The organism is Arcticibacter tournemirensis, assembly GCF_006716645.1.
Classification (GTDB): domain Bacteria; phylum Bacteroidota; class Bacteroidia; order Sphingobacteriales; family Sphingobacteriaceae; genus Arcticibacter; species Arcticibacter tournemirensis.
On the sequence record NZ_VFPL01000001.1, the window covers coordinates 4,899,632 to 5,014,974 of the forward strand.

A 115,343-nucleotide genomic window follows, 5' to 3' on the forward strand; every position below is an offset into this window, starting at 1 on the left:
CTGTTAAAACAAAGCGTATTGTATCGTCTTTAACACTCTCCGCTAAGCGCTGGAGACTTTTCCTATTTAAGTACTGGGGACTATTACGGTCAAAAACCTGATTCGGACTGTATTCGAAACTGTTACAAGCCGTTAAAAAGAGTATCAGAGAGCATGAGACCCATACGAAAGAGCCAGTTAACTTATTCATTTGAAGCAAAGCTCGTTTTTATATTTAACTATTCAAGTCAAAAAGTCAAAAAAGACATCCGACTGACACTGGTATTAACAAACATTTGCGAGAAGGATTCGGCAATAAAAAACAAAACATAGCCGCGCAAACACCGTTCATTCTATTTTATTATCTTTATTCTCTTTTTATTCTTACCATTATAGCGGATTAACTACAAGTTACCTAAACCCTCTTTACGGATACTTATGAAAAACCAACGGTATATATATTATTTAATTGGAACAACACTCCTCCTTGTAATCATAAATACTATATTCTATCTCGTACAGGAATCTCAAAATGAAAAGAACTACCTGCTGACGATAAAGACAACACAAATAATAGAAACCGCGAATTCGCTTCTGGCAGATATAAAAGATGCTGAGACAGGTCAGCGGGGTTACTTACTTACGGATAACATCAGCTATCTGGCTCCCTATCAGGAAGCCGAAAAACGGCTTGACAAAACGTTCAACGCACTTTATTTACTCGTTATCCATAACCAATCACAACTTAACACATTGCGTGAACTGAAAAAATGGATCAGGATTAAGAGGGACGAACTAGCTCTGACAATCAAATTGCACGACAAACAGGGGGGGAAGCTGGCACTCAATAGAATAAATACGGACGTCGGAAAGAACGCGATGGAACAGATAAAAATGCTGATTAAACAGTTAGAAAGGGAAGAAAAGTTCCGCCTTATCAGCTACAACGAGTCTTTCAACAGGTTGAACGCCCGTATTCAGGTATTTGCAATTGCTGGTAGCTATATTCTTCTTGTCATTATCATTATGGCCCTGATAACCATTATCCAAAACCGGGAGCAGATCGTTACCCTGTTCAGACAGGTGGACGACAAAAACAAGCAACTTGAACATCAGAAGAATGAACTGCAGACGCTAAGCCGGGGGCTTATTAAACAAAACAGTGAGCTCGAGCGATTCGCATATGTGGCGTCACACGATCTGCGATCGCCGGGAATTAATCTATCGTCGCTTTTACAGCTATACGAGACATCTTTCGACCAGGAAGAAAAGAAAGAACTATTTCAGGCTATTAAGGAGGTCTCATCAAATCTCCTTGTAAAAATGGACGATCTGATAGAAATGCTTCGAAATAGTAGTGAACTTACAGAGGCGAGAGAAAACCTTTCTTTTGAAGAAGTTTATACAAAGATTTTAAAGAATTATTCTGCAGAAGTCAAAAGAACGGGTGCAACTATAGATTACGACTTCTCAGAAGCGCCGGCCATTATCTATCCTAAGCCCTACCTTGAAAGCATTATGCAAAATCTTATTACCAACGCTATTAAATACGGGCATCCCGACCGTCCTCCGCACATTTCGATCAGGACATACCAGGAAGAAGATAAAATTTTCATGACTGTGCAAGATAACGGACAGGGTATTGATCTTAAAAAATACGGCAACCAGCTATTCGGGATCTACAGGACCTTTCACGGAGGAAAAGATAGCAGAGGGATCGGTTTGTATATTACCAAAGCGCAGATAATTGCCATGGGCGGCAGTATTGAGGTTGAGAGCACTCCCGGTGAAGGCACTACCTTCATTATTTGCTTTTATTAAAAAACTCCTGACTGAAGTTCACCAGGAATAATTCTTTTACCGAACGCGTCACAGCCGTATAAAGCCATCTTAAGAAATCTGTATTTAGCATTTCATCTGTAAGATATCCCTGATCTATGAAAACGACGTCCCATTGCCCACCCTGTGCTTTATGGCAAGTCACCGCGTAGGCAAATTTAACCTGTAATGCATTATAGTAAGGGTTGACCTTTAATTCGGCTATACGCATTTTACGGTTAGGAAGATGCGTATAATCTTCCATCACAGCGTCAAAGAATCGCCTATTATCCTCTTTTAAGAGTCCGGGTCCCTCAGAGTAAATGGTATCAAGCATAATCTTACACTCCAGGGGTTCCTCGTCGGGATAATCGAGAAACTCCAGAACGACGTCTGCAAACCGAAAGCCATAAAGCTCATGTATATGGCGAATCTTTCTGACGCGGGCAATATCGCCGTTCGCAATAAAAGAACTGCTGCTCTCTTCATTCTGAAGCCAGTAATAGTTATTACGCACAACCATCAGATAGTCTCCTCCGGTTAGTTCTTCTTCCCGGTACAATATCCGGTTTCTTATTTGCTGATTGTAGTTATTCGCATTTTTATTTGAACGGCAAATAACCAGCGTATTCTCAATGCCATATTTATTATAAGCGTAATTAAGGCCCTCTGACAGCCGCTCTCCTGTCATCCTGAAGATATCGGGATATCCGCTCACTTCTATCTTCGGAAATTCCTCTTCCTTATTTCTTATTAAGTTACGGATTTGCGTTGCATTATGGAGTATGCCCGACTGCTTTTCCTGCCTGACCACATCTGTCATCTCGTAACTAAAAATGCTAAGAGCAAACCGGTCTCTCATAAATGTTGTATCAAGCGCCGGACTAAACTCCGACCCCACAGGAGGCAACTGGGCTGTATCACCAACAAGAATTAACTTACAGTTTTTCCCATTATACACATAACTAATAAGATCATCCAGAAGGCTTTTCCTGCTGAAGTCTCCGGCCTCGTTCGAAATCATCGATGCTTCATCTACTATGAATAATGTATTCTCTGCAATATTTTGATTGAGAACAAAATCAAAATCCGGACTGATAGCCTGCTTCTTCCTGTATATCCTTTTATGAACTGTATAGGCTCTTTTTCCAGAGTAGTTGCTAATCACTTTAGCCGCCCTCCCTGTGGGCGCTAATAGAACCGATTTCAACCCTAAGTGCGGCAGTACTTTTACAAGGGATGCTATGATTGTAGTTTTTCCGGTACCTGCATACCCTTTAAGTACAAAGCATTCATCCCCTTCACGCCCCGCCATGAACAATTCCAGTTCTTTGAATACAGATACTTGTTGTACGGTTGGCTTAAGCTTAAAAAATCGTATCAGTAGATCGCTCGCATTCATCAGGATGTAAAAATGCAAATTCCCCAAGATAAAAAGGACTTCTGCATTTAAATGTCTGGTAAGCGCCATAGCTAAAGCAGTAAAATGCCGGAGATACAGCTTCTGAATATTCTTATAAAATAATTTTCTATAAGTTTGTCCTGATGAATAATAACGGCGCACTTCATTTAAAGGTTGGGGATTTCTCCACTGGACAGGCGGAAAACTGTGAACTGCTGATTAGGATCGGCGCAGGCAGGCTTTCATTTGCGATTATAGATACTAAAGAAAACCTTCTGAAGGTACTGTTCGACTCTGTTTTATTCAGTTCGATAGCCGAAACATTCAACGACTTATTTAATCAAAACGAGTATTTAGGTTATGCCTTTCAAAAAGTCAAAATAGCAACAGAAACGTTTAATTTTACATTTATACCTTCTGAGCTTTATTCTGACAACTCTCTACCCGTTTACCAAAACTTCATCAACTCTACCGGACAGGTACGGCATGTTATTAAGGACTTGAAGGGAGCGAAGATAAAAACGGTAGCTTCGATAGAAGAAGCATTCATTGCTCCTCTGCTGGCAAAATTTCCACAGGCAGCCATTTATACCCAGCCCGAACCTTTAATAGAAGGATCATTGAAAGACCGGAGTGGAAACAAGACGCTTGTGCTTCAGTTCAATTCAGGAACATTTGAAGCACTTGTCATTTCTTCGAACGACATTATCTTTTATAATATCTTTTCTTCTCCTACTACAGACGATTTCAATTACTATTTACTGCTTATTATGCAGCAACTGGAATTGAAACCATCCGACATTGCCGTAAGGCTGATGGGAGAGATCGAAAAGTATAGCGAAAACTACAGGAGGGTATCAAAATATTTCAATAACATTACTTTTGCAGACAGCACTAAACTCTTCAATTACCCTGAAGCATTTAAGCTCGCCCCTTCTCATCAATTTTTTTCCCTACTTAGCCTTAGTTTATGCGAATAATAAGTGGCAAACTCAGGGGACTTCGTCTTAATCCCCCTCCAAACTTACCTGTTCGGCCGACGAAAGACATGGCAAAAGAGGCTCTGTTCAACATATTGAACAATATAATTGACTTTGAACAGATTAAGGTTCTCGATCTATTTAGCGGCACGGGAAGTTTATCAGTTGAGTTCGCATCCAGGGGAGTTCCGGATATTGTTTCGGTCGACAAAAGCCCTGGTTGTGTGTACTATCTCAAAGACGTTGCCCGCCAATATAAGCTTACTTCAATCCATCCCCAGAAAGCCGATGTCTTAAAATTTCTTAAAGAAGAGACGGCCTCTTATGATTTAATATTTGCAGATCCTCCCTATGATATGCCTGAGATTCCTCAAATTCCTCGCCTGGTATTCGAAAGATCGCTCTTAAACCCTGGAGGGCTGCTTATCGTCGAACACCCCACCATGAAAAGAATGAATAACGACCCCAATTTCACAGAACAACGCGAATACGGATATTCATCCTTCAGCTTTTTTAGATAGTGATATATACATCTATCTTTGAACTTTCCACTTTAAACTTTTTCACCTTACCTTTACGAAATGAAGATCGCCCTTTTTCCCGGTTCATTCGATCCGGTTACAATTGCACATGTTGACATCATGCAGCGTTCCATTTCTTTGTTCGACAAAGTCATAATCGGCGTAGGTGCAAACAGCAATAAGCAACCGATGTTGCCAGTTGAGACACGGGTTAAAATCCTCGAGAATGTGTTTGAAAACGATCCGAAAATTGAAGTAATGCCTTACGAAGGGCTCACTATTGATTTTTGCAAACGTTTGGGTGCTCTGTATATGATCAGAGGCATTCGTACGGTTTCGGATTTCGAATACGAAAAGGCCATTGCACAGATGAACCACGAACTTGAACCCGATATTGAAAGCATTTTCATCCTGAGTAACCCAGGTTACTCTTCAATCAGCTCGACAATTGTACGTGATATATTGCGCCACAAGGGCGATATCAGTAAATTTGTTCCAAAAGAAGCTATGAAGTACCTGTAGTTAAACGCATACCTGCGTTGTTTACACCTCAATTAAACTTAGTACGTCTTTTATCAGTGCGAAGGTATTTTGCTTTACGGTGGAGAATTCTCCTGGAGCGATCCATCGCGCTTCAGTAATTTCTTCCTCCAGCTGTGGTATTAGTTTTTGGTTCTTTGCCCGCATATTATACCACACAGTCTTCTTAAAAACGACTTGTCCCTTATCTTCGTATACATGCCATGTTTTGCAAAGTTTCCCCCCTACTTCAGAAACTTTTATTCCACATTCCTCCGCTACTTCGCGCTCCGCCGCAACTTTCGTTTTTTCTCCATCGTCTAATTTTCCTTTAGGAAGATCCCACTTCCCTTTCCTGAATATGAAAAGATACTGGTTCGCTTCATTTTTAACCACCCCTCCTGCTGCGTGTATTAACGTGAAGGGCTTTCTTAATTTTCTAAACATTCTCTTCGGGTCTTTTGTTACCATAACATGTATTGCTGGAGTACCCTTTTTAGCTTGTTTATAAAATTCCCTGAAATCAAAGCTCTGAACATCAATTTGTTGGCAGGAACCAATGTTTGCAGGCATAAAATCTGCGATAATAAGCGCAGTATCGTTAATATAAATTCTATACATTTGTGTCATGATCAACAAAAGTGAGATTGAGCAGAAAGTTGCCGAATTTTTGTTACAAATTAAAGCAATAAAATTACAACCTGGAAAGCCTTTTACCTGGGCTTCCGGAATAAAATCACCTATCTATTGTGATAATCGCATAACACTTTCATATCCAGCAATAAGGACATATATCCGCCAAAATCTCTCGGCCCTCATCCAGGAAGAATTTGGCTCGGTAAGTCTTATTGCCGGCGTAGCTACTGCAGGTATTCCACAGGGAGTATTGGTTGCTCAGGACCTGGGACTTCCGTTTGCATATGTCAGATCTTCAGCAAAAGATCATGGCACAGGCAGCCTAATTGAAGGGGAAGTGTATCAGGGCCAACGTATAGTAGTAGTAGAAGATCTTATTTCAACCGGAAAAAGCAGTCTCCAGGCAGTTGAAGCATTACGTGCAGCCGGATGTGATGTTGCCGGATTGGTGGCAATATTCAGCTACAACCTGCAGGCTGCTACTGATAATTTTAAAGCTGCAAAATGCCGCTTTTCCACTCTTTCTAATTACAATGCCTTGATAGAATATGCATCAGATCATTCTTTTATCAACAAAGACGATCTGGAACTGTTACGTAAGTGGCGCGACAATCCTCAGGAGTGGGGAAATTCTGGCGAGAGTAACACTTTTTAAAGATTATCATGACAGTTTTCGAAAGCAAAGAAACCATAAATAAGCCAGTGGCAGCAGTGTACGCGTTCCTGGCCGACTTTAATAACCACCAGCAACTCATGCCTGCGAATATATCCGACTGGTCATCATCAAAAGATGAGGCTCGGTTCTCCATACAGAATATGGGCAAGCTGGCGTTGAAAATATCCAACAGGATAGAGAATAGCAGTGTAATTATTATTCCTGCACAAGAGGTTCCTTTTAATGTTGAAATGCGTTGGGTGGTTACCGATCTGGGGGATAATACTACAGAAGCCATTCTTACGATTTCCGCAGAACTCAATATGATGATGAAAATGATGGCCAGTGGGCCGCTCAAAAAACTTACAGCTAATCAGACAGAACAATTAAAAAAGCTGATGCAATAGCTGCCTGCTGTTGCATCACTTTTCACAATCAATCTAAGTCGCTCCGGTTAATTCTCATTTTATAATTTCCCTTCGCCACTTCTTCTGCGAATTTTTGTACTTCATTTATCTTTTTTGAAATTTGCCTCTCTTTTTCGAGAAGCTGGGCCTCCATTAAAAGCTTCTGTTTATAATCGGCTGTCAACCGGTAATAAAATACAACAGTAATTATAATTGCCGCTATAGAAGCAAAAATGACCAGCCATGGAGTAAATGCAGAAAACATGCTTAGCCGCTCAGTTCTTGTTTTCATTAGTTCTCTTTCCCGGCTCTCCATTTTATTGATAATGCTTCTGAACTCAGTCATATAACCTTGCCCCTTTTGTACATCTCTCCTGTCAATAGCTATGCCTGATCGCTTTCTTTCAACACTTTTTTCCAACAAATTAAACCGGGTCTTTATAACATGCGAAAGTTGTTTCATGCTTTGCTGTTGCACAGGATTGTCCGCCAGTAGACTATTAATACGATCATATGATTCCCACACCTCGTCCTGGGCTCCTTCATATGGCTCAAGAAAAGTGGCATTACCTGTTAACAGATAACCTCTCTGACCAGTTTCTGCATCTTTAGTCCTCGAAATCATCTTCTCTAGCCCAAATAAAACTTCATGAGTGTGATCAACCGATTCCTGACTATTCAAAAGCGCCTCTATGGCAATCCACGATGCCGAAGCTGTTATAAAAATTATACTCAGGGATATTACTGACCCGATGACAAGGTTTTGTTTATACTTTCGATTAAAGCCCATTTTAATGAAGATGAAGCGCTAAAATTAAATACTATTTATTCATTCTTCTATGGTGAAGCAAAAAATAAAAAAAAGAGGCCGTATCATAATTCAAATGATGCGGCCTCTGTATTTGTTGCCTATTAAGGTAGTGCAAGATGAATTTGGGCAAGCTGTGGATAATTTGCTTTTCGGGGTCGAAAACCAGTCAAAAAGCAGCTTTTCACCCTGCTTTTTTCCTTAAGTTTTGTGCAATTGCAATCAAACCCCATTCGATCTCCACTTTTTCCTTACCCCGAAGCATGAACCTTTTGAAACCATGGTTCTGTTTAATGTTTCCGAAAGTTGGTTCCACATCAAAGCATCGTTTCTTTCGCCGCTGTAGGCCTTCTTCACTGTTTAACAGTTCATGTGCCTTTTGCTTAAGCCGGTTCAGATTTACATTGACCTCAATGATCCTGTTGGCGCTTGATTTATGACAAGCACCGTTGAGCGGACAGTTAGCGCAATTGCCCGCCTGGTATCTTTTTACTGTTTGCTCAAAACCGGTGCTTGTTCGTTTTCTACTTGTCCCGATGAAATTCATCTGCCGGCCCATCGGACAGATGTAACAATCTTTCTCCTGGTTATAGAAAAGCTTGCTTGCTGCAAAAGGCTGTTTGTTATTGTAGTTTTCATTTTGCTCTTTATCGAACATCCCATACTTTACAAAGGCAATGGTTTGCTTTTGTTCCAGCAGCGTGTAGTTTTCTTCAGATCCGTACCCGGCATCCGCGGTGAGCTTTTCAGGTGCTTTGCCAAAGCTGGCTTCATGCTGCGTTAAATGAGCATTCAGCGTATTGGTGTCTGTTGTATTGGAATGAATGGTATAATTGACAATGAACTGGTTGGAGGTAGATATCTGAACATTATAGGCGGGTTTTAACTGACCATTTTTCATGTGGTCTTCTTTCATCCGCATGAAAGTAGCATCCGTATCGGTTTTACTAAAGCTGTTCCTTTGGCCCAGGATCTCTTCCTGATGCTCATATTTTTCTATATTCTGCGGGTAATGTTTAGTAATATACTTCAGTTTAGCCTTCACCTTTTTATCTGCATTATCTTTTGCGGCCAGCTTTTCGTTAAGCTGATCTACGGCAGCTTTTACTTTTTCGCTGTTAATTTCCGTAAAATCAGGCGGCTCAGGCATCTTGTCTTCTTCCGAGGCTACCTGTTGTGCATACTGCCATATCTCAGTCAGTTGCTTTTTCATCTTCTCTTTATTGGTCTGAATCGACTTCTTCCAAACGAAGGTGTACTTGTTGGCATTGGCTTCGATCTTCGTTCCATCCGTATTAATCTCCTCTATGCTCAGCAGCCCTTCTTCCGACAACAGCTTTACCACCTCTTCAAACACACTGCGCAGGGCATGTTTCAAGCGCACACCCCGGAAACGGTTGATCGTATTATGATCGGGATAGCTCATCGAACTTAACCACATGAAGTAAATACTTTCCTTACAGGCTGCCGCCAGTTTACGGCTGGAATAAAGGTTGGTAACGTACCCATAAACCACCACTTTAAGCAGCATTTGAGGGTGATAACTTGAACTTCCCCTAATGTGATAAGCTTTTAAAAGCGGCTCTATATTGAGCTTGTTAATGACCTCATTTACAACCCGGACCGGATGCCATAAAGGGATCAATTCTTCAAGGGTTGGTGGGAGTACCAGAATTTGTGCCTGATTATAGGGCTTGAAAACAGGTTGCTTTACCGCCATCTTTTATCTGATTATACACTAAATATATGAAAATCAGATTATTAAATCAAATAATCAATGGTAAAAATCCTGAAATATTAAAAATAAAAAGAGGCTGCACCATGATTTATGATACAGCCTCGATGAAGGAATTAGTTACCAGAAATGCTGATCCCTAATAATTTATAGAACTCCTTAAGAATAGCTGGATGGCCGGGCCAGGCCGGTGAGGTAGTAAGGTTTCCATCCGTGATTGCTTCGGACACGCCAATTTCCTCAAATTGTCCCCCGGCAATTGTAACTTCAGGCCCTACCGCCGGATAAGCTGTAAGTTTGCGCCCTTTTACAACATCTGCGGCTGTCAGGATCTGAATGCCATGACAAATCGCTGCGACGGGCTTGTTGCTGTCAAAAAAATGACGGGTAATGTCCAATACACGCTTATTTAACCGGATGTATTCCGGCGCCCTGCCACCGCAAACATACAAGCCGTCGTATTCCTCCGGCTTAACGGCATCAAAATCTTTGTTGATCGCAAAATTATGTCCTCTAAGCTCAGCGTAAGTTTGAAAACCAATAAAATCATGTATTGCAGTTGCCACTGTTTCTCCCGATTTTTTTCCGGGGCAAACAGCGTCAACCTGCAAGCCTACAGCCTGCATCGCCTGGAATGGGACCATCACTTCGTAATCTTCTACAAAGTCGCCCGCAAGCATTAATATTTTCTTACTCATAATAAAATAGATTAATAATGATTACTGTATAAAATTACTAATTATTTATATTTGACAAGCGTCCGGCTTAACTGCAAATCACTTATATCAATGTCAAAAATCCGGTGTAATTAACTGGAGTAACTTATTCACTACCATCGCAGCAGAATACTAATTACTTAGGCGATACAGGCATTCGATCTCCACGGCGTAGCTCTTATCTGTTTTTTTCAGAGACATTATTTCAGGATAAAGCCTGCCAGTGCGACTTTTAGTCATTGAAAATCAAAGCCATACGACAAAAATTCCGATCTTTCTCAACCAAACGTTTCTGGCAATTGTTTTGACATCTAAGGGTACTATGAACTTTAACAATTTTACAATCAAAGCCCAGGAAGCTGTACAGAAAGCTTCAGATATAGCAGCCGGCAACCAGCAGCAGGCTATTGAAAATGCGCACCTGCTAAAAGGCTTACTTTTGGTGGATGAGAACGTTGTCAATTATCTGTTAAAGAAGCTGAATGTTAACATTAACCGCATAAACACTGTGCTTGACGCACAGATACAGAGCTATCCCAAGGTTAGCGGAAGTAATATCTATTTGTCATCAGATGCAAATAACGCTCTTATGAAAGCGCAAAGCTATCTTAAAGAGTTTAAGGACGAGTTTGTATCGGTTGAACATATTCTTCTTGGAATTTTAAATGCAGGGGACAAGGTGAGTTCTATGCTGAAAGATGCAGGCGTTACCGATAAAGATCTCAAAAAAGCAATAACCGAACTCCGCGGCAATAACAAGGTTACCGACCAGAACGCAGAGGCAACGTATAATGCGTTGAATAAATACGCGCGTAACCTCAATGAATTTGCTGAGTCAGGTAAGCTCGATCCTGTTATCGGTCGCGATGAGGAAATCCGTCGTGTCATTCAGATCCTTTCCCGCCGTACTAAGAACAACCCTATACTGATTGGCGAACCGGGGGTGGGTAAAACTGCTATCGCAGAAGGAATTGCTTTCCGTATCATTAAAGGAGATGTCCCGGAAAACCTGAAGACCAAAACAGTTTATTCCCTTGATATGGGTGCCCTGATTGCGGGTGCTAAATACAAGGGAGAATTCGAAGAACGGCTGAAAGCAGTTATTAAAGAAGTAACACAGAGCGACGGCGACATTATCCTCTTTATCGACGAGATCCATACTCTTGTTGGAGCTGGTGGCGGCGAAGGTGCGATGGATGCAGCAAATATCTTGAAACCGGCATTAGCCCGTGGCGAGCTCCGTGCTATCGGCGCAACCACACTTAACGAGTATCAGAAATATTTCGAAAAGGATAAAGCGCTGGAACGCCGGTTTCAGAAAGTTAACGTCGACGAGCCGGATACCCAGGACGCTATCTCTATCCTTCGGGGATTGAAAGAACGTTATGAAACCCATCACAAAGTGAGGATCAAAGACGAAGCGATCATTGCCGCCGTGGAACTGTCACAGCGTTATATCTCTGATCGTTTTCTACCTGATAAGGCGATCGACCTGATGGATGAAGCCGCTTCCAAGCTGCGTCTTGAGATGGATTCAGTTCCCGAAGCTGTAGACGAAATCGAACGCCGTATCATGCAGCTTGAAATTGAGCGTGAAGCTATTAAACGCGAAAACGATGAAAAGAAAGTGCAGGAATTGAGCGGGGAAATTGCCAACCTTTCGGCCGAGCGGGATTCACTGCGCGCAAGCTGGCAGGGTGAGAAAGATCTCGTCGACGCCATCAACCATCAAAGCGAACAGATCGAAAGCTACAAGCTGGAAGCTGAACAGGCCGAGCGTGCCGGCGACTACGGCCGCGTGGCCGAACTTCGCTATGGCAAGATTAAAGAAGCACAAGATAAAACAGAGCAACTTAAGAAGGAACTTGATGCCAAACAGAGCGGGAACCGCATGTTAAAGGAAGAAGTAACATCTGAAGACATCGCTGGCGTAGTTTCACGGTGGACAGGTATTCCCGTCACCAAGATGATCCAGAGCGAGCGTGAAAAGCTTCTTCACCTTGAGGAAGAACTGCATAAAAGAGTGGCCGGTCAGGACGAAGCTATAGAGGCAATTTCTGATGCTATTCGTCGTTCACGAGCCGGTCTGCAGGACAAGCGCAAGCCTATCGGATCATTTATTTTCCTCGGCACTACAGGCGTTGGTAAAACGGAGCTTGCGAAAGCGCTGGCCGAATTTCTCTTTAATGACGAATCATCTATGGTTCGTATTGACATGAGTGAATACCAGGAGCGTCATTCTGTTTCACGACTGGTTGGTGCGCCTCCGGGATATGTGGGATATGATGAAGGGGGACAGCTGACAGAGGCTGTAAGGCGTAAACCATACAGCGTAATACTTCTTGATGAGATCGAAAAAGCACATCCTGATGTATTTAACATCCTCCTTCAGGTACTCGACGACGGTCGTCTTACCGATAATAAAGGCAGACTTGTCAACTTCAAGAACACCATTATTATCATGACTTCCAATATCGGGTCTCACCTTATACAGGAAAACTTCAGTACACTGGATGAAGACAACCGGGAAGCGGTAATTGCAAAGACTAAAAACCAGTTGTTCGAGCTGTTGAAGCAAACAATCCGCCCCGAATTCCTGAACAGGATAGACGAACTGATTATGTTTACTCCTCTCAATAGAGATGAACTACGTGATATTGTTGCCCTCCAATTCAAACAGATGCAGCAAACCCTTTCTGAAATGGGAATTGAAATAGAGGCTTCAGAAGAAGCACTCGACTGGCTAGCACAGCTGGGGTACGATCCGCAGTTTGGCGCCCGTCCTCTGAAACGTGTTATTCAGAAACGAATCCTCAACGAGCTTTCCAAAGAGATCCTTGCCGGCAAGATTGACAAAGACAGCCACATAGTCCTCGATGTCTTCGATCATAAGTTCGTATTCCTGAATAAGGACAAAATGGAAGAAGCACATTAAAAGGAAGAAAGGTAAAAGCTAAAAGACAAAAGGTCTATAAAAAGCCTTGTATGTTTATTCAACATGCAAGGCTTTTTTTTAGAATCAGTCTTCAGGCGATTCATCTCCCGCAAACTTCCATATATTACAGACTATAGCTCCGCGTGCCAAGTTCGAAACTCTGAACCTTCAACTCTCAACCCTGTACCTCAATCAATCAGATGCAACACCTCTCCTATCGGCTGATCTGATTTTATCAGGATACCTTTAAGCCCCGCAGCTTCGCCCGCTATCATGTCGCGCTCGTTATCGCCAATGAAATAAGATTTAGAAACGTCTACATCGAAACGCGCCATGGCTTTCTCGAGCATCAGCGAGCCGGGTTTCCGGCATAAGCATTTGCCGTTATAATCCGGATGATGCCTGCAATAATAGATATCCGAGATATGTATTCCATTCGCTTCGTAAGTCTCTAAAAGCCTTGCATGCATTTTTCCCAATGTTTCTTCACTGTACCATCCTTTCGCTACACCGCCCTGGTTGGTAATAACCGCCAGCAGATATCCCCTGTCCTGGAGCTCCTTCAATGGCTTGAAGTTGTGTTCCAGAATATGAAAATCATCCAGATTACATACATAGTCCCCCAATTCTTTATTCAATACGCCATCACGGTCCAGAAAAACAGCTTTATTCTTTTTCATTGCTGCAAACTTACGAAACAGGTGTCAAGATATTATAGTATCGTATCAAGATATTAGTATCAAGTATCAAGATAAGGGTGCCGGGCATAGAAAATCCTCAGGTTTGTAAGAGCCTTTGAAACAAAATCCAGTTTTAGCTTCTGTATTCAGATTATCACAGTCCAATAGTTGTAAAGTTCTTCTCTAAATTCCTACTTTAGTACAAATTTTTCACATTCTGATGTTTTGGCACCTGATACTAGAATAAAATCTTTACCACATCTTGATACTAATATCTTGATACTGTACTAAAACATTCCACATTAAAATAACATGGCAGAAATTAAACCAGAAAAAGAATTTAAGCCTTACATCTCTGCAGGAGAAAGGGTAGCAGAATTTACAGTAAAATCTATTTTACTAGGCGCGCTATTTGGCGTTATCTTTGGCGCAGCCACCGTTTACCTTGCGCTCAAAGCCGGCTTAACAGTCTCCGCCTCCATCCCTGTAGCTGTTCTCGCAATTTCCATTGGGAGGAAGTTTTTCAAAACTACCATCCTCGAAAACAATATTATACAAACGACAGGGTCGGCAGGTGAATCCATTGCAGCAGGTGTGGTCTTTACTTTACCGGGCTTCCTGTTCCTTTCGGCCGGAAGTAATGGCGAAGGCTTTTTTTCCTACTGGCCAATTTTTATTCTTGCTGCCTTAGGAGGAATATTGGGTACCCTGATGATGGTTCCTCTCCGACGTTCACTCATCGTCGACGAGCACGGAACGCTTCCATACCCTGAAGGTACGGCCTGCGCTTCTGTACTCATAGCGGGCGAAAAAGGTGGCGACTTTGCGAAGACAGCCTACATGGGGCTCGGCTTTGCTTTCTTGTACGCCATCCTGCAAAAGATCTTTCATCTTATTGCCGAAACCCCCGCATGGGTCACCAGCCAGACAAACCGCTTTTTCCCTTCTGCTACTGTAAATGGGGAAATCACTCCAGAATACATGGGGGTAGGTTATATCATAGGACCGCGAATTGCGGGCGTACTCGTGGCGGGCGGTGTATTAGCCTGGCTCGGATTAATTCCCCTGCTGGCCTCTCTGGTACCGCAGGACACGACGGCCCTGCAGCTTGTTAAGCTCGGTTACCTTAAAGATCTGGCAACGGCAGGCGGATCAGGTGACTGGAACCCTGTAACTCATACCTTCGGCGACTACGCCACAGCGATTTATCGGGCGTACATCCGCCAGATAGGTGCGGGCGCAGTAGCGGCAGGAGGATTTATTACGCTTATTAAAACCATCCCAACGATTATATCCTCTTTCAAATCAAGTCTCGGTTCTATCAAAACCACCGGAGAAGTGCAGGTTACCAAGCGTACAGAAGACGATCTGTCGTTTAAGCTGGTAATTTTTGGCAGCATCGCTTTAGTGGTCCTGATGGCCGTTCTTCCTCAAATACCAGGAGACTCTGTTGTGAATAAGCTTCTCATTGGCGTACTGGTGGTTGTCTTCGGCTTTTTCTTTGTAACAGTGTCCAGCCGTATTGTGGGGATTATCGGCTCCAGCTCCAACCCAATATCCGGTATGACTATTGCTACTTTGATGGGTACTTGCCTGGTGTTTATCAGCGTTGGCTGGACAGGTAAAGTATTCGAACCAATGGCACTCGTGGTAGGCGGCATGATTTGTATTGCAGCTGCCAATGCAGGAGCTACCTCTCAGGATCTTAAAACAGGTTATATTGTAGGAGCTACCCCTAAATACCAGCAGATCGCGCTATTTATAGGCGCAATTGTTTCTGCGGTCATTATTGGAGTAACACTTTCTATACTCGATCGTCCTACCGCCGCCATGCAGGCGCAGGGAATAACGCATGCTATCGGAACAGACGCCTATCCGGCGCCACAAGGTACGCTAATGGCAACCCTGATTAAGGGATTGCTTTCATTTAACCTCGACTGGCAGTTTGTACTCGTTGGTGTGTTCCTTGCTATAACCATGGAGCTTTGCGGTGTAAAATCGCTTTCATTTGCAGTAGGGGCCTACCTTCCGTTATCCACAACTCTCCCGATATTCGCAGGTGGAGCAATTAAAGGCCTGGTAGATATCCGTAACAAAAAGAAAGGGATCCACGAGGATGATGAATTAGGCAGAGGCAGTCTGTTCTCAACCGGTTTAGTAGCCGGCGGAGCGCTGATGGGGGTAATTTATGCCTTCTTCATGGCTTTTGAATCGACAGCAGGCCCGGTAGGGAAACTAAATATAGAGCACTTCCTCACTAATAGCCTGGGCGAGGGAGGCTATCAGCTACTCGGTTTCATGTTCTTTGTAATTATGGGACTTGTTCTGTATCGCGTAGCTGTAACAGGAAAGAAAACAGAAATATGATAAATATATATGGCGGGCTGACAACCAAAGTCAGCCTGTTCTATATTATACACGACTTTATGCTTTCTGCTTTAGTCATTCAACTCACAACACATAATTCTCAACGCATATGTCAAAATTTAAGTTAATCATTGTCTTCATACTAGGGGCAGCAGGTATAAGCAACGCACAGGTAGCTTCTAAAAATTATTTGTGGAAAGAAGCCACATCCGCCGGCTATACCTATAAGTATGTAAGTAACGACCCTACTAATTCGCGGTTTTATACACTAAAAAACGGACTTACAGTTATACTCAGCCCGACAAACAAACAACCGCGCATTCAAACCTATATCGCTGTTAAAGCCGGCAGCAAAACCGATCCTGCAGATCATACCGGACTTGCTCATTATCTTGAGCATATGATGTTTAAGGGTACCGACAAATATGGTTCTCTAGACTGGAGTAAAGAAAAACCGTTACTCGACAAGATCGACAGTCTTTACGAACAGTATAATTCGACAAAAGACGAGACCAGACGTAAGGATATTTATAAAGAGATAGATAAAGTTTCGGGGGACGCAGCGAAGTTTGCCATTGCAAATGAATATGACAAAATGCTGTCCTCTATGGGGGCACAGGGTACAAACGCCTTTACTTCCTTTGAACAGACCGTCTACACTGAAGACATTCCAACAAGTGCAATCGACAAGTTCCTGACTGTTCAAGCAGAACGTTTCCGCTACCCCGCTTTCCGAATTTTTCACACAGAACTGGAAGCGGTATACGAAGAAAAGAACCGCGGACTGGATAATGACTCGAGAAAGGTTTTTGAAGCTATGTTCGCCGCCTTGTTCCCTAACAACAACTATGGTAAACAAACAACCATCGGGACCATCGAGCATCTTAAAAACCCATCACTAAAGGCAATAAGAGATTACTATAACACGTATTATGTGCCAAACAATATGGGCGTCATAATGTCTGGAGACTTCAACCCTGACGAAATGGTCAAAAAGATCGATCAGAGCTTTGCTTACATGCAATCCAAAACGGTGCCTCCATATACTTTTGGTCCTGAAAAACCAATCACCACTCCAATAGCAAAAGAAGTATTTGGACCAACACCGGAAAGCATCATGATAGGATACCGCTTTCCCGGTGCATCTACCGAAGATGCTCAATTGCTTAACCTGGTTGGCGAAATTCTTACAAATGGCAAGGCCGGACTTTTTGATTTGAACCTTACCAAGAAGCAGAAAATGTTAAGTGCCGGTGCCTTCTCTTATGTATTGAAGGATTACAGCACGCTGATACTACAAGGCAACCCCATCAAGGGACAGTCGCTCGACCAGGTTAAAATGCTGATGCTGGCAGAAATTGAAAAACTAAAAAAAGGCGAGTTTGACAGCGACCTGATCATCTCCATTGTGAATAATCTCAAGAAGAATGTGCTGGAAGAGAACCAGAACTATAGCTCACGCGCCGGCAATCTGATGGATGCTTTTACGACAGGGATTGACTGGAGCACCCGTGTAGCTACAGCCGATAAGCTCTCTAAAATAACAAAGAAACAAATAGTCGACTTTGCGAATAAATATCTTGCAGAGAACTATGTAATTGTATACAAGCGTCAGGGCGAAGATAAAAATATCCTGAAAGTCGAAAAACCTCCTATTACCGCGGTTGAAGTAAACAGAGAATCACAGTCGCCTTTCCTGCAAACAGTTGCTGCAATCCCGTCCAATGCCATTGTGCCTGTTTGGACTGACTTCAGTAAAGACATTGAAAGGTCAAAGTCGGGAGCATTTGACGTATTGTCTGTCCAGAACAAAGAAAATAGCATCTTTAAATTGTATTACAGATACGATATGGGAAGCTGGAACAATAAACTTCTCCCGATTGCAGCTGAATACCTTCAATACCTTGGCACAGATAAACAAAGCTCTGAAGATATAAGTAAAGAATTCTACAAGCTCGCAGCCTCGTTTAGGATCAACACCTCCAACGACCAAACCACAGTAAGCATTACCGGGTTACAGGAGAACTTTGACAAAACTGTTAGCCTTTATGAGAACCTGATTGCTAATTGTAAACCGGATACTGCCGCCTTAAACGGATTAAAGCAGAGACTAAAGAAATCACGCGAGAATGCAAAGCTGAATAAAGCTGCCATTATGCAAGGATTGGTAAACTATGCGCAATACGGTGCAAATAACCCTTTCAATAATGTGTTATCCGATGCTGAACTTGATGCTCTTACAGCCGACCAATTGATCGCAGTCCTGAGGAACATCGGGAAATATGAACACACCATTTTATACTATGGGCCAAAAACCGGACAGCAAATAGCGTCGACATTAAAACCGCTTCACAAGAGTCCCGCCACGTTTATGGAAATCCCGGCACAACAGAGCTTTAAAAAAGTAGATCAGGACAAGAATCAGGTTCTTTTTGCCGACTACGACATGGTGCAGGCTGAAATCCAATGGGTTCGTAATGCCACTACTTATAACGCTTCTGTAACTCCCACCATTGAATTGTTTAACAATTATTTTGGAGGCGGAATGAGCACTATTGTGTTTCAAACGATTAGGGAATCGAAGGCCCTGGCCTATTCAACCTACGCGTTTTATAACACACCGCAGAAAAAGGACGACCGGTATACCATGATTGCTTACGTTGGGACCCAGGCTGACAAACTCAATGAAGCCATTGGCGGCATGAACGAACTGCTTACCAGTATGCCCGAATCAGAGAAGGTGTTTACAGTAGCGAAAGACAACATCCGCAAGTCTCTTGAAACAGAACGTATAACTGACGATGCAATCCTTTTCAGCTACCTCAATGCGCAGCGCAAAGGACTGGATTATGATATCCGTAAAAACGTTTATGAATCTGCCAACACTCTCGGGTTTGGCGATATCAGAAGCTTTTTCGACGCGGAGCTTAAGAATAAGCCCTATACTTATTGTATAGTAGCTTCTGAAAAACGCGTCAAAGAAGATGATCTGAAAAAATATGGTGAGCTTACCAAGCTTAACCTTCAACAGATCTTTGGATATTAAAGTAGTGGGTTGTAGGTTGTGGGTTGCAGGTTACAGGTTATGCGTTTTAAGTAGTAAGTTATACGTTGTTAGTTGACTTATAACTTACTACTTATAACTGATTGCCTCAAAAGATACATATTACTCACGACTTACAACCTACAACCTACAACCTACAACTTACAACTTACTACTTAAAACTCACACCCTACAACCTACAGCTCAAATGCATGTTTAAACGCTTGATAATCATCTCGTTTTTTAGTTGATTTGTTCAATAAACTAATTATCACATGAAAAGAATACCAGTTTTATTCCTCGCCGGGCTGCTCATGCTCGCAGCCTGCGATCAGAAGGGAAAAGTACCAAAATCACAATCAGATTTCGTAATGAGGTTAAAAAGGGCGCAGGACACTGTAACTCTTTTTCAACACCAGAAAGAACTTCAAACGCGTATCATTACCAACATGGGCAAGTACGTGGCCAATAACATGAATTTTACTGACTGGGCTTTCAAAGTGGAGGGTGTAAACGGAGAAACCGTGGACCTGAAGGTTCCTGCACCTACTGATACGACCGGTTACAACGTGCGGTTTGCAATGCTTGTACCAGAAGGTGATGCTAAACTGCAAGGTCAGGTATCTAAACTAAAAGTTGGAGATCTGATAAAAGCAGATGGTGAACTTGCAATGAAAACGGCTGATGGAAAAATTTCCATGAATGAATATTTCCAATCAGACTCAGCTAAATTCATCAAAATTATTCCGAAACAGCTAAAATAACGCTTATAAAAAAAGCGGCTTTAAAAGCCGCTTTTTTTATAAGCCCCGTAGCCATTCGACTACTTCGTCACGGGTTTTCCCTGTTTTTTGCTGCAAACGACCATAAAGCTCATCTTCCCGGCCTTCTTCATACGTCAAATCATCATCGGTAAGATCACCATATGCTTGCTTAACTTTACCTTTGAGCTCGTTCCAGCTTCCTTTTAATTCCAGCTTGTCCATAGTAGATTTTTTTGTTTAGTTATAAGAATATAACACTACCCGAACTATTTTGTTTAGAATTCAGACAGTATCACTACTTGTCAACTTGAGGTATTACAGACCAGCAGCTTAGATCTTACTAAGAGCCCCTTCTCTAATTTCCTCTACTACTCCTGGGTCAAGGAGCGTACTCGTATCACCAAGATTGGAAGTATCACCCTCTGCAATCTTCCTTAAGATTCGCCGCATAATCTTTCCGGAGCGTGTTTTAGGCAGACCAGACACAAACTGAATCTTGTCGGGTTTAGCAATAGCGCCGATCAGGCGTGTTACCGTTTTCAGTATATCTTTCTGAACGAGGTCGACCTCATTATGTAGAGAAGAACCTAAAATCACGTAAGCGTAGATACCCTGCCCTTTAATTGAATGAGGATACCCTACAACAGCACTTTCTACCACGTCAGCATGCATATTAATTGCATTCTCCACTTCTGCTGTGCCTATGCGGTGTCCCGAAACATTCAATACATCATCCACCCTGCCGGTGATGCGGTAATACCCGTCTTCATCACGAAGGCAGCCATCGCCTGTAAAGTACATGTCTTGATAGGCAGAAAAGTAGGTCTGCCGGCAACGCTCATGGTCGCCATAAGTTGTTCGTAACATCCCCGGCCATGGGAATTTGACGCATAAATTCCCGCTCACGCCGTTGCCCTCTATCTCATTTCCGTTCTCGTCAACCAAACAAGGTTGAATGCCCGGCAAGGGCAAGGTAGCATACCCCGGTTTGGTAGGGGTTATCCCTGCAATCGGAGAGATCATCAATCCACCTGTTTCCGTTTGCCACCAGGTATCGGCAATAGGGCATTTCCCCTTACCGATCTTATCATGAAACCAGTGCCATGCTTCCTCATTTATAGGCTCTCCTACCGAACCTAACTTTTTAAGTGAACTTAGGTCTTTTCCTTGTATCGGCTCGTCGCCAAAACTCATTAACGATCGGATAGCAGTAGGTGCGGTATACAGTATATTGACATTAAACTTATCTATGATTTGCCAGAAACGATCGGGTCCCGGCCAGGTTGGCACACCTTCGAACATAAGAGTCGTGGCGCCCTGTGAAAGAGGACCATATACGATATAACTATGCCCTGTTATCCATCCAATATCAGCAGTACAGAAGTAAACCTCACCCGGCTCGTATTGAAATACATTAGCAAAAGTATACCCTGTATAAACCATATATCCCCCGCAGGTATGTACCACTCCTTTTGGTTTTCCGGTAGAGCCCGAAGTGTACAAAACGAATAATACATCCTCTGCATCCATTTCTTCCGCCGGACATTCCGGGTTCCCCTGCGTTTCCACCTTCTTAATCTCGTCTTCCCACCATACATCACGGCCTTTAATCATCGACACCGGAGTACGGCTCCGGGTTAATACAATTACTCTGTTGACACTCCTGCATTGCACCAGAGCATCATCGATGACCTCTTTTAAGGGAATATCCTTTACTCCGCGAAAGCCTCCGTCGGCAGTTATCACAACAGAGCATTGCGCATCATTAATCCGGTCGGCAATTGATTGAGCAGAAAATCCCCCAAAAATAACAGAGTGTATGGCGCCGATACGGGCGCAGGCCAGCACCGCAATCGCCAGCTCTGGCACCATCGGCAAATACAGGCAAACCCTGTCGCCCTTTTTTACCCCATTGTTCTTGAGTACATTCGCAAACTGGCATACCTTATCGTGAAGCTGAGTATACGTAAGAACGCGATGTGCTTCTTCTGGATCATTAGATTCCCATATAATAGCAGGTGTATCACCGTTCTTTTCAAGATGGCGGTCGAGGCAATTTTCTGTAATATTAAGTTTCGCCCCCTCAAACCATTTCACATCAGGATCGCTGAAATTCCATCGAAGCACAGTATCCCACTTTTTTCGCCAGTAAAAGCTGTCAGCGATCTCAGCCCAAAACTTTTCGGGTTCTGCTACACTGTAATCATACACTTCCCTGTAGTTTTCAAATGAAGAAATCTTTAAATTCATAGTATATATATCAGTAATTGTTGTATTTATGAGCTATAGCCATTGTCAATTGGCAAACTAGCTTTTCATTTCATGAGCTATCAGGATTCATCCATCAGCTCTCAGTTTCTCCCTTTAAGCTTCAGCTCTTTTAATCTCCCTTGTCAACTGGCCATTGTCAACTGTCCATTGTCAACTGTCAACTGTCAATTGTCAACCGCCCCGTACTCCCCTTTCCAGGCATAATAGCCAAACAGGATGAAGCCAACGATGATGGGAATAAAAATAACGATTATAACGCTCCAGAAAACGTAATCTTCTGGCGTGGCCACGCCAGAGCTTAAAACCGCCAAAGCCTTATACGAAAGAAAGACTGCAAGCAAGACACCACCGCAAACCCATATTATTCCAAGATATTTTTTCAACGTATTCATTCGGCAGCATTTAAAGTATAATCAGTTCTTTTGTTAATATAAATCAGGCCTATTACAAAGCACACGGCAGCAACCCCGATAGGATACCATAAACCATCGAAAGGCGTTGCACCTGGCAGCGAGGTAAGGCTGATAGCGATAAAAGGAGTTAATCCTCCAAAAACACCGTTTCCGATATGATAAGGAAGTGACATAGAGGTATACCTTATATTAGTTGGGAACAACTCGACCAGGAAAGCAGCTATCGGCCCATAAACCATCGTGACAAAAAGTACCTGAATGGTAATGAGCAGCACCAGTATCCAGAAAGAGCTCATGGGAAGCACCACTTCCTTCCGGTGGTCCGAAGAAACTTCGTGACCCGTAGCATTCTGGACACTGGTAGCTACCTCGTTTAATACCGTTCCATCACTATACATATTGGACGCAGTTTTAACTATCACCGTCTCCCCTCCTTCTCCCTTTTGAGTTTCGGTATTAAACGCCTTAGCCGCCGGTAACTCTGTTTTCAAACTGAGATCAGATAGAGAATACATCTGCTTATATATTGGCCGGTAAAGAACGATGCCTAATAACATTCCTGCAAGCATAATGTTCTTCCGCCCTATCCGATCAGACCAGCCACCAAAAACAATGAAGAAGGGAGTGGCTATAAGAAGTCCTAAAGCGATAATATAGTTTGATTGTACGAACTCAATGTTCATTGTTTTCTGAATGAAGGAAAGCGCGTAGAATTGGCCCGTATACCAGATAACGCCCTGACCTGCTGTTGCACCAAACAGGGCAAGCAAAACCATTTTAAGATTTTTCTTCTTTCCAAAGGATTCCTTCAATGGGTTCTTCACCACCTTGCCTTCAGCCTTGATCTTTTTGAATAAAGGCGATTCATGCATCTTCATTCGAATAACGATAGACACCACTACCAGCACCGCTGAAAGGAGGAATGGGATACGCCATCCCCACTGATTAAAGGACGTAATGTCGACAGCATAGCGGGTGAGAAGAATAACTCCCAGCGATAAAAATAAGCCTAATGTTGCTGTTGTTTGAATAAAGCTGGTATAAAAGCCTCTCCGGCTAGCAGGCGCATGTTCTGCCACATAAGTAGCAGCTCCTCCATATTCACCACCAAGTGCCAGACCCTGTACGAGGCGAAGGAGAAGTACCAGTATAGGGGCAGCATAGCCAATCACATCGAAACCCGGTATCAAACCGATAGCGAAAGTAGAGCCACCCATCAGCACGAGAGTTAGCAAAAAAGTATATTTTCTGCCTACCAAATCGCCTAAGCGTCCAAAAACCAGCGCTCCGAACGGGCGAACAATAAAGCCTGCCGCAAACGTAGCAAGTGTAGAAAGGAAAGCTGCAGTGGGATTACCATGCGGAAAAAACTGATAGGAAAGAATAGTGGCCAGACTTCCAAAAATATAGAAATCATACCACTCAATAAGGGTCCCAACCGACGAAGCGCCTATCACACTCCATAAGTTGTTTTTTCCTGCTGCCCCATCAGGATTGTCAACGTTCTGCATATTTTAATTGATTAGCTGTAAATGCCGCCTTTAAATTAAAAATATTTCTTCAATGAACAGAAAAAAACAAAAATAATCCGTGCTTTAGCAGAATTTGGAGATAAGAACCACGCCAACAATTTTCATTCAATAAATTAATTACAAACCCTTGTGGTTTTAATTTTTTCTTCTGATATTTGCAAACTCTTTAAGAGACTGATTTTTACAAAAAGATACACAACATAGTCATGTCGAGAATTTGTGATTTAACAGGAAAAATGCCGATGAATGGCCATAACGTTTCTAACTCAAACGTAAAGACCAAGCGCAAGTTTTATCCTAACCTGCAAGTAAAGAAGTTTTACATCCCTGAAGAAGGCCGGTGGATTACGCTGAAAGTTTCAACATCAGCTATCAAAACCATTAATAAAAACGGTATCAGCGCTGTAATTAATAAGTTCCTTAAAAAAGGATACATTTAATTAACGAATAAAAAAAACAGAAAATGGCTAAGAAAGGTAACAGAGTTCAGGTAATTTTAGAATGTACTGAGCACAAAGGAACCGGAGTACCTGGGATGTCCCGTTATATCACTAACAAAAATAAAAAGAACACTACTGAGCGTTTGGAACTTAAAAAGTACAATCCATTCCTTAAGAAAGTAACTGTTCATAAAGAAATTAAATAATTAAGGTCTATACCTTTTAAAATATAAAGAGATGGCAAAGAAAGTAGTTGCAACCCTTAAGACCGGTAAAGGTAAAGAGTACTCAAAAGTGATAACTATGGTTAAATCTGCAAAAACCGGCGCTTACACTTTTAAAGAAATTATTGCACATAACGACCACGTTAAAGACGCTATTACTGAAGCAAAGAACGCACAGTAATTATATTGCTTTAAAAATACCAAAGAGCCGTCCCGATTCACATCAGGAGGGCTTTTTTTGTATGAACAGCTAATTACTCTATCTTCGTTTACAAAGCACAATCAAATGGGATTATTCGATTTTTTCAAAAAGAAAGAAGCTCCAAAGGAAGAGATTGAAGCTCTTGACAAAGGTTTGGAAAAAACCAAAGAGGGCTTGTTTTCCAAAATAACCAAAGCCGTAATCGGCAAATCTACCGTAGATGATGAAGTGCTGGATGAGCTGGAAGAAATCCTTGTTACCTCTGATGTTGGCGTTTCTACTACATTAAAGATTATTGAGCGTATCCAGGAAAGGGTGGCTAAAGATAAGTACTTCGGAACTTCGGAGCTGAATTCACTCTTAAAAGAAGAGATCCAGAAGCTGCTTGCTGAAAATAACAGCAGCGATTTTGAAAACTTCGAATATGGCCAGCATAAGCCTTATGTAATTATGGTGGTTGGGGTAAACGGTGTAGGAAAAACCACTACTATCGGTAAACTGGCGCATAAACTGAAACAGGCAGGCAACAAGGTGGTGCTTGGCGCCGCCGATACCTTCAGGGCGGCAGCGGTTGACCAGCTAAAACTATGGGGTGAGCGTGTCGACGTGCGCGTTGTCGCTCAGGCTATGGGTTCAGATCCGGCCTCTGTTGCTTTCGACACGCTGCAGTCGGCTGTCTCTAACGGCGAGGACGTGGCAATTATAGATACGGCCGGGCGTTTACATAATAAGGTAGCTTTAATGAATGAGCTCACTAAGATCAAAAATGTAATGCAGAAGGTTGTTCCCGGCGCCCCTCATGAGATTCTGCTGGTACTGGATGCTTCTACAGGACAGAACGCCATTGAGCAGTGCAAACAGTTCACTCAGGCCACTGATGTAAATGCACTTGCTTTAACTAAGCTGGATGGCACGGCAAAGGGAGGCGTCGTGATTGGCATATCCGACCAGTTCAAGATCCCTGTAAAATACATCGGGGTTGGCGAAGGAATGAATGATCTGCAACTATTCGACAGACAAGAGTTCGTGAATTCGCTATTTAAATAATATTCAATGCAGACTAAAAAAACAAGACCGGTAGTATCACCCCGCGTGAACGTGATCACTCTTGGATGCTCCAAGAACGTATACGACTCGGAGGTGCTGATGGGACAGCTTCAGGGTAATCAGATCAGTGTGGTACATGAAGCGGATAAAGTGGGAAAGGATGATATTATCGTCATTAATACCTGCGGATTTATTGATAATGCAAAGCAGGAGTCTATAGACACCATTTTGCAATACAGCGAGCTGAAGGAGCAGGGTAAAGTAGGGAAAGTGATCGTTACGGGCTGCCTTTCAGAACGGTACAAGCCTGAGCTTCAGGCTGAGATAACGAACGTCGATGCTTACTTCGGCACTAACGACCTGCAAAACATACTCTCCTCGTTAGGCGCGGATTACAAATACGAACTTATAGGAGAACGGTTACTTACCACACCCTCTCACTTTGCATATTTCAAAATTGCCGAGGGCTGCAATCGGCCCTGTTCTTTTTGCGCCATTCCGCTGATGCGAGGGAAACACGTTTCGAAGTCAATCGAAGATCTTGTTGCCGAGGCAAAAGGACTTGCGAGAAACGGGACAAAAGAATTAATCCTGATTGCCCAGGACCTGACTTATTACGGGCTGGATCTGTATGGCAGGAGAAACCTTGATGAGCTGCTCCGCCATCTCTCAGACGTGCAGGGTATCGAATGGATCAGACTTCAGTATGCTTATCCTTCGGGTTTCCCTATGGAGGTTCTTGATGTGATGAACGAACGCGATAATATTTGTAAATATCTCGACATGCCGCTTCAGCATATTAGCGATAACATGTTGAAATCGATGCGCCGCGGGATCTCAAAACAGAAAACCATTGATCTGGTAAATGCTATTCGAGATAAGGTTCCTGACATTGCCATGCGGACTACCTTAATCTGTGGCTATCCGGGAGAAACAGAAGCAGACTTCGAAGAAATGAAAGAATGGGTTGAAGAAACCAGGTTCGATCGCTTAGGCTGCTTCACCTACTCGCATGAAGAAAAAACGCATGCACATACACTGGTGGACGACGTACCCCAAGAGGTGAAGGAACAACGTGTAGAAGACATTATGGAGATCCAGCAGGGCATTTCACTCGAAAAGAACATAGAAAAGGTAGGAAAAACTTTCCGCGTGCTGATCGACAAGAAAGAAGGCGAGTACTTCGTAGGTCGTACCGAATTCGACTCTCCGGAGGTGGATAATGAGGTTCTACTGCATGCATCTACGAACTACGCCACCGAAGGCAGCTTCGTTCAGGCAAAAATAGTACGCGCAGAAGACTTCGATTTATATGGACAGATTGTAAAATAAAGATTGCAGAAAGGGGAATTGAATAAATTCCCCTATTTTCGCATCGCGATGAAAGCAACGTACATCGATTATAGCGAAACCAATAGTTTTTCATCCACGGCACTCAGCTACCTGTCCCGTGATCCTAAACTTCGCCCATTCATATTTGATTTTCCCTCTGTAGAAAACTTCGGGAAGCTGATAAAATCAAAGACGGTAACTGCCAACAGGGAAGTTCTGGTGAAGGTGCTGAAAAGGCAGTATTCGGTTTTGGAAGCTGAAAGTGACGAGTTGAAAGCTAAAAATCTGGTTTTATCAAACATAGAACTGCTTTCACAGCCTAATACTTATACAATCACTACGGGGCATCAGCTCAATATATTCACGGGGCCTCTGTATTTTATTTATAAAATTGTTACGGCAATAAATCTTGCCAGAGAATTAAAACAATCCTATCCCGAAAAGAACTTCGTTCCCGTTTACTGGATGGCAACAGAAGATCATGACTTCGCTGAAATCAATCATATCAGCCTCCATGGTAAACCAATAGTCTGGGAGCAGGATAATCGTGGGGCCACTGGGCGATTACCTACTTCAACGATTGCTTCGGCTGTAAAGGCTTTCCAGAACTTATTAGGTATTTCAAAAAATTCCGAAAAGCTTTCCACGCTGATAGAAGAGGCTTACATTAACCACTCTCATCTGGCTGATGCAACCCGTCATCTTGTAAACGGCCTTTTTGCAGAGCATGGTCTTGTTATTGTAGATGCAGATAATCACGAGCTTAAAAAGCAGTTTGCTGGTATTATTACAGAGGATATTCTGAATAAGAATAGCTCCCGTATCATAGGTCAGACGAGCAAAAACCTCGAAGATGCAGGCTTCTCTACGCAGGTAAATGCCAGGGAGATTAATTTCTTCTATATGGCGGATGGTTTACGCGAGCGTATTATCGAAGAAAACGGCGTATTCTCGGTTCTCAACACCGACATCCGGTTCACAGAAGAGCAAATCAAGGAAGAGATAACCCTCTATCCCGAAAGGTTCAGTCCCAACGTTATTATGCGGCCACTGTATCAGGAAGTGATACTCCCCAATCTCGCTTATATAGGTGGAGGCGCCGAAATTGTATACTGGCTGCAGCTAAAAGATAACTTTGACTTTTACAAAGCAGGGTTCCCTCTCCTGCTCCTTAGAAACTCTGCTCTGATCACTGACGAATCTTTTAGTGGGAAACTATGCAGGCTTCATATCAAACTTAAAGACCTTTTTAAAAACACTGAAACTCTTCAAAAAGAGTGGGTCCTTACTCACTCTCAACATACTTTGACTCTGGCCAGCGAAAAGAGCGAATTCGAGGCAATATTTCAAAAGATAAAACTGAGGGCCTACAAAATAGACCCTACGCTGGCACCCAGTGCCGAAGCGGTAAATGCCAGACTAAAAAAGGCGCTTGGTAATCTTGAACAAAAGCTGGTCAAGGCCGAAAAAAAGAATCATGAAGGCGCTTTGTCGCAGATTGAAAGTCTCAGAAGTAAATATTTTCCGGGAGGAGGACTGCAGGAAAGATCTGAGAATTTCGGAATTTTTTATGTAAAATATGGAGATCAGTTTATATCCGAACTAATCAGGCACTTTAAACCGCTTGATTTTAAATTTACTATTCTCGAACCTTAATTATGAGTTCATTACTTTTTCAGGAAAATACATTAAGAACATTCACAGAATGTATTTTCAAAGCTATAGGCTGCCCCGAAAAGGACGCTGTGCTGGCAGCTGACGTTTTACTTTCTTCCGACCTTAGAGGTATCGATTCACATGGTGTTGCTCGTTTAAGCGGCTACGTCCGCCTCTGGGAAAAGCAACGTATTAATACCAATCCCAATATTACGATTGTACACGAAACAGCTACCACAGCAACCGTAGACGGCGACAGCGGTCTCGGGTTGGTAGTCGCCCCTTTTGCCATGAACCTGGCAATGGAAAAAGCTGAAAAGTATGGCTCTGGCTGGGTGTCAGTTAGAAATTCAAATCATTTTGGCATTGCCGGATATCATGCGATGCAAGCCGTAAAAAAGGATATGGTAGGCTTTGCTATGACAAATGCGAGCCCTTTGGTAGCTCCTACGTACACAACAGAGCGCTTGTTGGGTACTAATCCGATGTGTTACGCTTTTCCTGCAGGCAACTATCCGCCTGTCGTTGTTGACATGGCGACCGCAGCAGCAGCTAACGGGAAACTGGAGATAGCCCAACGGGCCCAAAAGCCTGTACCAGCGGGCTGGGTCCAAACGAGTGCAGGAGAATCGACCATAGACCCCCATGCTTTAAAGACCGGAGGATCCCTCCTGCCGCTTGGTAGCGACCGCGATCATGGAAGTCACAAAGGCTTCGGGTTAAGCGCTACTGTCGATATACTTACAGCAGTACTCTCCGGAGCAAATTACGGTCCCTGGGTTCCACCCTTTGTTGCATTTCTCGACCCCTTACCTGACCTTCCTGGCAAAGGAATAGGCCATTTCGTTGGAGCCATGCGCGTTGACGGCTTCCGGCCGGTTGACGAGTTCAAGCAAAATATGGACCGCTGGATCGAGCGCTTCAAAGCCGCCAAACCAATTTCTGAAGACTGCCCTGTAATTATTCCCGGCGAGCCTGAACTGGAAGCCGAAAAGCTCAGAAAGGCGAACGGAATTCCACTGACAGAAGCGGTTGTAAAAGACTTGAGGGCACTTGGCGAGAAGCTCGGTTGCGGGTTGTAGCTTTAATTCATCAATCCTGATGAAGCAACCTTGGCGTTCTGTTATGAAATCTATATCCTAAGCCTAGCATAAGATAATTAGGCTCGTGGAAATCCTTCATATTATAACCTATATGGAGAAATGCACTACGCGTTGCCATCACCTTCAGGGCCAGAGACTGGTAGGTGCCGCGAAGATCGCCTCCTTTGTGCAGTAAATTAGCACCTATTCCTATGCCGATAGTAAAAACAGGCATGACATATTCGACCCTTCCAGAACCACCCAAAGCAATCTGGCGATCGATCTCCGGTTTAAAGAATTCCTGTTTCGTGCCCATGATATAATCTTCTGTATAAACGTTTGCACTACCGTCGTATATGGCATCCAGAGAAAGCCCTGCACGGAACCGGTAGCCAAAATTATACATCGGAGCAAAGTATGCTCCAACCACCGGATATTTAAGAGGAGACGGCACCTGTATAAGATCAAACGCGACCCCTTTTCTACGCCAGGAACCAAAGACAACCAGATCATAACTGATATGACGCGGAAACCGAGTAAACACTGCATCTCCCGGCCGACTCTCAATGGAAGCTTTACGTCTTCCAAAATCATAAGCAAGTCCCATTTTCAGTCCGGTCATATTTAAACCTGAATTTGGGAACTCCGTATTTCCATTGGAGAAATGAGTAACATCGATTCCTGTCATCAAATTTATGTTGTTCATAAGGTTCCACTTCAGGAAGACACCAAAATTCATATAGGCGTTAACCTTGGAGCCAATGATAATATTGTTTGGATTATCCATGTAGTCATATGGCTTCCATCCGTTTGACAATCCAAAATTCCATTCGTAATCAAGCGATACAAAGGAAGTTAATTTCGCAACTCTCGACCTTTGAAACAAGTATGCTGCAACAGGGCTTCCCAATTCTCTGCTATTTCTAAAGTCGAAAAAAGTTAACCCTACACCCTGATAGGTATCGGAATAGACCTCGCTGCCTAACGAGCCTTTAGGCAGGCTAAAGGAATATTTTAAATGCCCGGAGAATGAGTCACCAAGCGATTTTCGTTCATTGTTGTACTTGTCGAGAAAGGGTGCTGAAGGAAAAACGTAAGCAGACCGGAAATCTATTTCTACGTTATGTACGAATGACCGTGAATCATCTGTCAATAATACTGGTTCATTTTCTTTAATGTCAACGGGCGCAGTCTGCGAAAAGCCATCGACAGAAAAGATAAATAAGGCAGAAATTATAATGAACAGTACTTGAACCTTCATTTTGAAATCCGAACCTGCAACTCCTCTAGTGTATGCCCATAAAAAGCCGGTTCCATCTGATCTTACCTAAGAAAGAGCCGTTGGTATCCCAGCTCATCCATACAAAGAGAGCTTTACCGACGATATGATCTTCGGGTACGAAGCCCCAGAACCGTGAATCGAGCGAGTTATCGCGGTTATCACCCATCATCCAGAAGTAGTCCATTTTGAAAGTGTAGGTATTGGCGGGCTTGCCATTAATGATCAGCTGATGGCCATTTTGCTCTACTTTATTGTGTTCGTATACTTCTATAGCCCTTTTATAGATCGCTATGTTAGTACTATCGAGTTTCACTGTCCATCCTTTCTTAGGAACTATAATTGGTCCGAAGTTATCAAGGTTCCAGTGAAAGGCAGGATCTTTAGGATAAATGTCGGCTTCGGGCTCATTAGGGCCTTTGATCATAGGCTTCACTTCCTTCACGTTTGCCCATCCCTTTATTTCTTCAGCCTGGGCATGTGTCATGTTGAAATAATACTGATCTTCAGAAGCTCGCTGTGCCTCTATATTCATATCTTGCAAAGTCTGAGGATTAAAGTCAGTACCGTCAGACTTTACGACGTAGTATTTTTGCGAGAACTCAGGTTTTTCAGAAAGTTTTCCATTTACATACACATTTGCATTGATGATACGAAGGGTATCCCCGCCTATAGCGATGCATCGTTTAATATAATTCTCTCTTTTATCAACCGGCCGGCTTAAAGGAGCGTCGGCATCCATAGGATAGTTAAACACAACAACATCCCTTCGTTCGATCTTTTCCAAACCAGGAAGGCGATGATAGTCTAACTCAATACCGTCCCAATAAGCTTTTGTGCCTATCAAAGGCATTGTATGGTGAGCAAAGGGGAAAGCAACAGGTGTCATAGGAATACGCGGTCCGTAATTCACCTTACTTACAAACAGGAAATCGCCGATTAAAAGGGATTTCTCCATCGAGCCCGTAGGAATGGTATAAGCTTCTAAAAGAAAACTTCTGATGAGCGTAGCCGCAACTACAGCAAAGATGATTGCATCAGCCCATTCGCGACTTGTTGACTTCTTATAAGGATACTTCTTTTTGAACTCGTCAGTTGCTGAAGCACCTAAATACCGGATATTTTTATCAAAACCCCAAAGAGGAAATACGATAAACGACAGCAAAACGGCGCCTGCATGTTGAAGAAAAGTAAATTTACCATAGCACTTTACAAAATCAATCCTAACCCCAATGATCATTATAATATTGATCACAGGAATGAAGTACCAGATCATCCACCATGCAGGTCGGCCAGAAAGCTTAATCATGATGTAAATGCAGTAGCCGGGGATCACGGCTTCCCAACCTGGCCTTCCGGCCTTCTCAAAAAGCTTCCATAACCCAATGACACGAAGTATGGTAATCGGTAAGAGTATAAGTAAAATGCCTAAATAATTCGCTAGTTCCATTAGTTAAAATATCCTCCTTTAAATATCAAAATCAAATATATCTGCTACAGAATAAAACCCTTTTTTTCCTTGTAGCCACTCTGCAGCCACAACTGCGCCAAGCGCAAACCCTGCACGTGTATGAGCTGTATGCTTAAACTCTATTTCATCCACCTCCGAGCTATAAATGACCGTATGAGTTCCCGGAACATCCTCTATCCGGTGCGACTCAATCAGCAGCTGATCAGGTTTATTTACAATTTCCTCGCCGGCGCCGACCAGGTTATTCACCCACTCCTTTTTGCGATCCACTCCCTCAATTATGCCTTCGGCAATAGTGATCGCTGTTCCGCTAGGTGAGTCAAGCTTCTGTGTATGATGAATCTCCTCTACCTGTACTTCGTATTGGGGGTAAGCATTCATAATTTTCGCAAACACCTTATTTACGAAGAAAAACAAATTTACGCCTATGCTAAAGTTAGAGCCATAGAGTAATGAATTGTTACTCTCTATACAGGTATCTTTCACTTCCTGCAGATGACCATACCAACCTGTAGTACCAACTACTATCGGTACACGGGCACTAAAGCAGTCGCTGATATTGCTGAGAACTGAATCGGGAGTACTGAAATCAATAGCTACGTCGGCCCTGGCAAGGTTTTCCTCGGTTAACTGATCAAGATTGTTCTCATCAATGGCAAGCACAATTTCATGGCCCCGCCCAAGAGCAAAACGCTCGATGGTGCGGCCCATTTTTCCATAACCTAAAAGGGCTATCTTCATAATGATATGGTGAATTTTATAGCCGGAACCGGCGTTACTGAAGCAAAAGATAAAGGAGGCATTAACGTTGGCTGCACATTAAAGCCTAATTTGTCGGTGATATCGTAGCGAAAGAACTTAGCGTCGACATAAGCATCGATCACATTGATTGCATGAACGCCAAGGAACCCGAGAATACTAAGATCGCGGTTTCGCCGGTAAAAGTCCTTTGCAGAAATTAGAGACGATCTGTCATAAGGAGTGTAATCGGGGTCGCGTGTTTCCTGATTATGCAGCTCCCGGTATTGAAGTTCTTTAAGGATATCCCTGTAATAGCGGTTGTTAAACTCAAAAGCAAGGCCCACACTTACCAGCCCGGCATATATAAAAGGAACTTTCCACCATCTTCCATTCCTGATCTGCCCAAGTCCCGGCAGCATTGCCGATCCCCATGCCGCTCTGCCAGGCATGGCTTCCAGAGCAAGACGGGCTGAATCTTTAACAACCTTCGATTTAGCTTTCTGGGTCTGATTTTCTGGAACTATTGTTGTATCTTTTCTGACAGGTGTGGCACGAACCCGCGCCCCGCGGGTAGCTGACGCAGAATCCGGAACCGCGCTCAGAGAGTCTGTCTGCGAAAACGCAGGCGCGGTAACAGCCAGAGCGAAAGTCAGAATAAAGAATCTCAGAATATGCATCTACCAGTCTAATAGTTCAAGTATCCGACTCAAGTCGTCTTCAGAAACAAAAGGGATCTCGATAGCCCCTTTTCCTTTTGCCTGCACCTTTAAGCGCACCTTAGTGGCAAATTTAGAGGCCAGATCGTCCTGAATCTTCTGATACTGGAATGAAACACCTTCTTCCTTCGCGTGAACAGCTTTTTTCACACCGATACGCTGGATATCTCTTACCAGTTCTTCAGCTTTACGAACTGAAAGCCCTTTACTTATAACTTCATTATGTACATATAATTGCTTATCAACATCATCAAGGCCAAGAATTGCTTTCGCATGTCCCATGGTGATTTCGTTATCGCGGATAGAAGCCTGAATCACCGGGGGAAGCCTCAGCAGTCTAAGATAATTTGTTATGGTCGAACGGTTCTTGCTAACCCTGTCACCAAGTTCGTCTTGCTTAAGGTTACACTCGTCAATCATCCGCTGAAAGCTTAGTGCAACTTCTATTGCATTGAGATTCTCGCGCTGAATGTTCTCAATCAGAGCCATCTCAAGCATCTGCTGATCGTTAGCCGTACGCACGTAAGCCGCAATCTCAGTTAAGCCCGCAAGCTTTGATGCACGGAGGCGTCTTTCGCCCGAAATGAGCTGATAGATATTTCCCGCCTTACGTACTGTAATCGGCTGTATGAGTCCTTGCAGCTTTATAGATTCAGACAGTTCATTCAAAGCCTCCTGATCAAAGTCAGACCGCGGCTGAAATGGATTTACCTCAACCTGACTGATCCTCACATGACTTATATTTCCTGGTGATACTGTTTCATTTATGTTTGGCCTGGAACTTTGGGCCATTTCAGAATCATTCAGCAATGCACTTAATCCTTTTCCTAATCCCGTTTTTCTAATTTGCGTCATGAATTAACTGTTACTTTATTATTGCCGTTTTCTTTCACTAACCCGTTCTTACGAATGATCTCTCTAGCCAGGTTAAGATAATTAATGGATCCTTTACAATTTGCATCGTGCATAATAACCGAAACACCATAGCTCGGAGCTTCGCTTAACCGGGTATTTCTTTGGATGATTGTATCAAATACCAGATCCTGGAAATGCGTTTTCACCTCTTCTACTACCTGGTTGGAGAGCCTTAACCTCACATCGTACATCGTAAGCAGAATACCCTCTATCTCCAAATCAGTATTCAGGCGGCTCTGAACAATTTTTATTGTATTTAGCAACTTTCCAAGTCCTTCAAGAGCAAAATACTCGCATTGAACCGGAATAATTACAGAATTGGCAGCCGTAAGAGCATTAATGGTAATCAAGCCCAGAGAGGGCGAGCAGTCTATAATAATAAAGTCATAGTTATCGCGAACCTTGGCGAGAACCGCCCTCATTTTATATTCCCTGTCCGTAAGATTAATCATCTCTATTTCTGCCCCAACAAGATCAATATGAGCAGGTAACAGATCAAGATTCGGCGTATCTGTTTTCTGAATAGCATCCATGGGGTCTACATCGTTAATGATGCACTCGTAGATACTTTCTTTTATTGTACGGGGATCAAAACCTATACCCGAGGTAGAATTGGCCTGCGGATCTGCATCTACCAGTAATGTCCGGTATTCCAGAACAGCAAGGCTGGCTGCCAGGTTTATTGAAGATGTAGTTTTACCTACTCCGCCTTTTTGATTAGCTAACGCTATAATCTTACTCATTCCTTATCCTGATTTCTAATCGTATTATTAATTAACACCGTCAGGCACAGCAACATTAAAAATGTTATTTTTGCCTTTCACATGTTTTTTTACAATCGCCTAAGATACGAACTTTAAACAATTTAATAAGAGAGGCTATTTCTCGTTTTAAACATATTATCCACAGATGACTACGATAATTGCAAGTACCAACCGTCCCGACAGTTACACTTTAAAAATAGCAGAATATTATCAAAAACACCTTCATGAGATGGGACATGAGGCTAACATATTATCCCTTACAGACCTTCCCGAAGGAATTATACATCCGGCAATGTATGAGAAGCAGAAACTTGAAAGTTTCGAAATCCTCCAGAGTAAAATTACAGCCACTGATAAGTTTCTGTTTATTATACCCGAATACAATGGAAGTTTTCCGGGGATCTTAAAGGTACTCATCGATGCATGTCGTTTTCCGGAGAGCTTTTACGGCAAAAAGGCTGCGTTAGTAGGCGTTTCGACGGGAAAGTATGGAAACATCAGAGGAGTGGATCACTTCACAGGTATTTGTCATTACATGAACCTTAACGTGCTTCCTTTAAAGCTCCATATTCCTAATATTCACAAAGAACTGAATGAAGCCGGGGAGTTTTTCAAAGAGGATACATTGAAGTTTACGAGGCAACAGATGGAACAGTTTATCCTTTTCTGAGGTAAAATACATTTAAAGCATTTTGGGGATCTACAGAATTGATTTTATATTAGTAGTTTATACCCATAAAACCATATTATGAAACAAATCTTTACTACATTATTTTTATCTGCACTCTTATTCACCGCCAGGACCGGGTACGCACAGTTTGACACCGTGTTACGCTCAGATGATCAGGGGAAGAACCTCCTCAAAATAAATGTCCCTGCGATTGCAGTTAATAACTTCTCCATCCAGTATGAGAGGGCTGTCGGGAAGAAGATTTCTGCTGGCCTCAGTTTTCGTTTCATGCCCAAAAGCGGGCTTCCTTTGAAAAGCCAATTGGAAAATCTTATAGATGATGACGATACCTGGGATCAGATCCAGGACATGAAAACCAGCAATTTTGCGTTCACACCCGAAGTACGCTTCTATTTTGGGAAGAGTATATTCAGAGGCTTTTACGTAGCTCCTTTCGCTAAGATCGCCCATTATACGGCTGATCTTCCTGATTTTGAATACGACGTGGATATGTCGTCTAATGGAATGGGAACAATTACAGAGACTATTCCGCTAAGTGCCAGGCTAAACACCGTTACCGGAGGGGTTTTGCTGGGAGCCCAATGGAAATTAAGCAAAGTGCTCTATCTTGACTGGTGGATATTCGGCCCTCAGTATGGATGGTCAAAGGGACATCTGACGGGAACTAAGGATCTGAACGAATACGAGCAACAGGCATTAAAAGAAGAGCTGGAAGATTTAGATATTCCGCTGGTTGATACGAAAACGGAAGTGGACAGCAAAGGCGCAAGACTCGATATGGATGGCCCCTGGGCCGGACTTAGGGCAGGAATTAATCTGGGAGTGCGTTTTTAAGGTAAGAACATAATAGAAAAGAGGCCGTATCATAATTCAAATGATGCGGCCTCTGTATTTGTTGCCTATTAAGGTAGTGCAAGATGAATTTGGGCAAGCTGTGGATAATTTGCTTTTCGGGGTCGAAAACCAGTCAAAAAGCAGCTTTTCACCCTGCTTTTTTCCTTAAGTTTTGTGCAATTGCAATCAAACCCCATTCGATCTCCACTTTTTCCTTACCCCGAAGCATGAACCTTTTGAAACCATGGTTCTGTTTAATGTTTCCGAAAGTTGGTTCCACATCAAAGCATCGTTTCTTTCGCCGCTGTAGGCCTTCTTCACTGTTTAACAGTTCATGTGCCTTTTGCTTAAGCCGGTTCAGATTTACATTGACCTCAATGATCCTGTTGGCGCTTGATTTATGACAAGCACCGTTGAGCGGACAGTTAGCGCAATTGCCCGCCTGGTATCTTTTTACTGTTTGCTCAAAACCGGTGCTTGTTCGTTTTCTACTTGTCCCGATGAAATTCATCTGCCGGCCCATCGGACAGATGTAACAATCTTTCTCCTGGTTATAGAAAAGCTTGCTTGCTGCAAAAGGCTGTTTGTTATTGTAGTTTTCATTTTGCTCTTTATCGAACATCCCATACTTTACAAAGGCAATGGTTTGCTTTTGTTCCAGCAGCGTGTAGTTTTCTTCAGATCCGTACCCGGCATCCGCGGTGAGCTTTTCAGGTGCTTTGCCAAAGCTGGCTTCATGCTGCGTTAAATGAGCATTCAGCGTATTGGTGTCTGTTGTATTGGAATGAATGGTATAATTGACAATGAACTGGTTGGAGGTAGATATCTGAACATTATAGGCGGGTTTTAACTGACCATTTTTCATGTGGTCTTCTTTCATCCGCATGAAAGTAGCATCCGTATCGGTTTTACTAAAGCTGTTCCTTTGGCCCAGGATCTCTTCCTGATGCTCATATTTTTCTATATTCTGCGGGTAATGTTTAGTAATATACTTCAGTTTAGCCTTCACCTTTTTATCTGCATTATCTTTTGCGGCCAGCTTTTCGTTAAGCTGATCTACGGCAGCTTTTACTTTTTCGCTGTTAATTTCCGTAAAATCAGGCGGCTCAGGCATCTTGTCTTCTTCCGAGGCTACCTGTTGTGCATACTGCCATATCTCAGTCAGTTGCTTTTTCATCTTCTCTTTATTGGTCTGAATCGACTTCTTCCAAACGAAGGTGTACTTGTTGGCATTGGCTTCGATCTTCGTTCCATCCGTATTAATCTCCTCTATGCTCAGCAGCCCTTCTTCCGACAACAGCTTTACCACCTCTTCAAACACACTGCGCAGGGCATGTTTCAAGCGCACACCCCGGAAACGGTTGATCGTATTATGATCGGGATAGCTCATCGAACTTAACCACATGAAGTAAATACTTTCCTTACAGGCTGCCGCCAGTTTACGGCTGGAATAAAGGTTGGTAACGTACCCATAAACCACCACTTTAAGCAGCATTTGAGGGTGATAACTTGAACTTCCCCTAATGTGATAAGCTTTTAAAAGCGGCTCTATATTGAGCTTGTTAATGACCTCATTTACAACCCGGACCGGATGCCATAAAGGGATCAATTCTTCAAGGGTTGGTGGGAGTACCAGAATTTGTGCCTGATTATAGGGCTTGAAAACAGGTTGCTTTACCGCCATCTTTTATCTGATTATACACTAAATATATGAAAATCAGATTATTAAATCAAATAATCAATGGTAAAAATCCTGAAATATTAAAAATAAAAAGAGGCTGCACCATGATTTATGATACAGCCTCTTTTCTATTACATCTGCAGCAATTGTTTTAGCTTAGCATATCCCGTTTTACTAACAGGGAGGCTCTCTCCCGATTTAATAAGCAACTTGTACGACTCTTTCTCATAGGGAACTATTCCCGTAATCTGAGAAACCTGAACGATAAAAGAACGGTGGATCCTTACAAACTGCTTGTCGTCGAGACTATTCTCGAAAAAAGCCATCGTCTTGTTCTTTAAGAACGTGCCACCTGCAGTGTGAATTTTTACATAGTCGTCGTAAGCCTCAAGATAATGAACATCTACGGCGGGAATAATCTTGATAGTGCTCCTGTCTTTCACGACAATGCGCTCGTTGTAGACCTGGGTCGAAGTGCCACTATCAAGCAATGCCTGCACCTGCTGCCGTGCTTCGGTGAGGTTCTGCTGATCAAGCCATTTATCCACGGCCTGTTTAAACCGTGCCTTGGCAAAAGGCTTTAGAAGATAATCAACGGCGTGTGTCTCAAATGCTTTGATAGCATACTCATCAAACGCAGAGGTAAATATTACCGCTGGCCGGGTATCAAGCAATTCAAGCATTTCAAAGCCAGTAATCTTTGGCATTTGTATGTCGAGAAATATCAGATCGGGCTGGTGCTGTGTTACTGCTTTTACCCCTTCAAATCCGTCGCCGCATTCCGCGACCACTTCAATCTGCGGATAATCTTCCAGATATTCTTTTACAACCTCTCTTGCTAAAGGTTCGTCATCAATTAATATTGCCCTTGTCATATTGTGGTATCTTTACCGTCGTTGTAAAAATATTATTTTCTCCGCTTGTTTCAAGTAAATCTGTACGGGCAAATAGAAGATAAAGTCGCCGTTTTATTCCTGTAAGTCCAAAGCCGGTACCGCTTTTAGGGCGAACTGTATTAATATCGTAAGGATTTTGGATAGTAAGCACCAGATAGCCCAGAACGCAACTGGCATTAATACTGATAGTTACTTGTCCGGTTGTATCATATAGACCGAATTTAATTGCGTTTTCCACCAATGGCTGCAGGATCATAGCCGGAAGTTCTAAATTCTCACAGCCTTCAGCTTTGTTTACTTCGGTATTGAGCCGGTGCCCGAATCTAACTTTCTCGATATCCAGGTACAACTGCAGATGCTGAAGCTCTTCTTCGAGCTTCACAAATTCATTCTCCGCCTTTTTTAAAGTACCCCTTAGAAAGTCCGAGAGCTGATGAATCATAGTTCGCGCTTCTTCAGGCCTTCTCCCTACCAGGGCGCTGATAGAATTAAGACTGTTAAACAGAAAGTGGGGCTGCAACTGCTGCCTTAAATTAAATAATTCGGCCTCACGTGCCAGCTTTTCGGCGTCGGCCTTCCTTCTTTCGTTATCCTTCTGATCATGCATGGTATACCAAAGCATACTGATAAGAGCAGTACCGCTGATCAGCAGAAAACCGATACATCCTCTTATAAGTAACGACTTGTCAAGAATGTCTGCATATACAGTACTTTCGCCCATCATATACAACAGAACCCACCGCGACAGGAACACCCAAATACCCGAAAGGAGGATACACCATGCTACTACATTAAAATACCTTCCCTTACCCGGCTGGTAAAAGCGAAGTGTATTGCTCACCACCAGCGAGGCGAAAAAGAGCAGTATGTTGCCGACAGCAGAGTCTGTAAGTGCAGTCTTCCAGCCAAAACCTAATAAATAAAACGTTCCTGCATGCATAGCTGCCCAGGCAAGCCATGCCACTCCCATAAACGCTATTACCTTTTTTGATGAAAATAATGATACATCCACGGCCTTTAACTTTAGAAGCTTCGAATGTCTATACCACCAAATATTGAAGTTCCCCGAAGAATTAAAACTTTTCCCTCGGCCATATTTCCTGCAGGTATCAGCGGTCTTTTGTCTTCAATTCCACCAAAAAGAGCCGCCAGATCGGAAGTAACCTTCCATTGCGGAGGAATAATAAGCTTTGTGCCTCCAAATACCTGAGTCACATCGATAACTACAGTGCCGTGAATGTCAGCTTGCGAGAGATTTACTTCAGCCCCACCCAGGATGGTCACAATATCTCCCCCCCGAAAATTCTTCGAGAATATGTTCTTTTTAATACTCCCAAAAACGGAAACTGTATCGAGATAATCCTCCCGAAAAGCGTGGGGATCATTTTCACCGCCAGGGCTAAAGGGTCCGTTACCTGTAAAAGTAGATCCTGTATCTGTTAAAGGTTCTGTCGCAGCCCCTGACTGCGCATTTTCTTCAGTTGGCGGAACGTGTACTCTCTTATCCCAGCCAAAGCGGTCGCGGTCCCTGAACTTCAATCTTTCTGCTTTTCGTCTTCCCAGAATCAGGTACAACCCTAATCCCATAATAAGTACAGGGAAAATAAAATCACCGAGATCAAGGCCGGGAATTAACTTAGCAGCCAGTAAAATAACTCCCATGAAGAGGAGAATAAGGGCGCCCGGATTACGGAAGTTATTCCTCATCCCGGAAAAGACTCCTAAAACGATCAGGATCGTTGGAAAGCTGATAATCCAGTCAGGGATAAATCCTCCAAGCGTCCGGATGAGCAGGATAACGCCTAAAAAAAGAAGAATAAGCCCTGCCCATTGCTTACCCGATCCTGGCTTTTTTTTATTATAGTGTGTGTTAGCGGTTTCCATTATCTTAATCTTTGCATCAAAGATATGGGAGTTGATGTTGCCCGGCAATAGCTTTTAGGTCGGAAACAAAAGAAATTCGGTAAACGGCAGGAAAAGACCGGCGAAAAAGAAGCATACACTACACAGGTTCACTAAAATAAGATACTTTTTATTGAACTATTGATATGATTTGATGAATAGCATTAATTAGCAGTCCTTTTCTTTACATAAATTATCAATCAATCTCGAACCTGATACAACGTGCTTAATACCCATTCCATGAAGAATCTGTTTCTTATCGTTTTATTTATCAATTCTATTGTTCTTGCTCAGGAGCGTAAAGCCCCTGCCTACCCTCTTGTTACTCACGATCCTTACTTCAGCATATGGTCTACATCAGACACATTAAACGCCGTAACAACCAGGCACTGGACGGGGACTGAGCAGTCGCTAACCGGAGCGGTGAGTGTTGACGGGAAAGTATATAGTTTTCTTGGTAAGGAGGAAAGGGCTTACACCACTATTCTGCCTGCCTCCGATGAGAAGGTTCTCCCCGTTAGCTACACCAGCAATGAACCGGCAGGCGACTGGACGGCTGTTAACTTTGATGACAGCCAATGGAAAGCTGCGTCTGGAGCGGCCGGAAGTAACCCTGCCGACGCTAACACGCCATGGGATAATAAAGATATCTGGATACGACGAACTTTCAACATCAGCAAACAAAGCAACGGGCGGCTTTTTCTTAAAATCAGGCACGATGACTATGCCACCGTTTACCTCAACGGCCGGCAAATCTATAATGTGCAAAAGTTTGTAGGAAAGTACACTTATGTACCGCTCGGCGGAAATGGTATCAATAGCCTGAAACCCGGAAAAAACATACTTGCCATTCATGCCGTTAACGATGGCGGCCCTTCATCTGTCGATGCGGGTTTAGCCACAGAGCAGGAAGGGCAGGACGCATTCAAAATAATACCGGCCAGGCAGAAAAGTTTTGAACTTACAGCAACACAGAGCATCTATAAATTCACTTGCGGAACGGTTGACCTGACTGTCGCCTTTACCTCGCCACTGTTAATGAACAACCTCAATCTGTTGTCACGGCCTATCAGCTATATTTCTACAACAGTAAACGCAAATGATGGAAAAACGCACAATGTAAAGATATACTTCGGAGCATCAACACGCCTCGCGACTCATACTCCGTATCAACAAGTTAAGGCTCAGAAATACAATTCGGCCGGGCTCTCCATCTTAAAGGCAGGGACTGTAGAACAACCTGTGCTCAAGAAGACCGGTGATGATGTACGGATAGATTGGGGCTATATGTATGTCGCTGTTCCTTCTGAATATAAAAGCGTTCAGTCGGTCACGGCACCGGGTGCAGCACTGAAGTCATTGGTTTCGCAATCCTCAAATACCACCGCTTCGTTGACTAAGGGTGAAGGGCTGATGTTAAATACCGTTATTCCGTTAGGCAATGTTAGCAGCAAGGTACAGGAGCAGTTTATCATACTCGGATATGATGACCTGTATTCGGTTCAATATTTCAATAATAATTTAAGACCATGGTGGAATAACGAGGGTAAAGAAACGATGGAAAGTCAATTAACGACTGCTGCTAAGGAGTATAGATCTGTCATGCAGCAATGTACTGCATTTGACCGTGAGCTCTATACTGACGCAGTTAAGTCGGGCGGAGAAACTTATGCAAAGCTTTGTGTAATCGCTTACCGGCAGGCAATCTCCGCTCATAAGCTGGTTAAAAGCAAGGACAATGAGATTCTGTTCCTGTCGAAAGAAAATTTCAGCAATGGCTCTATAGGTACGGTAGATGTTACATACCCCTCGGCCCCGCTGTTCCTCCTTTATAATCCCGACTTGCTTAAGGGTATGCTAAACGGGATATTTCACTACAGCGAGAGTGGAAAATGGAATAAAGATTATGCAGCACACGATCTGGGTACCTACCCAATTGCAAATGGCCAGACCTACGGAGGAGATATGCCAGTTGAAGAGTCGGGTAATATGCTCATTCTTACAGCCGCTATCGCCAAAGCTGAAGGCAACGCACAGTATGCAAAGAAACACTGGAAAACACTCACCACCTGGGCTGAATATCTGAGCAATGAAGGTTTTGATCCTGCCAATCAGCTGTCGACTGATGATTTTGCCGGTCACCTTGCTCGAAATGCCAACCTTTCTGTTAAAGCAATAGTAGCATTGGGGGGATATGGCATGCTCGCCGATATGCTAGGTTATAAAGATGTAGCTGTTAAATACACCGCCATGGCTAAAGACATGGCCAAACGATGGATGGTGATAGCCGATGCCGGAGATCACTACGCTCTTACCTTTAACGACAAAAACACCTGGAGCCAGAAATATAACCTGGTTTGGGATAAAGTATTAAAGCTCGGTTTGTTCCCGAAAGAGGTATACAACAAGGAAGTTAAGTTTTACCTTACTAAGCAAAATCAATATGGTCTTCCTCTCGACAGCCGTAAAACATACACCAAGTCCGACTGGATCTTGTGGTCAGCTACGCTCGCAGATAACCGCAACGATTTTGAATCGCTTATAGCGCCTGTTTATAAATATGCATTAGAGACGCCTGATCGCGTTCCACTCAGCGACTGGCATGAAACAAAAGATGCCAAAAGACAAAATTTCACAGCTCGAAGTGTTGTCGGCGCGTTTTATATAAAGATACTGGAGGATAAGTTGGCTGGGAAAGAATAAAGTTGGAGCATAATTTAATCGGATAGGAGGAACGGGATTAATTCCCGTTCCGACCTTCCACAGCACCGCACGTACCGTTCGGTATACGGCGCTTCCCTAAGTTGTAACACAAACTCGCTTGTATTCTGCCAGTAAAGATGGGTATCCCAGTTGTTTAAGATAGTAGTTGGAAAGGGTTGTTGTCAGTATCCAGCTTTTTGCTGTGTGCCAGTAACTTTTCCTTGTATGTGCCCATTCGTACGCCTTGTACTTACTTACGCCTAGTTGTACTAAGTTCCTAATTTTAGACTTGCTATGTTTCCATTGTTTCCATTTGACCATACGTAGCCTACGACGGTACCACATATCCAGTTGCCCCAGTTTCGTCCCCATGTCCGCTAGTTTAAAGTAGTGCATCCAGCCTGTGAGGTATTCCCTCAAGTAGAGAATTCGCTGTTCATCGCTCCAACCTCGACTGCGGCCCGTTAGTCCTTTAATCCTAGCTTTCATCTTCCCTAGACTTTTAGGGTGAATACGTAAGCGCGACTCCCCTCTGTAATTGTAGAAACTATAGCCTAGAAATTTAATCGTGGATACATGACGAACGACGCTTTTCTCTTTATTGACTTTAAGCATCAGCTTACCTTCAACAAATTTTGTGATCGATTCCATAACCCGTGAGGCACTCCGTTTACTACGACAAAGTATCATAAGGTCATCAGCGTAACGTACAAATTTGTGTCCTCGAGATTCCAGTTCTTTGTCCAGTTCATCAAGCATAATATTGCTCAAAAGTGGGCTTAGTGGGCCTCCTTGAGGTACACCTTCTGTAGTTACTATAGTCCTTCCGTTTATTTCTACACCTGCTCTCAAGTATCGATGGATAAGTGAGATCAGTCTTCCGTCTTTGATCGTGCGTGATAATAATTCAATCAGTTTACTGTGATTCACCGTATCGAAGAACTTCTCTAAGTCCATGTCTACGGAATAATTATACCCCTGTTGAATGTATTCCTTGCATTTGATAAGCGCTTGATGCGCGTTGCGACCCGGACGAAAACCATAGCTGTGGTCACTGAATTCAGGTTCGTAGATTGGTGTCAGGATTTGACTAATGCCCTGCTGGATGAGCCGATCAACTACTGTTGGGATGCCCAGCATTCGCTTTGACCCATTGTCTTTAGGAATTTCAACACGTCTTACTGCAGAAGGATAGTAACTCCCTTGCTTGATGGATGTTAAAAGTTTCTCCTTATGCTCTCTAAGATAATCCCCAAGGGATTCGACGCCCATCTTATCGATACCTCCAGCACCACGATTACCGACCACTTGTACATAGGCAGCATTTAGGTTCTGACGGTCAAGAAGTTGTTCTAACAGTTCATCTACTCGTGTGTTTGTGTCTGTGAGGTTCTTTTCAATCATCCTAATAAAAGTCTGCCCTCCCACATAGCATTCGGGTTCCGCCCTATTCTTTTGTGATCAGGTTGATAAACGTTATCAATTTTCTGCATTCTATCCTTCATTAGGTAATTCTCATTTATTGATCACTAACTTAAGGTTCATTCCTTCCTTGCTTTGCCGTAAGCAAGTACTACGAAATCGGCTGACTTCTCACAGCTAGCTTTACTCCTTGCTTCTGAAAAAAAAAACTTCCACAAGTCTGTGAGATCTCCCCGGGTAAGAACGATAACTTTCCTCTCATGTGTCTGCTACATTTACCTTGATGCTTCTGTACAGTATAGGACTTTAGTTTGTGTTGCAACCTCATCCAGCATCGTAGGCCTTATATGTAGTTTCTGTCCGTCAGACCGAGAATTTGCCTGAGGCTTCCTTCAGATTCCACCTCACGGTGGACACCCTTGCCTTCGGCTAACACTTCCAACTGTAATGGCGTGTTCGGGACTTGCACCCTAGAGTTATCGCCCATGCCGGGCGCACAACAAAGAAGCCGCCGTCCCCAAGTAAGTGACGGCGGCTTCTTTGATGGTTCTAATCTTAGAAGGTTGCTCCTGCCGAAGCAGCTGAGCCCGCTTTTAGTACAAAGCTTGGCGCTGTGAGGCTAAATGGATTATTAAGCAGATTAGCGGCATCAACAGCAGTAATCGTCTTATTATTTTTAGAATTGAAATAATCTTCAAGCTCTTTAACTGTAGCGAAGGAAGGAGCATTGCCATTAGCGTTCTTACCATCAGCAACCAGTTCTTTTCCTGCAGTGAATGACTGATAAATATTGTTCTTCATAGCTGAAGTTTCATCTTTAATAGCATCTCCAGTTTCTTTGTCACGAATATCCAGGCCGTATCTATGGTTAATGAAAATAGAATTCGCTAACACAAACTTGACTCCCCTTCTCCACAAATTGGCGTATTCGTGCCGTTCATTAACACCTGTATTACCAGGACCAATAATCGTCATGTTAGAAATTACCGGACGAGTTCTTGGACTGGTCGTAAACTGCGATTCAGAATTATCAGCTTCTATCCCATTAGACTGGCCGGCAGCGTCAAAATTAGCAGGATCACGTTGGCCCACCAAAAATTGAAGTTTACCTGAATAGCCGTTATCGAAGTCAAATACATCATCAACTGTTCCAATAGAGATTAGATGCTTTGCATTTACTGTACCACCAAACCACTCGAATGAGTCATCACCACTATAAGATACCTGAACGTAGTCTACTGTTGTTGCCGCGCCGACAGAGCCAAAAGTAATACCATTGATCTCATTATTGGGCTGGAATTCGACGCCCGGGAATTCGACACGAACGTATTTAAGGCTTCCGGAATTATCGTTATCATCGGTACCCCCGTGTTTTCCAACACCGGTATCGTCGTTTACACCACCTTCAATAACTCCTTCACTGCCCGGAAGATTATTTTTGGCCTTTCCTAATATTATAATGCCGCCCCAGTCCCCAGGATGTCGTTGCCCCGCGGAAAAGTTTGAGGTAAACACAATGGGTTCTGTACTCGTTCCATTAGCAACTAATTTTCCCCCCCTGGCAATAATCAAACTACCTTTAGTATTTTTATCTCCCCGGATAATTGTTCCGGCAGGAATAGTAAGTGTTGCACCGCTTTTAACGTACACAAACCCTTTCAAGAGATATGTTCCCTTTGCAAGCGTCCTGTCGGTTGTTATTTCCCCTTCAATAGTAGAAGTTGTAGCAGAGTACTCAGTAGTTTGAGGATTAAAGTTTGCCCAACCTGCTGCCCAGTCGTTTGTCCCAAACGCACCAAGATAAACTACTTTGTCGAAAAATGAATCGCTCAGTTCGGCAATGTTATCTTTTGGTTCTTCGGGTTCTTCATCATTATCGTTCTTACTACAAGCCGAAAAGATGGTTAAACCTAACATCAGAACCAATAATAAACTTTGTCTTTTTTGTTTCATATCTATCATATTTTTCTGTGGTAAAATTACCGGATTAAGGTTAAGAGGATATTAAACGTATATTATCAATATCCTCTACTTGTGTTAACTCAATATTAAGCGAAAGGTTAACTATAGGTTATAAGAGAACCCAAGAGTAAAAGTAGAACCGAGGGTATACGAACGGTTTAAATTGTCACCTTTATCATATTTACCATTATCATTGACATCTTGGTATTCTATGTACTTGTTATTCAGTATATCTCCATAATTAAGTTTTATTTCTGACCGTCCGGAAGAAAGCTTCTTTGAGATTTGGAAATCAAGGACATTCCGAGGCTTTTCATACAAGTCAATATCATTAATATTCCCTACCGCTACGATCCTCCGTCCGAAGGTATTATACAAGAGACTTAGGCCAAGTGGATTTTTTGATGAAGAATTATATTGTAAGCCAGCGTTGATAAGATACGGGGATTGCCCCTGAAGCGGACGTTCGCCATCTTTATTAATCCTAACCTTTGAAACTTCTACTCTTGAATCTATATATGAAGCATTAGCGCTGAAGGTTAAATTCTTCAGTATCTCATTGATAAAGTCAAGGTTCTTCCTCACTTCAAATTCCACTCCGTATAGATTAGCCGTAGGAGCATTCCAGTAAGAGAAGCTTCGGCCGGAGCTAAAGTCGAGCGACTGCTCAATGGGATCTTCAAAGTATTTATAGAATGCAGAGACTGATATTACTTCGCCAGCTTTTGGATAAACCGCATATCCGAGATCAAAATTATTTGTGCTTGACTGTCTTAAAACAGGAGATCCCGTAACATTGGCATTTCTCTTGTGATCATAAAAAGAGAAAGGAGCTATCTCTCTAAATTCAGGTCTCCCTACGGTTCGCGAAGCCGACATACGAATGCTGCTCTTTTCAGAAGCGTTGAAAATGAGGTTTATAGACGGAAGTATGTTATTATATATTGTGTCTACATTTAAGGGATTGTTGTTGTTATTGGTGGAGGCCAGCTTCTGATGGTAAGACTCAAATCTTGCACCGATGCCTAATCTCAATTTTTCTGAAAGAAATCCGTCGAACATGGCATACCCGGCGTTCAAGAGTGCGCTTCCGTCATAATGATCAGTACCATTCGTAATGTCCTGTAAGAGGAACCCTCCTACCCTTATATTTTCGTCATTAAACAGTTGATCCTGAGGGTAAGTCTGCAGGGAAGTATCAAAGCTCACATCTCCGGTGGCTCCACTGGTATAACCCAGCACCCGTGCGCCGAAATTCCTATCGCGATATTGACCGCTATAACCAAACTTGAGTTTACTATTTTGCTTAAAGAGCGAAACAGGAACCGTAAAATTGGCTGCTCCGCCATAAATGTTTTCGTCAAGATTAGAATAGAAATCACCCAGAACAGTGGGAGATCCTACAAGTCCAACATTCAATTTGTAGGGACCGTCGGGCGAATCAGTTGAACTTTGGGTTGTTAGTCGTTTAAACCCAGGCTCCGCTCTCTTGGTACTGGCATAATTCAGATTCCAGTCTAGCTTAAGTTTAGAACCTAAAGCATGGTCGCCTAAGAGCTGGCTTGAAACCAATGATCTTTCAAGCAGGTAGTTAAAATTATTCTGCACGTAACTATCAATTTCAACTCCCGACCTTGACGTAAACTGTTGTTCGACCACCTTGTTATAGATATTCTTTAAGGCTAACTTATTAGTCCCCCACGAATACGCAAAGTTGGCCAGGGCGCCAATATTCGTATTATAATTATACAGGTTATCTGAATATTCAAAATTTAAACTTTGCCCCACGTATCCGTTCGTCTCCCCTTTTTGCAGACGTTCGTCGTACCGATACGATAAAGACAGAACCGCACCGAATTTACTGTTGTTCTTTAAAACTTTACTATCTCCGTAACTGAGCTGAAGGATAGGACTTGGGATTGAGGTGTATTTCTGAGGCCCCCAGTTATTTGAAAACTTACGCGCTTCCTGAATCTGTTGATCAAGCGGCATATTAGTGTACGTACTCTTTGAAGGGAATGAAGACGGCAAATCGCGTCCTTTATCATAAGAACCAAACAACGCTTTATTTTTATTGGTCGGGCCTATAAAGTCTTTAAATGTCGACTGTGTATTGTATGATGTACCAAGGCTCAGATTCAAGAACTTTGAATCTGGAAAATCTTTGGTAGAGATTTGCACAACACCTCCGGAAAAATCTCCTGGAAGATCGGCTGATGCGGATTTGTTAACAACTATCTTATCTATCAGATTAGAAGGAAGTATATCAAACGAAAAGGCTTTTTTATCAGGTTCCGTGTTTGGTAGCGTTGAATTATTGAGCATAGCCGAGTTGTATCTATCAGCCAAGCCCCTAACTACGATAAACTTATTTTCCTGAATACTTGCGCCACTCACTCTCCTTAGAACGTCAGATGTATTTCTGTCGGGCGATCTTCTTATCTGTTCGGCTGAGATACCGCTTGAGATACTGATGCTGTTTTTCTGTTGAGCATACAAAGCCCCCACGCTTTCCTGTCGTGCAGACGCTGTAATTACAACCTGTTGCAGTTGCTGGCCTCCTGCCTCGTCCATCACCAGATCCATAACAGAAACGGCTCCGGCCCGAACAGCTATGTCAGAAATCCTCTTTGTTTGATACCCAACGTATGAAAAAGTAAGCGTATAACGGCCTGCAGCCAAACCTCCTATATTGTATCTCCCTTCAACGTCGGTCGACACGCCCTTGTTTGCACCCTCTACTTTAACAGTTAGGCCGATCAGGGCTTCCCCTGTCTTTTTATCCGTTACTTTTCCTGCAATCCTGCCCGTCTGTTGCGCTGTAACGACGAAAACACTGAGAATAAATACGATAAGCAGTCCTGTAACTTTGAAAATGTAATTTTTTTTCACTTTTGTACTTTTTGTTCGCTACAAAAGTATTATCACAATGTTAGCAGGATGTTAGCTATTAATTAAGTATAGGTAAGCTGAATGTTAACTAAAGATTAACACGAGCGAGAGGCGTAAGATACGGTAAGTGTACGGCAGAGTTACAACTTAATACTGGTCTTTCTTAATAACGAATAAAACAGCCATACCGGACCGTTAACAAACGTTTTGAAACTGTAGGCAATGCCAGGACTACGGCCTTCGATCTTGTGCCCGTAAAATTGCATGCACCACGAAACGATACAAACAATGGCACAAACCTGCCACATTTCAGGCCAACCCTGTTGCATATGCAATTTCTCAAGTCCAACGATACAGGCCGAAAAAGCAAAGATCGCCAGGAGAATAGCATACGAGAGAACCTGGGAGATTCTATAATAGTAATACACCGCAATTGCTATTACAAAAGAGGCCCAATTAACAAAACCGTTGTAGCGGCCAAGGAAGTCGAGATGAGGAAAGGGAATTGACCATATGAGTCCCAGTACGGCAAAGGTTAGGAAAGGGATTGTAAAGTAATGAATGAGCTTATTTGCTTTATTCCGATGAAAACCGTTAAACTGGCTGGCAACTGCTTCAACAGGGCTTGGGTTAGAGCTTTTTGCGGGTTTATTCATCAGATAAGTTCGTCACAGCTTATTTTAAAAGGCCCCCTTCCTGAGGAAGAGGGCTTAAAGAGTATTTTTATTTTGCGTACGAAACAGACCTGGTTTCGCGGATAACCGTTACTTTGATCTGTCCCGGGTAGGTCATTTCTGTCTGGATACGATTAGAAATATCAGTTGCCAGAATTTCTGCCTGCGCATCACTCACACGCTCGCTTTCTACCACTACACGAAGCTCCCGACCAGCCTGTATGGCGAAGGTCTTTTCCACTCCAGGGTAAGAAAGTGCAAGCTCTTCCAGCTCTTTCAGCCGTTTGATATAGCTTTCAACAACCTCGCGCCTGGCACCTGGGCGTGCTCCTGAGATCGCATCGCAGGCCTGCACAACAGGCGACAGCATAGAAGTCATCTCAATTTCGTCGTGGTGGGCGCCGATTGCATTACATACTTCAGGATGTTCCTTATACTTCTCAGCCAGCTGCATCCCAAGGATCGCATGTGGTAACTCCGGATTATCATCAGGCACTTTACCAATATCATGAAGCAACCCTGCACGTTTTGCGAGCTTAACATTTAACCCCAGCTCTGAAGCCATCGTGGCACAGAAATTGGCAACTTCACGTGAGTGCTGCAAAAGATTCTGGCCATAGGAAGAGCGGTAACGCATACGGCCTATCATGCGGATCAGTTCCGGATGCAGGCCGTGAATGCCCAGATCTATAACGGTACGTTCACCAATCTCGACAATTTCATCCTCAATTTGCTTTTTCGTCTTAGCAACCACTTCTTCAATACGTGCAGGGTGGATACGCCCATCTGTTACCAAACGATGTAAAGCAAGTCGGGCTATCTCACGTCTTACAGGATCGAAGCCGGAAAGAATAATTGCTTCTGGGGTATCATCTACGATAATTTCAACTCCTGTAGCAGCTTCAAGCGCACGGATGTTACGTCCTTCGCGCCCAATCACCCGGCCCTTTATTTCGTCGTTTTCAATATTGAATATCGATACTGTATTTTCGATAGCAGCTTCAGTTGCAGTACGCTGAATAGTTTGTATAACTACTTTCTTTGCCTCTTTACTTGCTGTAAGCTTCGCCTCATCCACAATATCCTTGATCTGGATCATAGCCTTGCTGCGGGCTTCTTCTCTCAAAGTATCAACCAACTGGTTTTTCGCTTCTTCGGCAGAAAGGCCCGCTATGGTTTCGAGCTTACTGATGTGCTGTAATTTCAGCGCATCTACTTCTTCCTGTTTGATCCTGGTAATTTCAAGCTGCTTCTCAAGATTCTTCTTTAGGTTTTCAAGTTCCTGATCTTTGCGATTAGTATTTTCGAGGCGCTGGTTTATCGACTGTTCTTTCTGCTTGATCGAGTTCTCACGCTGGTTCAGGGTATTGTTTTTTGCTGTTACCTCCTGTTCGTGCTCAGCCTTCATCTGAAGGAACTTTTCTTTCGCTTCAAGAAGCTTGTTCTTTTTTAATATCTCAGCGTTATTCTCGGCTTCCTTTAAAATTTTCTTTACCTTATTCTGGGCAGCCAGCTCCTGATTCTTTAATAACTTCCGGAGCATAAACCGCCCAATCACCACTCCGGCAACCAATCCTAATAAAATGTACAGTATTATTTCCATATTTTTCCTCCACTTATAAAAAAACCGCAATTAATTTAAGCTCCATGTACTGTAAAACTTCTGCAAACAAGTTTAGAGTTTTAATCATAATCAAGTGGCATTGCCAGGTGATTTACATTTTCATTAACTCCTTTGATATAGAAGCGTTAAGTTTAATACAATAGTGAAACTCAAGAATTAACTGCGGTTAAGTCTTTTGGCTCTTAATTATATAAAGAACGAATATATTACTTAGAAAAGAATTCTGAAAGCAGCTGATCTAACTGATAAACTTTATCTGCTACTTCAGTTCCTTCTTCCGACATCTTCTTCTCTGCCCTTAATGTAGCGGTTGCATAATGTAATACACTCATTGATAGCAGATCCTGTTTATCTCTTACCGCATAATTGTCCTGATATTCTTTTATGCGATCGTTTATCAATTTAGCTGCCTTTCTTACAATTTCTTCCTCTTCCATGTTTACCTTTAAAGGATAAACGCGGTCAGCAATATTTATTTTAATGGAGATTTCTCCCATTTGAGCTTTGTTTCACGTCAGTACTACTTTTTCAGCAATACAATACACTTATCTATTTCCCGCACAAATTCGCTAATTTTTTGCTTTATGTCAAGCGTTTTTTCATTCGTATCAAATTTTGATACCGAAATGCTCTCCAGAGACCGTGCGAGCCTGAGCGCTTTAAGCTTTTCTTCAAGCTCTGCCGACTTACTCTTACCTGTATCCACTGCAACCTTCAGCGACTGGTTTTCAAGCTTTAACAGATCATTTTCTTCCTGCAACGCTTCACATAACTCAATCAATCTTTGTGTGCTTTCAAGTACACTATCTAATTGTCCGGTTAGCGACATCTGTGTTGTTTGTTATGAGTTGTGAGTTGTAAGCTGTTGGATAGAACCCTCAGCTTTCAATCTGCACCCGTTTACTTTCTTATTTCAGCTCCAAGTTCTTTACCGAAAATAAGGATTAATTTATTCATTACCGAATCTATTTGCTTATCGGTCAGTGTTTTTTCCTCATCCTGCAGCAGGAAGCTTACTGCATACGATTTCTTCCCTGCCGGAAGCTTATCGCCTTCGTATACATCAAATACACTCACTTCTCTGATCAGATTTTTTTCAGTTCGCAAAGCAAGCTGCTTCAGCTGATAAAATGAAACATCCTTGTCTAAAAGTAACGACAGATCTCGCTTTACAGAAGGGAATCTGGAGACCTCCTTATAAGTGATCTTGTTCTTTTTAATAGCCTTGAGTAATAGGTCCCAGTCAAAATCAGCGTAAAAAACATCCTTTTCAATATCTAGCTTCTTTAAAACCGATTTAGATACTGCACCGAAATAAACTAAAGGTTTCGCCCCTTTGCGGTATTGGCGCGCACTGGCGAAATGAGCAGACTCGAACGCTTCTTCTGTAAGCCCGGGAATATTGAGCCTTTTTATTACCGCATCCACCGCGGCCTTCAGATTATAAAACGAACTTGGCTCACTTAAATGATTCCATTGTGCTGTATGTTTCATTCCAGTGATAAATATTGCCAGCCTCTGGTTCTCGCTAAACCCGCTTTCAGTCTTTTCATATCTCCTGCCAAACTCGTACAGCCGAAGGTCAGCATTCTTACGGTTCTGATTATATGCTATTGCTTCCAAACCAGAATATAACAGGCTCTGCCGCATTGTATCCAGATCACTGCTTAAGGGATTCAATATCTGTACAGCTTTTTCCGGCACTTCGGTATATGTTGAGCTGGTAAGCGAATTTGACAAGATCTCAAAAAAACCATTTGAAGAAAGCATGTCTGCAATCTGATTTTGCACCGCTTCCCTGTCGGGTTTAACCGCATAATTCATCGATGCGCGAACCTGACAGGGAATAGCAATATTGTTATATCCATAAATCCGCAGGATCTCTTCAATCACATCGACTTCCCGGCTAACATCTACTTTATAGGCCGGAACCTCCAGCTCAAGGCCGTCAGCATTCTCTGAAATAACCGTGATTCCAAGAGCACGAACAATTTCTTTTACCGTTTCTTTAGCGATGGATTCGCCAATCAGTCTGTCGACGTTTTTATAAGTAACAGAAACCTTGAAAGAAGGAACGGGACTGGGGTAAATATCATTAATTTCAGAGGATATCTCTCCTCCAGCTACTTCCTTAATGAGTATTGCTGCTCTTTTAAGCGCATATACTGTGATATCCGGATCGGTACCACGTTCAAATCTGAAAGATGCATCGGTTTTCAATCCATGTCTTTTGGAGCTTTTCCTCACAGACACCGGATTAAAGCAGGCACTTTCAAGAAAAACATTCTTTGTATCAGCTTTTACTCCAGAATTAATCCCGCCGAAAACGCCGGCTATACACATTGGCTCTGATGCACTGCATATCATCAGGTCTTCCGCCGACAATTTACGTTCTGTTCCATCGAGAGTAACAAAAGGGGTACCCTCAGGGCAATTAGTTACTATTACTTTTCCGCCACTGATAACATCGGCATCAAAGGCATGGAGAGGCTGACCGAGCTCGTGCAGCACGTAATTCGTTATATCTACGACATTATTTACAGGCCTGAGACCTATCACCTGCAGCTTCTCCTTCAGCCATTCAGGGGAGTCTTTCACTTCAACGCCCGAGACACTTAATGATGAATAACGGATACAAGCCTTTTCGTTGCGTACTTCAACAGGGATAATAAGATCATTGCTGCCGACATTGAATGCCGACACATCCGGAAGAGACACCGATGTGCGCAGGAAAGCCGCCAGGTCTCTGGCTACGCCTAAATGCGACGCAGCGTCAGCCCTGTTAGGCGTAAGTCCTATTTCAAAAAGGAAATCATCCTTGATGTTGAAATACTCTTTTGCGGGCGCTCCTGTTACTGCATCCGCCGAAAGAACCATTATACCTTCATGTGATTTACCAAGACCTATTTCATCCTCGGCGCAAATCATTCCTTCAGAGACTTCCCCTCTTATTTTAGACTTGGTAATTTTAAAGGGTTCGCCTTCCAGCGGATAAACGGTTGTACCCACAGTCGCTACAACCACCTTTTGACCGGCTGCTACATTAGGGGCTCCACATACCACCTGGAGATCTTCACCCGATCCCACGTCCACCTTTGTCACCCGCAGTCTGTCGGCATTTGGATGCTGCCAGCATTCCCTGACATGGCCTATTATTAATCCGTCAAGCCCGCCTGGTATAGTCTGAACTTTCTCAAGGCTCTCTACTTCCAGACCGGTCCCTGTAAGAATCTCCGATATTTCTTCCGGATTTTTATCAGTATGAATAAACTGAGTAAGCCAGTTATATGATATCTTCATTGAATTTAACGTATACGAAGGGCAAAGATAGAAATAAGTATTAAGTAAAAGTATCAGGTTTTAGTATCAGGTAACAAGTAGCAGGTAGCAAGACGTCTTGCACAAGATACATTCATCTTGATACTTGATACTAAATACCTGATACTAAAACCTACATCATCCCCTCATCGGCAAAACTAAAAAAGGACTGGTTTGCAAAAATTAAATGATCGAGTACCGGCATGTCCAGCAGACTGCCTGCTTCGCAAAGCTTGCGCGTTAGATGTATGTCCGCTTGGCTGGGTTTTAGATTTCCGGAGGGATGATTGTGCGACAAAATCATTGATGCAGCATGATTTTCCAGGGCAGTCTGAAAGATGATCTTCGGATCTGCTATCGTACCCGACTGACCTCCTTTACTGATGAGATGCCTTGACAATACGTTGTTTGCCCGGCTCAGCAAAACTATCCAAAACTCTTCGTGGTTAAGATCGGCAAAGTAACGGCTCATCAGGGTAAAAACGTCTCTGCTTCCTGTAATCCGTTCCACCTTCTGCGACTCGGATTCCCGGCGCCGACGCCCCAGCTCGAGTGCGGCAATAATGGTAATCGCCTTCGCCTCCCCTATTCCCTTAAATTTCGATAGTTCATTTACTGATAATCTTCCCAGCTTGTCAAGGTCATTATCCAGCGAATGAAGAATTCGCCGGCTTAACTCTACTGCTGTTTCTTCCCTGTTACCCGATCCGATCAGGATCGCCGTCAACTCAGCGTCGGAAAGATTTCTTCTTCCCTGGGTGAGAAGCTTTTCCCGTGGTCTGTCTTCCTCGGCCCAGGATTTTATGGTGATTTTCTGGTTGTAGGTTTCCATAGCGAAATCTATAAAAAGAGCTCTGCTGAAAAGATGATCTTGATTACAAAATGAGCAAAAATTTCAATATAGATTCATTCTAAAATAAGTGATTGCTATCACAAATAATTATGAGCCATATGAAAACTAAACCTGACGCAGATCGTAGTAATCTATATTAAAACTATATATCTTTAATGTAACTTAAATATTAAGCCATGTGCAGGCTTTTCAAAAAAACCGGGATTGTTCTTCTACTTCTGACAACGATAAATGCGTTCGGTCAGCGCGGAAGCAGGTTGTTTTGCATAGATTTTTATGAAGGCACTATCAATCTTGAGCTAGATAGCTCCTTACTCATTGAAGTGCCGGCCAATCCATCAGAAGCTTCTGTTTTGTCATTTTACCGGAAAATAAAAACCAGCCGGTATCAACCTGTGATCGACACACTCCTTGCGTACAAACAAAAACTTCAGCTGAACGACTGGCTTTATTATCAGCTTATCCGTAAAACAGCTCAGCAGATAAGTCCAAAGGCAGCCAACTATACCAGGTATACGCTTTATAAATGGTTTCTGCTCGCCAAATCAGGTTATGATGCACGGCTTGCATTAACGCCCGATAAGATTATATTTTATGTTTATAATAATGAAGACATATCTGATATTCCTTTCTTTCAAGTAGATAACAAGAAATTCATGTGTCTGAATTATCACGATTATCCAAAAGCCGACCTTAATCAAACTCCTCCTATACCAATCACCCTTACTATCCAGGAGGCAAGGAATCCCTTCTCCTATAAAGTTACAAAAATGCCCGACTTCAAGCCCGAAAGCTATCTTAAGAAGGATATCGAGTTTAGTTACAAACAGAAGGTATATCACTTTAGTGTTAAACTAAATCCCGAGGTGGAATCTATCTTCAAAAATTACCCTGGTGTTGACTTCGAAGCTTACTTTAACATCCCCCTAAGCAAGGAAACTTACAGCTCTCTGATTCCATTGCTCAAAAAAAATGTAAGCGGAATGAACCAGAAAAAAGGAGTTGATTACTTAATGAAGTTTACGCGCTACGCTTTTCTCTATGAAGATGATGAAGAGAATTTCGGAAAAGAAAAACGGTTGTCGGCCGAAGAGACTTTATTTTCAAGACACAGCGACTGCGATGACCGGGCAGCCCTATTCTTCTATCTGGTTAAAGAGATCTATAACCTCCCGATGATCGCCATCTTGTATCCAACACATATTACAATGGCTGTTCAATTTGACAAGCCGGTTGGAAAACCTATCATTTATAAAGGGCGTAGGTACTCATTTTGCGAGCCCACACCTCAAAAAGAAAATCTGCAACTGGGGCAGATATCCTCAAAGCTCAGGAACACTCCTTATGAAATAGTGTATCAATACGAGCCACAATAAAGCAATCCGAAAAGCTGTGAACTACATAATATCAGTTCCTGCTACAATACCGGCTCCGACAATACGAGCAAAGTCCATAATTAGCACTGAACAATGAGCAACACATGAAAGGACTTGCATCATACCCTCTCCCAGCTGGGTTCGGCACGGGTATGAGATTTCTTCTACAGTTCTTCTAAAAATTCCTGTAGCTAGACCGAAGCCAGGCAATACCCAGACCGAACCCAAGTAGTTGCCACTACGAACATGGTCAGGAGAAGGTGTCTTATAATTCCATAAACATCGGATCGGGAATCCTCCATATAAGTTGTCGACTCGCTACAATCTCTTTTGCCAAAACCCTCAATAAACTTTCGGTTCCCGCTAGCTCATTATAAGCTTATCAAAAACGCATATAAACAAAAAGGGATACATATGTATCCCCTTTTCTATTCCTGAACAGAATATTATATCTTATTGTAAACCGTTAACAAACCTCGTCAACTTTGATTTATTATTGGAGGCTTTGTTCTTATGGATCACATTTTTCTTTGCAAGACGGTCAAGCATAGAAACTACTTTCAATAAAAGAGGAGATGCTTCTTCTTTAGAAGTAGTGCTACGTAATTGTTTAATTGCATTACGTGTAGTTTTTGCCTGGTAGCGGTTACGTAAGCGCTTAGCTGCATTAGACCTGATTCTCTTAATCGATGATTTATGATTTGCCATTTGTAAGCTTTTTGTCGTTCTTATTTTCGGACTGCAAATATAGGGCGATATATTTAAAAATCAAACACCTGCATGCTTTTTTAGTAAATTATTTCTCTGTATTCGATCTGTCCCGGTTAACAACTGATATCTGAAGTTTCCCTGAATAAATTATTTTACTATTATTGTCCAACCTTACAACATTGCTGGCGAACAGCAAGTTCATCTTAACATGCTCAAAAAAATTGGTTTAGCGGTAACTTTAGGAGGACTGGTTTTGGTCTGTTCGTCCTGGGGCTTTTTTGCACATAAACGTATTAGCCGTATGGCTGTCTTTACCTTACCGCCTGAAATGATCCACTTTTATAAAAACAACCTGACATTCATCACTGAACATTCTGTCGACCCCGACAAGAAACGTTATTCAGATCCTGCTGAGGGTACACGACATTTCCTCGACAGCGAACGATACGGAGCCAGTCCCTTTGATAGCATTCCAATGAAGTGGAAAGATGCAATTGCAAAGTACAGCGTTGATACGCTTAATCTCTATGGCACAGTCCCCTGGCAGATCGAGCGAACCTATTACGCACTGGTAAAGGCTTTTGAGCAACGCGACTCTATTCGCATCCTGAGACTATCGTCAAACATAAGCCATTATATCTCCGATGCCCATGTACCTCTTCATGCTACCTGGAATTACAATGGTCAGCTAACCAATCAAACTGGCATTCATGGTTTCTGGGAGAGTCGTCTTCCCGAACTGTTCTCAGATCATTATAATTTCTTTACAGGTAAAGCGCGATATATCGAAAATCCATTAAAAGAAGCATGGCAGATCTTAAAACAATCGCATCATTATAAAGACACGGTATTTATTATAGAAGCCGCCATCAGCAAGACGTTCCCTTCCGATAAAAAATACAGCTATTCGGAACGAAATGGAGTAGTTACCAGACAATATTCACGCGCTTATTCAAAGGCCTTCCATGATGCTCTAAATGGGATGGTAGAAGAACGGATGCGTTCTGCTATTCTCGAAACAGGATCCTACTGGTATTCTGCGTGGGTAGACGCCGGCCAGCCAAACTTAAATCAATTTAAATCGCATATCGACCCCGAAGAAAAAACAGGCGACAAAGACGATAAACTCTTTCGCAAGGGCAAAGTCCTTGGCAGGCCAGACCTGTGAGTTAAACGTGCAAGGTTGAGAGTTGAACGTATGTTCTCTAGCTTAAGGCTGTCGTCTGCCGATTGATCTTAGCTTTAAGCTTTTTCAGCTTTACTTCGCCCCCGGAATATTTCAATAACCGGCGGTACCAGCGAAAGAAGGATAATGGCAAAGATTACATAAGTGAAATTATCTTTTATAACCGGAAGTCCCCCAAAGAAATAGCCAATAAATAGAAATGAAGAAACCCACAGTATACCGCCTACTATATTATAAGATGCAAAACGACCATAACTCATCGTGCCCACCCCTGCAACGAAAGGTGCGAACGTACGTACGATCGGAACAAAACGAGCATATATAATAGTCTTTCCCCCATGCTTTAAATAAAATGCCTGGGTTTTCTCAAGATATTCCTTCTTCAGTAATTTGTACTTTCCGCTGAAAGCCTTAGGGCCTACATAATCACCAATATGGTAATTCGTCAAATCACCAAGAATGGCAGCAATAATCAGCAACAGGCACATTAAGAAGATATTTAGCTCGCTTTCTGGTTTGGCAATGATAGCGCCAGCTGCAAATAAGAGCGAGTCACCGGGAAGAAAAGGAGTTACAACAAATCCGGTTTCGGCAAAAATAACAAGGAACAGAATCAGATATGTCCATGTTTGATAGTCATTTACTATTTCGACAAGATGCTTATCGATATGTAAAACGAAGTCGATGAGTGTGCTAATAAATTCCAAAGCGTTGATTAAATTGTTGCAAAAATAACAATATAAGGCGGATTACATCTTTATTTGAAGGATTCCTTATCGTCTGTGTTCTTTATAAGATAGATTCAATTTGTTATTCTGAACGCCGTTCCACAAGTAAAATGTATAAATTCTGCGGGCTACTGCCTTAAAGTTCAGAGTTACAAGCGGTGTATTTCCGGCGGCAGGCTTGACTACGATTTGATGTGCGCTGGTGTCGATCATTGAATAATCACTCATCTTCAGGTATTCCTGGCCACTAAAAATACTTGCACTGTCTTTTATCCCTATATCGACGTTTCCGGCCGACGAGCTTAAGTTAACAAACCTCATCTTAGCGTGGTTTAATGAGTCGGGAGCAGATAAGTCATCCCCTACAAGCATCAATTGAGGAGAAGAAGAAGGCCCGGTAATAAAGCAACTATAATATCTCTCCGGATCCAGAGAAGCGCTTATCTGAGCAATGGGGGTAGTCGTACCATCGCCCGCAGAAACACCTGCAATCTGCCAGGTTCCCGAATAGATCTGATTATACACGCTGACGCTATCCAGGTCGACGGTACCTGTACGGAGCCTGTTATTATCAATTAAAAAATCTATACCGCTTGGCGATGGACTATACGAATTAAAAAACATAACGTATGATCTCTGCGGACGCGATTCGTCATCACCTTCAACGCAGGCTGAAAATAGGCTGACAACAGACAACAGTGTAACGAAGACGGCCAAACCGCTATTCAGTTTCAATGACCCGATTTTTAGCCACATGTATTTCATTGAGGTAAAATTATTAAAATACGCTGCAATAGTATAATTATTTCTTAGGCAGAATGCAGACGATTCCCTGGTGCTAAATAAAAAAAGAGGCATTATCATTAAAATGCCTCTTTTATTTACAGTTACACCAATTCTTATTTGGCAGCTTCGGTATGGTCTACCTTTCCGATACCCAGCGCCTTGGTACCAGTTCCGTTTTTAACTCCCCTTAGATACAGGGAATATGAACTTCCTTGTACGGGTGTAAAAGTATATGTTGCAAGAGGATTGGTGGTCGTACCTGTTTCATACACATTTACTTCAGTTGCGCCGGCGGTATATCCTTTAAACTCAGGATTAGGTTGACCTTCAGCACCGTGAAATTTCACATTCGTTAGCTTTTCAGTCGAGGTGCTGAATACAACGTCCACCGCTCCCGCGCTCTTACTTGCGTTAACAAAACGAATGGCAGCGTTACCGGCAGCAGGTGTAATCATCTTATCTTCCACAACAAAAGAAGAATCTCCTTTTCCTGCCACATAAACCGAATACGATTTGTCGCCCATAGGCACACGTCCTCCGGTTATTGCGGTGTTCGTATTTGAAGCATTAAAGAAGGCAATGGAAGCACCCTCTACCAAACCTTTATAATAAGACGAATTGTTTGAATAGGGGACAGCTGTTTGGGCAGCAGTACCATTATACCAGAAATACACTCCTTCCTGCGCATTAGGATCGGCATTAACAGCCAGAAGATCAGCATATTTAGGCACATAATCATCATCTTTACTCTTCAAGCAGGAGCTTAACAACACAGCAAATAAAAACAGCACAAAGCCCGTTGAAAGATATCCTTGAAATTTCTTAGGCAGGTAATTATCCAATCTCATAATCTTAGTTAAATGCGTTAAACATAAAATATCCTTACGTAACGTTGCAAAACAACGCTACAAAGGCTACGATAAAAAAAGCAAAAGCCCGGCCAAAGCAATTGACCGGGCTTCTGTATCACAATTATTACAAGTCTTAGTTATGTGAAATAACCTGTAAACTTACTTCGCTTGAACCTTTTAGTATTACGGTGTAAATCCTTCCGGCGTTCAACGCAGCGAAGTTCAGTGCAAGATTGCTGTTAGCTTGCCCTGCAGGATATACATTCAGTACTTGAGCTCCGGCCTCTACTTCGAAGAAATTAGAAACATCTCCGTACGCTACATTTGAGACCAATTTGTTGTTTGCAACAACCCCCAGGTCAACTTTACCTGCGGCAGAATTCAGGTGTACAAAGCGTATCTTCGCCTTACCTGAAGCTGGTGCACTAAGATCATCTTCCGTCGCGGTAATCTTCGCAGAGTTACCTGTTCCCGACAAAATAAAAGTATAATTTTTGTTATCCTTCAAATCAACATCTTCTGACGCATATACCTCGGAAGAACCGGTTGTTTTGAATTCTACGTCGCGGTCGTTACCCGAATTGGTGGTAGCGATATAACTCGATGCCTGATTCTCGGATACGGTTGTAACTTTAGTACCGTCTATGTAAAAGTCCTGTGAGCCTGAAGCTTCGGCAGAATTCACTACTTTTACATTCACCGACTTCCCATTTTCAATATCGTCATCATCGGAGCATGAACTGAATAATACGGTACCAAATACCGCCGCAATTAATGGAAGCTTTCTAAAAAGAGTCCTATTAGTTTTCATAGTTTTTGTAAATTAATTAATTAAACATTTTTCTAAATTATGCTACAACACAAATCGCTGCCTTTTTTTGCATAACACTACCCCTTATGCAAATCGCAGACCATATACCGAAAACAGATTTGGTTCAACACGCTGTATGCCTCCAAATGCGGACAAAAAAAATGGGCTATGCGAAAACATAGCCCATTTTTAGATTTTATACGTCTTAAAGTCAGAATATTACAAATATCCCAATTTTATAATCCAAATAGCTTAGGATTTTAGAAACTTGCTAATATAAATGTCTCCTATACTATGCATAAGTGTTCAGCATAACAGGCATCACCAGCATTAATACATCTTCTTTATCGTCGTTAGTTTGCGGAATAAGCAAGCCAGCACGGTTAGGGGTACTCATCTCTAGAGTTACTTCCTCTCCGCTCATGTTATTTAACATCTCAATAAGGAAGCGCGCATTAAACCCTATTTCCATATCCTCTCCTTCATACTGGCAGCTCAGGCGCTCATGGGCCTCGTTAGCAAAATCAATATCTTCCGAAGAAATATTCAGCTCACTTCCATTAATCTTCAGACGCACCTGATGAGTTGTCTTATTGGCAAAAATCACAACTCTCCGAAGCGACGCAAGGAACAATGCCCTGTCAATGGTCATCAGGTTAGTATTATTCTGAGGGATAACCGCTTCATAGTCCGGATAGCGTTCGTCGATCAGGCGGCAAATCAAATTGATGCTTCCAAAGCGGAAGAACGCGCTTGTTGTATTATATTCAACCGAGACATTAACATCATCAGCCGGAAGAGACGACTTTAACAACGTTAAAGCTTTCTTTGGCAAAATAAAAGAGGCCGATTGATCAGCCTTCGCATCCTTACGCCTGTAGCGAACCAGCTTATGGGCGTCTGTAGAAACGAATGTAAGGTGAGAGGGCGTTAGCTGGCAGTAAACTCCGGTCATAGCAGGACGTAATTCATCATTGCTCACTGCAAAGAGCGTCTTGTTGATCGCTTCCGACAGTACAGAAGCCGGAAGATTCACCGCTGAAGCATTTTCTACCGTCGGGATTTTTGGGAAGTCCTCCCCATTTTCTCCGCTCAGCTTGTATTTTCCATCGCCCGCATTGATCTCAATGGCAAACGTGCTGTCATCGACGTTAAACGCGATAGGCTGGTCTGGAAGTGTTTTCAACGTTTCAAGCAGGATCTTAGACGGAATAGCAATCTTCCCCTCCTCCTTAGACTCAACAGGCAGTGAAGTGGTCATACTGGTTTGAAGATCAGTCGCCGAAATGGTCAGAATTCCCTCCTTTATTTCGAAGAGAAAATTCTCAAGTATCGGCAGAACTGTACTACTGCTGGATGCTCCGTTTACCGCCTGCAACTGTTTTAATAATGTTGACGTCGAAACAATAAATCTCATATTTCAATAAATAAATTTCAATATTAATCCACCCGGGGGCAAAAAGAAGACTCCTGGGAGAAAAAGCCTTCAAACATCAAAAATAGAAAAGAAATTACAAGTATCAAGAAAGAAGTTATAGGTATTAAGTTTTAAGTAGTGGGTTGTAGGTTTGCCAGATACAACGATATCGTTTCTCCAGAATGACCTATTACTTACAGCTTACTACTTACAACCTGCAACTCACTACTCACACCCCACTACCTACAACCTACAACTCGCAACTTACAACCCACAACTTACAACCTAACGCTATACTTCCTTTTCCTGTAGACATACAGAACTACAGCCAGGATACTTAATAACACAAGGGGAAAGCAAACATTGATCACTTGCCAAATTGTTTTTTCCGATTTGATGCGTCCCTTATCCAGCAAACGCATCTTTACCTCCTTGGTACGCAGTTCTATGATGCCAGAGTCATCGGTTAAATAATCTATTGCATTGAGAAAAAAGGTCTTGTTACCATACTGCAGTCCCGTATATCGGTCAAACCCAAGGGGAAAGGGAGATCCGTCCTGACTGCTAACCTGGTTCTTTAAAATATCTCCATCAGCAATGACAATCATTTTAGCAGGCCGGCTTTTATCTGCAGAAATGTCCTGTGCCGGAACTCCTTCCGGAACGGGTCTGTTCGTAAAGTTCGATGGAAATGTCCCTTCCAGGAGCACTCCGACCGGAAGGGGCGCACCTGAAAACGACTTCGGATCGGGCTGCTGTTCAACCATCTCCAGCGAGATCATTGAGGGAGCGTTTAATACCCGGCTGAAAGGAGAAGAAGCCAAAATAACATGTTTCTTCACTCCTTTTACAGCAATAGTATCTATGGTATTGGCAAACTCGCTGCGAATGCCATCAAGGTTTTTTACGAGAGGGTGCTGCGACAATGGCATAAAGATAGGATAGAACAGCCATGGAACCATTTGAATCTGTGCCTGCCCACCGGTATTTCCTACATTTAAGGGAATCTGAGAGCAGTTCATATCGGCAATCAGGTTATAGTTGATCCTGACCCCATATCTGAAAAGGAGGTCATCCAGGTTGAGTTTTTTTGCGAATGCGAGTTGTGAACCCATGCCGCGGAGGCTGTCGAGTTCAGCATTCACGTTATCAATCGTCCAGAATATATTCCCTCCCCTCATGAGGAAGTAGTCTATTTTGTATTTCTCGACCTCAGTAAACTCTCTATCGGGCTTAGGCACCACCAGAACTTTCAGTGCGGCAAGCCCCTCCAATGAAATAGAACGAAGATCTACCCGGCCTGCTTCAAAAGCTCCCTGCAGGGAATTCATGGCATCGGCCAGTTGAAGATCTGTCAACTCACCATGCCCTTCAGTAAAACCTATCCTCGGCCTCCCGCCACTTTTCACCTTCCTGATGGCGCTTGTAAAAACATATTCAAGGTTTTGAACCGAATTATTCAATACTTCCTCAGGAGAAACGCCCATCTTCGTTTGGAAAAAGTTCACTGGCATTTCCCTGCCTTTGTAAATAACCAGGGCCGACGGAAAGATGATCTTTTGAGACAATCCTTCTTCCGTTTTTACACTGAGATTCGTAGGACTAAGTCCCTTTTCGGTAAGTTCCTGGTATAACTCATTATTACTTTGCTCTGTACCCAACGACGGGTTAACAAAATTAAAATGCAGCTTCCCATGAGAATAGGCCTTATAATCGTTAAGCAGGTCGCGCACTTCAGAACGAAGATGTTTGAATCCGGCAGGAAAATCGCCCTCGAGATATACCGTTATCTGCATATCATCATCAAGGGAAGCAAGCTCGTGTTTACTAATAGCCGAAAGGGTGTAACGTTTCTCTTTGGTAAAGTCTATCCTGGCAAAGAGAAACGAGGAAAGTACATTTACAATAACAACCAGTATTGTAAATATTCCAAGATACTGCAGATCCTTCTTTCTCACGTTCACCATCTTCGTCCTCCCAACACTGTTTTTGTCGCTACCAGAAACAACAATATGAAGCTAATGAAATACACCAGGTCGCGCGTGTCAAGAACTCCCCTGCTTACCGACTGGTAATGTTCATTAATCCCCAGGGCTGTAATAAATACATCAACAGACTGGAATGACAACAGCTGGCTCACAGAATCAAATCCGGAAAATGCAAAAAAGCACAAAAAGACAGCGATAATAAAAGAAACAATCTGATTGCGTGTAATGGAAGAAGCAAAAACGCCTATAGATACAAATGCAGAACCAAGCAGAAACAAACCAATGTAAGAACCTATAGTGGCCCCGCTATCTATATTACCAGTTGTAACCCCTAACTGGTAAACTGAAAGATACCAGATAAGCGTTGGCACCAGCGAGGCGAGAACGATCGTAACACAGGCAAAAAATTTGCCGGCAATGATCTGCCAGTCTGTAAGCGGACTTGTAGCAAGAAGTTCAAAGGTTCCTTCTTTCTTTTCTTCTGCAAACGAACGCATGGTTACTGCAGGGATAAGAAACATAAAAACATAAGGGGTTATACTAAAAAAGCTGTCCAGACTTGCATAGCCATACTCCAGGATACTGCTGTCTGGAAACACCCATAAAAGAAGCCCTGTAACTAGCAAAAATACACCAATAGCTATGTACGCTACAGCAGAAGTAAAAAAACCAGTAATCTCTTTATTTAAAACAGCAAACATCGCTAAGATGAAAATAATGCAATCGTGCTTTTTTAGAATTGATACCCAACCTTAAAAGTCAATTGACTGATATTACCGCCTTCGCGGGTCCATGATTCGAAACGAATGCCCGTATTTATGGCAGACCTGCCGGTAAGCCTCCACGAAGCTCCGACTCCGGGAGTCATGATAAAAACAGTTCCCGCGCCTTGCTGAATACCAAGACCGGTACCAAGCTCCATCTGTGCATACAACACCGGACTAAAATAATATTTAGCGCCTGCCTTCATGGGGATATAGGTACGGGTTTCCACCGGAGTCTCCTTACCTCCCTGGTAAAACGACATCACTCCAGCCGCACCTGTAGCATATAAAGATTTGGTAACCGGAATATCCAATCCACCCGACCCTCCGAACCCGTACCCAAACTGCTTGCCATATTCTCCTCCCGGAATTGAGAATTCCAGATCGGCATTAAGCCTTGGCCTTACAGGATATGGGGCATTAGAATCAGTTTGAGCCATTGTGCTGTACGAAGCCGCGGCAAACAATAAAGCTGTTACTATTCTTTTCATAATTCTTATACAAAGAAAGTTAATCTTACTATTAATTTCTAACAGAACTAAAGTATTACAGTTTATTTTTATTGGCTTATGATATACAGGCTTATATATACCTGGGGTTCAGCCCTTCAAACAACAGACGAACCGGACCTCTTATTGCCTTACTTTCCACGAATTATTGCCGGTATTGCAATCAGGTAATACATGATCCGGATCGAGCGTTACAGTAGAGATCTCTTCCGTAGAAGGATAAAGGAACGTCCAACTAATATCCCGCTTCCAGATTTCTACCGGAAGTTTAATTCTTGAAGTACTGCCGCTTTTGGTTTTCACTTCAACAATGGCTGGCATGGGCATCTTTTGAAGATTGGCTATGGTGATCAATGCTCCTTTTGACGGATCATTTTTATAATAACTTACTCCCGAGATTGCCTGATCCATCTTCCAGTTATTCAGAAACCAGCTCCTCCAAAACCAGCTTAAATCTTCTCCTGCGACATTCTCAATGGTCCTGAAGAAGTCATATGGTTCGGGGTGCTTGAAAGCCCAGCGGTCGATGTAAGCCTTAAAGGCGCGATCAAATCTTTCTTCGCCCAAAATCTGGTCGCGAAGCAACCAAAGTCCGAGTGCAGGCTTTACATACACCAGTATTGTACTATTTTGTTCTTTTATATTATCAGGCCCTGCCGTTACCGGCTCGAGGCTCTGGTCGGCAAGTATACGTGCCCACTTATGCATATCTCTTTGGTCCGACTTAAACTCCCCTTTATTGAACGTGTCGGCGGAGAGATAGTTAATAAAAGTATTAAGCCCTTCATCCATCCAGCTATGAAGGCGCTCGTTAGAACCCACTATCATCGGGAACCAGGTATGCCCAAACTCATGGTCTGTAACATCCCAAAGTCCCGCCCCTCTCTCCTTCCATGTACAGAAAACAATGCCCGGGTACTCCATACCGTTTAAGTCGGCAGCAACATTTACAGCCGCTGGATACGGATAAGGCATCCACTTAGCTGAGTAATGCTCCACCGACGCCTTTGTAAACTCGGTTGAGCGTTGCCATCCCGATTTATGGTTCGATTCAATTGGATATGCCGATACAGCCAGAGAGTTTCTCCCCTCGGGGAGATTGATCCTTGCAGCATCCAATATAAAAGCCGGAGACGACGCCCATGCTATATCCCTTGAGTTCTCAATACGAAAGTGCCATGTTAGCTCCTTTCTCCCTGACGGCCGCGACTTGGGATCAGCAACGTCCTTTGATGACCGAATGACTACAGTCCGGTCGCTCCGCTTTGCCTCATCCCACAATTTCTGCTGACTGGCGGTGTACACCTCCGACGGATTCAGAAGCTCACCCGAACATACGACAATATGATTTGCCGGAGCGGTTATATTCACATCAAACGTTCCGTATTCAAGGTAAAACTCCGAAAGGCCGGTATAGGGAGCGGTATTCCAGCCAACAATATCGTCGTACACACACATTCGCGGATACCATTGTGCAACCGCAAATATCTTTCCGTTTTTCGTTTCAAATATCCCTGTCCGGTCAGATCCATACATGGGCACTATAAACGAATAGTTTATTTTAATCTGAACCTTACCACCTTTTGGCTTCAAAGTGCCGGGTAGAAATACCTGCATTCTCGTATCTTCAATAGCATATTTCACAACAGCATTCTCACCGTCGGCAACACTTACTGATTTAATGTTAAAACCGGCATCAAAATCCTGCCCCTTCGTACCGCTGCGACTACCCGCCATAGGAATGATCCTGGCTCCTCTGGAATCCTGACGGAACAGGTTTTGGTCTAGCTGCAGCCAGAGAAACTCAAGTTCGTCGGGACTATTATTGGTATAAGTAATTACCTCTGTACCCGATATTTCGTTCTTAACATCATCAAGCTTAACATTTATCTGATAGTCTGCCTGGTTCTGCCAGTAAGCAATGCCGGGTTTCCCCGATGCAGAGCGATATTCCGTGCCATTTTTCAGATAAAAAGAGGTATTGAACGCTTCATTATAATTATAAACACTCGCCGCACTGCTATTATTAAAATAACCGTCGCTCTCCTGCGCACTCAGGCTAAAGTGTATTAAAAAAGCCAGCGTAACACTGGCGTAAAAGTATTTTCTGTACATGTTAATAGCAATGCAATAATTCATTACAACGCAAAAAGAGGGCTCTTTGTTACGTTTTCTTGAATAAAGCATCAATATCAGCTCAATTTTTCTTCATAGGCCACTTCGTCAAATCCTGAAAGAAGAACATGATCATCTTCTATTACTGGTCTTTTAATGATACTTGTTTTATCCTGCAGAAGCTTGAAAGCTGCTTCTGGTGTTGTTATAGAGTCCTGCGTCTCGCGATCCAGTTTCTTCCAGGTGGTGCCACGCTTATTAATAAGAGATTCCCATCCAAGTCCTGAGGCCCATTCCTGCAGCTTTTCCAACGAAATACCTTGTTTCTTAAAGTCGTGAAATTCATACCTGACATGATGCTCATCGAGCCATCTCAATGCCTTTTTCACCGTATCACAATTTTTTATGCCGTATACTTTCATAATATAAAACGATTACTCTCCCTGATTACTTTTGCCTCCGCTGACATCATCATTCTTAATACCCCGCTTATTTTTCTTAATGCTTCCTTCAAGCTTCCCAAACCGGTAGTTCAAACTCAGACTATATGAACGAAAATAGTTGCGATAATTGCTCGATTGCGTAAAATCAGCGCCGGTAGTTTCATTGATGTATTCGCGGTATTTAGCAAAGGGATTATTTGTAGAAGCCGAAAAGGTTAGTTTATCTTTGATCACTTCCTTATTCACACTAAGTGACGTATAATAATAAGAGTTTCCCTGCCCCTGAAGGGTAATATAAGGAGAGCTATAGCTGAAGTTAGCATTTACACGCCAGCCCTTCTCAAACTTGTAACCAGTTCCCCCATAAAAATAGCCCCTGAACCCGTCATTACTTACGTTAAACCCGTTAATCACACCCTTTATCCAAACGTAATTCATGTTGCCGCTGATATTAAAGTCCCACTTTTTTGTAATAGGATAGTTGATATTAAAGTTGCTGCCCAGCGACTTATCCTTACCAATATTGTCGTATGAAGTAAAGGTAACACCTCTGCTGTTGTCATAAACTGATATCTGCTGGATAGTATTGTTGGAGAAGCTGTAGTTAAGACCGATGTTGAAGGATCCTTTCTTAAACTTGCTATAACTTAATCTGATATCATTACTTAGAACAGGCCTTAGATCTGGATTTCCTGTGGATTCAAAATTGGGATTAGACCTGTCGACAAATGGATTTAAATTCCAGATGCTGGGACGTTGTATGCGCTGTGTAAACCCGAAATTTAAGCTACTCATATCTTTAAATTTCCGGTTAATGGATATAGTGGGAATGATATTGAAATAGTCTTTCTTCAAGTCAGAGTCGGTTGAGATAAAGTTAGCTTTTATAAGTGTCTCTTCTATTCTTACGCCTGCTTTAAAGCCCCAGTTTTTTAAATTATACTGATAGGAATTATATGCGCCTATCACGTCCTGATTATTATCAAATGTATTCGTACGTCGCGGATCTGTCGCAAATAATCCTTCAGTATTTAACGAATCATACCTGAAATCGCTGTTGTTATCTCTCAGAATCGCTTTCACACCTGCTTCAAGAGTTAGTTTCTTAAAAGGGTGAACGTAGTCAGCCTGTATCGTCTGTTCTCCCGAACCGCTTTTGTTGTGCTGATGATAATCAGGCGTATTGTAATTGATCCTGTCCGAGACTCCTAACTGATCGAACGTTTTGTCGTCAGAATTACTGTAACGGTAAGAGAAAGTCAGCATACGATCCTTCTTACCTTTAAAACCCAGCTGATAATTTAGTGCGAGGTCTATTCCTTTCCAATTATTCTCACTGTTGTTGTTGAGCGTATACCCTTCCACTATTGAATTTTGCGAAAAAGTCTGAGACATCTGCGATCCTTTCGAATCATAATTGCCGTTGTTGAAACCAATTTCTGCAGTGATGAGGTTCAATGTGTCTATTTCAAAACTAAACTCCGTTCCTACGTAAACAAACCGGTTGTCAAACTCCCTTAAGCCGTTCTGCGACAGAGAACGGGGATTTGTACCGGTACTTACACGGTTGCTAAAATAGGATGTCTGCGGCTGACTGTACGTGCCAAAGCCTCCATAGCCCGATGCTCCGAATTTACCCTGCTTTACAGTATAATTGCCTCCTACCCGTGGCCCTCCGACAGGGAAGCGCCCTCCTACATTCAGACTGCCATTATAGCCATTATCGACTTTTTTTGTGGTAATTATATTGATAATACCCGCAATTCCTTCACTATCGTATTTGGCAGGCGGAGTTGTAATAACCTCTATCTTTTGAATACTTGAAGCAGGCATACTTCTTAAAACATCTTTGGGATTTTTGGCCACCATACTCGAAGGCTTTCCATTAATCAGTATCTTGTAGTTCGAATTACCCTGAAGTTTGATATTATCATCGGCATCCAGAGAAAGAAGCGGTACTTTGCGCATCATATCAAGGACGTTATTGACCTTACTTTCGGGATCGGCCTGCAAATCATAGGAGATTCGGTCTACCTCCTGTTGAATTATGGGGCGCTCAGCCGTAACACTGACCTCTTTCAACTGGTTGTGTTTTGCCGAAAGTACAATTGTACCCAGGTTGGTTTCAGGCCGGTCACTGCCAACTGCGATGTTTACCGGTATGGATTTAGAGCTGTGCCCAACAGAAATGACAGTAATAGTATATTTCCCTGCCGCTATCTTAGAGAAATTAAAAACTCCTTTTCCGTCGGTCAAAGCACTCTTTAGAGGTTTATTGTCACTGCTTTTCAAACTTACGGTTACATACTCCAGCGCTTTCGCACTGGCAGAATCAACAATAATACCTTTAATTGAATACGAGACTGGTCCGGTTTGGGCCGATACGATAAGAACATTGAAGAAGAGAACTACTCCTAAAAGGCCGGATTTGATGAGAGGTTTCATATATGGGTTCAAGATTGTTAGCCAGGTTTCCAGTACATGTTAATAAATAGAAACTATCTCAAAACCCCCACCCACCGCAGTAACTAAATATTTAGTAGCAAATATAAAACAAGATTTATTACGATAATGTTAAAAAATGTTATTTTATTTCCAATGACTATATCATGCTAACTAACAGCTAGTTAATTAAAAATCACCTTAAGTCGGAACCCAAAACCGTTCTTTACTTATTATATCGGGTCATTGTGAGCTCAGTTCCAACAGCAACAAAACTCTTTACTATCTCTATGGACCGTTCAATGAGAGCGGGGAGCTCTAACTGTTCTTCTTTATCAAAGCCGCTGAGGACATAGTCAATCTGTCTTCCTCTGGAGAAATTATCTCCTATTCCAAAGCGTAAACGCGGGTAGTCCTGACCACCAACAAGAGCCTCAATACTTTTAAGGCCGTTATGGCCGGCGTTTCCTCCTTTGGGCTTCAGGCGGATCGATCCAAAGGGAATAGCAAGATCGTCAACGATAACCAGTATATGTTCACGTGGAATTTTTAATTCATGCATCCAATAATTAACCGCCTTTCCGCTAAGGTTCATAAAGGTTGTTGGCTTTATCAGGTGTATCTGGCGTCCTTTGTGACTTAATTCAGTATAATAGGCCAGCCTGAGGTTACTAAATGTCACACCGGCTTCTTTAGCCATTTCGTCGGCAATCATAAAGCCAATGTTATGCCGTGTATCTGCATACTCCGGGCCTATGTTTCCAAGACCCACAACAAGGTATTTCATAACGCAAAAGTAATTATTGATGCTAAAAGCTTCATATGAAAACAAAAAAGCCGGAAACCAATGGCATCCGGCTTTCTTTATTAAAGATTAAGACTACTTGCCTTTGGCTGCATCCTGTTCTGCCTGCCTTAAAGCACGTGAAGTAGTAACAGACACGATCGTATCCTCCGGAGTATTTACAATCGCAAAATTGTCAAACTTCAAATCACGAACACGAACTGATTTACCAACTTCCAGGGGCTCAATGCTTACTTCAACATATTGAGGCATATCTTTAGGTAATGCTTTTACACGCAGCTTACGCAGTTTTTGTACAAGCTTACCACCCATTTTTACTCCAGGAGAAGTACCTGTTAACTTCACAGGGATCTGCATGATAAGAGGTTTACTTTCGTTTACCTGATAAAAATCAATATGCAGCAATTTATCAGTCAGGGGATGAAACTGAGCGTCCTGAACAATAGCCTGAGTTTTTACTCCATCTACATCAATTTCTACAAAGTTTGCATCTGCACTGTAAATAAGATCTTTCAGATCACTTGCTTCAACTGCAAAATGAACCTGTTCCTTGCCACCATACAATACAGCCGGAACCTTACCTTCGTAACGTAGTTCCTTTGCATCGCGTTTCCCTACATTCCCTCTTAGGGAACCGCTAATAGCGATAGTTTTCATAATAAAAAATTAAATTAGTGTATAAAATTATTATTCAGACTCTCTACCGGCATTCATCACCGACACAGAATTTTATTCTTTAAACTTTCTACTTTAGTCCCTCAGCTTTATGCTTTTACCTTTCAGCTTTATACTTTTGGCTTTTAGCTTTAGTCTTTCAGCTTTTACCTTTTAACTCTCCCTTATCCCTCTACACTAAACAGATTACTGATAGAACCATGTTCGTCAACAATGCCGATAGCTTTTGCAAAAAGATCTGCAGTAGACAACACTTTTATCTTTTCAGACTCTCTCACAACTGGAATAGTGTCGGTAACAATAAGTTCAGCCAGGGCCGAGTTCTCAATGGTTTCATAGGCCTTACCCGAAAGAACAGGATGCGTACATACCGCTCTTACGCTGTTCGCGCCATTCTCCATGATCAAACCCGCTGCCTTCGCCAATGTTCCTGCAGTATCACAAATATCATCAATCAATACTATATCCTGCCCTGTAACATCTCCAATGATCGACATAGATTCGATTTCATTAGCCCTTTTACGTCTCTTGTCGCATATTACAACCTCTGCATTAAAGAACTTAGCAAATGAACGTGCCCTGTAGGAACCACCCATATCCGGAGAAGCTATAGTAAGGTTCTGAAGGTTAAGACTCTTGATATAAGGTACAAATATTACCGAAGCATCGAGATGATCAACCGGGATGTCAAAGAAACCTTGTATCTGGGCTGCATGCAGGTCCATTGTCATGATCCTGTGCGCTCCTGCTGCAGTGACAAGATTCGCAACCATTTTTGCTCCTATAGCTACTCTTGGTTTATCTTTTCTGTCCTGCCTTGCCATACCAAAGTAGGGCATCACTACGGTGATATAATGTGCCGACGCTCTTTTGGCAGCATCAATCATTAAAAGCAGCTCTATCAGGTTATCGTAAGGCTGATTAGTTGACTGAATCAGGAAAACATTAGAACCACGGATTGTCTCGTTAAAGAAAGGCTGAAATTCGCCATCACTAAAATGCGACAAAACAATATCTCCTAATTTCTGACCATACGACTTTGCTATTTTAGCGGCAAGCTCTGTTGTACCGGAACCGGCAAATAACTTAACAGGATTTAACTGGAGTGACATCTTTTAATCTTTCGGATTTCGAATATGCATGATTACGGAATTCCGTTACTGATGTAAATATAAACCTAAGAACATCGTAGGATATATAAACCCGAACTATGTGCCACCACAAATGGGTGATCATAAATCCGAACTTTGTTGCCCGACCAGGATTCGAACCTAGACAAACAGAACCAAAATCTGTCGTACTACCTTTATACTATCGGGCAATTTACCGCTTCAAAACGCTTCTGCGAAACGGAATGCAAATATAGGGCGATAATATTTTAAACCAAAAACAATTTATAAAAAATAAGAACCGTGATAATTTGACGCTAAACTGGCTCTCCCGACGAGGGATAAAAGAACTTTTACATTGAAAATCAATAGATTAATAACACAATAAACCAAACACTAATTTATATTGGCTATAAGGCAAAGCGAGTCAAACCTCAGATTTAACAAATCTTAACATTCTAAAATCTCAAATTCACGTCCCTAAAGATTGGTATTTAAATAGTATTCACTATTTTCGGGCTTCATATCGTTCAGGTATTAATTTTATGAATTACAATAAGATCAACAACCTTTTTGCTTGGCTTTGTTTTGTGATTGCCTCTGCAACATTTATCATAACAGCAGAGCCTACTGCGAGTTTTTGGGATTGCGGTGAATTTATTGCAGCTGCTTATAAACTGCAGGTTGTTCACCAGCCAGGAGCGCCACTGTTCCTGATGCTACAGAAGGTGTTTTCATTACTTGCTGGTTCTGATGTAACCAGGGTAGCTTTCTGGATGAATGTGGGTTCGGCGCTTTCAAGCGGTGCTACCATTCTTTTCCTGTTCTGGACAATCACAGCGCTGGCGAAAAAGATCTTATCGAAGGCGGGTGAGGAACTCAGTACCGCTAAGATTATAATTATAATAGGCTCCGGACTTGTTGGTGCCCTTGCTTATACCTATTCAGATACATTCTGGTTTTCGGCAGTAGAATCCGAGGTATATGCAATGTCCTCTTTATGTACTGCTATCGTTTTCTGGGCCACATTAAAGTGGGACGCACATGCCGATGATGATAAAGACGCTGATAAATGGATCATCTTCATAGCTTATGTAATGGGCTTATCCATTGGGGTCCATCTGCTTAACCTTCTTGCTATTCCAGCTATTGCTCTGGTTTACTACTTCCGGAAATATAAAAACCCTACAGGAAAAGGAACTTTAATAGCCTTATTGACCGGGATTATTATCCTTGGTGTCATACAATACGGCATCATCCAGTACCTCGTAAAACTGGCCGCCTACTTTGACTTATTCTTCGTGAATACATTAGGACTCGGTTTTGGAAGCGGCGTTTTTGTATTCGCTGTACTTGTGCTTGGAGGATTGACTTATGGCATTCTTTATTCTATACGGAAAGCTAAGCCGATTCTTAACATGGCGTTGTTATGCGTTGCATTTATCCTGCTTGGATACAGTTCATTCACAATGATCATTATCCGCGCAAAAGCAAATCCTGCACTGAACAACAGCGCCCCTGATAATGCGTTTGCTTTTCTAAGTTATCTTAACCGCGAACAGTATGGCGACCGCCCGCTGCTGTATGGTCAATATTTCGATTCAAAAGTGATCGACTACAAACAAGGCGGCAATATCTACCGTAAAGGTGAAACAAAGTATGAAGTAGCAGGGAAGAAGTTCGAGGCAGTGTACGATCGCAATACCTTATTGCCGAGAATGTACAGTGACGATCCTCAGCACGCCGGATTCTACCGCGACTGGATGAAATTAGGCGAGAATGAATCACCCACCTTTATACAAAACCTTGGCTTCCTGTTTTCTTACCAAACCGGGTTTATGTACGCACGGTATTTCTTATGGAACTTTGCAGGAAGACAGAACGACGACCAGGGTCATGGCAATTACACGTCGGGAAACTGGATTTCTGGAATAAAACCTTTGGATGCAATGCATCTGGGCTCCCAGGAAAATCTTCCCCCCAGCATTACAGAAAATAAGGCATACAACCGACTGTACTTCCTTCCGCTTATACTGGGACTTATTGGTGCGATATGGCACTTCTCAAGAAGCCAGAAAGATGCCGGTGTTGTAGGCTTGTTGTTCTTTTTTACAGGTGTGGCAATTGTTCTGTACCTCAATCAAAATCCATTGCAGCCAAGGGAACGCGACTATGCGTATGCAGGGTCCTTCTATGCCTTTACAATATGGATCGGACTGGGGGTCGCGGCCATAGCAACCTGGCTTCAAAAAAAGATCTCACCCTCAACGGCAGGAATCGTTGCAACCCTTGTGGGCTTACTCGCAGCTCCTGTATTAATGGCTAAGGAAGAATGGGATGACCACGACCGCTCTGAAAAGTTCACAACCCGCGATTTTGCAGCTGACTATCTTGAGTCGTGCGCTCCAAATGCCATTTTGTTTACATACGGCGATAACGATACCTATCCTCTTTGGTATGTGCAGGAAGTAGAAGGTGTACGTCCGGATGTGAGAGTGGTAAACTTAAGTCTGCTCGGAACCGACTGGTATATACGCCAGATGAAGGACAAAATTAATCAGGCGGATCCACTGCCTATTACAATGAGCGACAATAAGTATGTCCAGGGAGTACGCGACGTAATCCGGTATTATGACTATAAATTTGCAGAACCGATAGAGCTGAAAAACTTATTTGAGGTTCTTACATCCGATAATGATAATGATAAAGTAGCAATGCAGGATGGAAGTAAAGAAAATATTCTGCCGACTAAGAACTTCAAAATTACGATCAACCCCACCGAGGTAGTAGCTACCAAAACGGTGAGCCCTGCTCTTAAAGACAATATTGCTCCGGTAATGGAATGGACATACAATAAGGGTTACGTTACCAAAACAGAGCTTGCCATGTTTGACATTCTCGCTCACAATGATTGGAAAAGGCCTGTTTACTTCGCTATTACGGTTCCGTCAAGCAACTATATCGGACTTGAAAAATATCTCTATAATGAAGGGTTTGCTTACAGATTGCTACCATTAAAACCGGCTGAGGCTGATTCAACACAGGGAGAGCCTAACAAGGTGAACACCGATCAGATGTATAACAATATGATTAACAAGTTCAAGTGGGGCAACATGAAAAACGCCAGCTATCTTGATCCTGAGTCTACCCGCATGATCGCTACCATCATTAAGAGCTTTAACACTCTTGCTTCAACCCTCCTGTCAGAGGGACGGACAGCAGAGGCGAAGAAGGTACTTAAAAGAGCAGTAGAAGTTATTCCTGATAAAAACTATCTTTTCTACTATGTGCTTCACCGGTATTATACTGCCGACCTGCTTTACAAGGTAAATGAAACAGCAGAGGCGAATAAACTGGTAAAGAATACCGCGGATTTTATTAATGCAGAACTTAACTATATAGGCGGACAATCCTCTACCCAGCAGAATTTTGCGATGAGCGACGTTCAGTTAGGTGTGTCTGTATTGAATGAATTGATCAGAATTACTGAAGAGAACAAACAGACGGCTCTGAATACCGACTTAAAGAACAAATTCACTGCCCTCAGATCTAAACTATCCCTCAGTTTTTGAAACTGATGCAGATACAAAAAGAAGAGGGCCGGAGATAATCCGGCCCTCTTCTTTTTGTATTATTTTGAATTATAGTTTGCTATTCAACTACTACACCCATAGAGCAAAATTTTTCGATCCGCTCGTTTATTACCTCTTCAATGTCCCTCCCTTTCAATTCCGAAAGATCCTTAAGAATTCTATCTTTCAGGGTTGCAGCCATCTGCTTGGGGTCCTGGTGAGCACCACCAAGGGGTTCCTGAATTATGCCATCTATCAACCGGTTTTTCAGCATATCTTCTGCCGTGAGTTTCAAACATTCTGCTGCCTGCTCCTTATAATCCCAGGTACGCCACAATATAGCAGAACAGTTTTCGGGAGATATAACAGAATACCATGAATGCTCAAGCATCAGTACCTTATCCCCTATTCCAATTCCGAGGGCTCCACCCGACGCTCCTTCTCCGATGATCACACAGATCACAGGAACCTTTAAAACCGACATTTCAAGAAGATTTCTGGCAATAGCTTCTCCCTGCCCTCTCTCCTCCGCTTCAAGTCCTGGAAAGGCTCCTGGAGTGTCGATAAGCGTAACAACAGGTTTATTAAACTTTTCGGCCAGCTTCATCAGACGTAATGCCTTTCTGTATCCTTCAGGGTTAGCCATACCAAAATTCCGGTATTGCCTGAGCTTGGTGTTCGTTCCCTTCTGATGACCTATGAGCATCACCGTTTGTCCTCCGATAGACGCAAAACCACCTACAATGGCTTTATCATCCTTCACTGTGCGATCGCCATGCAGCTCAATAAAAGATTCGCACATTAGATCAATATATTGAAGGGTGTATGGCCTTTCGGGATGTCTGGAGATCTGAACTTTCTGCCAGCCGTTCAGATTCGAATATATCTGCTCTTTTGCTTCACTTAATTTTTGATTCAGCTCGGCCAGCGTAGCGGTCATGTCCACTTTTGTTTTGTCTGATACCTGCTGTACTTTTTCTATCTGTTGCTGAAGATCAGCAATCGGCTTCTCGAAATCAAAGGATGTATTCATTCTGTAAAACAAAAAAATCAGGCTAAGGTAGGAATTTGATACCAGATTATATCTTTCAAAACTTATTTTTGCTCGCCTTTTAATAACAGCATGATGATTTATTGTCTATGACTATTGAAATAGTACTACTTTGCATCGTATCCTTTTTTGCTGGTTTCATTGATTCAATAGTGGGCGGCGGAGGCTTGCTCCAAACCCCGGCAATGCTGATTATCCTGCCCCAATATCCGATAGCCACTCTGTTCGGGACGACCAAGATTCCTTCTATTTCAGGGACGAGCTTTGCGGCATTTCGCTACTCCCGGCACGTCAGGATCAACGTGAGGCTCCTGGCTTTTATTATTACCGCTGCATTCTGCGGCGCAATTCTCGGAGCTTACTGCATCTCCATAATTGACAGCAGCGCTATCAAACCTGTAATACTGGCTCTACTGGTAGCAACAGGTATATACACTTACAGTAAAAAGAATTTTGGGCTGCATGAGGAAAAAAATCATTCGGCCCTGCGCCAGGTTATTACCGGACTGATCTTTGGTTTTGTGATCGGCTTTTACGACGGTTTAATCGGACCAGGTACCGGCACTTTTCTGATACTTGCCTTCATCTCTTTCCTGGGCTATGATTTCCTTCATTCAAGCGCTTATGCCAAATATGTTAATGTAGCAACGAATCTTGCAGCAATAATCTATTTTGCAGGCACCAACCATATTCTGTATCAATTCGCCATTCCTATGGCCATTTTTAACCTCGCAGGCTCCTTTCTGGGCACTCGTCTGGCCTTACTTAGAGGAAACCGGTTTATACGGATATTCTTCCTCGTTGTCGTTTTCGGTACTATCCTGCGCTTCGCCTACGACGTGTTCTTCAAGGGCTAAGGTGCAGGATTGAGAGGCAGGACGTTTGCTAAAGCCTGCCTCCTTGTCAATCCAGCTTACCTATTTAAGCACCTTACTTATAGCACCAATCAACGAATTCTCGCCTGTGGCATCGTAATCTCCAGCCCACACATAGACACCCTTAAATCCGTTATTTTTAATATAGTTGGCCTTTTGATTAACCAGCGGAATTCCATTATAATAAACACCTTTCGCAATACCAGCTGCATATTCCTTCTGGGGAGCCTGCGCATCGGCAGCAACAATAGCTGCAAAGGTCATATAATCGTACGATCCCCAGCTGGCATTATTGCCATTAGCATCCAGCTGATTATATCGCAGGCCGAAAGCCGGAATGCCCGCAACAATCTTATTTGCAGGAATGCCCTTATTCCTCCATATACCGACAGCATCAACCATGTAGCTAAAAGGAGAGGGCTGCCCTACTGGTGCACCGGGGCCTACGGTAGCGCCGTTTTCGAATGCATGAACATTGATCCAATCGGCGGCCGAAAGATCCGTGTATTCCCAATGCATATAATTTGTAGTAGCTGTCATGGTAACAATTGAACCGGCCGGCAATGCAGATTTAAGAGCCGTTAAAAATGGTCCCACCGACTGCGCGCTTTTCGCTGATATACTGTAATCATCATTGCTCAGGTCAGTCATCATCACATCTACCCCGTCCAGCTTTCGGTTAGTGACATAGTCATCTATTAGCCGGACCAGTGCGGCCCTTTTCACCGGATCACTGATTACCGTACCAAAATCCGTGCTGTTATAGAGCGACCATCCATCTATTCCCGACAGCCTGCCTGTAATTCCCAGTAACACCGGAACTCCATTGATGTGCCCTCTGGCCACAAGCTCATCCACATTCTGGTTCTGATTTCCTTTTGAAAAATCCACTGTTCCATCGGGCAATACCCTGGCGCCGTTAAACGCCAGATAGGATATATTATTCCACGTAACACCTGCAGCCGTGCCGTTCTCGGAGAGATACGACATAACCACATAGGGAGCGGACTTACGTGTATACGTCGCGGGACTAACCAGTACCTTAGAAATGCGAGTGGCTGTTTGACCGTTATAGGTAGCTTCCAATCTGATTTCAAATTCGCCCCCCCCGGAGGGATTGAATGTGAAAGAGGTATCGGTTGATACTTCTTCACCATTTACCTTCCAGCTGATCTTCGTCTTCTCCAGAGGCTTAGGAGAAAAACTGAGGCCATTATATACTGCTGGCTGTCCTTGTTGTATGATCCGGGATGGCGACTGAAAAACCAGGGCGCCATCAAATATGCGCGGGTGAAATGAGCCCCCGTCGGTATCTTCATCTTCTTTACATCCCACGCCAAATATGAAGAGGGAGAGTATAAAGTATGTAATCTTTTTCATTCTGAAACGAATTAATAATGTCTAAAAATCTGCTACTCCGGAATTGCCGAATTAATTGCCTTAAGGAGTGACTTATCCCCGGCAGCATCTCCGAACAACTGCCAGATCATTACACCTCCTGCCTTTTTACTCAGAGCCAGCTCAACCTTCTTTCTTATTGTAGGTATCCCATTATAGTAAATGGTTCCTTGTCCGGCTACCTCCACAAAATCCGTCAGCTCCGATCCCGGAAACCTCTTCACGATATCGCCATACGAAAAGCTTTCTTCTATCGACGGACCGAATCCGTACCCGTAAAAGGGCAAGCCCAGGGTAAGTTTACCCGCCGGAACCGAACGGGTGGTCATCCAATAGTTTAAGTCGTTTACTGCGGCATCGTATGTTGAGTGCGGACCGGGCCGGTCCTTATTCCAGGGTCCGGTCTGATCGTACGACATAACATTGATAATGTCAAACAATGCCAGAGCCTTATCGGATATAGAATTACCATTCCATGTCGCTACAGCTACCGTCATCAGCTTGTTCTGGAGTTTCAATGCCGCTGACAGGCCGGTAACAAACGCTTCATAATTAGCATCTATAAACTCGCCTTCAAGATCCACATCTACGCCATCAAGATCATAGGTGGTAGTGACCCTGACAAGCTCATTAATAAACTTAGCCCGCTTATCTTCCTTGATAAGATCTTTCAAATGAGCCGGAGCGCTGCCTCCTCCGAAGGAGAACAATATCTTCACATGATGCTCGTGGGCCCGTTTCGCAGCCGCAGCTAAACCCGGCACCGCAGCAAACACACCATTTTCATCCGGATTCAGAAAGGCAATATTCAGGTGAGTTATCCTGCTAAAATCGAGCTTTGCTGATTCTGTATCCATATTGCCGCTGCTAAACATATACCCCACAATATGAAAGCCTTTTTCATACGCTTTCTTCTCTGTTCCCTTAGCAGGAGAATCTGTGCCGGATTTGCTGCAAGCGGTAAAAACCGGCAAAAAACAAATGATCTGTATGATTAATCTGACTACTCTCATAAAAATGCTTTAACAAGTGCCATTATTGTTTATCCCACCAAACCCTGTTGGTCCAGGTATTTCCGCCTGCACCAAGAGCCGCTACTGCAACTGCTGCATTTTCCGCATTCTGCTCAAGCTCGAAAATAGGGTACTCAAAACGCCGTGGAATTGTCGGGATTGAAGACTCTGCAGTTGTTGCCGGGGTAAGCGCCGGAAAGCCCGTCCTTCTCCAGTTGGCGTAGGCTTCCGGACCGTTCAAAAGCAGAGCTATCCAAAGCTGCCTGTTAATCAATTCAATCTCTCTTCCTGGCACAAGACCGTTCCCTTGTATAAATGCATCTATTTCAGTCTGACTGATAACAGGCCCGCCTGGAAAAAGACTCAACTGCCCCATGGCAGCTTCAACGCCTTTTGCATAATGCTGAGCCGCTGTGCCGCCATAATTCGCACCCCATCTTACAGTCGCTTCGGCAAGCAAAAGCTCAACTTCTGCATAAGTAAGATGTAAAAACGGGGCATTATTGCGGATCATGAAGTTTGCGAGCTGCGCTTTCTGATCGTTATTAACAGCCTGAATATTGCCCGCTCCCGGAACGTTGATTGTAATGGCATCCAGCCATCCATCCCAGATGTATTGATTGGAAGGAACTCCATAATAACCTATCTGGGCCTTTACCTGATCTGTAATATCCAGACGATCAAATGGCCGGTTGATAATATCTTTGTAATATCTGATCAGGCGTGGTAATCTCGGATCGTTAGTGCTTCTCAATTGCTCTATAAAGGTGCTTTGTACCCGCGGAATAACTTCAGATTGACAAAAAGCTGCCGAAATTGCGTTGCCTCTTACATCTGTATACGTGTTCTGCACATCCTGGTGTACAAGTTTGCATATCTCCGAATTACTGGCAAAGACGCCCGATTGATATGCCGCGACGGCTTCCGTCCTCGCTTTCTCAGGATTGACCTTTACAAGTCGCATTGCATACCTGAGCCGCAATGAGTTGGCAAACTTTTTCCATGATTCCACATTTCCATTGTAGAACAGATCTCCGCTGACGGCATCTTTAGAAGCATCCAGTTGCGCAGCAGCTTCCTTCAGCTCTTTAAAGAAGTCATTATAGATATCCTCCTGCTTGTCAAAAACCGGCCTTACTATCCCGTCAGAGAAAGCCTTTCCTGCCTGGCTGTAAGGAATATCTCCATACACGTCGGTTAAACGCGCAAACTCGTACACCTTCATAATGCGGCAGATGGCATTGAGATTCGTTTTATCAGGCTTGCCGTTGGTGCGCGTTACTGCATCCACAATATTAACTACGTCATTGTTATAGGTGTTACTCCACAATGACGAAAGATAATTCCGGTCGTAAATGTAAAACTGCCCGTTCCTGTTCAGCCATATCCCCCCGATCTGTTGCACTAAAGGCATCGTAAATACAAGTCCGAGTTTTTCATTCACTTCCAGGTCGCCCGAAAAGCGCAGCTGAACATTCGTAAGCTGCAGGGCTGGGTCGAGATTACTTGACCTCGATGGATCGATATTGGTATCCCCGAATTTTTTGCATGATGTTAGTACAAGTGCAATAACCGATAGTACGAGTACTGAATATTTTAATTTCGTTTTCATTCTGTAGTCCCCGTATTTAAAATTTAAAATTCACGTTAACTCCCCAGCTCCGCCGGGTAGGCAAAGAACCGTATTCCAATCCCTGACCGTTACCATTATTATAATTCGAATCCGGATCGACATTAGGTACATCTTTGTAGATGATGAATGGATTACGGCTAACAAGAGCAATTTGAACGTCCTTGACTCCCCATCGTGCCGTTACTTTCGAAGGAATAGTATATCCCAGCGTAATCTCACGCATCTTGACATAAGAACCGTCATAGATATAGGGTATTGCTACTCCTCCGCTGGCCAGGATCTGCGACCAGTATACCGAAGGATCGACTGCTTTTGTATTAGGTATATACTCTCCATTTGCATTCTTTACAACTCCTTTCGGCACGAGGCCCCTGACGTTGCCCATTGCAGCCCATTGTTGGGCGGTATACCCTCCGGCCTGACGTAGTTCTTCCGACTCTATCCATTCAGCTCTGCCTTCCAGTGTGGTATTCAGGCTTCCCCGGTTAGCCGCAAAAAGATTGGTCATCGAAAACAGGTCCGCACCCTGCTTCACATCGATCAGGGCACTCAGTCTGAAATTCTTAAAATATATGGTATTGCTCACACCACCTGTCCAGTTAAAAATACCCTTACCTACAACTTGCCGTTCTTCGCTCTGCAGGGGCAGTAGCGTGGTAGGATCCAGTATTAAATTACCGTCAGGGTCTTTCTGATAGCCAAATGCCAATATGGAACCGTAGTCTTCCCCTGGTTTGGCAATTACCGCTACACTCATCCATCTCGCTTCGGATAACGTAAGAAATGGAACCCCCTCTGCCAGCGACTCAACCTTATTGATGTTCCTTGCAAAATTTATGCTCACATCCCAATGAAAGTCCTTCTTCGCTATCAACCCGCCGGTAAGCAGCACTTCAACTCCTTTGTTGGTCACAACTCCGGCGTTGATAGTCTGCGCGGAGAATCCAGATGACAAAGGCAGAGGAACCCGGTTGATCTGATCACGGGACCGCTGGCTATAATAAGTTATATCCGCACCAAGTCTGTTGTTGAAGAATTTCAGCTCTGTTCCCACCTCCCAGGAGCGCGTTCGGGTAGGCCTTAGATTCGCATTAGCCATCACATCTGTACTTAAGCCGCCATAAGAAATGCCGTTAAAAGAGAACGGATTAACATTATAGTAAAGATTAAGCAAATAGGGATCTGTATCGCTGGCTACTTCCGATATAGCCGCTCTTACCTTACCCATTGTCAGAATATTTTTACTTAGCTTAAAAGCATCCGAAAAAACAAAGCTCGACGACAAGGAAGGATATACATATGACTTTGATAAGGTCGAATAAGAATCCTGCCTGATAGTGCCATCGAGGTACAGGTAGCTTTTATAGCCAGCACTGAATAGTCCGTAAACAGAATTCAAATGTTTACGGTAAGGTACCGGAATGATGTTCTTATCAGTGAAACTGGTAGGCGAAATCGCGTCCGGAACCGTAAGATTCGTAAACTGCATGTTATCAGCCTTATTGTGAACCCTGGAAATACTTCCACCTAAACGTGCTGCGAGATAAAGAGAGGGGCTCACCTGCTTCTCTGCAGTAACTAAAACGTCGGCTTCAGTAGTGACGTGTTTTCTGTTTATCTGATCAAGAGCACCGGTTATAAAGCCCGGAGTGGTTCGCGGACTAAATTTTTCGAATTCTATATAAGTAAGATCCGTAGAGGCCCTTCCCTGGAAGTTCAGCCACTTCGTTACAGCATAATTTAACTGAAAAGCGCCAAGAAGACGATTCTTGGTAGTCTCATTCTTCATTTCATTAATTACCCAGTAAGGGTTCAGCCGGTATTGTCCTCCTCCCCATTCTATATACGAGCCGTCCGGATTTTTATACGTTTTGGCAAACCAGGCCTGATCAACGTTATTGGCTAATCCTATAAATGCATTGCCTATATTGCCCGGGTCATCCGCAAGCGCTGGCCGGTTGTCTACATCCTCGTTCATATAGAAAGCACGCGCTTCGAGCGAAATCTTAGATCCGAATTTCGATGTTCCGTTAAACGTAAACGAATTCCTCCGCAGGCCGCTTTCGGGTATGATATCGCTGTTCCTGAGGTCGCTTGCCGAAAACCGGAAAGAAGATTTTTCAGTTGCACTGCTCAAAGAAACCGTATTAGTTGTTGTAGTACCAGTCCTGAAAAAACCGCCGATATTATCTTCTACTTTCTGGTATGGCCTGTATACGCCATCGTATGAAATAACCATAAGGTCGGGATCCAGCCTTGCTCCAAAATTATTAAACATAGAAGTGCGGGCCTGATCGGCTGATGTATTTATCGTTTGATTGCGGCCCTGACCATACTGATACTGGTATCCGTCAAAAGAAGTAAGCTGATTCTCAAACGTTGTGGTACTGTTCACCTCAATTCCAAGGTCCTTTCCACCCTGGGCTTTCTTAGTGGTAATAAGGATTACGCCGTTAGCAGCCCTGGCTCCGTAGAGAGCAGAGGCCGAAGGACCTTTTAACACGCTGATCTTATCAATATCATCAGGGTTAATTGCAGAAATAGCATCCCCAAAGTCGTATCCCTGGGCATACATTCCCGACCCGGTACCCCCGTAATTAGAGTTGTCTATCGGAATACCATCTACAACATACAATGGCTGATTATTTCCGGTAACTGTTGTATTTCCACGGATAATTACCCTCGAGGATCCTGTAGGGCCGCTGGCAGTACTGTTGATGATAAGTCCGGGAGTTGTACCAGCCAGGGAATTGATCACATTGGTTTCCCTCGCTTTCACCAACGCCTCACCATCAATCTCTGAAACCGAATACCCCAGCGACCGCTCTTCGCGTTTTATACCAAGCGCCGTTACAACGGTTGTCTGCAATTGAACTGGAGCTTCCTTTAATATCACGGTGATGTTATTCTGGGCATCATTCGCGATGATCACCTTCTCTTCAAAGCCGATCATCCTGAACCTGATTATATCCCCCTTGTCGGCCGCTATTGTAAACCGGCCGTTTTCGTCGGCAGCCACAGATTTATCCTTGGTAACGTTTATCACTACGACACCCGGTAGAGGTGCTTTTTTTTCGTCGGTTACAAATCCCGTTAATGTAAACGCTCTTTTCTTTTCCTTCACTACCACGATCCTGTCACTTATCACATACATCAGATCACGGTTTTCAAAACACCGGTCGAGTGCCTCAAAAAGATTCACATCCTGTAAATGAAGGCTTACAGTGCCCGACCGTTTAATGAGATCTTCATCATAGATAAAATCGTACCCCGACTGCTTTTTTATCTCCGAAAAGATTGCCTTCAATGGAGCGTTCTGCTTGTTTAAATTAATTTTCTGCGCAAAAGAACCTGCGCTCACAGACATAACAAATGCTAAAAGTAAGAGAGTAGTTATTTTCATAACTAATAGCAGTTTTGGTGGCAGCCAAAGTTTTGGCATACCAGTGAGAATAGCATATAAATGCATACTTTTGTACCGTTTGGGTTAATACCTTGATTAATAGCACATTTTTCTCCAGGTTAAACCGGAAACGGGTTACTCAAACGTCCACGTAAGGGTGTTACCAGCACCTTTACGTTTCTTTCCGGCCCCGTAATGATTAGTTTTTTAACATCGTAGAATTTCCATCATTACTTCCATTTTTTAAGTGATTAATTTCCTGTTTAACTTTCTTCATCAGACTCTATCTTGTAACGGTAATTTTCCTGCCCTCAATCCTGAATTTTACTTTCCCGGTAAGTTCTATAGCTTGCAGCACCACCGACACATCATTTGAACGCGACACATAGCCGCCAATCATGATATTGTCGGGCAAACGCTCGTACACTACCTCTACATTATACCATCTGGCAATCTGCCGCATCGTTGTTTGAAGGTCCTGATCTTCGAAAATAAAGTCTCCGTTTTTCCATGCTACAGCCTGTGAGGTATTTACTTCTGACACGTTTATCACATTGTTCTCAAAGGATGCTTCTTCTCCCGGCCGGAGCACGACACGACCACGGTTTCCTGCAGCTTTTACAGCAACAGCCCCTTCAAGCAAAGTAGTTTTTATTACCTTCTCTTCCGGGTATGCATTAATATTAAAATGTGTCCCCAGTACTTCAACCAACTGCCCTCCGGCTTTTACTATAAATGGCACCCTCGCCTGATTTCCTTGCGTATTTGCCCCTGTGGTCTTATATCTCTTTGCAATTTCAAAATACGCCTCCCCCGTCATTTCTATTCTCCGTTCATTCTCGTCGAAAACGGTTGGATATGTGAGACTTGAAGCAGCGTTTAACCATACCTTCGATCCGTCAGGAAGAATAACCTGCCACTGTCCTCCCCGGGGTGTGGAAATTGTATTATACACATTGGCTGTCTTGGGGAGGCCTTGCTGGCCCTCTTTCACTTCCTGTACCTCGCACACGATCTGGCCTTCTCTGCTCTTCCGTATCTTAATGCCGTTATCATAAGCAAGATCGCCTTCCGAAGCATCGTCAAGGCTGATCTCTCTCCCATTGGCAAGAGTAAGTGTTGCTTTGTTTCCACCAGGAAGAATCTTCCGTCCTGTATGCTGAACAGCTTTTTTATCCTGCCCGTAATGTTCAATATTTCTATCAAAAAAGAAGTAAAAGCCAAGGCTCAATACGAGCAGTATGGAAGCAGCGGCAGCAATCTGCAGACGTAGCATTTTTCTTTTGCCACCGGTGTCGCCATTTCCCTTCCGCTGCAAACGAATTTCCTCATCCATATCCTCTTCCATCAGGCAGTCAAGCTCATCCAGGCTTAAAAGGGTAAAGAGAGATCTTAGTTCTTCTTCCGAAGCCTGCCCGCTCTTATATCTCTTAATCAGTCTTTTCTTATGTTGTTCCTCGCTCTCAGACATCCTTTTAATCTGTTTTATATCTGTATGTCGATTAATGAGGCAGAAAGGGTACCCCTATGTTAAATTAATTTTAACATAGAAAGAACAACCTGTTAATAAAGAGATTATAACTGCGATGAAAGAAGGATCAGAAGAAGGGTAAAGGAGATTCCAAGTTCATTTTCAGCAGCTTCTTTAAGGATTTTCATCGACCGCACCATATGTTTCTTTATAGCATTCCGGGTAACCCCCAGCTCTGAAGCCGCTTCTTCATAGCTTTTTGACTGCTGACGGCAAAGGTTAAAAACATGCTGCGTCTGAGGAGGCATACGCAGGAGCACCTTTTCGATAAAATTCATATACTCCTCCAGCTGATAAGCGCTATCCAAGCGATCATTATCGGAAGGATAATTCTGGAGTATGATATTCATGGCAGATTGTTCCGTGGCCGCTCTTTTTAAAAAATCAAGCGATTGCCGCTTCGCAATGGTAAAGACCCATGCACTGAAATCCAGCACAGACGACATCTGTTCCCTCTGCTCCCATATTTTTACAAATACATTCTGGCAAATATCATCGGAAAGCTCTGACGACCTTAAATACTTTCGGATGAAAGAGTAAACCGAAGGAGAATAGTGTTCGTACAATATTCTAAAAGCATCAGGATCTCCTGTTGATACTCGTTTTAAGAGTCCGAATTCATCCTTATGCCTCATTTTATCTATTTTTAATGAGTGTTTGTGATTATTTACTAAAAATACGAATATGAGAACTGGTAATAAAGAATTATTTCAATAAATAAGCCTTTTTTTACCTTTAACATTACTCCGCTTAATCTTTATCCCCGGTTAAAAATCCACAAAGCACCTGTAGTACCGGTATGTTGTGCTTGCCTGAACAAACATAGAACGTGTTTTCGCAAAATCCTAACGATCGAAGCCTTATGACACACTTTGAAATGCTTTGACACACTTTGACAGTGTTCTTGTCCACCACACAAACCGTTAACAGAATGTCCCAACCACACAGGTTTCAAAGACAAAGCTTATACAGAACGAAAACGCTTGCTGACCGTCGTTTTACCGTCGGTTTATTTACACCCTGTCGAACAGCTGACGAGCAACTGACGAGCAAATAGCGTCGAACTGACGAAGAGCTGACGAGCAATCGACAAGGAGTTGACGAACACGCAGCGACAAGGAGACGAGCGAAAAACGAGTTAGAAACAAATGAAAAACGAACCGGGTCAAAGATTCTGTCCGTTCCTAAGCTATATTTTCTAATTCGTCTTAAAATTTTAGATTTATTGCGAATCAATAAAATCAAAAAAGTGAAAAAAATTTTCCTTTCTCTGCTTCTTACTTGTTCGGTTTTTTTATCTAAAGCGCAGAATTATCTGCCTTTCAACTGGAAAATCAGTTTTAATGATACGACGTTGTCGGCTTCTTCAAAAGGTTCCACCTCTACATGGAAAGACGTTAATCTGCAACTTTCGTGGGAACGGCAGGGCTATTTTAATCGTCTTGGGAAGTGCGCACTCGTTACCGATTTCGATTTGCAGGGTTGGGATTCAACGACTATCCTTGAACTAAATATTTCCCTGCAGTGTCACGTTCATCAAATTTTCATGAACGGTAAATATATCGGAGGAAATATCGCGAACCAATTCTGGACAAACAAAGGTGCTAAATCTACCTTTTCCATTCCTCCCAGTGTGCTTCGCCGAACAAAAAACCGGATTATTATAATTGCTTCCGATTTATCTTATACCGGGGGTAAAAGTTATAATTACGTCAGCCTTACTTCGCCAAAAAGCCTGGACAATTCTAACATAAATATCCATATTACAAATGCTGATCATCTTTTCAGTGATGTCCCAAGGCATGACGAGTTACAGGTACGATACATGAGCAAGACACCTGGAACTATCAGCACAACGATAGTAAATGATTTTCACGATACCATATATACCGAAACAACAGGCATAGATGCAGGGCATGGCGTTTTAAAAATCAAGGTTCCCGAAGCACTTAAACCCGGTTTCTATGAAATTACTACTGTCATGAAAAATGATGGTTATTGTGGCGATGTAAGCTGGTTAACACTATCCCCGGAAAAAATAAGCTGTTCGCGTGAACCTGTCGCAGATCTTCAGAAATACTGGGATGAAGCATATACCGAACTTAGCAATATTTTACCCGATTACAAGTTGATTCCAAATGACAGCTTAAGCAACGAACGCAGAAACGCCTATATTTTAGAATTCAGATCGATTGGCAATGTTAAAATCCGTGGATATTATTTTGTTCCAAAGAAGCCGGGAAATTATCCCGTGATCTTGCATCTTCCGGGATATGGCTATGGTTTTCAAAATCTGGAACCATTCATAAACCAAAAGGAGCCTATTGCCGAACTCGCTTTATGCATTCGCGGCCATGGTATAAGTACTGACGACTTTAACCCCGGTTTTGATATTCCGGGCATGTGGGGCTACGAATTTTGCGATCGTTATAAAAATGCTTACCGCGGTGCGTACATGGATTGTGTACGGGCAATAGACTTTTTAAGGAGCAGAACAGAAATAGATACTACAAAAGTTGGAGTCACCGGAGGAAGCCAGGGAGGGGGATTAGCGCTGGCCACGGCTGCATTGTGTAAAGAAAAAGTTCAGGCATGTGCTTTCTTTGATCCGTTTCCGGCGGACATCCGCCACCAGATAAAAATCAGAACTTTAATGAACATTGAAATTGCAAAGATGCTTAATTATTATAAAAACCAGTGTTCTGTAGCAGACGTCCTCGCGGTGCAGGAATATATTGATACAAGGATGTTAGCCAGTTGGATCACATCTAAAGTGTATTTCGCAACCGCTTTATTCGACGACGATTGCCCACCACACGTCGGGTTCGCTGCGTACAACAATATCCATTCAGAAAAAAAGTATAAGATTTATCCAAATGACAGTCATTTGGGCGAGTCAGGTTATCCGAAAGTATTTATGAGCTTCTTTAAAGAGGAATTCGAATTTTAAGAGAAAAAGCAGATGAGGACTATTCTTTCTGTTTAAACATAGCCGCTCTAAAACTTTTGGAATCCAGGATTAAGAAACTTTAAAAACTCGGAACTTTGGATCAAGCGGAATACTTGGGGGATACAATGAAAAGTTGTTTTTTTGCGGAGAGTTAATAACACGTAAAAAGAGTAACCCTTGCAAGATCCATACTTACAGTTAGCGAGCATATTATTACCGAAAGGCATCTTAGAATTTTTTGAATTAACACAGGTGCTTCAAAGTGAAGCAGGCCTGCATATATATCTTGAAGAGAAGAATATCCTTCCCCAGGAATATCACAACCAGAAGTTGGAATCCAAGGGGTTCATGCCCGAAATCACCATTCAGGACTTTCCTATCCGGGGCCAGAAGGTAAACTTGTGTATAAAACGGCGCAGATGGGAAGTAGCAGATAAAGGGACTATAGTAACCAGAGACTGGGATTTAGTACAGAAAGGAGCGCGGATGACCACAGAATTCGCCGCTTTTTTAAAAGGAATATTTGGATAATTATCCGGTAAGCTGTCATCAACTGGGACACTATTTTAGGATTGACGGTAAACAGTTACAGGAACAATATAAAGATCATATCAGTACATTCCATCAGTGGGAACAGAAAGATCATGCTGCCGAATGGATGGTATTCCCGGCCAACATGGGAGAATACCTCAGTATAGATGAAACGGCCCTCTCTGGCGGAGAATTGTATACTATAATCACTAATAAGGCTGCAAGAGGGAGAAAAGGGAGCATTGTAGCCATGCTGAAAGGCACTCAGGCCGATCAGATCATTGCAGTTTTAGAGCGTATATCATTCCGCCTGAGAAAAAAAGTAAAAGAAGTAACCCTGGATATGGCTGCAAATATGGCCAAAGCTATCCGAAGATGCTTTCCATCTGCCCGCCGGGTCATTGACCGGTTCCATGTACAAAAGCTTGCCAGCGATGCTGTTCAGGAGCTCAGGATCAGATACCGGTGGGAAGCTTTGGAAGAGGAGAACGGACGGATTGCCCAGGCCAGGAAAACCAAACAAAGCTATCAGCCTGAGGTGCTTCCTAATGGCGATACCCTCAAGCAGCTCCTGGCCCGAAGCAGATATCTGCTCTTTAAACACGAAAGCAAATGGACTCCATCACAAAAAGAACGTGCAGACATCCTATTCCCCCGCTATCCCCTGTTATATAAAGCCTATCAGTTAGCCCTCAGGTTAAGTAATATCTTTACCATCTGTAAGAGCAAGACACAGGCTTTTAAAAGACTGGCCATGTGGTATAATGATGTGGAAGCTTCTGCTATTGATTCTTTCAGCACAGTAGCCAGATCGGTACAAAGCCATTACGAATATATCCTGAACTTCTTTGACAACAGAAGTACCAACGCCGCCGCTGAATCTTTCAATGCCAAGATCAAGGCTTTCAGAGCTACCTCCAGAGGCGTTAGAGATACTGCTTTCTTCTTATTCCGTCTTGCTAATATTTATGCTTAATAAAGCCTTCCCCCCAGGAATTCCGCCTGATCCGAACTTTACGGGTCGATCCTTTTTTTTCCTCCGCGGATCCCCACCAATTTTCGCCCACAAAAAAAGCCGCTAAGATCTCTCTTGCGGCTTTCCTTTGGGCTCCTGAGGCTGGGCTCGAACCAGCGACCCTCTGATTAACAGTCAGATGCTCTAACCGGCTGAGCTACTCAGGAGTAAATTAACCCGGTTATTTGTGCTTTGCTGCCCCTTTTTAGTTTTGCAGCGCTGCTGTGTTTTGGGACTGCAATATTCGGGAATTAAATTTATTTATGCAATATTTGCTGAAAGATTTTTTTAAAAAATTTATGAGCTTAGTAATTACCGGTACTGTAGCCTTCGATGCTATAGAAACACCTTTCGGGAAAACAGATAAAATAGTGGGCGGAGCTGCAACTTATGCGGGGCTCGCTGCGTCGTATTTCTATGAAAAAGTAAAAATCGTTGGCGTTGTCGGCGACGATTTCCAGGAGAAAGACATAAATGTATTAAGGAGCCACGGAATTGATGTGGAAGGGCTGCAGGTGAAGGAAGGCGAAAAATCCTTCTTCTGGGCGGGGAAATACCATATCGACATGAACAGCAGGGATACCTTGGTAACTGAATTGAACGTTCTGGCCGATTTCGATCCCCTAATCCCTGAATCGTACCAGGACTGTGAATATCTCCTGCTCGGCAACTTAACACCACAAATTCAGCAAACAACCATTCAGCGAATCAAGGAGAAGCCTAAACTTATTGTGCTCGATACCATGAATTTCTGGATGGACGTTGCTCTCTCCGATTTGCTCGATACGCTTAAGATGGTCGATGTATTAACGATAAACGATGCAGAGGCGAGGCAACTTTCGGGCGAATATTCACTGGTAAATGCAGCTCGAAAGATCTTAACGATGGGGCCTAAGTATCTGATCATTAAAAAAGGTGAACATGGCGCCTTGTTGTTTGGCGACGACCAGATCTTTTCTGCACCGGCTTTACCGTTGGCCGATGTGTTCGATCCTACCGGCGCTGGTGATACTTTTGCAGGAGGATTTATCGGATACCTTGCCAGGGTAGGCACTATAAATTTCAACAATATGAAAAACGCGATTATTTATGGATCAGCTCTTGCATCGTTCTGCGTTGAAAAGTTCGGAACTGAGGGACTGAAGGACTTAAGCGAGGAAAAAATTGCTGCCAGAGTACGCGAGTTTATCAAGCTGAGCAGCTTCGTAATTGAATAAACAAATCATTCTCAGTAAGCGGCCCTGCGCATTCCATTCGGCAGGCCGCTTATTGCAACAAAGAAGAGTCCCAGGGCTGCTTCCGTTTTCAGAGTTATCCACTGTCAATTATCAATTGTCAATTGTCAATTGTCAATTTATTTAACTCTCCCAATCACCATAAATTTCTCAAATACTTTTGCAGTATGCGGCGCATCTGAGAGCTCCTCCGTCAAATCCTGCCCCGCCCAGTGCTCATAGTGTTTCCCACTCCGCCACAAGCGGCTACCGGATACATCATAGATAAAACCCTGATACGCTACCCAAATTTCCGGTTTATCCTGTCCGTTCCTGAGAGCAAGTTGCTTCAGCGTGTAAAAAGGTAATTCAACTTCCATTATATAGGGGCTCCGGCACTACGCCGTCTGAAATATTCGAAAAACAAGATATTGACCAGCAGCATACTCAAGGAATAAAAATGATCCTCAAAAGGAATGGTCCCCACCCTCATCGCCGAATTTTGAGCGTCGTTATACATTACCACTGGCAAAGAAGTCAGCAATCCATTTACAATATAAAAAGGAATGAGTGAAATGAAATACGCAAGATAGAACCGGCCGGTATATGCAGGTCTCTTTATATAAAAGAACAAGACTACAAACAGCAACAAACCAAAAGTGATCAGGGTATACACCCTGTTAAAGTACAACACCAGCATGACGATACTGAGTGCAATCATCAACAGACTAATAACATTACCGATACGCCCCAAAATGTCCTTCTTTACATAGTAATTCAGGCATTCATAAATAAATATACAAGCAAAGGGCACTGTAATAAAGAAGAGGATCTCTTCGAGAGGGAGGTTTAAGAAGTATATACCAATGAGGTATTTCGCGTTAAATGTCCAGACATCATATAAGGTGAACAGATAATCCCACAATAAAAACAAGCCGCCCGTTATAATTAAGCCTGGAAATATAAACTTCCATTTTTTATAAAACTGCACTCTTTTATCAAAAGAAAGAACTACAGGAAAAAATAATGTTAGAAAATTAATAAGCAGATAAGTGTATTGCTTATCCATTTTTTATGCCCTCATTTAGTATTTCAACTTCTTTGGTATTAAACCGGTTTGTCTTTTTGAGAAAAATGATAATATTCTTCACCAGTGTACTATCTGCAGTACCAAAACTGTCCTTTTCAACCAACTCAACAATCTTCTTGCGGTCTTCCTCGAGATGCTTACCAAGCCCCAGGAACGAAGGCATGTAGTGTTCAACACTAAATCGCAAGAATCGAATTTCAAGACTCTCAGGACTGCTGGCCACAGCTTTTTCGAGGTCATGCAATCCGCTCTTCAAATATGCGACTTTACGGTAAGGATTCCATGAGTGTTTTGCCATTATTGCCTGCGCTGAACCATAATAAGCCGTTAGCAGCGGATCCGAAGATCGCATTGCTTTCATCTTTTCACAGAATTTTTCCGCAGCATCTTTGTCTTTAACGGCTGCATAAAATTCCTGTCGCACCTGTTTGATGTCGAAGGCGTTTAAGTTAGTAAAGGACGTGGATAGAACAAACAGAATAAAAAAGTAACGGATCATATTGGTCATGGATCAGATTGTATTCAGTTTATCTTGAAGCAATGCCCGTGCCATCAGGTATAATTTCCTTCTGCCCGAAACACGCACTCTTTCTTTGCCTAGTAAATCCACAGGCCGGGACCTGATTTTCCTGAATAGTTCGTAGTAATAGAGGTAAGCGACAAACACTCCCCGTTTAGCCGCGCGGGGTAATTCCCTGATCCCTTTTAATCCCTCCTCGAAATCCTTTTGAATATCTGTTTCAATTTCCTTCTTATCTGATTCTGAAAAACGCGCAAAATCAACCCCGGGAAAATACACCCTTCCTCGTTCTTCAAAATCCGCTTTGATATCCCGCAGAAAGTTTATCTTCTGAAATGCCGAACCTAATCGTCTTGCCTCGGGCAATAACCTGGAATATAATGAATCGTCCCCGGCACAGAACACGCGCAGGCACATTAGGCCGATAACTTCTGCCGATCCGTAAACATAGGTGTTATATAAGTCTGAAGAATAGCTTTTCTTTTCAAGGTCCATCTCCATAGAAGCAAAAAAAGCATTTATCAGGCAAGTCTCAATCTTATATTTATGTACTACTTTTTGAAAAGCATGGAGTATTGGATTCAGGCTGATACCTGTTTCTAACGCTTCAAATATTTCGCTTTTAAACTGATTGATAAGCTTCCGCTTATTATAGTCATGGAAGGTATCTACAATCTCATCTGCGTATCTCACAAAACCGTATATAGCATAAACAGGGGCCCGTAGTTTACTGTCAAAAGCCCTGATGCCCTGACTGAACGACGTGCTGTATCTTTCAGTAACTATCTTGCTGCACTCAAAAGAAGTACTAGTGTACAAATCCATCATAGTGTCACGGTTCAACATTATCACAAAATACGGAAATTAAGCACAAAAGTTTCTAATACCGGTTATCGGTACAAAAATTAAACAGCCCCACACCCGCCGTTTTACAATCCCTTTACTTACTTTTAATGCAATGAAAAGTTCAAAAATTGCTATTATCGGCTCAGGATTTGCCGGCCTCGCGGCAGCGGCTCTTCTCGCTGCCGAAGGTCACGATGTTACAATTTATGAAAAGAACGAGCAGCCCGGGGGCAGGGCCCGGGTGTGGCAAAAAGATGGCTTTCGCTTCGACATGGGTCCCAGCTGGTACTGGATGCCTGATGTTTTCGAGAACTTTTTTAACTTATTTAAGCATAAAACATCCGATTTCTATGAATTAAAGCGTATTGATCCTTCATACCGGATATACTGGAATAAGAATGACTATAATGATATCCCTGCTGGTATACCGCAGCTCAAAGAAATGTTTGAGCAATTGGAACCGGGATCGGCGGCTAACCTTGATATATTCCTGAAGCAGGCTGGATATAAATATTCCACCGGTATGGGCGACTTCGTATTCCGGCCCTCAAATTCTGTAAAAGAGTACATGGATATCCGGCTTCTTACGGCCAGTTTCAAATTGCAGATGTTCTCAAGTATACGCGCCCATGTTAAAAAATATTTTAATAACCCCAGGATCGTTAAGCTGCTTGAGTTCCCCGTATTGTTCTTAGGCGGAACCGCTAAAAACACCCCTGCGCTTTACAGTATGATGAACTATGCAGACCTCGCTCTTGGCACATGGTACCCAATGGGAGGCATGAATGAAATTGTTAAAGCTATGGTCGCCGTTGCAGAGGAACAGGGCGTAAGAATAAAGTTAAATAGCGAAATAAAGGAAATTAAGGTTATAGATAATAAGGCCAGCAGCGTAGTGACCGAAACCGAATCATTTGATGTGGATATGGTGATCTCAAATGCGGATTATGAACACACAGATCAAACGCTTCTGGAAACGAAATATCAAAATTACAGCGCAGCTTATTGGGATAAACGGGTTTTATCTCCTTCTTCTCTCCTGTTCTTTATCGGAACGAATAAGAAGGTTGAAGGAATAAAGCACCACAACCTGTTTTTTGACGAAGATTTCGAGAAACATTCTGAAGAGATTTACAAAGAACCTGCATGGCCGCAAAAACCTTTGTTTTATGTTTGCTGTCCCTCTAAAACCGATCCCCATGTAGCGCCCCCCGGAGCCGAAAACCTGTTTTTCCTAATCCCCGTTGCTTCCGGCCTGACCGATACACCGGAGATTCGCGAGAAGTATTTCAACATGATAATGGAGCGTTTTAAGACGATCACCGGACAGGACATACGCCCGTCGATAGTTGTAAACAGAAGTTATGCTATTAACGACTTCATAGAAGATTACCACTCTTTCAAGGGAAATGCGTACGGACTTGCCAACACGCTGCTGCAAACTGCCTTCCTGAAACCGAAACTACGTTCAAAGAAAGTGGAAAATCTTCTTTATACAGGCCAGCTTACGGTGCCTGGCCCGGGCGTCCCTCCTGCTATTATATCCGGTCAGGTGGCTGCCCGGGAAGCAATAAAATACCTTCAATCCACAACCTAAAACCACATATTAACATACAGCGGTATGCTCACAGTGAATTTCATCGTCACATATCTTCCATAGGTAATAACCACCAGACAGGTTGAGTACATTTGTAAAATCATGCTGCACGAGAATCCGCTGTGCGAGGTATCCTCTTAACCCGATCTGACAGTATAAGATGACCTTTTTTTCAACCGGGATCTCCTTCAGTCTGTCCCTCAGCTCGTCGACGGGAATATTTACTGCATTAGGGATGCAACCTGATTCATACTCTGCGCGGGTTCTGACATCAAGTAAAAAACACTCTTCTTCCACATTCCGGAGGTCTTTACCCTGAATAACTTTCAACCGTCCCTGAAGTATATTCTCAGCTACAAAGCCTGCAATATTTACAGGATCTTTCGCTGAAGAGAATGGCGGAGCATACGCGTGTTCAAAGTTGCAGAGATCGAATAAAGTACCTTTGTTTTTGATCACAGAAGACATCACATCCAAACGCTTATCCACCCCTTCATAACCGGCTACCTGCGCCCCTAAAAGTTGGCCCGTATCAGGTGAAAAGGTTATTTGAATGCTCATTTGCTGAGCTCCCGGATAATAGCCGGCGTGCGAACCACTGTGAGTGGTTGAAACAATATGCTTTATTCCATCTTTCTCAAGATGTTTTGCTGGTACGCCAGCCGCACCTACTGTCATGTCGAAGACTTTAACAATAGCGGTATTAATAGAACCCTCATACTTCTGAATATCACCCAATACCATATTATTGGCACAGATTCTCCCCTGCTTATTTGCCGGGCCGGCCAGGTACGTAATGGCGGGCTTACCCGTAATTGGATTTGTAAACTCAATAGCGTCGCCTACGGCGTAAATATCTGGTTCTGATGTATGCAGGTACTCGTCGACAAGAATCCCTCCCGTTATGCCTAATTGCAGACCTGCCGGCGCTGCCAGCCTCGTATCCGGCCTGACGCCGATTGATAAGATTACAAGATCGCACCCAATCGACTCTCCATCCTTTAAAAGCACATTCAAAGCGCCCGCCTCACTCTTCCCGAAACCGGTTACAACAGAGTTCAAATGCAAATTCACCCCTTTAGTGCGTATATGCTGCTGAACGAGAGCTGCTACAGGAGCATCCAGCGGGGCGAGAATTTGCGGACCCATTTCAACAATATGAATATCTACCCCTAAATGGTGCAAGTTCTCGGCCATCTCAAGCCCAATGAACCCCGCCCCTATAACTACAGCCCGTTGTGTTTTATGCTCCGTTATATATTCTTTTATATAATCCGTATCCGTTACATTCCTCAGTGTAAAGATACCCTCAAGCTCTATCCCCGGCAGCGGCGGCCTCACGGGCTCTGCTCCGGGAGCAAGTACCAGTTTATCAAAATCCTCCTCGTACACTTCACCTGTCTGGCAATTTCTTGCCGTTACCGTTTTGAACGGTACATTAATCCTTGTCACTTCTGTACTCACCCGCACATCGATATTGAATCTTTTGCTAAAGGATGAAGCTGTTTGAACAAAGAGTTTATTACGGTCTTTTATAACGTCTCCTATGTAATAGGGCAAACCACAATTGGCATAGGATATATACTTTCCTTTTTCAAAAATGACAATTTCAGCCTTCTCGTCCATGCGCCTCAATCGTGCAGCGGTACTGGCTCCGCCTGCGACACCTCCGATAATAACGTATTTCATTCGAATAATTTTAGGCCAAAGTAAGGAAGTAAATCCGTGATAAAATGTAACTTTAATCACATTATTGGGTTAAAGCTATTTTGCGTGAGGCAGAGTAAATACTTTTGTAATCTATGGACGACTTTTCGCCTGCTTATTATATAGAAAAACATTTCAGCCAGTTTGAACCGGCACTAAAAGAAAAGATCATAAGCCATTGCACCGTTAAAAACTTTTCTGCGGGGGAGATCCTCATGCAAACAGGCCAATATTTCAGATCTACCGTTTTAATTGTCGAGGGCAGAGTTAAGCTCTACCGGGAGGGTACAGGCAGCGAAGAATTCTTCATGTATTATCTCGAACCCGGCTCTGCCTGCGCTTTATCTATCATCTGTGCAACACGCCAGCAAACAAGTGAGGTAATGGCCAAGGCAATTGAACCTACCACCGTGTTAATGATTCCTATCCAACTAATGGATGAACTCATGCGGGATTACAAAAGCTGGTACTACTTTGTTCTGGACTCCTACCGCACACGCTTTGAGGAGCTTCTGACCGTGGTTGACAACATTATTTTTAAAGGGATGGATGAACGGCTGGAGTTTTATCTGAAAGGACAATACGAAAAGATGAAAACTAACCAGCTTCGTATTACTCATCAGGAGATTGCAAACGATCTCAGTACTTCCAGAGAAGTTGTATCGCGATTGCTTAAAAAAATGGAGCAGAACAAAAAAATAAAGCTCTTTCGCAATTATATCGAATGGCTGTAAGGGGATCAACTACTGTGACAATTATCACTGAGTGAGTGTGCATTTACCCGGACCTTTGCGACACTAAAATAAAAAGCAAAATCAGTTGATTTGTGCTGCTAAGGGTTGACTATTTTAGTGAGATTTTTGGTAAGAAAACATGATAAATAACATTATAGATTTAATACGACAACCATGGTCGTGGTATGTATCGGGGCTTGTAATAGCTGCGATCATGGCAACGCTGCTGCTTTGGGGTAAACAGTTCGGTTTTTCGTCCAACCTCCGTACGATCTGTGCAATGTGCGGTGCAGGCAAGAAGGTAAGCTTCTTTAACTTCAATTGGAAAGATCAAAAATGGAACCTTCTTTTCCTGGCAGGAGCAATCCTCGGGGGGCTAATTTCAGGCACCTTGTTAAGGGATAGCAGTCCAATGAACTTGTCGTCGGCCACAATCATAGATCTTAAAGAACTTGGAATTTCGTTCGATGGACAAATGAATCCATCTCAGATATTTGGCACCGATTTCCTGTTTTCCGTTAAGGGCATCATTGTACTCGCAGGAGGCGGATTCCTGGTAGGTTTCGGATCAAGATATGCCGGAGGCTGCACCTCAGGACACGCCATCTCAGGTCTTTCAAATCTTCAGCGCGCATCACTCATTGCTGTCGTTGGCTTCTTTGCAGGTGGTTTGATTATGACCCATATTTTTTTACCCTTAATTTTTTAGAATGAAAGGACTACGTTTTATTTTGGCAGGTGTGTTATTCGGGATAGTAATGAGCAAGTCTGAAGCTATGTCGTGGTACCGGATTCAGGAAATGTTCAGATTCCAGTCATTCCACATGTTCGGCATTATAGGCACAGCAGTGATCACCGGGATAATTATCGTATACATAATCAAAAAATACAATGTCAAAGACTCTTCCGGACAAGAAATCGTTCTCAGGGACAAAGTCGAAGGCTGGAAAAGGTATTTATATGGGGGAGTTATTTTTGGCCTGGGCTGGGCTCTCACTGGCGCTTGTCCCGGCCCCATGTTTGTAAATATAGGGTATGGCTACCTCTCATTTATCGTAGTAGTATGCGGAGCCTTACTCGGCACATATGTGTACGGAGTATTGAAGGATAAACTACCTCATTAACTTCCCTGCCCTGTAACAAATCGTCTTATCCTCGCTCTAAACCAACAGGATTTAGTACTTTTATTGCATGGCCATAAGCAAAAGCTATAAAGAAAATGTGAGGGTTGCACTCCAATCTGTAAAAAGCAACAAACTCAGAACATTCCTTACCGCAGCAATTATAGCAATCGGTCTGATGGCTTTAGTGGGGATATTAACTTCTATTGATGCCATAAAGAGCTCACTGAATAATACTTTTTCAAAGATGGGCGCCAATTCATTTACGATCAGGAACCGCGGACTTGGAATCAGAATAGGAGGAGAAGGCCAGCGTGCTAAACGATACAAATCAATTACCTTCAGGGAAGCTATTGCCTTTAAGGAAGAATTTACTTTCCCTGCGCTTGTTTCAGTAAACACTTTTGCAACTCAGGGGGCTACCGTGAAATACGGAAGTGAAAAAACGAATCCCAACATAAATGTTCTTGGCGGCGACGAGAATTATATCACTACAGGCGGGTTTGTCCTCGCGGCGGGAAGAAACTTCTCTCAAAATGAGGTCGACTACGGCAGTAACGTCGTTATAATAGGCTATGAGATAAAAACAAGGCTCTTCCCCAAGTCCAATCCGATTGACAAGCCCATCCTTATAGGAGGTAATAAATTCAGGATCGTTGGCTTGTTTGAAGAAAAGGGCGCCGGAGCAGGCTTTGGTGGAGATAAGATCTGCGTAGTTCCGCTTCTTAAGGCCCGGCAGATCATGACTTCTAACCAGCCTTCTTATACGATCACGGTAATGAACAATAATCCGCAAGTGACCGAAACGGCTATTGGTGAAGCAACCGCCCTGTTCAGAAATATAAGGGGACTGAAAGCCGGGATGGATGACAATTTTGAGATAACCAAGAGCGATGCTATCGTTCAAACCTTACTCGAGAATATCAAATATGTTACGCTCGCGGCTATTGTGATTGCTTTTGTAACGCTCGCAGGTGCTTCTATCGGACTGATGAATATTATGCTTGTTTCTGTTACCGAGCGAACGCGCGAAATCGGTATACGAAAAGCGATTGGCGGCACGCCTGCAATTATCAGACAGCAGTTTTTATTAGAAGCTATTATCATATGCCTTTTCGGAGGCCTGGCAGGCATTGTTCTCGGCATACTCATAGGAAACCTGGTGGCAATGGTTCTTGGCGCCAGTTTTATCATTCCATGGGCATGGATTGTCCTGGGTGTGATACTTTGCGTTTCCGTAGGAATCATATCAGGGTTCTATCCGGCATCAAAAGCTTCACGTCTCGACCCGGTTGAAGCGCTGCGATATGAATAAACTGGTTGCAGGTTGTGAGTTGCGGGTTGTAAGATTTTAATTGCCCCCCTAAATCTCACAACTTATATCTCACAACCTACAACTCACAACTCACATCTCATAACCCCCTTACATCTTATACTGCTTCAGATAATACTCCTGGTAATTGCCAGATGTGACATTTTCAAGCCACTCATCATTGTTCAGGTACCAATCAACGGTTTTCTCCAGACCCTCTTCAAACTGAAGACTTGGCGTCCATCCTAGCTCGCGTTGGAGCTTGCCTGAGTCTATCGCATAGCGAAGATCGTGACCTGCCCGGTCGGTAACAAAGGTTATAAGCTTCTCTGAAGTACCAGCATCACGACCTAGTTTGGTGTCCATAATCCGGCATAACACGCGAATCAGATCGATATTTTTCCATTCATTATGTCCGCCGATATTATAGGTATCTCCCGCCTTTGCGTTGTGAAAAATCACATCTATTGCCCGGGCATGGTCCTCAACCCATAACCAGTCGCGAATATTTTCTCCCTTTCCATAAACAGGCACGGGCTTGTTATTCTTGATATTGTTTATTGCAAGAGGAATAAGTTTCTCAGGGAAATGAAAAGAGCCATAATTATTGGAGCAATTTGATATTACTGCATTTAAGCCGTAAGTATCATGATAAGCCCTCACAAAATGGTCCGAACTGGCTTTAGAAGCAGAATACGGACTATGTGGATCATAGGGCGTCTCTTCTGTGAACATGCCATCCTCACCCAGGGTTCCGTAAACCTCGTCTGTAGAAACATGATAAAAGCGTTTGCTCCCGTAATCACCTTTCCATAGATTTCTGGCTGCATTCAAAAGATTCACAGTGCCCACAACATTCGTCATTACAAAATCAATGGGACTTGTTATTGACCGATCAACGTGCGATTCGGCAGCCAGGTGAATAACTGCATCCGGCTTCTCCTTCTCGAATAAGCTCTCAATAAAAGTAGTGTCTACAATATCTCCTTTTATAAAACTATAATTCGGAGCATCTTCTATGTCGCGCAAATTGGCCAGGTTACCCGCATAAGTCAGCTTATCAAGATTGACAATCTGGTATTCGGGATAGGTGTTTACAAAACGTCTTACAACGTGAGATCCAATAAATCCGGCCCCTCCGGTAATTAATATCGTCTTCATTCTTTTTGATGTGCGTTGCGGGTTGCGTGTTGTAAGTTGTAGGTAGTGAGATGTAAGATGTTGGTTGTGTAGGGTGCGAGTTGAGGAGAACAGGCTTCTCCCGGAAGCAAATTCATAACTCAAACTTAAACACGCGACTCACAACATACCACCCGCAACTCACAACCTGCAACTCATACAACCTTTTACAAAGGATGTTCGTTAATATAGTTTTCCCAAGCCCAGGCAGAGCGCATCATTTCGTCGAGTCCAAGTCCGGCTTTCCAGTTCAATTCCTGTTCTGCTTTCGACACATCGCCCCAAACCTGTTCAACATCTCCCTCACGACGCTCACCTATCTTATAATTAAGCTTTACACCTGTGCTGCTTTCGAATGCCTTAATCACTTCAAGTACCGAGCTCCCTTTGCCAGTACCAACGTTAAAGATTTCGTAATTACCTGACATTTTCTCTGCTTCCTGACGCCTCAATGCAGCAATATGAGCTTTTGCAAGATCTACAACATGAATATAGTCACGAATGCAACTTCCGTCCGGAGTGTTGTAATCACTTCCATAAACCGTTATAGGCCCTCTTTTGCCGATAGCGCTTTGCGTAATAAAAGGCACAAGGTTTTGAGGCACACCAATAGGCAGTTCGCCGATCAAAGCCGACTCATGCGCGCCTACCGGATTAAAATATCTTAAAGAAATGATATGGTAATTCGGATTCACAGAAGCTGTTTCCGACAGTATTTCTTCTGATATCTGCTTCGTGTTTCCGTAAGGCGATTCTGCCTTTTTTACCGGAGCCTCTTCCGTCACGGGTAATTTATCAGGCTGACCGTAAACAGTACATGATGAAGAAAACACGAAATTAACCTTTCTGCCTGCAAATGCTGTGAGAAGATTAATGAGTGAGAAAAAATTATTCCGGTAATATTTGAGTGGCTGTTGTACAGACTCACCCACTGCTTTATGCGCCGCAAAATGGATGACACCTGAAATATCAGGATTGTTGGCGATCAGATCTTTCACTTTTTCTTCTTCACACAGATCAAGCTCATGGAAGGTGGGTCTGATGCCCGAAATCTTCGTTATCTGATCAAGAATGCCGATACTTGAATTGTCGAGATTATCAACAATTACAACTTCATAACCGGCCTGCTGAAGCTCAACAACAGTGTGGGAGCCAATATATCCGGTTCCACCTGTTACTAAAATTTTGTTCATGGGTTTATTTATTATAACTTGTAAAATCCTTATGCTCAATCTTCTCGATCACTTCTGTAGGGAGCGACTTGAAGTATTCATAGGTAATCTTTAATCCCTCAGCCCTCGAAACTTTTGGTTCCCATCCCAGAATTTCTCTCGCTTTGGTAATATCTGGCCTTCTTTGCTTCGGATCATCAACAGGAAGAGGCTTTGTTATTAACTGCTGTTTAGTGCCGGTAAGCTTAATTATCTCCTCGCCGAACTCTTTGATTGTGATTTCGTCCGGATTACCGATGTTTACCGGATACACATAGTCAGAAAAGAGCAGGCGGTAAATACCTTCTATCAGGTCATCTACGTAGCAAAAAGATCTTGTTTGACTTCCATCTCCGAATACAGTGAGGTCTTCGCCCCTGATAGCCTGTCCTATAAAGGCAGGCAGCACCCGTCCGTCGTTCAAACGCATGCGGGGACCATATGTATTAAAGATCCTTACAATTCTGGTTTCTACACCATGAAAAGTATGATACGCCATGGTCATCGCTTCCTGGAAGCGCTTGGCTTCGTCGTATACTCCACGCGGGCCAACCGGGTTAACGTTGCCCCAGTATTCCTCGGGCTGCGGATTGACATTTGGATCGCCGTATACTTCCGACGTGGAAGCAATTAATATCCGCGCTTTCTTTTCCTTTGCCAGACCCAATAAATTGTGAATACCAAGCGAACCGACCTTTAAGGTCTGTATGGGGATTTTCAGGTAATCGATTGGACTTGCCGGTGAGGCGAAATGGAGAATATAATCAAGATCACCCGACACATGTACAAACTTGGAAACATCATGATGATAAAACTCGAAGTTCTCCAGCTTAAAAAGATGTTCAATATTGCGCAAATCACCTGTGATCAGGTTGTCCATCGCAATTACATTGAATCCCTCATTTATAAAACGGTCACATAGATGTGAGCCCAGAAAACCGGCAGCGCCGGTTATCAAAATTCGTTTTCCTGCCATTAGTTTTCTATAGTCTTTCTTCCGATACTATTATAATAATACCCGCAATCAATCATCTTTTGAAGGTCGTATAAGTTTCTTCCGTCAAAGATTACGCGCGACTTCAAACCTGCTTCTATCCTGTCAAAATCAGGAGTCCTGAACAAGGACCATTCCGTTACAATGATCAGGGCATCAGCTCCCTGTACCGCTTCATATGCATCGGCGGCATATTTTATAGTATCCCCCTTCAACCTTTTTACATTTTCCATAGCTTCGGGGTCGTAAGCAACGATTTCAGCACCTTCTTTCAGAAGTTCATCGATAATATACAAAGCAGGAGCCTCCCGGATGTCGTCGGTTTCCGGCTTAAAGGCTAGTCCCCACATTGCAAACTTTTTACCTTTCAAATCCCCTTTGTAATACCGGCGCATCTTCTCAACAATAACTACTTTCTGTTTCTCGTTTACAGACATAACCGAATTGAGTATGCTGAAGTCGTAGTTTACCTCCGATGCCGACTTTGCTAAGGCCTGTACATCTTTAGGGAAACAGCTTCCGCCATAACCTACTCCCGGGAAAAGAAAACGTTTGCCGATCCTGGCATCAGCACCAATCCCTCTTCTCACCATATCCACATCTGCACCGACCAGTTCACAAAGGTTCGCTACTTCATTCATAAAAGTGATTTTTGTAGCAAGGAATGAGTTTGCAGCGTACTTAGTCAGTTCCGAAGAACGTTCATCCATGAAAATGATAGGATTTCCTGAGCGTACATAAGGTCCGTATAGTTCTTCCATCAGTTTGCGGGCCCGTTCACTACGGGTTCCAACAACCACTCTGTCCGGCTTCATAAAATCCTCTACAGCAACCCCTTCCCTTAAAAACTCGGGGTTAGACACCACATCTACTTCCACAGAAGTGTTCGCCCTAAAAACCGCAGTTACCTTATCTGCGGTGCCTACAGGAACGGTAGACTTGGTGACCACTACTTTATAATCGGTTATCAAACCGGCAATATCTTTAGCGGCTCCCAGTACATAACTGAGATCTGCACTGCCATCATCACCGGGAGGAGTGGGTAATGCCAGAAAAATGATCTTTGCATCTTTAATAGCATCGGCCAGATTAGAGGTAAAATCAAGCCGTCTTTGTGCAATGTTCCTGTAAAATAGAGTCTCAAGTCCTGGTTCATAGATCGGAATCTGCCCCCGGTTCATTTTTTCAACCTTTTCTTCATTGATATCTACACAGGTTACATCGTTTCCTGTTTCTGCAAGACACGTCCCGGTTACCAGCCCGACATATCCGGTTCCTACTACCGCAATTTTCATAAGGATCTATTTCTTTTATTGTTATTTATTAACATTTTCATGGTTAAGTCGTCATCATACAGACCTGAAAGATTTATACGGTTGCAAGTATGACATTTGTTATAATTTATTTCTTCAATCATACTATTGAATATTAAACTGTAATTTCGGCGACGATTAACAGTAATTTTCACGAAGATAAAATAATAAGCAATTATATGGTATTTCTCTATAACTTGGGTATTAAACTGTATAACATATTGTTATTTTTACTGCATTTCTTCAATCCCAAGGCTCGTCTTTGGGTCGATGGAAGAAGAAATATTTTTGAGAACATAGCCGCCCAGGTTAACGCTCAGCAAAAGCATATTTGGTTTCATTTTGCGTCTTTAGGTGAGTTTGAACAGGGACGACCCGTTCTTGAACAAGTAAAAAAAGCATATCCGGCAAATCCCATTGTCATAACATTCTTCTCCCCTTCAGGATATGAGTTAAGAAAAAATTATTCACTGGCAGATCACGTATTTTATCTGCCGCTGGACACAAGACAAAATGCGAAGAGGTTCATTGAGCTGATCAATCCCAAATTTGTCATTTTTACGAAGTACGAGTACTGGTATCATTACTATAAACAATTAAACAGAAGCGGCATTCCCCTTTATATTATCTCCGCTATTTTCCGCGAGAATCAGCCATTCTTTAAATGGTACGGCAGCCTGAACCGGAAGATCCTAAGTTTTGTTTCTCATTTTTTCGTACAGGATGAATTCAGCGCCGGAATGCTGAAACGCATCCATATTAACAACGTCACGGTGAGCGGAGATACGCGGTTTGACAGGGTAGCTGAAAACGCCCAGGCTCCAAAACAGTTTGAAATAGTAAAGAAGTTTTGCGGCGACTCGAAAGTTTTCGTTGCAGGGAGTACCTGGCCGGAAGATGAAAACCTCATCGCGGCGTTGGTAAAGGCCTACCCCGACTGGAAATTTGTCCTCGCACCGCATGAGATAAAACCCGAAAAAATAAAAGCGCTTGAAGACAAACTTCCAAAGGGAGCTTCTATTCGGTACTCCGTTCTTTCGGCTGATGAATCCAGTGATGTAAAGGCTGTCACCAACCCACAGCTTCTCATTATCGACAATATAGGCATGCTATCTTCTCTTTACCAATACGGCGGGATTGCCTACATTGGCGGCGGATTTGGAGTAGGGATACATAATACCCTCGAAGCAGCAGCTTTTGGCATACCGGTTATTTTTGGTCCAAACTATCAGAAGTTCCTTGAAGCAAAATCGTTGATCAGTAACGGCGGAGGTTTCACAATAGCTAATGAAGCCGAGCTCCGCAGCGTCATGCAAAACCTTCAGGACGAAGTTTTCAGAAAACAGGCAGGCAGTGCTGCAGGTAACTTCGTTCAGGATCAAAAGGGAGCAACTGGTACTATAATTCGTTTCTTAGCAAAAACGATTCAATAACGATCCTTTTTCATAAGCTTATAAAAACCGGCTGAGGCGGTATCAGCAACTGAACCATCCGGTTTGTGATAGATCAGGTACGCCTCGAGATTCTTTTGCCGGCTTGTAAAAGCAATAGCATTCTCCAGCCCCATGCCCATTAAAGCATTATCATATCCGTCGGCGGTAATTGCGTCTTTTGCCCACAGGGTAACGCTGATCAGTTCATTTTGTATCGGGTAGCCGGTACGCGCATCTATAAGGTGCGATATCTTCCGGTTCCCTTTCTGATAATATTTCCGGTAGTTGCCCGACGTCGTAATTGCTCCATCGCCGACATATAATATCTTCTGCAAAGGTTCCGGATTAAAATCATCCGCAGGTCCCTCCACTCCAACAGACATAAGTCCTCCATCTGGCTGTCTCCTTCCCTTTATCCTGATCTCGCCACCTATCTCTACAAGATAGTTTCTTATACCCCTTCGTTCAAGATAAGATGCAAGAATATCTACACTGTAGCCCTGAGCAATGCCATTGACGTCGATCTGTAAGCAGCGCGAATCTTTAACCAAACTGTCTTTAGATAAATGAAGCTTTTCCATACCTACGCAGTTCATCAGTCTTCCTACGGCTGCAGAGTCGGGGATATCATTACCAGCTTTGGCTCCAAAACCCCAGGCCTCTACGAGAGGCTGAATGGTGATATCAAAGATGCCACCAGTTTTTTCAAAAACCTCTTTTGACTTATTAACCACAGCTTTGAGATGACGGTCTGCTTTAACCGCTCTATCTGAGGCGTTAAACTTTGAAATCAATGAATAAGGTTTATAAACCGATAGCGAGCTATCTATGCCTGCAAGTATATATTCAATTTCACCTTGATTGACGAGGCTGTCTTTTGCATAATAGGTAATATGATAGGTAGTACCTTGTGTGTAACCGGAAAGATGAAATGGCTTTAGCTTGTCAGTTTGAGGAAAACACCAGAAAAACAACGCTAAAATCAAAAACGATAGGACCTTCATATCAGCTTATTCGAAATATATCGGTGTAAATCTCACATCATACCGGTCTGACTGCAAGTTGTGCCAGCACATCGATCCATTCAGCTTTATCATTCAAACTCTCAACCAGTTGCACTTTCTCACCACCGAGTGCCTTAAACTCGAGGTCGTATTCTTCGGCAATCTCATAGATCGTTTCAAGACAGTCGGCAACAAATGCCGGACTGAATACCAACAAGCGTTTGGCACCACCTTTCCCCAGAGAGTGTATCACTTCGCTGGTATAAGGCTGGGCCCAGGGGTCTTTACCAAGACGTGACTGGAATGTCACTGTATATTTCTCCTTAGGAATCGAAAGCCTTTCTGCAATCAGCCTCGCTGTATTGTGGCATTGGGCTGAATAGCAAAACCTGTTGACGTCGGTTAAGCGCGAACAGCAATCAGCAGACTGAAGGCAATGCTTTTTACTATCATCTGCCTTTATAAGCTGACGTTGCGGCAACCCGTGAAAACTGAATATGATATGATCAAAAGTTTCGGGCTGATACTTCAGTCCATTAGCTGCGAAAATTTCGATCATTCCCGGCTCATCATGATAGGAGTTCAAAAAAGAGATGGAAGGAATAGTTTGCCACTTGCTCACCTGTTCCATTACTTTCTGATGAACAGAACCTGTGGTTGCAGAAGCATACTGCGGGAACAAAGGAATCACCTTAATACTTTTCACACCTGCTGCTTTAAGCTTCTCCAACGCCACCGCAATGGAAGGGTTCTGATACCTCATTCCAAGTGCTACACAATAGTCGTCGCCAAGCTTCCTCTGAAGCAGCTCTGCGGCCCTTACACTATAAAAAAGCAGGGGCGAGCCGTTTTCCGTCCACACTTTCTGATATGTTTTGGCTGATTTAGGTCCCCGGAAAGGAACAATGATCCCCTTAACAAGGAGAGTCCTGCCTACCGCACTGATATCGATCACCCGCTCATCCATCAAAAATTCATCAAGATAACGGCGTACGTCACTAACAGAAGGACTATCGGGAGTACCTAAGTTTACTAATAAGATTCCTTGTTTGCTCATATTGATTCGGCACAAATATAAGTTGGCCAGCTCGTTATTGATATAGTAAAGAACGGATTTGACTTAGTAAATACTTTTTCAGGGTTTCGTCTTCCATAACTTCCACCAGGGTATACCGGGGTATTCATGATGCTCGTAATGATAGCCGAAGAAATAGCAGCTTAAAAAGCCAAGCAAGTGGTTCTTTTTCTGAGTCCCTGAATAATGCTTATTATTATGCTCACCGTGATGTGGTAACCATGTACCAAAGTAAAATAGCTGCAGAGTGCTTAACAGTGCCGGAGCTACCCAAAAGAGCACGAGGTTTTTCTGCGGGAACCACATAGCTAGAACATTAAACGACACGGCCATACATATGAACTGCAAGACCGACATATATTCAGGCATAAACTTGAAGTACCATCTTATGAAGCTTCCTTCAGAATAATCAGGATCAAGATCTGAATGCACGTATTTATGATGCTGATGATGTTTGATGTTTAGTTTTTTAAAAGAAAAAGCGGCATATAGAGCTGTGCAGATCTGACCTGTTATAAAATTCACTCTTTCGGAGGGATAGATGGTACCATGCATCGCATCGTGCGCTGTAATAAAAAGTCCGGTATACAGGTGCATTTGCACCAACACCATGAGGTACACCACAGGATTGCTCCATGAAAACTGCCACCTTAACAAAAACACAAGACAGACCAGCCATGTAACAATTACAGCGATTGCAACAAACAGCCCTGCCTTAGATGCTTGATTCATGGCCTAGTATTCTTCGAGGGTTCTCTTAACCTTCTCCATAAGCCATAGAGGTGTAGATGTAGCGCCACAGATACCTACTTTATCACCAGGGTGAAACATGTCGGCCTTCAATTCTTCCACGCCTGAAATAAAATAAGTATCGGGATTATACTTACGGCAAACTTCATATAAAACTTTCCCGTTCGACGATTTCTTCCCCGACACAAATACTATCTTATTGAAGTTGGTTACGAAGCCCCTGAGTTGCTCATCGCGATTAGAAACCTGCCTGCATATAGTATCATTTGCATCAACATCGTAACCACGCCTGATCAATTCATCCTTTATCTGGTAAAATTTATCCGTACTCTTTGTTGTCTGGCTGTATAATGTGAACTTTTTAGGAAGATCCATATTATCCAGTTCTGAGAGGTCCTGGAACACCAGTGCCTCATTATTTGTCTGCCCCTGTAATCCAATTACTTCTGCATGACCATGTTTCCCGAAAATAAGGATCGGTTCCTTTTCTTCGTGCGACGTCTTTATCCTGTTTTGCAGCTTTAACACCACCGGACAAGAAGCGTCGATCAGCGTAATATTATTTTTCAGCGCAATCCGGTAAGTTTCAGGAGCTTCGCCATGCGCCCTGATAAGGACTTTCTCTCCATGAAGATCCTTAAGATGTTCATGATCTATAATCCTTAAACCTTGCGCCTTGAGACGCTCAACTTCCTCATCGTTATGCACAATATCTCCCAGACAGTATAAATATCCCTCTTCCCGGAGAATCTCCTCCGCCATATCAATGGCATATACAACCCCAAAACAAAAGCCGGAATTTGTATCTATCGTAACCTCAAGATTGTAGCTCATATCCTTAACTAATACAAAAATACAGAAATAATGTTAGGAAGGCGGTTTCCATAATTGACAGTTGAAAATTGACAATTGAAAGTGAAAACATTATCAACGTTATTTTTATTTATCCTCCGCCCATTTTGAATTGTCCCCTGTCAACTGTCCATCGTCCCTTATCCATTGTCGACTGTCAATTCTCCCTTGTCAATTGTCCATTGTCAATTCTCCCTTGTT

99 protein-coding genes and 2 tRNA genes (1 of these 101 cut by a window edge) are annotated in these 115,343 nt (G+C 43.0%); 34 read left to right on the forward strand and 67 right to left on the reverse strand.

Annotated features, from left to right (window positions below):
- Window positions 1-190, reverse strand: partial view of a metallophosphoesterase family protein gene (locus BDE36_RS20440; RefSeq protein ID WP_141816305.1) — the 5' end (the start) only. 623 nt of this gene lie to the left of the window's left edge; the window shows 190 of its 813 coding nt (coding positions 1-190); the start codon lies at window positions 188-190; its stop codon lies off the left edge, out of view.
- A 227-nt stretch (window positions 191-417) separates the two neighbouring features.
- On the opposite strand from BDE36_RS20440, the gene BDE36_RS20445 reads away from it, so the two are divergent.
- Complete coding sequence (locus tag BDE36_RS20445; RefSeq protein ID WP_141816306.1) at window positions 418-1,800, forward strand: sensor histidine kinase; 1,383 nt, start codon at window positions 418-420, stop codon at window positions 1,798-1,800.
- Here BDE36_RS20445 and BDE36_RS20450 read toward each other — a convergent pair.
- Window positions 1,784-3,199, reverse strand: a complete 1,416-nt coding sequence (locus tag BDE36_RS20450; RefSeq protein ID WP_141816657.1) for an ATP-dependent DNA helicase — start codon at window positions 3,197-3,199, stop codon at window positions 1,784-1,786. The two genes, BDE36_RS20445 and BDE36_RS20450, sit on opposite strands and share 17 nt — an antisense overlap.
- A gap of 143 nt (window positions 3,200-3,342) precedes the next feature.
- Here BDE36_RS20450 and BDE36_RS20455 point away from each other — a divergent pair, with 143 nt between their 5' ends.
- From BDE36_RS20455 to coaD, 3 genes are read left to right on the forward strand one after another with little or no spacing between them, the layout of a single operon-like run.
- The gene (locus tag BDE36_RS20455; protein WP_141816307.1) at window positions 3,343-4,179 is read left to right on the forward strand and encodes a DUF3822 family protein; all 837 of its coding nucleotides are present in this window, start codon (window positions 3,343-3,345) and stop codon (window positions 4,177-4,179) included.
- Window positions 4,170-4,700 (forward strand): RsmD family RNA methyltransferase, encoded by a 531-nt coding sequence (locus BDE36_RS20460; RefSeq protein ID WP_141816308.1) that lies wholly within the window; start codon window positions 4,170-4,172, stop codon window positions 4,698-4,700. The genes BDE36_RS20455 and BDE36_RS20460 overlap by 10 nt, the downstream gene beginning before the upstream one ends.
- 60 nt (window positions 4,701-4,760) lie before the next feature.
- Window positions 4,761-5,222 carry a pantetheine-phosphate adenylyltransferase gene (coaD, locus tag BDE36_RS20465; protein ID WP_141816309.1) on the forward strand — a complete coding sequence of 154 codons (462 nt, stop codon included), beginning with the start codon at window positions 4,761-4,763 and terminating at the stop codon, window positions 5,220-5,222.
- A gap of 21 nt (window positions 5,223-5,243) precedes the next feature.
- On the opposite strand, the gene BDE36_RS20470 is transcribed toward coaD, so the two are convergent.
- Complete coding sequence (locus tag BDE36_RS20470) at window positions 5,244-5,840, reverse strand: NUDIX hydrolase (RefSeq protein WP_141816310.1); 597 nt, start codon at window positions 5,838-5,840, stop codon at window positions 5,244-5,246.
- A 7-nt stretch (window positions 5,841-5,847) separates the two neighbouring features.
- Here BDE36_RS20470 and pyrE point away from each other — a divergent pair, with 7 nt between their 5' ends.
- A complete protein-coding gene (gene pyrE, locus BDE36_RS20475; RefSeq protein ID WP_128771284.1) occupies window positions 5,848-6,510 on the forward strand; it encodes an orotate phosphoribosyltransferase in 663 nt (220 codons plus the stop codon).
- 8 nt (window positions 6,511-6,518) lie between these two features.
- Complete coding sequence (locus tag BDE36_RS20480) at window positions 6,519-6,917, forward strand: SRPBCC family protein (protein ID WP_141816311.1); 399 nt, start codon at window positions 6,519-6,521, stop codon at window positions 6,915-6,917.
- A 28-nt stretch (window positions 6,918-6,945) separates the two neighbouring features.
- Here the strand turns inward: BDE36_RS20480 and BDE36_RS20485 are convergent, their stop codons facing one another.
- The 3 genes from BDE36_RS20485 to BDE36_RS20495 all read right to left on the reverse strand — a co-directional run bounded on the left by BDE36_RS20485 (window position 6,946) and on the right by BDE36_RS20495 (window position 10,158).
- On the reverse strand, window positions 6,946-7,707 hold the full coding sequence (locus BDE36_RS20485; protein WP_141816312.1) for a CHASE3 domain-containing protein: 762 nt from the start codon (window positions 7,705-7,707) through the stop codon (window positions 6,946-6,948).
- A 202-nt stretch (window positions 7,708-7,909) separates the two neighbouring features.
- Window positions 7,910-9,445, reverse strand: coding sequence for an IS1182 family transposase (locus tag BDE36_RS20490; protein ID WP_141813269.1), 1,536 nt, complete (start codon window positions 9,443-9,445; stop codon window positions 7,910-7,912).
- A gap of 131 nt (window positions 9,446-9,576) precedes the next feature.
- Window positions 9,577-10,158, reverse strand: a complete 582-nt coding sequence (locus tag BDE36_RS20495; RefSeq protein ID WP_141816313.1) for a DJ-1/PfpI family protein — start codon at window positions 10,156-10,158, stop codon at window positions 9,577-9,579.
- Between the two features lie 340 nt (window positions 10,159-10,498).
- Between BDE36_RS20495 and clpB the strand changes: the two genes are divergently transcribed.
- Window positions 10,499-13,111 carry an ATP-dependent chaperone ClpB gene (gene clpB / locus BDE36_RS20500; protein ID WP_141816314.1) on the forward strand — a complete coding sequence of 871 codons (2,613 nt, stop codon included), beginning with the start codon at window positions 10,499-10,501 and terminating at the stop codon, window positions 13,109-13,111.
- A 188-nt stretch (window positions 13,112-13,299) separates the two neighbouring features.
- On the opposite strand, the gene BDE36_RS20505 is transcribed toward clpB, so the two are convergent.
- Entirely contained in the window at window positions 13,300-13,791 is a 492-nt protein-coding gene (locus tag BDE36_RS20505) for a D-glycero-alpha-D-manno-heptose-1,7-bisphosphate 7-phosphatase (RefSeq protein ID WP_141816315.1), read from the reverse strand.
- Window positions 13,792-14,103: 312 nt separating this feature from the next.
- Here BDE36_RS20505 and BDE36_RS20510 point away from each other — a divergent pair, with 312 nt between their 5' ends.
- The 3 genes from BDE36_RS20510 (at window position 14,104) to BDE36_RS20520 (ending at window position 19,965) form a co-directional block, all read left to right on the forward strand.
- Window positions 14,104-16,158, forward strand: a complete 2,055-nt coding sequence (locus BDE36_RS20510) for an OPT family oligopeptide transporter (protein ID WP_141816316.1) — start codon at window positions 14,104-14,106, stop codon at window positions 16,156-16,158.
- A 109-nt stretch (window positions 16,159-16,267) separates the two neighbouring features.
- Complete coding sequence (locus BDE36_RS20515) at window positions 16,268-19,204, forward strand: M16 family metallopeptidase (protein ID WP_141816317.1); 2,937 nt, start codon at window positions 16,268-16,270, stop codon at window positions 19,202-19,204.
- Window positions 19,205-19,476: 272 nt separating this feature from the next.
- Complete coding sequence (locus tag BDE36_RS20520; protein WP_128771276.1) at window positions 19,477-19,965, forward strand: hypothetical protein; 489 nt, start codon at window positions 19,477-19,479, stop codon at window positions 19,963-19,965.
- Window positions 19,966-20,001: 36 nt separating this feature from the next.
- Here BDE36_RS20520 and BDE36_RS20525 read toward each other — a convergent pair whose 3' ends face one another.
- The 4 genes from BDE36_RS20525 to BDE36_RS20540 all read right to left on the reverse strand — a co-directional run bounded on the left by BDE36_RS20525 (window position 20,002) and on the right by BDE36_RS20540 (window position 24,160).
- Entirely contained in the window at window positions 20,002-20,187 is a 186-nt protein-coding gene (locus BDE36_RS20525) for a CsbD family protein (protein ID WP_141816318.1), read from the reverse strand.
- A gap of 108 nt (window positions 20,188-20,295) precedes the next feature.
- Window positions 20,296-22,215 (reverse strand): acetate--CoA ligase, encoded by a 1,920-nt coding sequence (gene acs / locus BDE36_RS20530; protein ID WP_141816319.1) that lies wholly within the window; start codon window positions 22,213-22,215, stop codon window positions 20,296-20,298.
- A gap of 185 nt (window positions 22,216-22,400) precedes the next feature.
- Entirely contained in the window at window positions 22,401-22,628 is a 228-nt protein-coding gene (locus BDE36_RS20535; RefSeq protein WP_141816320.1) for a DUF6814 family protein, read from the reverse strand.
- Window positions 22,625-24,160, reverse strand: a complete 1,536-nt coding sequence (locus tag BDE36_RS20540; protein ID WP_141816321.1) for an MFS transporter — start codon at window positions 24,158-24,160, stop codon at window positions 22,625-22,627. The genes BDE36_RS20535 and BDE36_RS20540 overlap by 4 nt, the downstream gene beginning before the upstream one ends.
- 227 nt (window positions 24,161-24,387) lie before the next feature.
- Between BDE36_RS20540 and rpmB the strand changes: the two genes are divergently transcribed.
- The 7 genes from rpmB (at window position 24,388) to BDE36_RS20575 (ending at window position 30,164) form a co-directional block, all read left to right on the forward strand.
- Complete coding sequence (gene rpmB, locus BDE36_RS20545; protein ID WP_128771271.1) at window positions 24,388-24,621, forward strand: 50S ribosomal protein L28; 234 nt, start codon at window positions 24,388-24,390, stop codon at window positions 24,619-24,621.
- A 23-nt stretch (window positions 24,622-24,644) separates the two neighbouring features.
- Window positions 24,645-24,827, forward strand: coding sequence for a 50S ribosomal protein L33 (gene rpmG, locus BDE36_RS20550; RefSeq protein WP_128771270.1), 183 nt, complete (start codon window positions 24,645-24,647; stop codon window positions 24,825-24,827).
- 31 nt (window positions 24,828-24,858) lie between these two features.
- A complete protein-coding gene (locus tag BDE36_RS20555; protein ID WP_128771269.1) occupies window positions 24,859-25,026 on the forward strand; it encodes a DUF4295 domain-containing protein in 168 nt (55 codons plus the stop codon).
- Between the two features lie 105 nt (window positions 25,027-25,131).
- Window positions 25,132-26,094 (forward strand): signal recognition particle-docking protein FtsY, encoded by a 963-nt coding sequence (ftsY, locus tag BDE36_RS20560; protein ID WP_128771268.1) that lies wholly within the window; start codon window positions 25,132-25,134, stop codon window positions 26,092-26,094.
- Window positions 26,095-26,100: 6 nt separating this feature from the next.
- Complete coding sequence (rimO, locus tag BDE36_RS20565; protein ID WP_141816322.1) at window positions 26,101-27,426, forward strand: 30S ribosomal protein S12 methylthiotransferase RimO; 1,326 nt, start codon at window positions 26,101-26,103, stop codon at window positions 27,424-27,426.
- Between the two features lie 48 nt (window positions 27,427-27,474).
- Complete coding sequence (gene bshC / locus BDE36_RS20570; RefSeq protein ID WP_141816323.1) at window positions 27,475-29,082, forward strand: bacillithiol biosynthesis cysteine-adding enzyme BshC; 1,608 nt, start codon at window positions 27,475-27,477, stop codon at window positions 29,080-29,082.
- Window positions 29,083-29,084: 2 nt separating this feature from the next.
- Window positions 29,085-30,164, forward strand: a complete 1,080-nt coding sequence (locus BDE36_RS20575) for an Ldh family oxidoreductase (RefSeq protein WP_141816324.1) — start codon at window positions 29,085-29,087, stop codon at window positions 30,162-30,164.
- 10 nt (window positions 30,165-30,174) lie between these two features.
- Here the strand turns inward: BDE36_RS20575 and BDE36_RS20580 are convergent, their stop codons facing one another.
- Genes BDE36_RS20580 through BDE36_RS20605 form a run of 6 tightly spaced genes read right to left on the reverse strand, consistent with a single transcriptional unit; the run spans window position 30,175 to window position 36,029 of the window.
- Window positions 30,175-31,425, reverse strand: a complete 1,251-nt coding sequence (locus BDE36_RS20580) for an acyloxyacyl hydrolase (RefSeq protein WP_141816325.1) — start codon at window positions 31,423-31,425, stop codon at window positions 30,175-30,177.
- A gap of 25 nt (window positions 31,426-31,450) precedes the next feature.
- Window positions 31,451-32,893: a signal peptidase I gene (gene lepB / locus BDE36_RS20585; RefSeq protein WP_141816326.1), complete on the reverse strand. Its 1,443-nt coding sequence runs from the start codon at window positions 32,891-32,893 to the stop codon at window positions 31,451-31,453.
- A gap of 18 nt (window positions 32,894-32,911) precedes the next feature.
- Complete coding sequence (gene dapB / locus BDE36_RS20590; protein WP_128771262.1) at window positions 32,912-33,655, reverse strand: 4-hydroxy-tetrahydrodipicolinate reductase; 744 nt, start codon at window positions 33,653-33,655, stop codon at window positions 32,912-32,914.
- The gene (locus tag BDE36_RS20595; RefSeq protein ID WP_141816327.1) at window positions 33,652-34,332 is read right to left on the reverse strand and encodes a DUF5683 domain-containing protein; all 681 of its coding nucleotides are present in this window, start codon (window positions 34,330-34,332) and stop codon (window positions 33,652-33,654) included. Before BDE36_RS20595 ends, dapB begins: the two co-directional genes overlap by 4 nt.
- Entirely contained in the window at window positions 34,333-35,226 is an 894-nt protein-coding gene (locus BDE36_RS20600) for a ParB/RepB/Spo0J family partition protein (protein WP_141816328.1), read from the reverse strand.
- Window positions 35,223-36,029: a ParA family protein gene (locus BDE36_RS20605; RefSeq protein WP_141816329.1), complete on the reverse strand. Its 807-nt coding sequence runs from the start codon at window positions 36,027-36,029 to the stop codon at window positions 35,223-35,225. Before BDE36_RS20605 ends, BDE36_RS20600 begins: the two co-directional genes overlap by 4 nt.
- Window positions 36,030-36,195: 166 nt before the next feature.
- Between BDE36_RS20605 and BDE36_RS20610 the strand changes: the two genes are divergently transcribed.
- Window positions 36,196-36,720, forward strand: a complete 525-nt coding sequence (locus tag BDE36_RS20610) for an NADPH-dependent FMN reductase (protein ID WP_128771258.1) — start codon at window positions 36,196-36,198, stop codon at window positions 36,718-36,720.
- A 78-nt stretch (window positions 36,721-36,798) separates the two neighbouring features.
- Complete coding sequence (locus BDE36_RS20615) at window positions 36,799-37,575, forward strand: DUF3575 domain-containing protein (protein WP_141816330.1); 777 nt, start codon at window positions 36,799-36,801, stop codon at window positions 37,573-37,575.
- A 148-nt stretch (window positions 37,576-37,723) separates the two neighbouring features.
- On the opposite strand, the gene BDE36_RS20620 is transcribed toward BDE36_RS20615, so the two are convergent.
- The 4 genes from BDE36_RS20620 to BDE36_RS20635 all read right to left on the reverse strand — a co-directional run bounded on the left by BDE36_RS20620 (window position 37,724) and on the right by BDE36_RS20635 (window position 42,036).
- Complete coding sequence (locus BDE36_RS20620; protein WP_141813269.1) at window positions 37,724-39,259, reverse strand: IS1182 family transposase; 1,536 nt, start codon at window positions 39,257-39,259, stop codon at window positions 37,724-37,726.
- Between the two features lie 128 nt (window positions 39,260-39,387).
- A complete protein-coding gene (locus BDE36_RS20625; RefSeq protein WP_128771256.1) occupies window positions 39,388-40,131 on the reverse strand; it encodes a LytR/AlgR family response regulator transcription factor in 744 nt (247 codons plus the stop codon).
- Window positions 40,109-41,164 (reverse strand): sensor histidine kinase, encoded by a 1,056-nt coding sequence (locus tag BDE36_RS20630; RefSeq protein ID WP_235904555.1) that lies wholly within the window; start codon window positions 41,162-41,164, stop codon window positions 40,109-40,111. Before BDE36_RS20630 ends, BDE36_RS20625 begins: the two co-directional genes overlap by 23 nt.
- A gap of 11 nt (window positions 41,165-41,175) precedes the next feature.
- On the reverse strand, window positions 41,176-42,036 hold the full coding sequence (locus BDE36_RS20635; RefSeq protein ID WP_141816331.1) for a LiaF transmembrane domain-containing protein: 861 nt from the start codon (window positions 42,034-42,036) through the stop codon (window positions 41,176-41,178).
- Between the two features lie 258 nt (window positions 42,037-42,294).
- Here BDE36_RS20635 and BDE36_RS20640 point away from each other — a divergent pair, with 258 nt between their 5' ends.
- Entirely contained in the window at window positions 42,295-44,757 is a 2,463-nt protein-coding gene (locus BDE36_RS20640) for a glutaminase family protein (RefSeq protein ID WP_141816332.1), read from the forward strand.
- A 96-nt stretch (window positions 44,758-44,853) separates the two neighbouring features.
- On the opposite strand, the gene ltrA is transcribed toward BDE36_RS20640, so the two are convergent.
- The 9 genes from ltrA to radC form a co-directional block, all read right to left on the reverse strand.
- Complete coding sequence (ltrA, locus tag BDE36_RS20645; RefSeq protein ID WP_202618236.1) at window positions 44,854-46,161, reverse strand: group II intron reverse transcriptase/maturase; 1,308 nt, start codon at window positions 46,159-46,161, stop codon at window positions 44,854-44,856.
- Window positions 46,162-46,734: 573 nt separating this feature from the next.
- The gene (locus BDE36_RS20650) at window positions 46,735-48,132 is read right to left on the reverse strand and encodes a T9SS C-terminal target domain-containing protein (protein WP_141816333.1); all 1,398 of its coding nucleotides are present in this window, start codon (window positions 48,130-48,132) and stop codon (window positions 46,735-46,737) included.
- 111 nt (window positions 48,133-48,243) lie between these two features.
- Window positions 48,244-51,033, reverse strand: a complete 2,790-nt coding sequence (locus tag BDE36_RS20655; protein WP_141816334.1) for a TonB-dependent receptor — start codon at window positions 51,031-51,033, stop codon at window positions 48,244-48,246.
- A 140-nt stretch (window positions 51,034-51,173) separates the two neighbouring features.
- Entirely contained in the window at window positions 51,174-51,689 is a 516-nt protein-coding gene (locus tag BDE36_RS20660) for an Mpo1 family 2-hydroxy fatty acid dioxygenase (protein WP_141816335.1), read from the reverse strand.
- Between the two features lie 67 nt (window positions 51,690-51,756).
- Window positions 51,757-53,310, reverse strand: coding sequence for a ribonuclease Y (rny, locus tag BDE36_RS20665; RefSeq protein WP_128771247.1), 1,554 nt, complete (start codon window positions 53,308-53,310; stop codon window positions 51,757-51,759).
- A 227-nt stretch (window positions 53,311-53,537) separates the two neighbouring features.
- The gene (locus BDE36_RS20670; protein WP_128771246.1) at window positions 53,538-53,828 is read right to left on the reverse strand and encodes a cell division protein ZapA; all 291 of its coding nucleotides are present in this window, start codon (window positions 53,826-53,828) and stop codon (window positions 53,538-53,540) included.
- 23 nt (window positions 53,829-53,851) lie between these two features.
- Complete coding sequence (locus tag BDE36_RS20675) at window positions 53,852-54,160, reverse strand: hypothetical protein (RefSeq protein ID WP_128771245.1); 309 nt, start codon at window positions 54,158-54,160, stop codon at window positions 53,852-53,854.
- Between the two features lie 71 nt (window positions 54,161-54,231).
- Complete coding sequence (gene pheT, locus BDE36_RS20680; protein WP_141816336.1) at window positions 54,232-56,631, reverse strand: phenylalanine--tRNA ligase subunit beta; 2,400 nt, start codon at window positions 56,629-56,631, stop codon at window positions 54,232-54,234.
- Between the two features lie 151 nt (window positions 56,632-56,782).
- The gene (gene radC / locus BDE36_RS20685; RefSeq protein WP_141816337.1) at window positions 56,783-57,481 is read right to left on the reverse strand and encodes a RadC family protein; all 699 of its coding nucleotides are present in this window, start codon (window positions 57,479-57,481) and stop codon (window positions 56,783-56,785) included.
- Window positions 57,482-57,678: 197 nt separating this feature from the next.
- On the opposite strand from radC, the gene BDE36_RS20690 reads away from it, so the two are divergent.
- Entirely contained in the window at window positions 57,679-58,878 is a 1,200-nt protein-coding gene (locus BDE36_RS20690; RefSeq protein WP_141816338.1) for a hypothetical protein, read from the forward strand.
- 453 nt (window positions 58,879-59,331) lie between these two features.
- Here BDE36_RS20690 and rpsT read toward each other — a convergent pair whose 3' ends face one another.
- Window positions 59,332-59,586: a 30S ribosomal protein S20 gene (gene rpsT / locus BDE36_RS20695; RefSeq protein WP_128771241.1), complete on the reverse strand. Its 255-nt coding sequence runs from the start codon at window positions 59,584-59,586 to the stop codon at window positions 59,332-59,334.
- Window positions 59,587-59,797: 211 nt separating this feature from the next.
- On the opposite strand from rpsT, the gene BDE36_RS20700 reads away from it, so the two are divergent.
- The gene (locus BDE36_RS20700) at window positions 59,798-60,757 is read left to right on the forward strand and encodes a zinc dependent phospholipase C family protein (protein WP_141816339.1); all 960 of its coding nucleotides are present in this window, start codon (window positions 59,798-59,800) and stop codon (window positions 60,755-60,757) included.
- Window positions 60,758-60,831: 74 nt separating this feature from the next.
- Here the strand turns inward: BDE36_RS20700 and BDE36_RS20705 are convergent, their stop codons facing one another.
- From BDE36_RS20705 to BDE36_RS20775, 15 genes are all read right to left on the reverse strand, one after another.
- Window positions 60,832-61,482: a DedA family protein gene (locus tag BDE36_RS20705; protein ID WP_128771239.1), complete on the reverse strand. Its 651-nt coding sequence runs from the start codon at window positions 61,480-61,482 to the stop codon at window positions 60,832-60,834.
- Window positions 61,483-61,548: 66 nt separating this feature from the next.
- Window positions 61,549-62,268 (reverse strand): DUF4397 domain-containing protein, encoded by a 720-nt coding sequence (locus BDE36_RS20710; protein WP_161987738.1) that lies wholly within the window; start codon window positions 62,266-62,268, stop codon window positions 61,549-61,551.
- A 134-nt stretch (window positions 62,269-62,402) separates the two neighbouring features.
- Entirely contained in the window at window positions 62,403-63,137 is a 735-nt protein-coding gene (locus tag BDE36_RS20715; protein ID WP_141816341.1) for a DUF4397 domain-containing protein, read from the reverse strand.
- A gap of 136 nt (window positions 63,138-63,273) precedes the next feature.
- Window positions 63,274-63,951, reverse strand: coding sequence for a DUF4397 domain-containing protein (locus tag BDE36_RS20720; protein ID WP_141816342.1), 678 nt, complete (start codon window positions 63,949-63,951; stop codon window positions 63,274-63,276).
- A 292-nt stretch (window positions 63,952-64,243) separates the two neighbouring features.
- Window positions 64,244-65,368 (reverse strand): DNA polymerase III subunit beta, encoded by a 1,125-nt coding sequence (dnaN, locus tag BDE36_RS20725; RefSeq protein WP_128771235.1) that lies wholly within the window; start codon window positions 65,366-65,368, stop codon window positions 64,244-64,246.
- 278 nt (window positions 65,369-65,646) lie between these two features.
- On the reverse strand, window positions 65,647-67,335 hold the full coding sequence (gene gldG / locus BDE36_RS20730) for a gliding motility-associated ABC transporter substrate-binding protein GldG (protein ID WP_141816343.1): 1,689 nt from the start codon (window positions 67,333-67,335) through the stop codon (window positions 65,647-65,649).
- Window positions 67,329-68,057 (reverse strand): gliding motility-associated ABC transporter permease subunit GldF, encoded by a 729-nt coding sequence (gene gldF / locus BDE36_RS20735; RefSeq protein WP_141816344.1) that lies wholly within the window; start codon window positions 68,055-68,057, stop codon window positions 67,329-67,331. The genes gldG and gldF overlap by 7 nt, the downstream gene beginning before the upstream one ends.
- Before the next feature lie 32 nt (window positions 68,058-68,089).
- The gene (locus BDE36_RS20740) at window positions 68,090-68,611 is read right to left on the reverse strand and encodes an outer membrane beta-barrel protein (RefSeq protein ID WP_141816345.1); all 522 of its coding nucleotides are present in this window, start codon (window positions 68,609-68,611) and stop codon (window positions 68,090-68,092) included.
- Between the two features lie 141 nt (window positions 68,612-68,752).
- Window positions 68,753-70,744 (reverse strand): M1 family metallopeptidase, encoded by a 1,992-nt coding sequence (locus tag BDE36_RS20745; protein WP_141816346.1) that lies wholly within the window; start codon window positions 70,742-70,744, stop codon window positions 68,753-68,755.
- A gap of 77 nt (window positions 70,745-70,821) precedes the next feature.
- Window positions 70,822-71,166, reverse strand: a complete 345-nt coding sequence (locus BDE36_RS20750) for an ArsC family reductase (protein ID WP_141816347.1) — start codon at window positions 71,164-71,166, stop codon at window positions 70,822-70,824.
- Between the two features lie 12 nt (window positions 71,167-71,178).
- On the reverse strand, window positions 71,179-73,632 hold the full coding sequence (locus BDE36_RS20755) for a TonB-dependent receptor (RefSeq protein WP_141816348.1): 2,454 nt from the start codon (window positions 73,630-73,632) through the stop codon (window positions 71,179-71,181).
- Between the two features lie 223 nt (window positions 73,633-73,855).
- Window positions 73,856-74,416, reverse strand: coding sequence for an aminoacyl-tRNA hydrolase (gene pth / locus BDE36_RS20760; protein WP_141816349.1), 561 nt, complete (start codon window positions 74,414-74,416; stop codon window positions 73,856-73,858).
- Window positions 74,417-74,509: 93 nt separating this feature from the next.
- Complete coding sequence (locus BDE36_RS20765; RefSeq protein ID WP_128771227.1) at window positions 74,510-75,091, reverse strand: 50S ribosomal protein L25/general stress protein Ctc; 582 nt, start codon at window positions 75,089-75,091, stop codon at window positions 74,510-74,512.
- A gap of 182 nt (window positions 75,092-75,273) precedes the next feature.
- Window positions 75,274-76,221 carry a ribose-phosphate pyrophosphokinase gene (locus BDE36_RS20770; RefSeq protein WP_128771226.1) on the reverse strand — a complete coding sequence of 316 codons (948 nt, stop codon included), beginning with the start codon at window positions 76,219-76,221 and terminating at the stop codon, window positions 75,274-75,276.
- A 138-nt stretch (window positions 76,222-76,359) separates the two neighbouring features.
- Window positions 76,360-76,430: transfer RNA gene (locus BDE36_RS20775), tRNA-Gln, on the reverse strand.
- Between the two features lie 333 nt (window positions 76,431-76,763).
- On the opposite strand from BDE36_RS20775, the gene BDE36_RS20780 reads away from it, so the two are divergent.
- Window positions 76,764-79,790, forward strand: coding sequence for a glycosyltransferase family 117 protein (locus BDE36_RS20780; protein WP_141816350.1), 3,027 nt, complete (start codon window positions 76,764-76,766; stop codon window positions 79,788-79,790).
- 79 nt (window positions 79,791-79,869) lie between these two features.
- On the opposite strand, the gene BDE36_RS20785 is transcribed toward BDE36_RS20780, so the two are convergent.
- Window positions 79,870-80,823, reverse strand: a complete 954-nt coding sequence (locus tag BDE36_RS20785; RefSeq protein ID WP_128771224.1) for an acetyl-CoA carboxylase carboxyltransferase subunit alpha — start codon at window positions 80,821-80,823, stop codon at window positions 79,870-79,872.
- Between the two features lie 107 nt (window positions 80,824-80,930).
- Between BDE36_RS20785 and BDE36_RS20790 the strand changes: the two genes are divergently transcribed.
- A complete protein-coding gene (locus tag BDE36_RS20790) occupies window positions 80,931-81,698 on the forward strand; it encodes a sulfite exporter TauE/SafE family protein (protein ID WP_128771223.1) in 768 nt (255 codons plus the stop codon).
- Between the two features lie 60 nt (window positions 81,699-81,758).
- On the opposite strand, the gene BDE36_RS20795 is transcribed toward BDE36_RS20790, so the two are convergent.
- From BDE36_RS20795 to BDE36_RS20820, 6 genes are all read right to left on the reverse strand, one after another.
- Window positions 81,759-83,096 carry a glycosyl hydrolase family 18 protein gene (locus BDE36_RS20795; RefSeq protein ID WP_141816351.1) on the reverse strand — a complete coding sequence of 446 codons (1,338 nt, stop codon included), beginning with the start codon at window positions 83,094-83,096 and terminating at the stop codon, window positions 81,759-81,761.
- A 32-nt stretch (window positions 83,097-83,128) separates the two neighbouring features.
- Window positions 83,129-84,127 carry a glycosyl hydrolase family 18 protein gene (locus BDE36_RS20800; RefSeq protein ID WP_141816352.1) on the reverse strand — a complete coding sequence of 333 codons (999 nt, stop codon included), beginning with the start codon at window positions 84,125-84,127 and terminating at the stop codon, window positions 83,129-83,131.
- Between the two features lie 22 nt (window positions 84,128-84,149).
- On the reverse strand, window positions 84,150-85,739 hold the full coding sequence (locus tag BDE36_RS20805; protein WP_141816353.1) for a SusD/RagB family nutrient-binding outer membrane lipoprotein: 1,590 nt from the start codon (window positions 85,737-85,739) through the stop codon (window positions 84,150-84,152).
- Window positions 85,740-85,755: 16 nt separating this feature from the next.
- A complete protein-coding gene (locus tag BDE36_RS20810) occupies window positions 85,756-89,163 on the reverse strand; it encodes a SusC/RagA family TonB-linked outer membrane protein (RefSeq protein ID WP_161987742.1) in 3,408 nt (1,135 codons plus the stop codon).
- A 283-nt stretch (window positions 89,164-89,446) separates the two neighbouring features.
- Window positions 89,447-90,634: a FecR family protein gene (locus BDE36_RS20815; RefSeq protein WP_141816355.1), complete on the reverse strand. Its 1,188-nt coding sequence runs from the start codon at window positions 90,632-90,634 to the stop codon at window positions 89,447-89,449.
- A 104-nt stretch (window positions 90,635-90,738) separates the two neighbouring features.
- On the reverse strand, window positions 90,739-91,329 hold the full coding sequence (locus BDE36_RS20820; RefSeq protein WP_141816356.1) for an RNA polymerase sigma factor: 591 nt from the start codon (window positions 91,327-91,329) through the stop codon (window positions 90,739-90,741).
- 614 nt (window positions 91,330-91,943) lie between these two features.
- On the opposite strand from BDE36_RS20820, the gene BDE36_RS20825 reads away from it, so the two are divergent.
- The 3 genes from BDE36_RS20825 (at window position 91,944) to BDE36_RS20835 (ending at window position 95,151) form a co-directional block, all read left to right on the forward strand.
- Complete coding sequence (locus BDE36_RS20825) at window positions 91,944-93,644, forward strand: acetylxylan esterase (RefSeq protein ID WP_141816357.1); 1,701 nt, start codon at window positions 91,944-91,946, stop codon at window positions 93,642-93,644.
- A gap of 252 nt (window positions 93,645-93,896) precedes the next feature.
- Entirely contained in the window at window positions 93,897-94,175 is a 279-nt protein-coding gene (locus BDE36_RS20830) for an ISAon1 family transposase N-terminal region protein (protein ID WP_244939630.1), read from the forward strand.
- A complete protein-coding gene (locus BDE36_RS20835; protein WP_244939631.1) occupies window positions 94,168-95,151 on the forward strand; it encodes an ISAon1 family transposase in 984 nt (327 codons plus the stop codon). Before BDE36_RS20830 ends, BDE36_RS20835 begins: the two co-directional genes overlap by 8 nt.
- 132 nt (window positions 95,152-95,283) lie before the next feature.
- Here BDE36_RS20835 and BDE36_RS20840 read toward each other — a convergent pair.
- A tRNA-Asn gene (locus tag BDE36_RS20840) sits at window positions 95,284-95,357 on the reverse strand.
- A 132-nt stretch (window positions 95,358-95,489) separates the two neighbouring features.
- Here BDE36_RS20840 and BDE36_RS20845 point away from each other — a divergent pair.
- A complete protein-coding gene (locus BDE36_RS20845) occupies window positions 95,490-96,407 on the forward strand; it encodes a PfkB family carbohydrate kinase (RefSeq protein WP_128770526.1) in 918 nt (305 codons plus the stop codon).
- 137 nt (window positions 96,408-96,544) lie between these two features.
- Here the strand turns inward: BDE36_RS20845 and BDE36_RS20850 are convergent, their stop codons facing one another.
- Genes BDE36_RS20850 through BDE36_RS20865 form a run of 4 tightly spaced genes read right to left on the reverse strand, consistent with a single transcriptional unit; the run spans window position 96,545 to window position 98,842 of the window.
- Entirely contained in the window at window positions 96,545-96,784 is a 240-nt protein-coding gene (locus BDE36_RS20850; RefSeq protein WP_128770525.1) for a cytochrome b5 domain-containing protein, read from the reverse strand.
- On the reverse strand, window positions 96,784-97,473 hold the full coding sequence (locus BDE36_RS20855; protein ID WP_141816359.1) for a lycopene cyclase domain-containing protein: 690 nt from the start codon (window positions 97,471-97,473) through the stop codon (window positions 96,784-96,786). The genes BDE36_RS20850 and BDE36_RS20855 overlap by 1 nt, the downstream gene beginning before the upstream one ends.
- A complete protein-coding gene (locus BDE36_RS20860) occupies window positions 97,466-97,993 on the reverse strand; it encodes a hypothetical protein (protein WP_141816360.1) in 528 nt (175 codons plus the stop codon). The genes BDE36_RS20855 and BDE36_RS20860 overlap by 8 nt, the downstream gene beginning before the upstream one ends.
- Before the next feature lie 12 nt (window positions 97,994-98,005).
- Window positions 98,006-98,842 carry a phytoene/squalene synthase family protein gene (locus BDE36_RS20865; RefSeq protein ID WP_141816361.1) on the reverse strand — a complete coding sequence of 279 codons (837 nt, stop codon included), beginning with the start codon at window positions 98,840-98,842 and terminating at the stop codon, window positions 98,006-98,008.
- Window positions 98,843-98,972: 130 nt separating this feature from the next.
- On the opposite strand from BDE36_RS20865, the gene BDE36_RS20870 reads away from it, so the two are divergent.
- Window positions 98,973-100,457 (forward strand): phytoene desaturase family protein, encoded by a 1,485-nt coding sequence (locus BDE36_RS20870; protein WP_141816362.1) that lies wholly within the window; start codon window positions 98,973-98,975, stop codon window positions 100,455-100,457.
- 9 nt (window positions 100,458-100,466) lie between these two features.
- Here BDE36_RS20870 and BDE36_RS20875 read toward each other — a convergent pair whose 3' ends face one another.
- Window positions 100,467-102,146: an FAD-dependent oxidoreductase gene (locus tag BDE36_RS20875; protein ID WP_128770521.1), complete on the reverse strand. Its 1,680-nt coding sequence runs from the start codon at window positions 102,144-102,146 to the stop codon at window positions 100,467-100,469.
- Between the two features lie 113 nt (window positions 102,147-102,259).
- Between BDE36_RS20875 and BDE36_RS20880 the strand changes: the two genes are divergently transcribed.
- From BDE36_RS20880 to BDE36_RS20895, 4 genes are all read left to right on the forward strand, one after another.
- Window positions 102,260-102,898 (forward strand): Crp/Fnr family transcriptional regulator, encoded by a 639-nt coding sequence (locus BDE36_RS20880; RefSeq protein ID WP_141816363.1) that lies wholly within the window; start codon window positions 102,260-102,262, stop codon window positions 102,896-102,898.
- Window positions 102,899-103,037: 139 nt separating this feature from the next.
- Entirely contained in the window at window positions 103,038-103,607 is a 570-nt protein-coding gene (locus BDE36_RS20885; protein WP_141816364.1) for a YeeE/YedE family protein, read from the forward strand.
- A gap of 1 nt (window position 103,608) precedes the next feature.
- Window positions 103,609-104,022 carry a DUF6691 family protein gene (locus BDE36_RS20890; protein ID WP_141816365.1) on the forward strand — a complete coding sequence of 138 codons (414 nt, stop codon included), beginning with the start codon at window positions 103,609-103,611 and terminating at the stop codon, window positions 104,020-104,022.
- A 67-nt stretch (window positions 104,023-104,089) separates the two neighbouring features.
- Window positions 104,090-105,334, forward strand: a complete 1,245-nt coding sequence (locus BDE36_RS20895) for an ABC transporter permease (RefSeq protein WP_141816366.1) — start codon at window positions 104,090-104,092, stop codon at window positions 105,332-105,334.
- Window positions 105,335-105,442: 108 nt separating this feature from the next.
- On the opposite strand, the gene rfbB is transcribed toward BDE36_RS20895, so the two are convergent.
- The 4 genes from rfbB to BDE36_RS20915 form a co-directional block, all read right to left on the reverse strand.
- A complete protein-coding gene (gene rfbB, locus BDE36_RS20900; protein WP_141816367.1) occupies window positions 105,443-106,492 on the reverse strand; it encodes a dTDP-glucose 4,6-dehydratase in 1,050 nt (349 codons plus the stop codon).
- A 185-nt stretch (window positions 106,493-106,677) separates the two neighbouring features.
- Entirely contained in the window at window positions 106,678-107,703 is a 1,026-nt protein-coding gene (gene galE, locus BDE36_RS20905) for a UDP-glucose 4-epimerase GalE (RefSeq protein ID WP_128770515.1), read from the reverse strand.
- Window positions 107,704-107,707: 4 nt separating this feature from the next.
- Complete coding sequence (locus BDE36_RS20910; protein WP_128770514.1) at window positions 107,708-108,697, reverse strand: UDP-glucuronic acid decarboxylase family protein; 990 nt, start codon at window positions 108,695-108,697, stop codon at window positions 107,708-107,710.
- The gene (locus BDE36_RS20915) at window positions 108,697-110,010 is read right to left on the reverse strand and encodes a UDP-glucose dehydrogenase family protein (RefSeq protein ID WP_128770513.1); all 1,314 of its coding nucleotides are present in this window, start codon (window positions 110,008-110,010) and stop codon (window positions 108,697-108,699) included. Before BDE36_RS20915 ends, BDE36_RS20910 begins: the two co-directional genes overlap by 1 nt.
- Window positions 110,011-110,249: 239 nt before the next feature.
- Here BDE36_RS20915 and BDE36_RS20920 point away from each other — a divergent pair, with 239 nt between their 5' ends.
- Entirely contained in the window at window positions 110,250-111,461 is a 1,212-nt protein-coding gene (locus tag BDE36_RS20920; protein ID WP_338080175.1) for a 3-deoxy-D-manno-octulosonic acid transferase, read from the forward strand.
- Here the strand turns inward: BDE36_RS20920 and BDE36_RS20925 are convergent.
- The 4 genes from BDE36_RS20925 to BDE36_RS20940 all read right to left on the reverse strand — a co-directional run bounded on the left by BDE36_RS20925 (window position 111,455) and on the right by BDE36_RS20940 (window position 115,124).
- Window positions 111,455-112,465, reverse strand: coding sequence for an FAD:protein FMN transferase (locus tag BDE36_RS20925; protein ID WP_141816369.1), 1,011 nt, complete (start codon window positions 112,463-112,465; stop codon window positions 111,455-111,457). The two genes, BDE36_RS20920 and BDE36_RS20925, sit on opposite strands and share 7 nt — an antisense overlap.
- A 37-nt stretch (window positions 112,466-112,502) precedes the next feature.
- Window positions 112,503-113,522: a ferrochelatase gene (gene hemH, locus BDE36_RS20930; RefSeq protein WP_141816370.1), complete on the reverse strand. Its 1,020-nt coding sequence runs from the start codon at window positions 113,520-113,522 to the stop codon at window positions 112,503-112,505.
- Between the two features lie 78 nt (window positions 113,523-113,600).
- Window positions 113,601-114,272, reverse strand: coding sequence for a fatty acid desaturase (locus tag BDE36_RS20935; RefSeq protein ID WP_141816371.1), 672 nt, complete (start codon window positions 114,270-114,272; stop codon window positions 113,601-113,603).
- Between the two features lie 3 nt (window positions 114,273-114,275).
- The gene (locus BDE36_RS20940; protein WP_141816372.1) at window positions 114,276-115,124 is read right to left on the reverse strand and encodes a 4-hydroxy-3-methylbut-2-enyl diphosphate reductase; all 849 of its coding nucleotides are present in this window, start codon (window positions 115,122-115,124) and stop codon (window positions 114,276-114,278) included.
- Window positions 115,125-115,343: the final 219 nt, after the last annotated feature.

Excerpts from the sequence above, each read along its gene's own strand:
- BDE36_RS20580 (WP_141816325.1), bottom strand. The coding sequence starts at position 31,425 with ATGAAGGTTCAAGTACTGTTCATTATAATTTCTGCCTTATTTATCTTT.
- BDE36_RS20785 (WP_128771224.1), bottom strand. The coding sequence starts at position 80,823 with ATGAATACATCCTTTGATTTCGAGAAGCCGATTGCTGATCTTCAGCAA.
- BDE36_RS20675 (WP_128771245.1), bottom strand. The coding sequence starts at position 54,160 with ATGTCGCTAACCGGACAATTAGATAGTGTACTTGAAAGCACACAAAGA.
- ltrA (WP_202618236.1), bottom strand. The coding sequence starts at position 46,161 with ATGATTGAAAAGAACCTCACAGACACAAACACACGAGTAGATGAACTG.
- BDE36_RS20660 (WP_141816335.1), bottom strand. The coding sequence starts at position 51,689 with ATGAATAAACCCGCAAAAAGCTCTAACCCAAGCCCTGTTGAAGCAGTT.
- BDE36_RS20935 (WP_141816371.1), bottom strand. The coding sequence starts at position 114,272 with ATGAATCAAGCATCTAAGGCAGGGCTGTTTGTTGCAATCGCTGTAATT.
- radC (WP_141816337.1), bottom strand. The coding sequence starts at position 57,481 with ATGGAAACCTACAACCAGAAAATCACCATAAAATCCTGGGCCGAGGAA.
- BDE36_RS20450 (WP_141816657.1), bottom strand. The coding sequence starts at position 3,199 with ATGAATGCGAGCGATCTACTGATACGATTTTTTAAGCTTAAGCCAACC.
- acs (WP_141816319.1), bottom strand. The coding sequence starts at position 22,215 with ATGAATTTAAAGATTTCTTCATTTGAAAACTACAGGGAAGTGTATGAT.
- galE (WP_128770515.1), bottom strand. The coding sequence starts at position 107,703 with ATGAACAAAATTTTAGTAACAGGTGGAACCGGATATATTGGCTCCCAC.
- ftsY (WP_128771268.1), top strand. The coding sequence starts at position 25,132 with ATGGGATTATTCGATTTTTTCAAAAAGAAAGAAGCTCCAAAGGAAGAG.
- BDE36_RS20770 (WP_128771226.1), bottom strand. The coding sequence starts at position 76,221 with ATGTCACTCCAGTTAAATCCTGTTAAGTTATTTGCCGGTTCCGGTACA.
- rimO (WP_141816322.1), top strand. The coding sequence starts at position 26,101 with ATGCAGACTAAAAAAACAAGACCGGTAGTATCACCCCGCGTGAACGTG.
- BDE36_RS20940 (WP_141816372.1), bottom strand. The coding sequence starts at position 115,124 with ATGAGCTACAATCTTGAGGTTACGATAGATACAAATTCCGGCTTTTGT.
- BDE36_RS20790 (WP_128771223.1), top strand. The coding sequence starts at position 80,931 with ATGACTATTGAAATAGTACTACTTTGCATCGTATCCTTTTTTGCTGGT.
- BDE36_RS20615 (WP_141816330.1), top strand. The coding sequence starts at position 36,799 with ATGAAACAAATCTTTACTACATTATTTTTATCTGCACTCTTATTCACC.
- BDE36_RS20700 (WP_141816339.1), top strand. The coding sequence starts at position 59,798 with ATGCTCAAAAAAATTGGTTTAGCGGTAACTTTAGGAGGACTGGTTTTG.
- BDE36_RS20850 (WP_128770525.1), bottom strand. The coding sequence starts at position 96,784 with ATGGAAGTTGAATTACCTTTTTACACGCTGAAGCAACTTGCTCTCAGG.
- BDE36_RS20795 (WP_141816351.1), bottom strand. The coding sequence starts at position 83,096 with ATGAAAAAGATTACATACTTTATACTCTCCCTCTTCATATTTGGCGTG.
- pth (WP_141816349.1), bottom strand. The coding sequence starts at position 74,416 with ATGAAATACCTTGTTGTGGGTCTTGGAAACATAGGCCCGGAGTATGCA.
- BDE36_RS20490 (WP_141813269.1), bottom strand. The coding sequence starts at position 9,445 with ATGGCGGTAAAGCAACCTGTTTTCAAGCCCTATAATCAGGCACAAATT.
- BDE36_RS20635 (WP_141816331.1), bottom strand. The coding sequence starts at position 42,036 with ATGGAAACCGCTAACACACACTATAATAAAAAAAAGCCAGGATCGGGT.
- BDE36_RS20605 (WP_141816329.1), bottom strand. The coding sequence starts at position 36,029 with ATGAGTAAGATTATAGCGTTAGCTAATCAAAAAGGCGGAGTAGGTAAA.
- rpsT (WP_128771241.1), bottom strand. The coding sequence starts at position 59,586 with ATGGCAAATCATAAATCATCGATTAAGAGAATCAGGTCTAATGCAGCT.
- BDE36_RS20895 (WP_141816366.1), top strand. The coding sequence starts at position 104,090 with ATGGCCATAAGCAAAAGCTATAAAGAAAATGTGAGGGTTGCACTCCAA.
- rfbB (WP_141816367.1), bottom strand. The coding sequence starts at position 106,492 with ATGAAGACGATATTAATTACCGGAGGGGCCGGATTTATTGGATCTCAC.
- lepB (WP_141816326.1), bottom strand. The coding sequence starts at position 32,893 with ATGGAACTAGCGAATTATTTAGGCATTTTACTTATACTCTTACCGATT.
- BDE36_RS20485 (WP_141816312.1), bottom strand. The coding sequence starts at position 7,707 with ATGGGCTTTAATCGAAAGTATAAACAAAACCTTGTCATCGGGTCAGTA.
- BDE36_RS20480 (WP_141816311.1), top strand. The coding sequence starts at position 6,519 with ATGACAGTTTTCGAAAGCAAAGAAACCATAAATAAGCCAGTGGCAGCA.
- BDE36_RS20925 (WP_141816369.1), bottom strand. The coding sequence starts at position 112,465 with ATGAAGGTCCTATCGTTTTTGATTTTAGCGTTGTTTTTCTGGTGTTTT.
- BDE36_RS20670 (WP_128771246.1), bottom strand. The coding sequence starts at position 53,828 with ATGGGAGAAATCTCCATTAAAATAAATATTGCTGACCGCGTTTATCCT.
- BDE36_RS20780 (WP_141816350.1), top strand. The coding sequence starts at position 76,764 with ATGAATTACAATAAGATCAACAACCTTTTTGCTTGGCTTTGTTTTGTG.
- hemH (WP_141816370.1), bottom strand. The coding sequence starts at position 113,522 with ATGAGCAAACAAGGAATCTTATTAGTAAACTTAGGTACTCCCGATAGT.
- BDE36_RS20690 (WP_141816338.1), top strand. The coding sequence starts at position 57,679 with ATGTGCAGGCTTTTCAAAAAAACCGGGATTGTTCTTCTACTTCTGACA.
- BDE36_RS20885 (WP_141816364.1), top strand. The coding sequence starts at position 103,038 with ATGATAAATAACATTATAGATTTAATACGACAACCATGGTCGTGGTAT.
- BDE36_RS20860 (WP_141816360.1), bottom strand. The coding sequence starts at position 97,993 with ATGATCCGTTACTTTTTTATTCTGTTTGTTCTATCCACGTCCTTTACT.
- BDE36_RS20720 (WP_141816342.1), bottom strand. The coding sequence starts at position 63,951 with ATGAAAACTAATAGGACTCTTTTTAGAAAGCTTCCATTAATTGCGGCG.
- BDE36_RS20805 (WP_141816353.1), bottom strand. The coding sequence starts at position 85,739 with ATGAAAACGAAATTAAAATATTCAGTACTCGTACTATCGGTTATTGCA.
- BDE36_RS20525 (WP_141816318.1), bottom strand. The coding sequence starts at position 20,187 with ATGGACAAGCTGGAATTAAAAGGAAGCTGGAACGAGCTCAAAGGTAAA.
- BDE36_RS20620 (WP_141813269.1), bottom strand. The coding sequence starts at position 39,259 with ATGGCGGTAAAGCAACCTGTTTTCAAGCCCTATAATCAGGCACAAATT.
- BDE36_RS20495 (WP_141816313.1), bottom strand. The coding sequence starts at position 10,158 with ATGAGTAAGAAAATATTAATGCTTGCGGGCGACTTTGTAGAAGATTAC.
- BDE36_RS20650 (WP_141816333.1), bottom strand. The coding sequence starts at position 48,132 with ATGAAACAAAAAAGACAAAGTTTATTATTGGTTCTGATGTTAGGTTTA.
- rpmB (WP_128771271.1), top strand. The coding sequence starts at position 24,388 with ATGTCGAGAATTTGTGATTTAACAGGAAAAATGCCGATGAATGGCCAT.
- BDE36_RS20470 (WP_141816310.1), bottom strand. The coding sequence starts at position 5,840 with ATGTATAGAATTTATATTAACGATACTGCGCTTATTATCGCAGATTTT.
- BDE36_RS20765 (WP_128771227.1), bottom strand. The coding sequence starts at position 75,091 with ATGAAAACTATCGCTATTAGCGGTTCCCTAAGAGGGAATGTAGGGAAA.
- clpB (WP_141816314.1), top strand. The coding sequence starts at position 10,499 with ATGAACTTTAACAATTTTACAATCAAAGCCCAGGAAGCTGTACAGAAA.
- rny (WP_128771247.1), bottom strand. The coding sequence starts at position 53,310 with ATGGAAATAATACTGTACATTTTATTAGGATTGGTTGCCGGAGTGGTG.
- BDE36_RS20810 (WP_161987742.1), bottom strand. The coding sequence starts at position 89,163 with ATGAAAATAACTACTCTCTTACTTTTAGCATTTGTTATGTCTGTGAGC.
- BDE36_RS20880 (WP_141816363.1), top strand. The coding sequence starts at position 102,260 with ATGGACGACTTTTCGCCTGCTTATTATATAGAAAAACATTTCAGCCAG.
- BDE36_RS20915 (WP_128770513.1), bottom strand. The coding sequence starts at position 110,010 with ATGAAAATTGCGGTAGTAGGAACCGGATATGTCGGGCTGGTAACCGGG.
- pheT (WP_141816336.1), bottom strand. The coding sequence starts at position 56,631 with ATGAAGATATCATATAACTGGCTTACTCAGTTTATTCATACTGATAAA.
- gldF (WP_141816344.1), bottom strand. The coding sequence starts at position 68,057 with ATGTTTGCTGTTTTAAATAAAGAGATTACTGGTTTTTTTACTTCTGCT.
- BDE36_RS20750 (WP_141816347.1), bottom strand. The coding sequence starts at position 71,166 with ATGAAAGTATACGGCATAAAAAATTGTGATACGGTGAAAAAGGCATTG.
- BDE36_RS20640 (WP_141816332.1), top strand. The coding sequence starts at position 42,295 with ATGAAGAATCTGTTTCTTATCGTTTTATTTATCAATTCTATTGTTCTT.
- BDE36_RS20595 (WP_141816327.1), bottom strand. The coding sequence starts at position 34,332 with ATGCATATTCTGAGATTCTTTATTCTGACTTTCGCTCTGGCTGTTACC.
- dnaN (WP_128771235.1), bottom strand. The coding sequence starts at position 65,368 with ATGAGATTTATTGTTTCGACGTCAACATTATTAAAACAGTTGCAGGCG.
- BDE36_RS20575 (WP_141816324.1), top strand. The coding sequence starts at position 29,085 with ATGAGTTCATTACTTTTTCAGGAAAATACATTAAGAACATTCACAGAA.
- BDE36_RS20870 (WP_141816362.1), top strand. The coding sequence starts at position 98,973 with ATGAAAAGTTCAAAAATTGCTATTATCGGCTCAGGATTTGCCGGCCTC.
- BDE36_RS20820 (WP_141816356.1), bottom strand. The coding sequence starts at position 91,329 with ATGAGGCATAAGGATGAATTCGGACTCTTAAAACGAGTATCAACAGGA.
- BDE36_RS20600 (WP_141816328.1), bottom strand. The coding sequence starts at position 35,226 with ATGACGCAAATTAGAAAAACGGGATTAGGAAAAGGATTAAGTGCATTG.
- BDE36_RS20540 (WP_141816321.1), bottom strand. The coding sequence starts at position 24,160 with ATGCAGAACGTTGACAATCCTGATGGGGCAGCAGGAAAAAACAACTTA.
- pyrE (WP_128771284.1), top strand. The coding sequence starts at position 5,848 with ATGATCAACAAAAGTGAGATTGAGCAGAAAGTTGCCGAATTTTTGTTA.
- BDE36_RS20710 (WP_161987738.1), bottom strand. The coding sequence starts at position 62,268 with ATGAAATACATGTGGCTAAAAATCGGGTCATTGAAACTGAATAGCGGT.
- rpmG (WP_128771270.1), top strand. The coding sequence starts at position 24,645 with ATGGCTAAGAAAGGTAACAGAGTTCAGGTAATTTTAGAATGTACTGAG.
- BDE36_RS20510 (WP_141816316.1), top strand. The coding sequence starts at position 14,104 with ATGGCAGAAATTAAACCAGAAAAAGAATTTAAGCCTTACATCTCTGCA.
- dapB (WP_128771262.1), bottom strand. The coding sequence starts at position 33,655 with ATGAAGATAGCCCTTTTAGGTTATGGAAAAATGGGCCGCACCATCGAG.
- BDE36_RS20515 (WP_141816317.1), top strand. The coding sequence starts at position 16,268 with ATGTCAAAATTTAAGTTAATCATTGTCTTCATACTAGGGGCAGCAGGT.
- gldG (WP_141816343.1), bottom strand. The coding sequence starts at position 67,335 with ATGGTGAACGTGAGAAAGAAGGATCTGCAGTATCTTGGAATATTTACA.
- BDE36_RS20745 (WP_141816346.1), bottom strand. The coding sequence starts at position 70,744 with ATGTACAGAAAATACTTTTACGCCAGTGTTACGCTGGCTTTTTTAATA.
- coaD (WP_141816309.1), top strand. The coding sequence starts at position 4,761 with ATGAAGATCGCCCTTTTTCCCGGTTCATTCGATCCGGTTACAATTGCA.
- BDE36_RS20610 (WP_128771258.1), top strand. The coding sequence starts at position 36,196 with ATGACTACGATAATTGCAAGTACCAACCGTCCCGACAGTTACACTTTA.
- BDE36_RS20715 (WP_141816341.1), bottom strand. The coding sequence starts at position 63,137 with ATGAGATTGGATAATTACCTGCCTAAGAAATTTCAAGGATATCTTTCA.
- BDE36_RS20875 (WP_128770521.1), bottom strand. The coding sequence starts at position 102,146 with ATGAAATACGTTATTATCGGAGGTGTCGCAGGCGGAGCCAGTACCGCT.
- BDE36_RS20460 (WP_141816308.1), top strand. The coding sequence starts at position 4,170 with ATGCGAATAATAAGTGGCAAACTCAGGGGACTTCGTCTTAATCCCCCT.
- BDE36_RS20555 (WP_128771269.1), top strand. The coding sequence starts at position 24,859 with ATGGCAAAGAAAGTAGTTGCAACCCTTAAGACCGGTAAAGGTAAAGAG.
- BDE36_RS20505 (WP_141816315.1), bottom strand. The coding sequence starts at position 13,791 with ATGAAAAAGAATAAAGCTGTTTTTCTGGACCGTGATGGCGTATTGAAT.
- BDE36_RS20890 (WP_141816365.1), top strand. The coding sequence starts at position 103,609 with ATGAAAGGACTACGTTTTATTTTGGCAGGTGTGTTATTCGGGATAGTA.
- BDE36_RS20625 (WP_128771256.1), bottom strand. The coding sequence starts at position 40,131 with ATGACAAGGGCAATATTAATTGATGACGAACCTTTAGCAAGAGAGGTT.
- BDE36_RS20800 (WP_141816352.1), bottom strand. The coding sequence starts at position 84,127 with ATGAGAGTAGTCAGATTAATCATACAGATCATTTGTTTTTTGCCGGTT.
- BDE36_RS20845 (WP_128770526.1), top strand. The coding sequence starts at position 95,490 with ATGAGCTTAGTAATTACCGGTACTGTAGCCTTCGATGCTATAGAAACA.
- BDE36_RS20865 (WP_141816361.1), bottom strand. The coding sequence starts at position 98,842 with ATGATGGATTTGTACACTAGTACTTCTTTTGAGTGCAGCAAGATAGTT.
- bshC (WP_141816323.1), top strand. The coding sequence starts at position 27,475 with ATGAAAGCAACGTACATCGATTATAGCGAAACCAATAGTTTTTCATCC.
- BDE36_RS20740 (WP_141816345.1), bottom strand. The coding sequence starts at position 68,611 with ATGAAAAGAATAGTAACAGCTTTATTGTTTGCCGCGGCTTCGTACAGC.
- BDE36_RS20520 (WP_128771276.1), top strand. The coding sequence starts at position 19,477 with ATGAAAAGAATACCAGTTTTATTCCTCGCCGGGCTGCTCATGCTCGCA.
- BDE36_RS20445 (WP_141816306.1), top strand. The coding sequence starts at position 418 with ATGAAAAACCAACGGTATATATATTATTTAATTGGAACAACACTCCTC.
- BDE36_RS20855 (WP_141816359.1), bottom strand. The coding sequence starts at position 97,473 with ATGGATAAGCAATACACTTATCTGCTTATTAATTTTCTAACATTATTT.
- BDE36_RS20535 (WP_141816320.1), bottom strand. The coding sequence starts at position 22,628 with ATGAATACGTTGAAAAAATATCTTGGAATAATATGGGTTTGCGGTGGT.
- BDE36_RS20455 (WP_141816307.1), top strand. The coding sequence starts at position 3,343 with ATGAATAATAACGGCGCACTTCATTTAAAGGTTGGGGATTTCTCCACT.
- BDE36_RS20755 (WP_141816348.1), bottom strand. The coding sequence starts at position 73,632 with ATGAAACCTCTCATCAAATCCGGCCTTTTAGGAGTAGTTCTCTTCTTC.
- BDE36_RS20815 (WP_141816355.1), bottom strand. The coding sequence starts at position 90,634 with ATGTCTGAGAGCGAGGAACAACATAAGAAAAGACTGATTAAGAGATAT.
- BDE36_RS20910 (WP_128770514.1), bottom strand. The coding sequence starts at position 108,697 with ATGGCAGGAAAACGAATTTTGATAACCGGCGCTGCCGGTTTTCTGGGC.